The organism is Streptomyces sp. SA15 (assembly GCF_002291145.1).
Classification (GTDB): domain Bacteria; phylum Actinomycetota; class Actinomycetes; order Streptomycetales; family Streptomycetaceae; genus Streptomyces.
On sequence record NZ_NTGE01000120.1, the window covers coordinates 57672 to 143904 of the forward strand.

Genomic DNA, 86233 nt, shown 5'->3' on the forward strand with positions numbered 1-86233 from the left:
GAGCTGTTCATCGAGGCGGAGCTGGACTCCGGGCTGAGGCTGCGCGGGATCATCGACCGGGTCGACGTGGCGCCCACCGGCGAGGTGCGGATCGTCGACTACAAGACGGGAAAGGCGCCCCGGCCGGAGTACGCCGAAGGTGCCCTGTTCCAGATGAAGTTCTACGCCCTGGTCGTCTGGCGGCTGAAGAAGGTGATCCCGCGGCGGCTCCAGCTGGTCTATCTGGGCAGTGGTGACGTCGTGACGTACGACCCCGTCCTCGCCGACCTGGAGCGCGTCGAGCGCAAGCTGCACGCGTTGTGGGACGCGATCCGGCTGGCGACCGAGACCGGCGAGTGGCGGCCCCGCCCCACCAAGCTGTGCGGGTGGTGCGACCACCAGGAGCACTGCCCGGAGTTCGGCGGCACTCCCCCGCCCTATCCGCTCCCGGTGAGGGCGGCGGAGTCCGGTGGTGTGCCGCAGGGCAGAATGGGGCCGGACTAGCGAAGGAGATTCACGTGGCCATCCGCGTCCTACTGGTCGATGACCAGCCGCTGCTGCGTACCGGCTTCCGGATGATCCTCGAGGCGGAGCAGGACCTCGCGGTCGTCGGCGAGGCCGGCGACGGCCTGCAGGCTCTCGACCAGGTGCGGGCGCTGCAGCCCGATGTGGTTCTGATGGACATCCGTATGCCGCGGATGGACGGGGTGGAGGCGACCCGGCAGATCACCGGTCCCGGGCGGGACGGTCCGGCCAAGGTGCTGGTGCTGACCACCTTCGACCTCGACGAGTATGTGGTGGAGGCGCTGAGGGCGGGCGCGAGCGGGTTCCTGCTGAAGGACGCCCCGGCCAACGAACTGGTGCAGGCGATCCGGGTGGTGGCCGCGGGCGAGGCGATGCTCGCGCCGAGCATCACGCGCCGGCTGCTCGACAAGTACGCCACTCATCTGCCGTCCGGCGACGAGCCGGTGCCGGACACCCTGCACACGCTCACCGAGCGTGAGGTGGAGGTGCTGAAGCTGGTGGCGCGTGGCCTGTCCAACGCGGAGATCGCCGCCGATCTCTTCGTCAGCGAGACCACCGTCAAGACGCACGTCGGGCACGTCCTGACCAAGCTGGGGCTGCGCGACCGCGTGCAGGCGGCGGTGTACGCGTACGAGAGCGGGCTGGTGCGCCCCGGGGCGCAGTAAGAGGTTCTACGGCGAAGAGGGCGCCCCTTGTCGGCAAGGGGCGCCCTCGGCTTCTCGTTGGGACCTGTTCGTGCGGCGGTCCGTCAGTCCTTGCTGAGTTCCCAGAAGCGGAACACGGTGGAGGCGTCGAGGCAGTACTCCAGGCCGTAGACGTCGTCGCGGGTGACCGCGTACTGCTTGGCCTGCCAGACGGGCAGGACGGGCAGCTCGTCGGCGACGATGTCCTGCAGCTTGCCGAAGCTCTCGTCGGTCGCGGAGCGGTCGCTCTGGGCGGAGGTCTGCGGGATGAGCGTGCCAGTGATCGTGCTGTTGGTGTAGTTGTTGCTCAGCACGTTGCCCTTGCCGAAGAAGGGGCCCGTGAAGTTGTCGGCGTCGGGGTAGTCGGGCACCCAGCCCTTGACGTAGACGCCGTACTTGCCGGCTTCGATGTCCTTCTCGTACTGGTCGAAGGCCACGGACTTCACGTCGGCGTCGAACAGGCCGCTGGCGTTGAGCTGACCGGCGATCGCCTTCAGCAGGGCGTCGGTGGCCGGGCCGTAGCGGGACGGGGTCGACCAGAGGGTCAGCTTGACCTTGCCGGTGATGCCGTCGCTCTGCAGCGCGGCGGCGGCCTTGGCCTTGGAGGGGCGGGCGCCGTAGGTGTCGAAGAAGGCCGTGTTGTGGCCGGAGATTCCGGCCGGGATGATCGAGTACAGCGGGGTGGCCGTGCCCTGGTATACGTCCCTGATGAGGGCGTCCCGGTCGAGCAGGTGGGCGATGGCCTGGCGCACGCCGAGTTGTCCGGCCACCGGGTCGTCCATGTTGAAGACCAGGTGCTGGACCTCGGCGCTGCTGCCCTCGACGACCTCGACGCCGGAGTTGTCGCCGGTCTTCTCGATGTCGGCGATGTCGTTCGCGCTGAGGCCGCGGTAGGCGATGTCGATCTTCTTGGCGAGCAGGTCCCGCTTCAGGGCGGACTGGTCGCCGTGGAAGAGCTTGAGCGTGACGCCGGTGTTCTGCACGTCGGCGGTGCCCTTGTAGTTCTCGTTGACCGAGAAGACGGCCTCGTCCTCGCTGAACGACTCCAGCTTGTAGGGGCCGGAGCCGATCGCCTCGCCGTCCTCGCGCAGGCTGTCGGCGTCGTACTGGGTGTGGTCGACGATGGAGCCGGCACCGGAGGCGATCTTGCTCGGGAAGGTGGCGTCGGGCGTGTTCAGGCGGAAGACCACCGTCTTGTCGTCCGGCGTCTCGACCTTGTCGAGCATGGGGAACATGATCGCGGGGCCCTCGTCGTCGTTGATCCTCAGCATGCGATCGAAGGAGAACTTGACGTCCTGAGAGGTGAGCGAATCACCGTTGCTGAACTTCAGGCCGTCCTTCAGGGTGCACTCGTAGACCTGGGTCCGCGTGTCCGTGAAGGAGCATTCCTCGGCGGCCTCCGGCTTGGGTTCCGTGCTGCCCTTGGGGAAGCTCAGCAGCGACTGGAAGACGTTGTTGAACAACAGCCAGGAGCCGGGGTCGTAGCCGGAGGCGGGGTCGGTGGCCAGGACATCGTCGGACATCCCCATCACCACCGAGGAGCCACTGCCCCCGGAGCCCCCGGACTCCGTTCCGCAGCCGGTCAACAGGCCGGAGGCCAGCCCTGCCACGATGGGCAGGACCGGCCACTGGTTGCGCATATTCACGTGCAGGTGCCTTTGGTCGATTGTGTGGACACCGGGGCCACCCTCCCGGGCCCCGGTCAGGTGAAGGTGTCAGCCGCTCACACCGCGGCCGAGCTCCCACAGCTGAAGCGTCGAGGAGGAGTTGAGGGCGTAGGCCGTGCCCGTGACGCTGTCGCGGGCGGCGACGTACTGCTTGCCCTGCCACAGCGGCAGCAGCGGAACGTCCTCGGCGACGATGTCCTGAATGTTCGTCAGGCTGGCGACGGCGGACAGCCGGTCGGCCTCGCGGCGGGACTCCGGGATGAGGGTGTTGCGGATCTGGCTGTTGGCGTACGGCAGCTTGAGGAAGTTGTCCTTGTCGAGGAACGGCGCGATGTAGCTGTCGGCGTCCGGGAAGTCCGGGAACCAGCCCATGCCCCAGACCTCGTACTCGCCCTTGCGCTCGGCCGGTACGAAGGTCGCCCAGGGCTCGCCCTTGATGGTCACGTCGAACAGGCCGCTGTCGTTGAGCTGCTTCTGCAGCAGCTCAAACTCTTCCTTGGTGGCCGAGCCGTAGTGGTCGGTCGTGTAGTGCAGGGTCAGCTTCACCGGGGTGGTGATGTTGGCCTGGGTCAGCACGGACTTGGCCTTGGGCACGCTGGGGTCGCCGTACTTGTTGAAGAACGAGTTGGAGTGGCCGGTGATGGAGGCCGGGACCATCGAGTACAGCGGCTCGGCCTGGGAGCCGTACACCTTGGAGACGAGTTCGTTGCGGTCGACGACCTGGGCCATCGCCTCGCGGACGGCCTTGGACTTCACGGCCGGGGCGCTGGTGTTGAAGGCCAGGTAGCGGATCTCCAGGCCGGCCACCTCGACGAGGTCGACGGCGCCGCCGGACGCGTCGGACAGCTTCTGGATCTGGGCCGGCGACATCGAGCGGGTCATCAGGTCGATGTCGCCCTTCTCCAGCGCGCTGCCCATGTCGTCGGCGTCGGCGAAGGAGCGCAACTCCACTTTGTCGTTGTTCACCTTCAGCGTCCCCTTGTAGTTGGGGTTCTTGGTGAACACGGCATTGACGAGTTCGTCGCCCTTGACGTCGGCCCGCATGGTGTACGGGCCGGAGCCGTCCACGTCGAAGCCGTCGCGCAGCTTGTTCTTCTCGTAGTCGTCGGGGTTGACGATGCCGGCGACGGGCGTCGACAGCTTGTACGGGAAGGTGGCGTCGGCGGTCTTGAGATGGAAGATGACTTCGTTGTCGCCCTGTGTCTCGACGGTGTCGATGGTGGACAACAGGGCGAACACACCGCTGTCGGACTGGATGGCGCGAGCGCGGTCGATCGAGAACTTCACGTCCTCGGCGGTGATGGCGTCGCCGCCCGCGAACTTCAGGCCGTCGCGCAGCTTGCAGGCGTAGCGCTCGTTGCCGGAGTCGGTGAAGCCGCAGCTCTGCGCGGCCTCGGGGACGGGCTCGCCGTCGCCCTTCGGCTGGATCATCAGGGTCTGCACGGTCTGGCGCAGGATGTTCCAGGTGCCGACGTCGTAGGCGTAGGCCGGGTCGACGGGCGCGGGGGCGTCCTTCGAGGCGGTGAACCGGTCCGTGGTGCCGACGACGATCGCGTCGCCGCCGTCGCTCCCGCTGTCGGACCCGCCGCAGGCGGCGAGCACCGGCGCGAGCAGGCCGATCACGGCCGGCAGCACCAAAGTCTTGCGGTTCATGCTCGAGTTTCTCCAGAGCTGTCCAGTCCGTGTATCCGGCATGCATGGGTGGTGCGGCGGATCACGGGGTGAGGTCGATGGTCTCGCTAGGAGATTAGTCCGCACCGGCACGGGGTTTCGCAGCGACCGGAGTTGAGTGCCCATCACGGAGCGGAATCGGCTGCGAACGGACCGGAAACCCGAGGATGGAAGGATTAGTGCAGGCTTTGATGAATCGGGACACAAAGGCACGCCCACTCCCCCCGAATGAGGGGGAACGGCACACATCGGTACCCCTGTCGACCCCTGATGACGTGGGGAACGTCACATACTGAACGGTGTGCGGAAGCACCGGAATTCAGCCATCCGGTGCGGTTCGAATTCCCTTGGACACGCCCCGTGGAATTCCCGTCCTATCGACACTGCACGCTCGGTGAACACCCCGTGCATTTCCGTCATCAAGGCGCCCGTTGGATCGTCAAATCGTCAACAGTCCGCGCAGAAATGCCAGGTCGACCTCTTCGAGTGAGGTCACGACCGTGCGCCGGGCGGCCGGGGCGATGGGCGCCACGGAGGGCACCGCCACCACATGGCAGCCCGCTGCCTCCGCCGCCGCGACGCCGGTCGCGGTGTCCTCGACGACCGCGCATCTGGCCGGATCCACGCCGAGCCCGTTGGCGGCGAACAGGTACGGGTCGGGATGCGGCTTGGTGCGCGGCACCTCGTCGCCCGCGACGGTCAGCGCGAAGAACTCGGGGCCGAGGGACGTGAGCACCCGGTCGATGATGCGCCGGTGCGAGGCGGAGACCAGGGCCGTGGGGATCTCGTGCGCGGCCAGCTCCGTCAGCAGCCGGGTGGCTCCCGGCATCAGCGGCAGGGCGCGGTCGATGCGGTCCTCGAAGCCCTGGTTGAGCAGCACCGTGAGTTCGGCGAGGGTGATGTCGGCTCCGGTGGCCTCGATCAGGAACCCCGCACTGCGGGTCATGGGGCCACCGACCACGACATGGCGCCAGGAGTCGTCGAGGGCGTGGCCGAGACCGGCGAAGATCTCCACCTCGACGTCCCACCAGAAGCCCTCGGTGTCCACCAGGGTTCCGTCCATGTCGAGGAGCACGGCCTGCAGAGCGGAGCCTTCGGCCGTACGGGTTACTGGCGCGGGGACCGTACTGGTCATCCGGGCACACCTCCTTGAGGGACGATCAGGCCGGTTCCCACATGGGGAACCGGCCTGCGGTGGACCGACCAGTCTACGGCTTATCCGATCAGCGCGCTCTGTGAGACACGCCTCAGCGTGCGTTGAAGTACTTCGCCTCCGGGTGGTGGATGACGATGGCGTCGGTGGACTGCTCCGGGTGCAGCTGGAACTCCTCGGACAGCTGGACGCCGATCCGTTCCGGCTTCAACAGGTCGGCGATCTTGGCGCGGTCCTCCAGGTTCGGGCAGGCGCCGTAGCCGAGGGAGAACCGGGCACCCCGGTACTTCAGGGCGAACATGTCCTCCATGTCGGCCGGGTCCTCACCCGCGAAGCCCAGCTCCGAACGCACGCGCGCGTGCCAGTACTCGGCGAGCGCCTCGGCCAACTGTACGGACAGGCCGTGCAGTTCGAGGTAGTCACGGTAGGAGTCCGACTCGAACAGCCGGGCGGTCTCCTCGCCGATGCGGGAGCCGACGGTGACGACCTGGAGGCCGACGACGTCCGTCTCGCCGGACTCCTCCGGGCGGAAGAAGTCCGCCAGACACAGCCGGCGGCCACGGCGCTGACGCGGGAAGGTGAACCGGGTCCGCTCGTTGCCCTGCTCGTCCAGAATGATCAGGTCGTCGTCCTTGGACACGCACGGGAAGTAGCCATAGACCACGGCCGCTTCCAGCAGATTCTCCGTCTGGAGCTTGTCGAGCAGGCCGCGCAGCCGCGGCCGGCCCTCGCTCTCGACGAGTTCCTCGTACGACGGCCCCTCACCGGTGCGGGCCTGCTTCAGACCCCACTGCCCCTTGAACAGAGCGCCCTCGTCCAGCCAGGACGCGTACTCCTTGAGCTGGATGCCCTTGATGACACGGGTGTCCCAGAAGGGGGGCTTGGGGACCGGATTGTCGGTGGCGACATCGGAGCGGACGTGGCCCTCCTCCGGGCGCTCCTCCACCTCGACCGCGGGGGCCGCCGCACGCACCCGGCGCTGCCGCAGCTCGGGCAGCTTCGCCCCCGGAACCCCCCGCTTGACGCCGATCAGCGCGTCCATCAGACGCAGACCCTCGAACGCGTCCCGGGCATAGCGGACTTCGCCCTCGTAGATCTCGTGCAGGTCCTGCTCGACGTACGCCCTCGTCAGCGCGGCACCACCGAGGATGACCGGGAAGTCGGCCGCCATGCCGCGCTGGTTGAGCTCCTCCAGGTTCTCCTTCATGATCACTGTGGACTTCACCAGCAGCCCGGACATACCGATCACATCGGCCCGGTGCTCCTCGGCCGCCTCCAGGATCGCCGAGACCGGCTGCTTGATGCCCAGGTTGACCACGTTGTAGCCGTTGTTCGACAGGATGATGTCGACGAGGTTCTTGCCGATGTCGTGCACGTCACCGCGCACGGTCGCCAGCACGATGGTGCCCTTGCCGTCGTCGTCCGTCTTCTCCATGTGCGGCTCGAGGTAGGCGACGGCCGCCTTCATCACCTCGGCGGACTGCAGGACGAACGGCAACTGCATCTGCCCGGAGCCGAACAGCTCACCGACGACCTTCATACCGTCCAGCAGCGTCTCGTTGACGATGTCCAGGGCGGGACGCTCCGCCAGCGCGAGATCGAGGTCGGCCTCCAGGCCGTTGCGCTCACCGTCGATGATGCGCCGCTTGAGGCGCTCGTCCAGCGGCAGCGCGGCCAGTTCCTCGGCCCGGCCCGCCTTCAGGGACTTGGCGGTGGCGCCCTCGAACAACTGCATCAGCTTCTGCAGCGGGTCATAGCCCTCGGCCCGGCGGTCGTAGATCAGGTCGAGGGCCGTCTGCACCTCCTCCTCGCTGAAGCGCGCGATCGGGAGGATCTTCGACGCGTGCACGATCGCCGAGTCCAGGCCCGCCTTCACGCACTCGTCGAGGAAGACCGAGTTGAGCAGGATGCGCGCGGCCGGGTTCAGGCCGAAGGAGATGTTCGACAGGCCCAGCGTCGTCTGCACGTCCGGGTGGCGCCGCTTGAGCTCCCGGATCGCCTCGATGGTGGCGATGCCGTCCTTGCGCGACTCCTCCTGACCGGTGCAGATGGTGAAGGTCAGGGTGTCGATGAGGATGTCCGACTCGTGGATACCCCAGTTGCCGGTCAGGTCGTCGATCAGCCGCTCGGCGATCTCCACCTTCTTCTCCGGCGTGCGGGCCTGGCCCTCCTCGTCGATGGTCAGCGCGATCAGCGCGGCACCGTGCTCCCGCGCCAGCTGGGTCACCATCGCGAAACGGGACTCGGGGCCGTCGCCGTCCTCATAGTTCACCGAGTTGATGACCGCGCGGCCGCCCAGCTTCTCCAGGCCCGCCCGGATGACGTCGACCTCGGTGGAGTCCAGGACGATCGGCAGCGTGGAGGCCGTGGCGAAGCGGCCGGCCAACTCCTCCATGTCCGCGACGCCGTCCCGGCCCACGTAGTCCACACACAGGTCCAGCATGTGGGCGCCCTCGCGGATCTGCTCCCGGGCCATCTCCACACAGTCGTCCCAGCGGCCCTCCAGCATGGCCTCACGGAACTTCTTCGAACCATTGGCGTTGGTGCGCTCACCGATCGCCAGGAACGAGGTGTCCTGGCGGAACGGCACCGACTGGTAGAGCGAGGCCGCACCCGGCTCGGGACGCGGGCTGCGCTCGGCGGGCGTGAGGTCGCTGACGCGCTCCACGACCTGACGCAGGTGCTCGGGAGTCGTGCCGCAGCAACCGCCGATGAGGGAGAGGCCGTAGTCACGGACGAACGTCTCCTGCGCGTCGGCCAGCCCTTCCGGGTCGAGCGGGAAGTGCGCGCCGTCCTTGGTGAGGATCGGCAGGCCCGCGTTCGGCATGCACAGCAGCGGGATGCGGGAGTGCCGGGTGAGGTAGCGCAGGTGCTCGCTCATCTCGGCCGGGCCGGTCGAGCAGTTCAGGCCGATCATGTCGATGCCCAGCGGCTCCAACGCCGTCAGCGCGGCCCCGATCTCCGAGCCGAGCAGCATGGTGCCGGTCGTCTCGAACGCCATCGACACCACCAGCGGCACCTCGACGCCGGTCGCCTCCATGGCGCGCCGGGCGCCCAGGACGGAGGCCTTCGTCTGGAGCAGGTCCTGGGTCGTCTCGACGATCAGGGTGTCGGCGCCACCCGCGAGCAGTCCCTCGGCGTTGGCCTGGTAGCCGTCGCGGATCGTGGCGTAGTCGATGTGGCCGAGCGTGGGCAGCTTGGTGCCGGGGCCGACGGAGCCCAGGACCCAGCGGGGCCTGCCGTCACGGGCGGTGTACTCGTCCGCCACCTCGCGGGCGATGCGGGCTCCCGCCTCGGACAGTTCGTGCACGCGGTCGGCGATGTCGTACTCCGCCGCCGCCGTGTGGTTGGCCCCGAAGGTGTTGGTCTCCACGCAGTCGACGCCCACGGCGAAGTACTCGTCGTGGACGGAGCGCACGATGTCGGGGCGGGTGATGTTCAGGATCTCGTTGCAGCCCTCGAGGTTCTCGAAGTCCTCCAGGGTCGGATCCTGGGCCTGAAGCATGGTGCCCATCGCTCCGTCGGCGACGACCACTCGGGTGGCGAGGGCCTCACGGAGGGCGGACACACGGGTCCGGCTGTCGGCGGAAGGGGTCGGTGGCAACGAGGCCATGTAAGGGGCTCCCTTAGGTGCGACGGCTGTCGGCTTTACGGCGCCCGCGACACCTTCCGCGGTGGGCGCACGCCGCCCAGGGTAACCGGGTCGGGCAACGGTTGGTCAGGGCGTCCACGGGACGGACGAGGATGGCGGGCGGGCCACGGACGGGATACGAGTGACGCAACAGATGCCGACCGATCCTGCCCGACTGTTAGCGGGAGGTCGACATGGACCGGTAGTGTTCGACATTGCCGAACAGTGGCAGCGGCGTCGCGAGTCGACGGTCGTAGGGGACGGAGGCAGGACGGCGATGGCACGGAACATCCAGTCGCTCGAACGGGCGGCCGCGATGCTGCGGCTCCTCGCGGGCGGCGAGCGGAGACTCGGCCTGTCGGACATCGCCTCGTCCCTGGGCCTCGCCAAGGGCACCGCGCACGGCATCCTGCGCACCCTCCAGCAGGAGGGCTTCGTCGAGCAGGAGGACGCCTCCGGGCGCTACCAGCTGGGCGCCGAACTGCTGCGTCTGGGCACGACCTACCTCGACGTGCACGAGTTGCGGGCGCGCGCCCTGGTGTGGACGGACGACCTGGCCCGTTCCAGCGGCGAGAGCGTCCACCTGGGCGTCCTGCACCAGCAGGGCGTGCTGATCGTGCATCACGTCTTCCGGCCCGACGACAGCCGGCAGGTGCTGGAGATCGGGGCCATGCAGCCCCTGCACTGCACGGCCCTGGGCAAGGTCCTGTCGGCGTACGACCCGGTCGCGCACAGCGAGGCGCTGGAGAGCGACCGGAAGGCCTTCACCGACCGGACCGTCTGCGACCTGGACGCCTTCGAGCAGATCCTCGACTTCACGCGCGCGCGTGGGTACGCGGCGGACGTCGAGGAGACCTGGGAGGGCGTCGCCTCCATCGCCGCGCCCATCCACGACCGGCGGCGCATGCCGGTGGGCGCGGTCGGTGTCACCGGGGCCGTGGAGCGGCTGTGCCGGGACGGGGAACTGCGCCCTGAGCTGATCGCGGCGGTCCGGGACTGCGCCCGCGCGGTGTCGCGGGATCTGGGTGCCGGGCGGTTCTGAGCGACGTACACGACAGGGCCGGGACATCGCTTGGATGTCCCGGCCCTCAGTCGTGAGCGACCGGCGCATGCGACAGCCCTACACGATCAATAACGATCGTGTTTTCGATTACAGAACTCTTGACGTGCCCGTAACGCCACAGCAAGACTCCCGTCCATCGGTCGACAATGTCGAACACCGACCGGCAATAGGCGTTAGAGTGTGACAGCGCCAAGGGCCGGCAGCTCTCCCCCTGGACGAAGGACAAAGGAGTCGCGGGTGTCCAGCTCCGACATCTTCATCGGCGAGACCATCGGTACCGCCATACTCATCCTGCTCGGCGGCGGCGTCTGTGCCGCCGTGACGCTGAAGGCCTCCAAGGCCCGCAACGCCGGCTGGCTCGCCATCACCTTCGGGTGGGGTTTCGCCGTTCTGACGGCCGTGTACACCTCGGCGCCGCTCTCCGGCGCCCACCTCAACCCGGCCGTGACGCTCGCGCTCGCGATCAAGGACGACGACTGGAGCAACGTTCCGACCTACTGGGCCGGACAGATGCTCGGCGCCATGATCGGCGCGGCCCTGGTCTGGATCGCCTACTACGGCCAGTTCCACGCGCACCTCACCGACAAGGAGATCGTCGGCGGTCCGGGCGCGCAGGCCACGAAGACCGAGGCCGTCGAGGCTCAGGAGACGGGCGCCGGCCCGGTCCTGGGAATCTTCTCCACCGGCCCCGAGGTCCGGGTCGTGTGGCAGAACCTCGCCACGGAGATCATCGGCACCGTCGTGCTGGTGCTGGCCGTCCTCACGCAGGGCCTGAACGACAGCGGCAAGGGCCTCGGGACCCTGGGGGCCCTGATCACCGCGCTGGTGGTCGTCTCGATCGGTCTGTCCCTCGGCGGCCCGACCGGCTACGCGATCAACCCGGCCCGTGACCTCGGCCCGCGCATCGTGCACGCCCTACTGCCCCTGCCCAACAAGGGCGGCTCCGACTGGACCTACGCCTGGATCCCGGTGGCGGGCCCGCTGATCGGCGGGGCCATCGCGGCAGGCATCTACAACGTCGCTTTCGCTTAGATCAGATTCGAACTGAACAGAGAACTGAACAGATTCGAAATGGCTTGAGCAGTAGTAGAACCAGTCCCCACCACCACGGAACCTCCCAGGAGCACACAGTGACCGACGCGCACACCGCCGGCCCCTTCATCGCCGCCATCGACCAGGGCACGACCTCCAGCCGCTGCATCGTCTTCGACCGGGACGGCCGTATCGTCTCCGTCGACCAGAAGGAGCACGAGCAGATCTTCCCGAAGCCGGGCTGGGTCGAGCACAACGCCACCGAGATCTGGACCAACGTCCAGGAGGTCGTCGCCTCAGCCATCGAGAAGGCCGGCATCACCCGGGACGACATCAAGGCCATCGGCATCACCAACCAGCGTGAGACCACGCTGCTGTGGGACAAGAACACCGGTGAGCCCGTCCACAACGCCATCGTCTGGCAGGACACCCGCACCGACTCGCTGTGCAAGGAGCTCGGCCGCAACGTCGGGCAGGACCGTTTCCGCCGCGAGACCGGTCTTCCCCTCGCCTCCTACTTCGCCGGTCCGAAGGCCCGCTGGCTGCTGGACAACGTCGAGGGCCTGCGCGAGCGCGCCGAGGCCGGCGACATCCTCTTCGGCACCATGGACAGCTGGGTCATCTGGAACCTGACCGGCGGTGTCGACGGCGGCCGGCACGTCACCGACGTCACCAACGCCTCCCGCACGCTTCTCATGAACCTCCACACCATGGAGTGGGACGAGAAGATATGCGAGTCCATCGGCGTGCCGCAGCAGATGCTGCCCGAGATCCGCTCCTCCGCCGAGGTCTACGGCGAGGTCACCGGCGGCAAGCTCGGCGACGTCCTCGGCGGCATTCCCGTCGCCTCCGCGCTCGGCGACCAGCAGGCGGCCCTGTTCGGCCAGACCTGTTTCGCCGAGGGCGAGGCCAAGTCGACGTACGGCACCGGCACCTTCCTGCTGATGAACACCGGTGAGAAGCCGGTCAACTCGTACAACGGCCTGCTGACCACGGTCGGCTACCGCATCGGTGACGACAAGCCGGTCTACGCCCTGGAGGGCTCGATCGCCGTCACTGGTTCGCTGGTGCAGTGGATGCGCGACCAGATGGGCCTCATCTCGACGGCCGCCGAGATCGAGACGCTCGCCCTGTCGGTCGAGGACAACGGCGGCGCGTACTTCGTGCCCGCCTTCTCCGGCCTGTTCGCCCCGTACTGGCGCTCCGACGCCCGTGGCGTGATCGCCGGTCTGACCCGGTACGTCACCAAGGCGCACCTGGCGCGTGCCGTCCTGGAGGCCACGGCCTGGCAGACCCGTGAGATCACCGACGCGATGACGAAGGACTCCGGCGTCGAGCTCGCGGCGATCAAGGTCGACGGCGGCATGACCTCCAACAACCTGCTGATGCAGACCCTCTCGGACTTCGTGGACGCCCCCGTGGTGCGCCCGATGGTCGCCGAGACCACCTGCCTCGGCGCCGCCTACGCCGCCGGTCTCGCCGTCGGCTTCTGGACCAGCACCGACGACCTGCGCGCCAACTGGCGCCGGGCCGCCGAGTGGACCCCCCGCATGGACGCGGAGACCCGCGACCGTGAGTACAAGAGCTGGCTCAAGGCCGTCGAGCGGACCATGGGCTGGCTCGAGGACGAGAGCTGACGAGAACCCCTCTTAAGCTCTGATGAGGAGTAAGAACCCGACATGACCAGTCAGTCCACCCTGCAGTCCGTGCCTGCCCTCGGTACGCGCCCGGCCTCCGGTTCGAACCCGAGCCGGGCCGAGACCCGGGAGCAGCTCGCCAAGGCGTCGTACGACCTTCTCGTGATCGGCGGCGGCATCCTGGGCATCTCCACCGCCTGGCACGCCGCGCAGTCCGGCCTGCGGGTGGCTCTGGTCGACGCCGGCGACTTCGCCGGCGCCACGTCGTCCGCCTCCTCCAAGCTGCTCCACGGCGGTCTGCGCTATCTGCAGACCGGCGCGGTGAAGCTGGTGGCGGAGAACCACTTCGAGCGCCGTGCGGTCTCCCGCCAGGTGGCCCCTCACCTGGCGAACCCGCTCACCTTCTACCTCCCCGTGTACAAGGGCGGGCCGCACGGCGCGGCGAAGCTGGGGGCGGGCGTCTTCGCCTACTCCATGCTCTCGGCCTTCGGCGACGGCGTGGGGCACCTGCTCTCCCCCGCCAAGGCGCAGCAGGACGTGCCCGAGCTGCGCACCGAGAACCTCAAGGCCGTGGCCGTGTACGGCGACGACCAGATGAACGACGCGCGCATGGCGCTGATGACGGTCCGTGCGGCCGTCGAAGCGGGCGCGGTGGTCCTGAACCACGCCGAGGTCACCGGCCTGCGCTTCACCAAGGGCCGGGTGACGGGTGCCGAGCTGCGCGACCGCCAGTCCGGTGACGAGTTCGGGGTGAACGCCCGTCTCGTCCTGAACGCGACCGGCCCCTGGGTCGACCACCTGCGCCGCCTTGAGGACCCGAACGCGGCCCCGTCCATCCGCCTGTCCAAGGGCGCTCACCTGGTCCTGAAGCGGACGTCGCCGTGGAAGGCCGCGCTGGCGACCCCCATCGACAAGTACCGCATCACCTTCGCCCTCCCCTGGGAGGACATGCTCCTGCTGGGCACCACGGACGAGGAGTACGAGGGCGACCCGGCGGACGTCGCGGTCAACGACAAGGACATAGCCCAGATCCTGGACGAGGCGGCCTTCTCGATCCGGGACCAGCAGCTGGACCGTGACCTGATCACGTACGCCTTCGCGGGTCTGCGGGTGCTGCCGGGCGGCCCCGGGGACACGGCGAAGGCCAAGCGCGAGACGGTGGTGACCGAGGGCAAGGGCGGGATGCTGTCGGTCGCGGGCGGCAAGTGGACGACGTTCCGGCACATCGGCCGTACGGTCATGCAGAAGCTTCAGGCGCTGCCGGGGCAGCCGCTGGGCGACGACTTCGAGCCGATCTCCTCGCTGCCGAAGAAGCTGCCGCTGCCGGGCATCGCCAACCCGCGCGCGGTCGCCCACCGCCTGCTGACCGACCACCCGGCGCCGGGACCGCGCATGGCCGCCGACACGGCCAAGCACCTGGCCACGCACTACGGCTCGCTGGCCTTCGACATCGCCCGCCTCGCCAACGAGAACCCGGAACTGGGCGAGCGCGTCCACCCGGACGCCCCGGAGATCTGGGCCCAGGTCGTCTACGCCCGCGACAACGAGTGGGCCGAGACGCCGGACGACGTACTGCGCCGCCGTACGACCCTGACGATCCGAGGTCTGGCGACGGACGACGTGCGCGCGAAGGTGCGGGACCTGCTGGACAAGAAGTAGGCGGTACGACGGGAAAGGGGCGGCTCCACGCCGACGGGGCCGCCCCTTTCGCGTGCCCTGAGACGTCGGACCAGGGCGTTCGATGCTCCCTCCCACCCTGCGGACCCCATAATGGCGAAAAGACATCGGATGTCTGAACGGCATGCTTCCGAAGGACATGCCTGAACCACAGGGAGGCCGGCCATGGCAGTCACCGACGAGGCGATCGAGAAGATCAAAGGCATGATCGTCTCCGGCGCGCTGCGCCCCGGCGACCGGCTGCCCAAGGAGAGTGAACTCGCCGCCGAACTGGGCCTGTCCCGCAACTCTCTGCGCGAGGCCGTCCGCGCCCTGTCGCTGATCCGGATCCTGGATGTCCGACAGGGCGACGGCACGTACGTGACCAGCCTCGACCCGCAACTCCTGCTCGAGGCGCTGAGCTTCGTCGTCGACTTCCACCGCGACGACACGGTCCTGGAGTTCCTGGCCGTCCGCCGCATCCTCGAGCCGGCCGCCACGGCGATGGCGGCCTCCCGGATCAGCGAGCAGCAACTGGATGCCCTCACGGCCCAGTTGGACAAGCTGGGCGACGCCCCGTCGGTGGAGGAGCTGGTCGCCTGCGACCTGGACTTCCACCGCGGCATCGTGCAGAGCTCGGGGAACTCGGTGCTGTGTTCCCTGCTCGACGGCCTGTCCGGGCCCACCACCCGGGCGCGGATCTGGCGCGGGCTGACCCAGGAGGACGCGGTCAGCCGCACCCTGCACGAACACCGGGCGATCCTGGCCGCGCTGCGCGACCGGGACGCGGAGGCGGCCCGCTCGTGGGCGACCGTGCATATCGCGAGCGTGGAGCAGTGGCTGCGGTCGACCTTGTGAGGCAGCGGGTCCACTTCGTGAGCAGCGGGTCCGCTTCGTGAGGCAGCAGGTCCGCTTCGTGGGACATCGAGTCCGCTTCGTGGGACTTCACGGCCTCGTCCCGGTGAGGTCTCGGACCCTCGTTCGAGACAGCTCGGATGACTCCTGGGTGTTCCGGGGTGGCGATCGGGGCAGTGATGCGTTCACTCCCCCGTGCAAGGGGGCTGCGGGCGCCCCCGCCGCACGCCGTAAGGTTGGGTCGTTAAGCGAGGGCACGTCGGAAGGAGGCGCTGGGTGATCGAGCTGGAGGGAGTTCCCGAGCTGATCGACCCAGTCATGGTGGCCGCGTTCGAGGGCTGGAACGATGCCGGCGACGCCGCCTCCACCGCGGTCGCGCATCTGGACAGGGAATGGAAGGGCGAGGTGTTCGCGGCGCTGGACGCCGAGGACTACTACGACTTCCAGGTGAACCGGCCCACGGTGTGGTTGGACGCCGGCGTACGCAAGATCACGTGGCCCACGACCCGTCTGTCGGTCGTCCGGGTCGGCGGCGAGAAGCCGCGCGATCTCGTGCTCGTCCGAGGTATCGAACCGTCGATGCGATGGCGTTCGTTCTGCAACGAGATCCTCGGCTTCGCCCACGAACTGGGGGTGGAGCTGGTGGTGATCCTGGGCGCCCTGCTCGGCGACACCCCGCACACCCGGCCGGTCCCGGTCAGCGGCGTCACGTCCGACGCGGACCTGGCCCGCCGTATGGACCTGGAGGAGACCAAGTACGAGGGTCCCACGGGCATCGTCGGCATCCTCCAGGAGGCGTGCACGCACGCGGGCGTGCCGGCCGTGTCGCTGTGGGCGGCGGTGCCGCACTACGTGTCGCAGCCGCCGAACCCGAAGGCGACGCTGGCCCTGCTCAACCGCCTGGAGGACCTGATCGACGTGCGCATCCCGCTGGGCGAGCTGCCCGAGGACGCGCGTGCCTGGCAGGTGGGCGTGGACCAGCTGGCCGCCGAGGACAGCGAGGTCGCCGAGTACGTCCAGTCGCTGGAGGAGGCCCGGGACACCGCGGAGCTGCCGGAGGCGTCGGGCGAGGCGATCGCCCGGGAGTTCGAGCGGTATCTGCGGCGCCGGGACGGCGGTGGACCGGCCGGTTCCGGCGGGCACGCCACGGCGGACGGCAGCGACAGCCCGCCGTTTCTGCGGGGGGACAATCCCAGCGGCCGTACGCGACCACCGAAGCCGCCGAAGCCGGGAGCGGACGACGAGGACTCTTCATCGGAGGACTGAACCAGTGAGGGCGGTGCGCTTCGCGCGCACCGCCCCTTCTGTGACAGATGTCATCGGATGCCGTCGGATGGACCGTCAGATCTGGTCCACCGCCACCACGTCGTACTCGGTCTGAGGCGTCGGCTCCACGTCGAAGCGCGCGTTGGGCAGGTACAGGCGCTTGCCCCACGCCGCCACCGTCGTCGGGATGCGGAAGCGTGGGTCGGTGATGCGGGCGATCGCGGTGCCCTTGGTGCCGGCCGCGTTCAGCCGGAGGACGTCGACCGCGTTCTGCTGCTGCTGGACGGCGTAGAGGATCCGGCCGAGCAGCAACAGGCCGTCCCCGTTGGGCAGTCGGGCCGCGCCGAGGTCGACAGTGCGGGCGACCCCGGTACGCGGGTCGACCCGCATGAGGCTGCCGCCGTTCGCGAAGGCATTGACAACGAGCAGGGCGCTGCCGTCGGGCGTGCGCTCGATGCCGTTGGCGGTGAAGTCCGTGCCCTGCGCCCAGTCGCCGCCCAGCGGCACGGTCTGCACGGCACCGGGCGTGCCATGCGGGTCGAGGAGCAGCTTGTAGAGCACCGGCTTGAACGAGTCGGTGAACCAGGCGGCGCCCGGGGTGAGGATGACGTCGTTCACGAAGGTGCCGCCGGTGGCGTACACCTTCTCGATCTCGCCAGAGCGGGCGTCGATCGTCCGGATCTCACCGCTGTCGCCGCCGGCGACGAAGAGCCTGCGGCAGTGCCGGTCGATCTTCAGGCCTACGGAAGGGTGGCCCGCGCCGGGGCCCTTGCTCAGGACCGAGCCGCGGCCCGTGGCGAGGCTCGCCCGGTAGATGTCCCCGTTCGCGAGTGAGCCGAAGTACGCGAAGGGCTTCGTGCCGATGGTGATGCCCTCGGGCTGGAAGCCGTCGGGCAGCGGGAACTGTGCGGGCCACGCGTGCTGCCCGGTTTCGGCCGCGTGCGCGGTGCCGCCGAGCAGGGCCGCGCCCGAGAGCGCGGCGGCGGTGGTCAGGAGTCTTCGACGTGCGAAGGAACGGTCCGTGGGTGCCACTGTGCGTCCTTCTGCCAAGGGGCCGACCCGCGGCCGGCCGAACGGTCAACAGACGCTCCCACCCCATCACATGACCGTCACCTCCGCAGCCTTTGGCCGGATTGCGGCGGGACATCAGTTTCCGGACGGATTGCATGGTTGTCCCCCGAAGTCGCACGCCCCGAGGCCCGGCTGCGGGCCCAGGGCGAAGGCGTCCGCTCGGCGGCCGATGCCGATGTGTCGGCCCTGAACATCTTCCTCAGCGACGAACAGCTCACCCTTGAACCGCTGTTCGGCAGCGAGGAGCAGCTGCTCCAGTCGTCGGTCGCCGAGGACGTGCCCGACCTGGCGCTCTTCTACCGGGTACGCGGGGGTGAGGGAAACGGCCACGAGCTGCGGGCGCGGATCGCCGCCCTGCCGGGCATCGACACTGCGTACGTGAAGCCGGGCGCCGTACCCGCCTCCCTCGGGCAGGTCGGGGAGGACACCCGGCTGAAGCAAGGGGCGCCCGTCACACCGGACTTCACGAACCGTCAGGGCTATCTGCGGCCCGCGCCCGAGGGCGTCGACGCCCACTGGGCGTGGCAGCGGCCCGGTGGATCGGGGCAGGGGGTGACGGTGATCGACGTCGAGGGCGGCGGGCAACTGGGCCACGAGGACCTGGCCGCCAAGCCGGCCGGAGTCGTCGTCGGCACCCCGCTGACCGACCTGGCCTGGCGCAATCACGCCGCCGTGATCGGCGTGCCCGACCGCGCCCGCGCGGTACTGCGGGCCACAGGCTCCCCGCAGCAGGACTGCGCCGGGGCGGCCCGCCTCCCAGCGGATCGGCAACCGGCCCGACATCAAGGCGGCGGTCACCCCGGCTGCTGCCCGAGGCGGTGGGCTCGGGCCGGGCGGAACGGTACTGGGACGAGCTGCTGCCGTATCCGCCTGAACTCCCGCCCCGGCTCCGGCTGTTCGTGGCCGGCGGCTGGCGCAACTCAACGACCCGTCCCTCGAGATCCGCCAGGCGGTGCACACCGCCTTCGCGGGGGGACGGCCGGACGTCCGGGCCTGGTTCTCGGACGACGAGATCGTCGGCCTGGTCGTCACGGGCTGACGGTTCCTCATTCCTGCGGCGCGTACGGATCCAGCGGATCTGGCCCGCTCCTGAAGGACGGAGGGCGCTCCCCGCGAGGGAAGCGCCCCTTTCTCGCTCATGCGAACCCGGCGCCGGCTACAACGCCACACCCAGCAGCGCGTCCACCGCACGCGACACGACGCCGGGGGCGCCTTCGTCCGTACCGCCCCGCTCCTGCTGAAGAGCCGCCCACCGGTCTACGGCGGCCAGCGCGGCCGGCGCGTCCAGGTCGGCGGCGAGGGCCTCGCGGATCTCCTCGACGAGCGCGTCGGCGGGCGGACCGTCGGGCCGGGACACGGCGGCCCGCCAGCGGTCGAGCCGGGCCAGGGCGTCCTGGAGGACCTGGCCGGTCCACTCCCAGTCGGCCCGGTAGTGGTGGGCGAGCAGCGCCAGCCGGATGGCGGCGGGGTCGACGCCGTCGCGCCGCAGCTGCGACACGAAGACCAGGTTGCCCTTGGACTTCGACATCTTCTCGCCGTTCAGGGCGACCATGCCGGCGTGGACGTACGCCTTGGCCATGGGGAACTCGCCGGTCAGCGCCTGGGCGTGCGAGGCGCCCATCTCGTGGTGCGGGAAGACGAGGTCGGAGCCGCCGCCCTGGACGTCGAAGCCCATGCCGAGGTGGTCGAGGGCGATGGCCACGCACTCGATGTGCCAGCCGGGCCGCCCGCGCCCGAGCGAGGCGCCGTCCCAGCTGGGCTCGCCCGCGCGGGCGGCCATCCACAGCATCGGGTCGAGCGGGTTCTTCTTGCCCGGACGGTCCGGGTCGCCGCCGCGTTCGGCGGACAGCAGTCGCATGGCGGCGGCGTCCAGGCGGGACACCTCGCCGAAGTGGGGGTCGGACTCGACGGAGAAGTAGATGTCCCCTTCGAGCTCGTAGGCGGCGCCGGCCTCCCGCAGCCGCTCGACGAGCGGCACGATGCCGGGTATGGCCTCGACCGCGCCTATGTACTGCTGAGGGGGCAGCATCCGCAGGGCGGTCATGTCCTCGCGGAAGAGGGCCGTCTCCTTCTCGGCGAGGGCGACCCAGTCGATGTCGTCACGCTGCGCCCGCTCCAGGAGCGGATCGTCGACGTCGGTGACGTTCTGGACGTAGTGAACCTGCCGCTTGGTGTCGAGCCACACGCGCTGCACGAGGTCGAACGCGTTGTAGGTCGCCGCGTGACCGATGTGCGTCGCGTCGTACGGCGTGATGCCGCAGACGTAGATACGGGCGACGGGACCGGGGTCGAGGATGACCGGGCCGCCGGTCGCGGTGTCGTGGATCCTCAGGTCGCGGCCCTGACCAGGCAGGGCGGGGACCTCGGAAGCGGGCCAGGCATGCATGTCATGAGCCTAACCGGACGGATGTTCCGTATACGAACCGGACCGGGCCGGATGGCCGGTGAGGCGTTCTTGCGCGATACGGCACAGTGTGCCGCCGCGACCCTACGACTACACCGGCGGCCACGGAATGGCCGGCCACTCCCCGCTGGGCTCCGGGTGCTTGCCCGTGGCCAGCAACTCATCGACACGCGTGCGCGTGGCGGCGATTTCGGCGTCTGTGATCAGTCCGGCCAGCCGCACGGCCAGCGCACCGGACGCCCCGAGCGCCTCCTTGAGAGCTTCGAGCACGTCGATGGACTCCCCCGTCAGCGGCTCCCCCGCCCACCCCCACAGCAGGGTCCGCAGCTTGTTCTCGACATTGAAGGTGACCCCGTGGTCGATGCCGTACAGACGGCCCTCGGCGGCGGGCAGCAGGTGACCGCCCTTGCGGTCCGCGTTGTTGATCACGGCGTCCAGCACGGCGAGCCGGCGCAGCCGCTCGTCGTCGGCGTGCACGAGAAGCGCGGTCCGTCCCTCACCGACCTCGGCGAAGCCGATCGCCTTCCAGCCGGGCTCCGGCTCCTCCGCGTCGACCAGAGCGAGCAGCTCCGCCTCGGGCGTCGCCTCGATCCACAGCTGGCACATGCCCTCGCCGTACGGCCCGTCCCGCAGCACCGTGGGCGGTACGAGCCCCCAGCCGGTCGCCTCCGAGACCTCGTACGCGGCCACCTCCCGCTGGGCGAGGGTCCCGTCGGGGAAGTCCCACAGCGGCCGCTCCCCGGCCACCGGCTTGTAGATGCAGGCGGCCTCCCGGCCCTGGTGGGAGACCGTGCAGTAGAGCGCCGCGTTGGACGCGTCCCGGATGCGGCCGCGCACGGTCAGCTCGCCCTCGGCGAGCAACTCGGCGAACGGCTCGGTCGACATCGCCCCGGTGGTCGTCACGCTCCGCGGCGGTATCCGTTCTGGCGCGGACATACGTGTCCTTCCGGGTCGAGCGGGAGGCTGCACAGCGGGCACGGCGGCCGCCCGGCGTTGACGACGTCGAGGGCGCGCTTGGCGAAGGCCCGAGCCTGCGCGCCGGTGAGTCTGACCCGCAGCATCGGGGGCCCGTTCTCCTCGTCCTGGAGCAGCCGCTCCTCGGCCTCGGCGAGGTCCTCGTCGGTGTCGGCGTCGAGCTCCACGAGGGCCTGCGCCTCGACGATCATGCGCTGCTCCTCGCCGTCCCAGGCCAGGGCCATGGTGCCGACCCGGAACTCCTCCTCGACGGGGGTCTCCAGGGGGGCGGTGTCGGAGATCTCGGTGGGCGCCACGGCCGGCACGGCGGCACTGCCGCCGCTACGGCGTACGACCTCGTCCAGAAGCTCGTCCATGCGCTCGGCAAGGGCGGCGACCTGGGTCTTCTCCAGGGCCACGCTGGTCACCCGGGAGCCGGCGATGGCCTGGAGGAAGAACGTACGGCGTCCGGGCAGTCCTACCGTGCCGGCCACGAAGCGGTCCGGGGGGTCGTAGAGGAACACCTGACGGGACACGTCCTGTCTCCATTGGAATCGTGAGTACGGCGAAATCGTGAGTACGGCGCTGCTTCGACCGCTTCACCCTACTGCGCCGGACGATCACGGTGCGCCCGCGCCGCCCCCGACCGTCGCATCGCCGGCCGGAGGCTCCTCGTGCGGCACCAGGGAGGCGAAATCACCGGTGTCCCCGAGGCGGACGAGAAACGGCCTCAGGCGTGTGTAGCGGATCGCGGTGATGGAACACGGTTCAACGGAAATCCGCTGGAAGAGGTCGAGATGAAGTCCGAGTGCGTCCGCCACGAGCGACTTGATGACGTCGCCGTGCGAACACATCAGGTAGACGGCGTCGGCGCCGTGATCGCGCTCCACGCGCGCGTTCCACTCACGCACCGCCTCGGCGGCGCGCGTCTGCATCGCCCGCATCGACTCGCCACCGGGGAACGCGGCCGCCGAGGGGTGCGCCTGCACGACCTCCATCAGCGGCTCGTCCTTCAGCTCGGCCAGCTTGCGGCCGGACCAGTCGCCGTAGTGGCACTCCCCGATCCGCTCGTCGGTGTGCGCGCGCAGCTCGGGCCGGGCCTCGAGCAGCGGCCGGATCGTCTCCTGACAGCGCTCCAGCGGACTGGTGACGACCTCGGCGATCGGCAGCCCGGCCAGGCGCCCGGGCAGCGCGGCGGCCTGGGCGGCGCCGCGCTCGTCGAGGACGACGCCGGGTGTCCACCCGGCGAGCAGTCCTTCGGTGTTGGCGGTGGATCGTCCGTGCCGGACGAGGATCAGCGTGGGCATGCGGACCAGCGTAGGCGTCCGTACCGGGGCCGGTGCCGCCGGGCGGCGGGAGAATGCGCTCCGTGATCGTCGACTGTGCCATCTACCGGGACGGACACCGGACGGCGGGCCCCGAGGACCTGTCCGACGCTCTCGCCGAGGCACGGGCCGCGCACGGGTTCGTGTGGATCGGGCTGCACGAGCCGTCCGGGAACGAGGTCGACCATGTCACCGAGGAGTTCGGGCTCCATCCGCTGGCGGTGGAGGACGCGCTGAAGGCCCATCAGCGGCCCAAGCTGGAGGTCTACGACGACTCGCTGTTCCTCGTCCTGAAGCCGGTGGTGTACGAGCCGAACAGCGACGCCGTCTCCACCGGCGAGGTCATGCTCTTCCTCGGCGACTCCTTCGTGGTGACCGTCCGCCACGGCGAGGGCTCCCCGCTGAGCGCTGTACGGCGGCGGCTGGAGCAGGAGCCTGAGATGCTCGGCAAGGGGCCGACCTCCGTGCTCTACGCGGTCGCCGACGCCGTCGTCGACCACTACCTGGACGTGGCGACCGAACTGCAGACCGACCTGGAGGAGCTGGAGGCGGAGGTGTTCTCCCCGGACGGCGGCTCGCGCCACACCGCGTCCCGGATCTACACATTCAAGCGACAGATCCTGGAGTTCCGGCGGGCGACCGGGCCGCTGGCGGTGCCGGTGTCGCGTCTGGCGGGCGTGGGGGCGTTCGGTGGCGCGGTGCCGTTCGTGAACGACAGGGCACGGCCCTTCTTCCGTGACGTCAGCGACCATCTCACGCGCGTGAACGAGTCCGTGGAGGGCCTCGACCGGCTGGTCTCCGACATCCTCTCCGCGCATCTGGCGCAGATGAGCGTCCGGCAGAACAACGACATGCGGAAGATCTCCGCGTGGGCGGCCATGGCCGCGATCCCCACGATGATCGCGGGGATCTACGGCATGAACTTCGACCACATGCCGGAGTTGCGCTGGGTGTGGTCCTATCCGGCGTTGATCGGTCTGATGGCCGCCCTGGAGGTGGGGGTGTACCGGCTGTTCAAGAGCCGGGGGTGGTTGTAGGGACGGTCCCCTCGGGCGAGCTCAGGCGAACTCCGGCGCCGAGGTCGCCGGGCCGCCCAGGGCGTCGCGCCGTTTCGGCATCTTCAGGGACACCATCCGGCGCCAGCCGACGACCCGCTCGTACGCGTACACCGCGTGGATGCCCGCCGCGAGCACCGCCGACTTCGCCCTCGGCCAGCCGAGGATGCGGCCCATGTGAGCCATCACGGCGAGGCTGACGTCCCGGTAGATCCGGATCTCGGCGAGGGCGCACTCGCGCAGCGTCCGCTGGATGGCCCGGCCGTGCCCGGCGGCCGCGAAGCGCAGCAGTTCCTCGTGGCAGTAGGCGAGGTGGTTGTCCTCGTCGCCCGAGATCATCTTGATCGCGCGGCCGATGTCGGGGTGGTCGGCGAAGTGCTTGCGCAGCAGCTCCATCTGCTCGGAGGCGCGCTGCTCGGTGACCCGGCTGTGCGACAGGTAGGTGACGATGTCCTGGACGGTGAGGGGCTCGTCGCTCTTGAGCTTGTCGTGGGCGAGACCGATGCCGTGCTTCTCCAGCAGCATCGTGTAGTCCGTCTCGGGCGGGACCGGGACGGGTTCGAGATGGCGCTTCTTCAGCAGGGCGTTGAAGATCCGCCCGTGCTTGTCCTCGTCCGCGCCGTGCCGGGTGATCTTGGGGGCCAGTGCACGCTCGGTCTCGGGCACGAGCGCGGCGATGCGGGCGTTCTCCCAGCCGCCCTGTGACTCCCCGCTGGCCGCGATGGAGCAGAACAGGCGGAAGGACTCGTCGTTGTCGAGGATCTCTTCGAACAGACTCTTGGCCGAAAGCATCGTGGGCACCTCTCTGCCGGGCTCTCCGCAGGATTCCGCAAAGAACGAGTCAAATGCGGCGCGAGGGGTGCTGCAACAGTTGTGTCGGACAACTCCGCCGAAAGAAGGACCCTCAGGGGCGCGTGGCGGCGTAACCGCGCGGGCTCGGGCGCGTTGTTCCGCGTGACGGCCGTGGCGGGGTGGACCCCCGAGCCCCCACCACGGCCGCGGAAACCTCGGTGGTTGAACCGGATGTGTTGAACCGTGTGTTACGCGAGGCCGGCGCGTTCCAGGGCCTGCGTGCCGGCGCGGAGTGAGGCGATCCGCTCGTCGAGCGTGAAGCCTGCCGGGGCGAGGGTGAGGGTGGTGACTCCGGCCTCGGCGTAGGCCTTCATCCGGTCCGCGATCCGGTCGACCGAGCCCAGCAGGGTCGTCTTGTCGATCAGGTCGTGCGGTACGGCTGTCGCGGCGCCCTGCTTGTCGCCGGAGAGGTACTTGTCCTGGATCTCCGCGGCTTCCTTCTCGTAGCCCATGCGCTGGGCCAGCTGGTTGTAGAAGTTCTGCTTGCGGCTGCCCATGCCGCCGACGTACAGCGCGGTGTACGGGCGGAAGGTGTCGGCGAGGGTGGTCACGTCCTTGTCGTCGCCGACGGCGAGGGGCAGGGTCGGGCAGACGTCGAAGCCGTCGAGGGTCTTGCCGGCCTTTTCGCGTCCGGCGCGCAGGTACTTGATCGCCGTGTCCTCGAGATGGTCGGCGGAGGGGAAGATCAGCAGGGCGCCGTCGGCGATCTCGCCGGTCTGTTCGAGGTTCTTCGGGCCGATGGCGGCGATGTAGAGCGGGATGTGCTCGCGCTGGGGGTGCACGGTGAGCTTGATGGGCTTGCCGGGGCCGCCGGGGAGGGGCAGGGTCCAGTGCTCGCCCTCGTAGGAGAGCCGTTCCCGGGTCATCGCCTTGCGGATGATCTCGACGTACTCGCGGGTGCGGGAGAGGGGTTTGTCGAACTTGACGCCGTACCAGCCCTCGGAGACCTGGGGGCCGGAGACGCCGAGGCCGAGGCGGAAGCGGCCGCCGGAGAGCGAGTCGAGGGTGGCGGCGGTCATCGCGGTCATGGCCGGCTGGCGGGCCGGGATCTGGAAGATGGCCGAGCCCACATCGATGCGCTCGGTCTGGGCGGCGACCCAGGTGAGCACGGTGGCCGCGTCGGAGCCGTAGGCCTCGGCGGCCCAGCAGACGGCGTAGCCGAGCCGGTCGGCCTCCTGGGCGACGGCGAGATTGTCCGCGTCCATACCGGCGCCCCAGTAGCCGAGGTTGATCCCGAGCTGCATGCCGAATCCCCTTACCGATCAGTAACGTCCCTTGGGGGAGACCTTAGCGCGGGGAGACCCCGGCGATAACGCCGGTGTCGCTCGGCGAAACTGGTTATCCACAGGCCCCCACACGGCAGGTTCTGGCCAGTAATCTCGGCGTTCATGGAGCAGAGGCATCTCGGCCGCACCGGCCTGCGTGTGTCACGGATCGGGCTCGGCACCCTCACCTGGGGTCGGGACACCGACGAGCACGACGCCGCGGACCTCTTGAAGACGTTCTGGGAAGCGGGCGGGACCCTCGTCGACACGGCGGACGTGTACGGCGACGGAGAGGCCGAGTATCTGCTCGGCCGCCTCATAGAAGGCCTGGTCCCACGTCGGGACCTGGTCATCTCGACGAAGGCCGGCAGCGTGCCCGACCCGGACCGGCGGTTCGACGGCTCGCGCGGGCATCTGCTCTCCGCGCTGGACGCCTCGCTGGCCCGGCTCGGCACGGACTACGTCGATGTGTGGCACGTCCACGCCTTCGACCCGGACACCCCGTTGGAGGAGACCCTGCACGCCCTCGACCTGGCGGTCGGCAGCGGGCGGGCCCGCTACGCGGGCGTCTCCAACTTCTGCGGCTGGCAGCTCGCCAAGGCCGCGACCTGGCAGCTCGCGGCGCCGGGCACGCGGACGCGGCTGGCGAGCACGCAGATGGAGTACTCGCTGCTGCAGCGTGGAGTCGAGCGCGAGGTGCTGCCGGCCGCGCTGGATTCCGGGATCGGCATGCTGCCCTCGTCCCCGCTCGGCCGCGGCGTACTCACGGGCAAGTACCGGCACTCGACGCCCGCCGACTCGCGGGGTGCCTCGGAGCATCTGGCGCCCTTCGTCGCGCCCTACCTCGACGACACCGCGAGCCGCATCGTGGACGCCGTGACGACGGCGGCGGACGGGCTGGCGGTGACGCCGCTCCAGGTGGCCCTCGCCTGGGTCCGCGACCGTCCGGGCGTGGCCGCGCCGATCGTCGGCTCACGCAACGCGCAGCAGCTCACGGCGGCACTGTCAGTGGAGGCCCTTAGTCTTCCTGACGAGATCTGCCGGGCGCTCGACGACGTGTCGGAGCCCGTGCACCGCTATCCCGATCACGACTGGAGCACGCTGTGAGCACGGAGCCGGAGCCCGCCGAGGACACCGTGGAGGTCGAGGCGGGGACGCCGAGTGACCCGGAGGAGGGCGGCGGTCCGCAGGCCGGTGCCGCCGAGGGCGGTGACGCGGAGGCCGGCAAGGACGCGGCTCAGTTGTCCGAGGCCGAGGCCGAACTGGCCGCTCAGCGGCTCGAGCGGGAGCGGATCGAGAAGCGGAAGGCCGAGAAGAAGCGCGTCGCCAGCGGGACCAAGCTCAGTGGGACGGCCGCCGATCTGCTCGCCGCCGTACGGGCTGTGGAGAGCGGCGAGAAGCCCGCCGCCACCGTCTTCCAGGAGCCCGAGCCCACGCCGCCGCGCCGGACCGCGGCGGAGCCGAGGCCCCAGCCGGTGCCCGCCGGTGCCGCCACCGCGGCCGCGGGCCCCGCGCCGGAGACCGTCGAAGCGGTGCGGCTCGTGCTGAGTGAGGGTGGGGCGCCGGACGGGCTCGCGCCGCAGGTCGCCTCGCTTCTCGGCGAGGGTGCCGGTGAGCGGCTGCGGGCGGATCCCTGGCAGTTGCTGCGGGCCGGCGGTGTGCGGCCCGAGCAGGCCGACGGCTTCGCGCGGGCGTTGCTCGGTGCGGAATGCCGGCCGGACGACGAGCGGCGCGGGCGGGCGGTCACCGTCTGGCTGCTGGAGCAGGCGGCCCTCGCCGGGCACACCGCCCTGGAGATGTCGGCGCTCACCGCCGCGCTGGCCCAGCGGAGCGTGCCGGATCCCGACGCGGCCGTCCAGGGCACCCTCGCCGAGGGCGACGCCCTGGCCTTCCAGGACGCCCTCGACCCCACCGCGCCGGAACTTGAGGAGGACGAGGACGAGGAGCGGCCGGTTCGGGTCCTCGTGGGGCTGGAGCGGTATGCCCTCGCGGAGGAGAGCCTCGCCGACGGGCTGGCCCGGGTGATCAACTCCGTGCCGAAGGAGGATGGTTCGGGTGCGGAGTGGGAGCGGGCAGCCGCCTCGGCCGGGGGGTCCGCCGCCGAGCTGATCCGTGCGGTCGCGGGGCACGGTCTGGTTCTGCACACCGGCGGGGGGGCCTCGCTGGCGGAGCCCGCGGAGTTGCTGGATGCGGCTCGTGGCCTCGGGTTGCGTGCCTGGGCCGCCGCCCACAGTCCGATCGGCCGTGAGCGCTTCGCGGGCCTGGTGGGCCGGGCCGACGTGCCGGACGCGCCCGAGCCGACCGTCGCCACCGTCGCCGGGCTGCTGTCCGGCGCCGAGGGGCCGGGCCGGGACGCCGACGGCACGCTGGACCTCGACCTGCTCGTCGTGCTCGACGCGCCCCAGCTGGATGTGGAGGCGGCGGCGCTGCTCGCGGAGTCGCTGCCGGACGGCGCCCGGCTGGTGCTGGCCGGGGATCCGGCGGTGCTGTGGTCCGCCGGTCCCGGGCGGGTGTTCGCCGATCTGCTGGCGGCACGGGTCTGCCCGCAGGTCGCCTCCCGGCGGCCGGATCCCGGCCCGCTCGGCGAGCTGGTCTCCGGTGTCGGAATCGGCGAGCTCCATCAGGTCGAGGCACCCGGCAAGGAGGTCGTGATCGTGCCCGTGCGGGACGCGGGCGAGGCCGTGCACCGGACCGTGCAACTGGTCGCGGACTCGGTGCCGCGGGCGATCGGCGTACCGGCGGAGGACACCCAGGTGATCACGCCGGGCCATGGAGGCGCGGCCGGCACGCGCGTGCTGAACGCGGCGCTGAAGGAGCGGCTCAACCCGGGTCCCGGCCGCTTCGGCGGCTTCGACCCCGGCGACCGGATCGCCTACTCCCCCGCACCGGGCCGTACGCTCCCGGGTCGCGTGGTGAAGGCCGACGCCGACGGACTGCACCTGTCGTGCGCGGGCGAGGCCGTCGTCGTACCGAAGGAGCGGGTTGAGCAGTCCGTGCGACACGGGTGGGCGCTGACCGCGCACCAGGCGGTGGGCGGCCGGTGGCCGGCGGTGGTCGTGGTGCTGCCCGGCGACGCCGCGCAGGCGCTCAGCCGGCCGTGGGTGTACACGGCGTTCGGGCGGGCGGAGCGGCATCTGTCCGTGGTTCACGGCGTGGAACAGGCGCTGCCCCGGGCCGTGACCGAGATCCCGGCCAAGCCCCGCACCACCCGCCTGCCCACGCTGCTCGCCCCGCAGGTCCCGGCCGCCACCGGCTGACCGGCGAACGGCCTGGGGCGACGACTCCATGACGACGGCGGCGGCCCCGGAGGTTCGGGCTCCGGGGCCGCCGCCGTGGTCGGTCTCATGCTCGGCGATCCGCGTCCAGTGGCTCCAGGTCCTCGTCCTCGTCCAGGTCCGCGTCCGTGTCGAGGTCGTCGGCCTCGTCCTCGTCGTCGTCACCGTCGTCGATCTCGTCGTCGAAGACCGCGCTGACGTCGAAGCGGCAGACCACCCGCTGGGGGTCGATCTGCTCGAACGGTGCCTCCAGCCACTCGCCGGGGTCGGCCGGTTCGTCCGCGGCCGTCACCCAGAGCGTGGAGTCGCCCTCCTCCAGGCCGAACTCCTTGTGCCGGGAGGCGATCTCGTCCGGTTCGAACTCGCCGAACAGGACGCCCATCGCGCCGTGGACCGTGCCGGAGGCCTCGGTGCCCGCGTCCGCCTCGTAGTCCGCCGCCTCGATCCGCTGGGCTTGGGCCAGCAGGCGCTGCGGTTCCACCACGGCGTAGTCGCGGCGGATCAGCACGCTCAGCGCGTTCGGCTCCTCGGGTCCCTTGTACGGCGGCAGCGAATCGTCCGCTCCGGGGATCTCGAAGGGTGTGACCTCGTCATAACGGTCGTAGAGCAGTTCGTCGTACACCTCCGCGGCCGCGGCCAGCTCGTTGAACGCCTCGTAGACGGCCGGGTCGTCCTCCCCCGACCGGCGTTCGACCGCGGCCAGGTGGCGGTCGAGCGCGGTCTTGACCGCCTCGGCGGCGGCGCGTACCTCGGCAGCGGTGGGCTGCGCAGCATCAGACATAGTGCAGACGCTATCCGTACAGGGGCTCTGCCCGCACAATAGATGCGATGCCGGAATACGAATTTGTCGACGTGTACGTACCGCGCGGGGTCTCCCGCAAGGACGCCACACGCCTGCTGACGGACCATGCCGAGTACGGACACTGGGAGTTGGACCGCCTGAGCCTGCTGCGCGACGGCAGCCGCAGGGTGCGGCTGCGCCGGCGGATCATCCGCCAGGTACGCGCCACGTGGTGAGCTGAGGCGACGAAAAACGGAGCGGGCCCCACCGAGGCAGGGCCCGCCGGGTTGTGCGCACCGCCGGGGAAGTTCGCGGTGTTTTCAGGCACCGTGCACGGTTTGTGCCGGTGGTGCCGGGTTACGCCGAGGCGCGTGCCTTGCGGTAGAGCACCGTGCCCGCCAGCAGCGCCCCCGCGCCCACGGGGAGGGCGAGCCCCATCGGCAGGTCACTGCCGGTGTCCGCGAGCTGCGCGGCGCCATGGGGCTGGGTGACGGACTGGGCTCCCGGCTGGTTGGCGTGCGAGGAGCCGCCCGGTGTCTCCCCGCCCGGGGCGGGCGGCGTGTTCGGGGCACCGGGGCGACCGGGCTCCACCGGGTTCTCCGGGGTGTTCGGATCGCCGGGCTGCCCAGGGTTTCCGGGGTCACCGGGCTGTCCGGGGTCGCCGGGGTGCCCAGGGTTGCCGGGCTGGCCCGGGGTCCCGGGCGGCGTCGTACCGTCGCCGCCTCCCGGAGGCGTGCTGGGGTGCCCGCCGCCGGAACCGCCCCCGTTGGCGCAGTCGTTGTCCGTGGCCGTGTTGCCGATCCCGATGACGCTGACGCTGTTGCCGCAGACGTTCACCGGCGCGTCGATCGGCGCCTGGACGTGGTTGCCCGAGCCGACGCCCGGCGAGCCGTCGGCGTGACCGCCCGCGTACGAGCCCCCCGAACCCCCGGAGCCGCCGGAGTCGCCGTATCCGCCGGACGATCCGCTGCCGCCGCTCTTGACTCCGGTGTTGACGCACTTGTTGCCCATCGCCGGGTTGAGGACCCCGACAACGTTGACCGTGTTGCCGCAGACGTTCACCGGCGCGTTCACCGGCGCCTGCACCGTGTTGCCGGACAGCACGCCGGGTGAGTTCGAGCTGGAGCCGCTCGCACTCGAGCCGGTTGCGTGGGCGGCGCTGCCCGCGGCGGCGATCACGCCGGTCGCGGCCGCCACGGTCATCAGGCCCTTGCGGGTGACCTGTCGCATTTACTGAATCCCTGCCTTCGACCTTGTCCCGAATTCTCGACGTCGGAAAAGAACCGTTCCGAAAGGCCGGTCGGCCCCGGAGCGCATGGCGCGCGCTCCGGGGCCGACGGGCTCAGCCCCTCACGGGGCGAGGCACAACGTCACTTGTTGATGCAGGTGTTGCCGAAGGCGGGGTTCAGCAGCCCGATCACGGAGACCGTGTTGCCGCAGACGTTCACCGGGATGTGAACAGGCGCCTGAACAACGTTGCCGGACAGGACACCCGGAGAGTGCACGGCGGCACCCTGAGCACCCGCGTCGGCGGCGGCGACGCCCGCGCCCGCGAGAACCAGTCCACCGGTGGCAGCCGCAGCAGCGACGACCTTCTTGATCATTATTCCTCCTTGTTGGCAATGCGATCCCAAGTAGCGGATCACATCATCAGTAACGAGGAGGGAGTAATGGAGCTACGAGCTTATGGTCGCATTCACTCTTCCCGGTCGGTTTCCGCACGTTCGAGCGAATACAGAAGTGTCGTTTCACTGAGGCAATTCAGGACGCATCGATGAACCGGTCCAGCACCCGCACGCCGAATGTGAGCCCGTCCACCGGCACTCGCTCGTCGACTCCGTGGAACATGCCGGCGAAGTCCAGCTCCGGCGGCAGCTTCAGCGGCGCGAAGCCGAAGCCGCGGATGCCGAGGTCGTCGAAGGACTTGGCGTCGGTTCCACCGGAGAGCATGTAGGGGATGGCCTTGGCGGCGGGGTCCTCGGCCAGCAGCGCGGACTGCATGGCCTCCACCAGCGCCCCGTCGAAGGTGGTCTCGACGGCCTTGTCGGCGTGGACGTCGTCGCGCCGCACCTTCGGCCCGAGGATCCGGTCGAGGTCGGCGAGGAACTCCTCCTCGTGCCCCGGCAGGAAACGCCCGTCGACGTGCGCGGTGGCCTCGCCGGGAATGACGTTGACCTTGTAGCCGGCGCCGAGCTGTGTGGGGTTGGCCGTGTTGCTCAGGGTCGCGCCGATGAGTTTGGCGATGCCGCCGAGCCGGGCGAGGGTCGACTCCATGTCCTCCGGGTCGAGCTCGGTGCCGAGCGCGTCGCCGAGTTCGTCGAGGAACGCCCGGGTGGTCTTGGTGACCCGCACCGGGAACTTGTGCCGGCCCACCCGGGCGACGGCCTCCGACAGTTCGGTGATCGCGTTGTCCCGGTGGATCATCGAGCCGTGCCCGGCGGTGCCGGCCACGGTCAGCTTCATCCAGTGCATGCCCTTCTCGGCCGTCTGGATCAGATAGAGCCGCCGCTGCTCGCTCACGGTGAACGAGAACCCGCCCACCTCGCTGATCGCCTCGGTGACGCCCTCGAAGAGGCCGGGGTGGCGGTCGACGAGGTGCCGCGCGCCGAACTTGCCGCCCGCCTCCTCGTCCGCCAGGAAGGCGAGGACGATGTCGCGGGGCGGCCTGCGCCCGCTGCGCAGCCGGTCGCGGACGACCGCGAGGGTCATCGCGTCCATGTCCTTCATGTCGACGGCGCCACGCCCCCACACGCACCCGTCCGCGACCTCGCCGGAGAAGGGGTGGTGGGTCCAGTCGGTCGCGTTGGCCGGTACGACGTCGAGGTGGCCGTGGATCAGCAGTGCGGGCCGGGACGGGTCCTCGCCCTCGATGCGCGCCACCGTGGAGGCGCGCCCCGGGTGCGACTCGAAGATCTGCGGCTCGAGCCCCACCTCGGCGAGCTTGGCGGCGACGTACTCGGCCGCCTTGCGCTCGCCCGGGCCCGAGTGGTCGCCGTAGTTGCTGGTGTCGATCTGGATCAGCTCGCGGCAGAGGTCCACGACCTCGTCCTCGCCGGTGACGTGCCTGGTCGTGTCCGTCCCGCTCACGCTGCTTCCTCCCGCGCCGTCGCTGCTGGTGGTCCCCCTCATCCTCCCTCTCCCCCCGGCCGCACCCCAAGACCGGTCCTGCCCCGTCACACGCCGTTCACGCGCGGGCGGGGGTGATCGGCCACCTCCGGAAGCCTGGTAATGTTTTCTGTGTCGCCGCGGGGAATCCCCGCACGGCACACACCTTGTCCGGGTGGCGGAATGGCAGACGCGCTAGCTTGAGGTGCTAGTGCCCTTTATCGGGCGTGGGGGTTCAAGTCCCCCCTCGGACACAGAGAGTATCCCCCACTTGTGCGGGTCGAGCTGAGCCTCGACCCGCACGAGCTGTTTTCCGGGCTCGTGCGTGAGCCGGAGGCCGAGGTTCCGGTAGACGTCGGCCTTGTCCTTCGCCGCCCGAGGTCTTGCCCTCGGTGGTCTTGGCGCCCAGCCGGGATGCGATGCGTCGCCGTACGGCGAGCAGAGCTGCTGGAAATGTCACCTGAATGCCGGTGTACCGTGGGACTGACAAACAGGACTTACAGGCATTTGATGTTCAAATCAGTAAAAGTTCGCATAATAGACGGTGGCGCGCCGGTCCGGAGGAGCGTGGTTCGGGTGCCGATAGCGATGGATGACCTGAACGGTCTCAGCGGCGCCTACGAGAACTTCCTGGCAGGCGGCACGGTCAAGGCTGAGGTCAGGGGCCCTGTTCTTGCGTCCTGGCGACGCTGCAAGTCCTTCGGACTGGAGCCCGACCGGCTTGACATCCCCTACCAGGAGGAGCTGGACCTGGAGGGGCGCCTGCTCCACGCGGCCGGCCCAGTGCTCGAGCAACTGGAGTCCACACTCTCCGGAACGAACGTGAGCGTGATCCTCTCCGACGAGCACGGCCAGGTGCTCCAGCGTCGGGCCGGGGGCACGAAACTCAACAAAAGCCTCGACGCGGTCCAGCTCGCGGTGGGATTCACCTTCGCGGAGCCGATAGCCGGAACCAACGGCATCGGCACCGCGCTGGCGGCGCGCCAGCCCTGCTACATCCTCGGCCGCGAGCACTTCGCCCAGGGCATGGAGCCTTTCGCCTGCGCCGGCGCCCCCGTCCGAAATCCCCTGAGCGGGCACATCGAAGGCGTCCTCGACTTCACGTGCTGGCGGACCGACGCCGATCCCGCCATGCTGACCACCGTGTCCGAGGCCGTCGCGGAGATAGAGAAGCGCCTGATCGAACAGGCCACGGAACGGGAGCGGGAGCTGTTCAGGACGTTCCTGCGGGCGCGCCACCACGGTCGGCTGCCCGTCGGCCCGCCGGTCTCGGGACGGGGGACGCTCGGCATCCATCCGCCGATCGGTGAATTCCTCGACCGCAGCGATCACGCGCTGTTGTTGGAGAAGGCCGCGGAACTGATCTCCTCCCCTGTTCAGGTCGCCACAGAGGTGACGCTCTCCTGCGGCCAGGTGGCCACGCTCCGGTGCCGGCCGGTTACCAGCCCCTCCGGCCAGATGGGTATCGCGGTCGAGGTCAGGCTTTCCGGCAGCGGCCTGCGGGGGCGTGTTGCCCACACCGCCTCCGGCCATGCCGACGCCGTCCCCTCCGCCGCGGACTCGCTGCTGGTCGCGACCGAGCAACTGGCTTCCAACAGGCTGAGGTCACCCTTGGCCGCTCCCGCGAGCAGCGAGGCCGCCGCCCCGGTACGCGAGAGCTTCGTCCCGAACCGCCCGGCGCCTCTTGCCCCGGCCGCCGCAGCGGAGGCGCCCCCAGCCCCGGTGAGCGGCACCGACGAGTGGCTGCTTCTCCTGGGCGAGCCGGGGGTGGGCCGGCTCGCTGTCCAGGCGCGGCAACGCCTGGCGCTGCTCTTCAGCGCCGGCACCCGCATCGGCACCACCCTCGATGTGACCCGGACCGCCGAGGAGCTGGCCGAGGTGGCGGTTCCGCAGCTGGCCGACTTCGCCGCCGTCGATCTGTTGGAGCCCGTGTTGCACGGCGGAGAACCGGTGCCGGTCCACGACGAGCTGCGCCGGGTGGCGATGAGCGGCGTTCGTGAGGACTCCCACCTGTACGAGGTGGGGGAACTGGTCCACTTTGTTCCCTCCACTCCGCAGGCCCGCAGCCTGGCGCACGGGGAGGCGGTGCTCGAAGCGGAGCTGGCCAAGGCCCCGGGCTGGATCGCCCAGGATCCGGAACGGGGCGCGAAGATCCTCGGTTCCGGGATCCACTCGCTCATCACGGTGCCCATGCAGGCCCGCGGCGTGCTGCTGGGGGTCGTCAGCTTCCTTCGCTCCCAGTGTCCCGACCCGTTCGAGGACGACGACCTCTCCCTCGCCGAAGAACTGGTGGGCCGTGCCGCCCTCTGCATCGACAACGCCCGCCGCTACGCCCGGGAGCACACCCTGGCCCTGGGGCTGCAGCACAGCCTCCTCCCTCAGGGGCTGCGCTCGCAGAGCGCGGTGGAGGTCGCGCACCGCTATCTGCCGTCGCAGGCCGGGGTCGGGGGTGACTGGTACGACGTCATCCCGCTGTCCGGTGCCCGGGTGGCGCTGGTCGTCGGGGACGTCGTCGGCCACGGCGTGCACGCGGCGGCCACCATGGGGCGACTGCAGACAGCCGTCTACAACTTCTCCTCCCTCGACATGCCCGCCGACGAGCTTCTCTCGCGTCTCGACGCCCTGGTCGACCGCTTGGACGCGGCCCAGGACATGGTGGGAACGGACCGAGGTGTCGGCACCGGGGTGGTGGGAGCCACCTGCCTGTACGCGGTCTACGATCCGGTATCCAGGCGCTGCGTCCTGGCCCGCGCCGGCCACCCGCTGCCCGCGCTGGTCCTCCCCGACGGCACCGTGGAGTTCCCCGAGGTGCCCGCCGGGCCGCCGCTGGGCCTGGGCTCCCTGCCCTTCGAGACGGTGGAACTGGAGATTCCCGAGGGCAGCGAACTCGTCCTGTTCAGCGACGGGCTCATCGAGGACCGCAACCGCGACATCGACGTCGGGCTCATGCTGCTGCAGCGTGCCCTCGCGCAGCCCAGCCGCCCGCCGGAGGAGACCTGTGACGCGGTGCTGGACGCCCTGCTGCCCGCCCACCCCTTGGACGATGTCGCCCTTCTCGTCGCCCGCTTCCGCTCACTGGACGCCGGGCGGGTCGCCGTCTGGGATCTGCCGCACGACCCGGCGAGCGTCTCCGGGATGCGTGCCGCGGTGACGGAGCAACTGGGGCGCTGGGGCCTGGAAGAGCTGGCGTTCGCCACCGAACTGCTCGTCTCCGAGCTGGCCACCAACGCGATCCGGCACGCGGTCGGGCCGGTCCAGGTGCGGCTGCTGCACGACCGGACCCTGATCTGCGAGGTGTCCGACGGCAGCAGCACCTCGCCCCGCATGCGTCAGGCGGCCACCACCGACGAAGACGGCCGCGGCCTGTTCATGACCGCTCAGCTCGCGGCCCGCTGGGGAACCCGGTACACCAACAGCGGCAAGGTCATCTGGACCGAGCAGACCCTGCCCTCGTGACCCGCCTGTGGGCCGACCACATCGCTCACCCATGGTCCGGCGGCCCGGATCGTGCCGCCGACACCCCACAAGTCATGACGCGTCGACCGGAGCAGTCCCGAACACGGCGAAACTGACGACCCAGTAGACGACGTAGAGGCCGAGCAGCGTGTAACCGTGCCATCGCTTCAGGCGCCCCGTGGAGACGAAGTACGCTGCGAGCCCGGTCACAACGACGAGTGCGGGCAGATGCCAGGTAAGTACGTTCGGGCCGACCACGAGGGAGCCGCCCGCCAGGAGAATGATCCCCAGTTTCCCCGTGACCGAGAAGATGACGCTCCCGATGACGTTCCCGATCCCGATCTCCGGCGCCCCCTTACGGGCGGGTTCTACGGTCAAGAAGATGTCCTCGATGGTCAACACGACGGTTGCGATGGTCGCGCCGAAGACCGTGCCCTGAAGTCCGTAGGTGTGCAGGATGCCTTCGGTGCCGATGCCCGTGACCGCGGCACCGATGACGAGGCCGACAAGTGCGAGAACCGCCAGCCCGAGCCCGGTCCAGCCGGAACGTCCGCGCACTTCGGCGGCGATCGTGCTGTCGGAGAAGTGTTGCTCCCTCCCCCCGTCCAGCCGTTCCCTTCCGCTCCTCCTGTCGGCCGTCGTCGCGTATGTGTCCGCCTCCCGGAGGACCGGCGTGCCGCCCCTGGCGCCTCGGACGACGGAGAAGGCTTCGTACAGCTCCGCGTCACGGAAGACCGGTGTGTCGTCCCTCGACTCCCGGACAGCTATGTAGGCGATGAACAGCACAGACAGCCCCAGGAGCACGATGCCGTCAAATGCGGTGAGCGGTGCCGTCAGCGTGAACACAGCCATCATGAGCGGCGCGCAGGCGAAAATGGCGAAATAATCGCGCGGAATGTTGATGCGGGTGGGCGTGAGGACGGCGGCAAGTGCGAGCACGACTCCCGTCATCGAGAGTGCGGTCCCGAACACGATGCCCAGTGAGACCCCGCCGAGGTCCTCGACGTTGAGTGCGACGCCGAGGAAGATGTCGTCGAACTCGATGCCCGTGAAGACCACGGCAATCAGAAACAAAGAAATGTTGAGACTGCTCGCGACCCCGACGAGGTAGCCGATCAGCTTTTCAGCGCTGTAGATCAACAGTGCCGCACCGGAGACGAACATCAGTATCGAGGTCACAGCGGAGCCTCCCTCTCGGCCGTTCCTTCGGCTGCCCGGTGGTACTGCTTACGCCGAGCGGCTCGGATGCGGTCGGGGAGTGAGTTCTCCTCCGCGCGGTCCCACCGCCTCGTCGGCAGCGCGCACCGCTTCGGCCACGATCCCGTGATCGGGGGAGAGGTGGCAGACCGGATCGGTGCGAGCGGCATCGCCGGTGAGCTGGAACGCCTGGCAGCGGCACCCTCCGAAGTCCAGCTCGCGGCGGTCGCAGCTACGGCAAGGATCTGGCATCCAGGCCGTCCCGCGAAAGCGCTCGAAGAGGGGTGACCGCTCCCAGATCCACGCCAGGGAGTGCGCGTGCACGCTGGCGCGCGGTAGCGGAAGGGCGTGTGCGGCCGGGCAGGGGAGGACGTCGCCGTTGGGCACCACGGTGAGCTGCCGCCGGCCCCAGCCGCCCATGCAGGGTTTCGGGTACCGGCTGTGGTAGTCGGGGATGACGTAGATGATCTCCATCCGCCCCTTCAGACGTTCGCGCGCCGCACGCACCAGCGCCTCGGCGCGCTCGAGCTGAGCCTTGCTCGGCAACAGCTCGTGCCGGTTGTGCCAGGCCCAGCCGTAGTACTGCGTATTGGCCAGCTCGATGCGGTCGGCCGCCAGCCCTTCGGCCAGGTCGAGGATGCGGTCGACCCGGTCGATGTTGTGCCGGTGGAGGACCACGTTCAGCGTGAGCGGCCAGCCCAGCTCCTTCACCAGCCGAGCCGCCGCTGTCTTGCGCTGGAAGGACGGCGTGCCGGCGAGGCGGTCGGAGAGGGCCGGCTCGTCGGCCTGGATGCTGATCTGCACGTGGTCGAGGCCTGCGGCGCGCAGCTGCTCGGCACGGTGGGCCGAGAGGCCGAGCGCGCTCGTGATGAGGTTCGTGTACAGGCCCAACTCGCCGGCGCTGTGCACGATCTCGACGAGGTCGCGGCGCTGGAGCGGCTCACCGCCGGAGAGGTGAAGCTGCAGGACCCCCAGCTCTTTGGCCTCGGCCAGCACCCGCTGCCACTCCGGCGTCGTCAACTCCCTGCCGTAGTCGCCGAGGTTGAGCGGGTTGGAGCAGTACGAGCAGTGCAGCGGGCAGGCATATGTGAGCTCGGCCAGCAGTCCGAAAGGCCTATCCATCGCCCACCTCCACGCACCGCCTGGCGGCGAGGCGGGCGAGGAAGAACCGAACGTCGTCATCGACCACGCCGTCGTATCGTCCGTTCAGCTCCGCCACGATCTCGGCGACCGTCCGCTGTCCGTCGCACAGGCCCAGGACCGTCGCGCCGGTGCCGTTCAGGACGGAGACCGCCTCCGGCGCCAGCAGCACGTGCCGCTCCCGCGCGGGGTCGAACGTCAGTCGGACGTGCGGCGCCAGGCGGGGGCGATCCTCATCGCTAACGGTCTGCATAGGTCCCCTCGATGGCATCGAGCATGCTCCACAGGACGTCGCACTTGAAGGACAGTGCCGCCAGGGCGCCTGCCTGCTCCTGCGGGCTCCGGCAGTACTCCGTCACCACCTGCAAGGCGTGCTCGCAGTCGCGCGGAGCCTGCGTCAGGCGGGTCCTGAAGTAGGCGAGCCCCTGACGGTCGATCCAGGGATAGTGGCGCTCGAACGCGGCGAGGCGTTCGGCCATCAGATCCGGCGCGAACAGCTCGGTCAGCGAGGAGGCCACCGCCTCGACCCACGGCCGGGTGCGGGCGAAGGTGACGTAGGCGTCAACGGCGAACCGCACCCCGGGGACGACATTCCGCTCGTCCTGCATCTCCTCCCGTGTCAGCCCCATCGCCTCGCCCAGGCGCAGCCAGGCCTCGATGCCGCCCTCGCCGTCCGCCGTCCCATCCTGGTCGATGATGCGTTGGATCCAACGGCGGCGTACCTCACGATGCGGACAGTTGGCGAGGACGGCGGCGTCTTTACGGGGCAGATTCTTCTGGTAGTAGAAGCGGTTGGCCGCCCAGCCCTGGAGCTGTCGACGGCTCAGTCCTCCCTCGTTCATCTTCTGTTGGAAGGGATGCCGGGCGTGGTAGCGCTTGGAGTGCGCGCGCAGCGCAGCCACGAAGCTCTCGGTTGCCGCGCTCTCGGTTTCCGTTACCGCCACCATGGCCCCTCACATCCGCAGTTCCAGCCCGTCCACGGCGACTTCCATGCCGTGCCGCTCGACGGTGCGCCGCTGCGCCGAGTCCTCGAGCAGGATCGGGTTGGTGTTGTTGATATGGGTGTAGAACTTGCGTTCGATGGGGAGCGGAGACAGCTGCTCGAGGCTGCCGCCGAAACCGGCGATGGGCAGGTGCCCCATCTCGCGCGCCGTCCTGCTCGCCATGCCGAGCCGGATCAACTCGTCGTCGTCCCAGCAGGTTCCGTCGACGAGCAGGCAGGCGCAGTCGTCGAGCTGGTCGCGTACCGCATCCGTGAACTCCTGCAGGCCCGGCAGGTACACCAGTGCCCGGCCACTGCGCTCGTCGGTCAGGCGGTAGCCGACGACCCGTCCCTGTCCCTTCCCTTCGACGGTGCCGAAACGCGCCCGCTTCGTCGTGGGAACGTCGAAAGCCCGGTACGACAGCCCGTTCCCCAGCGGGACGTCGGCCTGCGGTACGACGCGCTGCCACTTGACGGGGCAGTAGGCATCGAGCGTCCGCAGCAGCGACGTCCCGTCGTACAGCGTGTCGTGCACCGGCTCGGTGGCGTGGAGCTCGATGCCACCTGCCTCCCGGAGCAGCAGCAGACCGAGCGTGTGATCGAGCTCGGCGTCGGTGAGTACCACGGCCTGCAGGGGAACCGCCCTGCCACTGTCGGTACCGCTGGAGGGGTGCAGGGCGGGGAAGGACTCGAACTGGACATGGATGTCGGGAGAGGCGTTGAACAGGAACCATCGCCGGTCGTCGGGGCTCACGGCGATCGACGACTGGGTGCGCGCGTGGCAGGGCCGGGAACCGTCGCGCACGGCACGGCACGGAGGGCAGGCGCAGTTCCACTGCGGGAATCCTCCCCCGGCTGCCGATCCCAGCACCCGCACCCACACGTCGATCCGCCGTCCTTTCCGGTTTCCGGTCGTGCACCGGCTTCCGGTCGTTCACCGGCCGGGGCGACGGACCGCATCGCCCGGCGCCCTGTCCTGTGGCCGGGTCTACTCCCCGTCGAGCTCCAGGATGTCCATGTATGCGGTCACCTCGGCCGATACCCTGATCTCCTCGAAAGCGGGGGTCTCCCACTCATCCCGGTGGTGCTGCGGGGCAACGCTTTCCTGGTGCATGGCGGTCACCTCCTCCCTGAAGTTCCAGGGCCGTCCTCCCTGAGGTTCCAGCGCTATTCCGGCAGCGCAAAGGCGAACACAGCGTCGCCGTGGGAGGCGCCCAGCATCGCGGGGACGATCCCTTCGACCCAGCTCCCCCATCCGACCGGCACGGCTATGTACTGCCTTCCGTCGACGCTGTAGGTCGTCGGGTTGCTGTGGTGGCCGCTTCCCGTCTGGAACTGCCACAGCAGCTCCCCGGTGTGCGCGTTGAACGCGTTGAACTCCCCTGACGGTTGGCCGACGAACACCAGGTCCCCGCCCGTGGCCAGCACCGACGCGCTCATCGGCGTATCGTTGCGCCACCTCCACACCTCCTCGCCCGTGGACGCGGAGAAGGCCTCCACGAACCCCTGCATGTCCTCGGCGTCCACGGTCACACTCGCTCCCCAGTAGGGAATGCTCTCCTTGAACTCCCTGTGCCGAAGCGTCACCTCAGCACCGACATCCTGTACCGGTACGTAGAACATCTGCGTCCGCGGGCTGTAGGCCGCGTGCGTCCATTCCTTGGCCCCGGCCGGCCCCGGCCAGAAGTGGACCGGCTCGCCCTCCTTCTCGGGCAACACCCTGGGCACCACATTGCCCTTGACGTCGATCTCGCCCCAGGTGATGCGTTCGCCGAAGGGCGTCACCCGGACCAGCGCACCGTTCGCACGGTCCAGCGTGAAGCAGTACCCGTTCTTGTCGAAGTGCGCCAGCAGCTTCTGCCCGTCCAGGTCGTAGAGGATGCACTCCATGTTGCTGTCGTAGTCCCACACGTCGTGCGGGGTGCACTGGTAGTGCCAGCGGATGTCGCCATGGTCGGGATCCAAGGCGATGACGCTGTCGGTATAGAGGTTGTCGCCCTCACGGACGCCTCCGTCGAAGTCGGGTGCCGGGTTGCCGGTCCCCCAGTACAGGAGATTCAGCTCCGGGTCGTAGGTACCCGTGATCCAGGTGTTGCCGCCGCCACGCGCCCAGGCCGGTCCGTCCGGCCAGGTGTCCGACCCCGGCTCGCCGGGCTTGGGGACGGTGTAGGTGCGCCAGGCGCGCTCTCCGGTTTCGAGAGAGAAGGCGTCGATGTGACCGCGCACGCCGAATTCACCGCCGGAGCTGCCCACGATGACCTTGTCCTTCACGACGAGGGGAGCCACCGTGGCGCTCTCAGCTGCCCGCACATCACCGTTCGTCACGTCCCATACACACTCACCGGTGACGGCGTCGAGTGCGATCACATGGGCGTTCAGGGTGACGGCGAAGACCTTCCCGTGCGCGACTGCCACCCCGCGGTTGACGTTGCCGCAGCAGAGGGAGACATCGAAGGGGATCGCGTGCTTGTACTGCCACAGTTGCCGCCCGGTCCGGGCGTCGAGGGCCCAGATCCAACCGTCCCAGCCCGAGACGTACATGACCCCGTCCACGACGATCGGAGCGGCCTCGAAGGCGTATGTCGACTGCCCCGCGTGGAAGCCGGCCGAGCCGAACTGGAACACCCAGGCGGGGGTGAGGTGCTTGACGTTCTCCGCATTGATCTGGTCGAGCGAGCTGTACCGCTGCCCGTCATAGGCGCCGTAGTAGGTGAGCCAGTTCTGCGGTTCCGAGCGGGCCTGGAGAATGCGCTCGTACGTAACGTTCTGCGCCACTGGGGGCGCACTCCCGACCATGGGGCTCAGTTCCGAGAAATTGACGGCCGACGGTGCCTGGATGTACTCCATGAGGTCTCCTTTCCAGGAGGCGGCCGTCGCTCCGGCCTCCTTTCCGAGGCACTTTCTACGGCCGTGGCTGGTCCGGGCGGTCGAGGCGGGCCTCTTGCGGAACGTCCCCGAGTACGGCGATCACTCCCACCAAGCCACGGCCCTCGTCGTTGCCCACATTGGAACCGAACCAGTAGTAGCCCGGACCGTCGAGGTTGAGGACCGTCGTTCCCCGTGAGTAGACCGGAAGCCACATCCATTTGCTGTCGCCGTTGCTCGGCAGGAGCGCACAGTGCGTGTTCGTGTCGTCGTTGACGAGCTCGATGTCGAGGTCGCCCCCATGGGGCATGACGACGATGGAGGGCTCCCAGACCAGCTCATCGGGCGGGATGCGGACGCGGGCGCGCAGTCGGCCGTCGGCCCCTTCCTCGGCGTGGCCGAGGCCTCCGTGGGCGATCAGCCGTCCCAGCGTCGCCTTGTTCTGCCCGTACAGCTCCGGCATTTCATGCTCCGCCGCTGCCTTCCCCTCGGTCGTCATCGGCTTGACCTCCTGTCTCCGCCTACGACACATCGCCCGGAACACGGGTGAATGGTGAATGGAGCAGGAATTGGATCCGGGTTCAGATATCGCCGGTTTATGAGGATGACCTCGGTGTAGCCTCCTACACCCGACCGGTATCCGGTGACCATATTGCGTAACTGCCCGTTGTAGCGCTTGACGTGCGCCTGTTTCGGCACCTCTGCGCAAGCGTCTATTGATCATCAGTTTAGCACCGTGGCAGGATCATCGCGCTCTCAGCTCCTCACCCACGAAGGTCCGCCCATGCCGACTACTGGGCCCGGGCGGCGAGGAGGGCGACGTCGTCGTGGTCGTCGGGGTGGCGCAGGCCGTACAGCAGGAGGTCGCACGTCTCTTCCAGGGGCCGGTAAGGCTCGTCGAGGAGGCTGAGGAGGAAGTTCAGGCGGTCGTCAATGGGGTGGTGGCGGGTCTCGACGAGGCCGTCCGTGTAGAGGACCAACAGATCGCCGGCGTTGAGGTCGGCGGTGGTGGTTTCGAAGGAGATGCCGCCGACGCCGAGCGGGGCTCCGCTGGGCAGGTCGAGCAGTTCGGCGGCGTGGCCGGGGCGGGCCAGCGCGGGCGGCATGTGTCCTGCGTTGGCGATGTGGCACTGCCTGCTGTGGGGGTCGTACACGGCGTAGAGGCACGTGACGATGTAGTGCTCCAGATCGCAGGTGATCTTGTCGAGGTGCTGGAGCACTGCCTCGGGGGCGAGGTCGAGGTCTGCGTAGGCGCAGGTAGCGGTGCGCAGTCGGCCCATGGTGGCGGCGGCGTCGATGCCGTTGCCCATGACATCGCCGACGACCAGCGCCGTCCTGTCGTCGGCCAGGGCGATGACGTCGTACCAGTCACCGCCGACTTCGCTGGTGGACTGGGCGGGCTGGTAGCGGGTGGCGAGTTCCAGGCCGGGGTGGTGCGGTGAGTGGGCGGGCAGCAGGCTGCGCTGGAGGGTGAGGGCGGTGTTGCGCACGCTCTGGTACCAGCGGGCGTTGTCGATGGCCACGGCGGCCCGGCCGGCCAGCTCACTGGCCAGGATGACATCGTCCTCGTCGAACGGGAGGGGGTTGCGGGTGCGCTTGAGGTCGAGGGCGCCGAGCACTTCGCCGTGGGAGATCAGCGGCACCGCGAGATAGGAGTGGACGCCGGCGCGGGCCAGGAGCGAGGTGGCCTCCGGGTCGCGGGCGATGCGCCGCAGGTCGTGTTCGGCCACGTGGCGTACCAGGACCGGCCGACCGGTGTGGACGCACAGGGTGACCAGACGGTCGGCGTCGTAGGCGGTGAGATCCCCGGGAGGGTCGGCGGCGCGGAGCGCCACGGTGGGGTGGGCCGCTTTGATGGCCAGGGCACGGAAGAGTTCCGGGCCGCTGTGCGGTTTGCTCGCGCGGCGGAAGGCCAGGGCGGAGTCGAGGATGCCCACGGCGACCACGTCGGCGAGGACCGGGGTCGCGATGTCGGCCAGTTCGCTCGCGGTCTGCTCCACGTCCAGGCTGGTGCCGACGCGGGTGGAGGCGTCGGCGATGAGGGCCAGGCGGCGCCGGGCCCGGTCGGCCTCGGTGGCCGCGCGGTGTCGCTCGGTGACGTCGACGACCGAGGTGGCCGCGCCGAGGATCCGCCCGCCGGGGTCCTCCAGCCGGTAGAAGGAGAGGGACCAGGCGTGATCGTGGTCGGGGTCGGCGGGGGTGCGGCCGACGGCGTACTGGTCGAGCAGCGGGGTTCCGGTGGTCAGTACTTGGTGCAGGGCGGACTCGATGGTGTCGACGTCGGGGAAGGTCAGGGTTTCCCTCAGGTGGCGGCCGATGTGCTCCTCGGCGGGGATGCCGTCGATGCGCTCCAGTGCCGGATTGACCAGGAGATAGCGCAGGTCGGGGTCCATGAGGGCCAAGCCGATCGGGGACTGGTTGACCAGCCGTTCGGCCAGGGCAAGGTCGGTCTCGAGGCGCTGCAGGGTGGGGTGGTCGGCCGCGAGGCCCAGGGCGTAGACCTCCCCGCGGTCGTTCAGCAGCCGCATGTTGCGGAACTCCATCAGGCGGGTGCTGCCGTCCTTGTGCCGGATGGGGAAGGCGCCGGACCAGCTCCGGCCGGTCTCCATCACCTCGGTGAACAGACTCAGGACGGCCTGTAGGTGCTCCGGGTTGACCATCAGCCGCGCCGCGTACTGGCCAAGCGCCTCGTTCGCGGTGTAACCGAAGAGTTCCTCGGCCTGCGGGCTCCACAACACGATGCGCCCACCGGCGTCCAGCACCACCGCGGCGACACTCAGCATGTCCAGCAGGCTGGCCGCCCGGGGCTGCCCGGGGCCGGGCTGGTCGCCGTCGGACTGGAAGGACTCGGTTTGCATCCCAGATCTCCCTCCGCGGTGCCAGCGTTACCTGCGACCTTCGTCGGCACTGCTCCACATATGTTCTGATTTGGGGTATCTCCATGCTGCCCCTGGCGGCGTAGCCTGCCCAGTCCAGGACCGAGCCGCGTTGCCGTGCACAGGCAGAGCGCCGTGGCACGACGACAGCTGAGCCCCCGCCGGAGGGCGCCTGATCCACCTCGGCAGCCGTCCCTGGACAGGTCGAAGGCATGGTTGTGGGGCATCTCTCGTTCGGCGGACGAACCGCTGGTCATCGACGGTTCGCGATGATCTAGAGGCCCTCCGAACGGCCCTTCCGAGTGGTCGTCAACAGGGATCGAGCCTAGCGTCGTACTAATATTTCCGGCTTGTTACGGAGCTGGACCCGGACAACCCCAGGCAGACCTGCGGGCCCGCCAGCGCCCCGGAGGCTTCCGGGATCGAGACGCGAGGACCCGATGGCAGCCATACACGAGAGCAGTGCTCTCGGTCTGCTCGACGAAGAGATCCGCGAGCGGTTCGGTGACACGGCACGTTTCTCCGGGGGGCCGGCAGCTTCTCCACGCACGCTCGTGGACGTCTTCGACGCGTCCGTACGGTCGTACCCGGACGAACTCGCCCTGGACGACGGCACGACGCAGCTCACGTACCGTGCGCTGGCCGTGGAGGTGGAGCGGCTCAGGCGGCGCCTCGCGGAGGCCGGGGTCGGGCTCGGGGACCGGGTGGGGGTGCGGGTCCCGTCCGGCACCAATGATCTCTACGTGGCGATCCTCGCCGTGCTCGCGGCCGGTGCCGCCTACGTCCCTGTCGACGCCGAGGACCCGGACGAGCGGGCCGAGTTGGTGTTCGGGGAGGCGGACGTGCGGGCCGTCGTCGGGGCCGGGCACGAGCTGACCACCCTCTCGCGCGGTGACGTGCCCGCCGCCCGCCCCGGCATCGAGCACGACGCGTGGATCATCTTCACCTCCGGGTCCACCGGGAAGCCCAAGGGCGTCGCCGTCAGCCATCGCAGCGCCGCCGCCTTCGTGGACGCCGAGGCCGCGCTGTTCCTGACCGAGGATCCGATCGGGCCCGGGGACCGCGTCATGGCGGGACTGTCCGTCGCCTTCGACGCGTCCTGCGAGGAGATGTGGCTGGCCTGGCGGTACGGGGCGTGTCTGGTGCCCGTGCCGCGCTCGCAGGTCAGGAGCGGGGCCGATCTCGGGCCCTGGCTGGTCGAGCAGGAGATCACCGTCGTGTCGACCGTGCCGACGCTTGCCGCGCTCTGGGAGCCCGAGACCCTCAACGACGTACGGCTGCTGATCTTCGGCGGTGAGGCCTGCCCGCCCGAGCTGGCGCAGCGGCTGGTGACCGAGGGGCGCGAGGTGTGGAACACCTACGGGCCCACCGAGGCGACCGTCGTGGCCTGTGCCTCGCTGATGACCGGCGAGGAGCCGATCCGGATCGGACTGCCGCTGGACGGCTGGGAGCTGGCCGTCGTCGACGAGGCCGGGGAGCCGGTGCCGATGGGCGGCAGCGGGCAGCTGGTGATCGGCGGGGTCGGGCTCGCGCGGTATCTCGACGCCGAGAAGGACGCGGAGAAGTACGCGCCGCTGGAGTCCCTCGGGTGGGAGCGGGCGTACCGCAGCGGTGACCTCGTCAAGGCGGAGCCCGAGGGGCTGGTGTTCCTCGGCCGGGCCGACGAGCAGATCAAGCTGGGCGGGCGGCGCATCGAGCTCGGTGAGGTGGACGCGGCGCTGCAGGCGCTGCCCGGTGTCGCCGGGGCCGCGGCCGCCGTACGGACCGCCCGCAGCGGCAATCAGCTGCTCGTCGGTTACATCGTGACGCAGGAGGGCTGGGACCACGCGGCGGCCGTCGAGAAGCTGCGGGCGGAACTGCCCGCCGCGCTCGTCCCGTTGCTCGCGCCGGTCGACGAGCTGCCGACCCGCACCAGCGGCAAGGTGGACCGGGGCGCCCTGCCCTGGCCGCTGGAGGGACTGGAGAGCGCCGGGCCGGTCGAGCAGTTGTACGGCACCGAGGCGTGGCTCGCCGAGCAGTGGAGCGAGGTGCTCGGCATCCCCGTGACGAGTGCGCGGGACGACTTCTTCGCGATCGGCGGCAGCAGCCTCGCCGCCGCCCAGCTGACCACCAGGCTGCGCACCCGCTACCCGAGCGCCGCCGTCCTCGACATCTACCAGCAGCCCGTGCTGCGGAAATTGGCCCGGCATCTGGAGGAGTCGGCGCAGGGCGACGGTGCGGAGCGTGTCGTCGCTCCGGTTCCGGTACGCGCCCAGGTGATCCAGTTGCTGCTGATGGTTCCGCTGTTCACCCTGATGGGGCTGCGCTGGACGGTGGCGCTCGCCGCGCTCGGGAACCTGCTCCCCGTGTACTCCTGGCTGCCGACCGCCCCTTGGTGGCTCGTCGCGGCCGGGGCGGTTCTCCTCTTCAGCCCGCCGGGGCGGCTCGCGATCGGGGCGGGCGGGGCGCGGCTGCTGCTGCGAAACGTGCGGCCTGGAAGGTACGCGCGCGGCGGCAGCGTGCATCTGCGGCTGTGGACCGCCGAGCGGCTGGCCGAGTTCAGCGGGGCGACCTCGCTGACCGGGTCGTGGCTGGAGCGGTACGCGCGGGCGCTGGGCGCCAAGGTCGGTCCGGACGTGGATCTGCACTCGCTGCCGCCGGTCACCGGCATGCTCAAGCTGGGGCGCGGCGCGGCCGTGGAGTCCGAGGTGGACCTGTCCGGGTACTGGCTGGACGGCGACCGGCTGGAGATCGGCCCGGTCAAGGTGGGCGCGCACGCCGTCGTCGGCACGCGCAGCATGCTCTTCCCGGGCGCCCGCGTCGGCAAGCGGGCCGAGGTGGCGCCGGGTTCCGCGGTCACCGGTCAGATTCCGACCGGGCAGCGGTGGGCGGGCGCGCCCGCGGTCAAGCTGGGCAAGGCCAAGCGGAACTGGCCCAAGGAGCGGCCGGTGCGGGGCGCGTACTGGCGTGCGATGTACGGCGCGACGGGCTTCGCGCTCAGCGCCCTGCCGGTGCTCGCGGGCGGAGCCGCGCTCCTCGTGGCCCACGCGTTCATCACGCCGGACGTGACCATGAGCGGCGTCGCGCTGGCCCTCGTACCGGCGACACTGGCCTACGGGCTGGCGTTCGCGCTGCTGCTCCTGATCGCCGTACGACTGCTGAGCCTCGGCCTGCGCGAGGGCACCCATCCCACGCACAGCCGGATCGGCTGGCAGGCCTGGACGGTCACCCAGCTGATGGACCGCTCGCGCGAGACCCTCTTCCCGCTGTACGCCGGGCTGGCCACGCCGGTGTGGCTGCGGCTGCTCGGGATGCGGATCGGCAAGGGCGCCGAGGTGTCGACCGTCCTCGCGCTGCCCAGCCTGACGACGGTCGGTGAGGGCGCGTTCCTGGCCGACGACACGCTGACCGCGCCGTACGAGCTCGGTGGTGGCTGGATGCGGATCGGGCGCGCGGAGATCGGGCGGCGGGCCTTCCTCGGGAACTCGGGGATGACCGCGCCTGGGCGTTCCGTGCCGGACGGGGGGCTCGTCGGGGTGCTGTCGGCGACGCCGAAGAAGGCGAAGAAGGGCAGCTCGTACCTGGGGCTGCCGCCGGTGAAGCTGCCGCGCGCGGCGGCCGGCGGCGACCAGAGCCGGACGTACGACCCGCCGGCGCGGCTGCTGTGGGCGCGCGGTCTGGTGGAGCTGTGCCGGATCGTGCCGGTGTTCTGCTCGGCGGGGCTGGCCGTGCTGACGGTGGCCGCGCTGTGTGCGCTGGGTGCGTGGGCGCCGCTGCTGTCGGGGCTGGTGCTGCTCGGGACAGGGGTCGCGGCGGGCCTGCTGTCGATCGTGGCGAAGTGGCTGCTCGTCGGGCGGCACCGCGGCGGGGAGCACCCGCTGTGGAGCGGTTTCGTGTGGCGCAACGAGCTGGCGGACACCTTCGTCGAGGTCGTGGCCGTGCCCTGGCTGGCCGGTTCGGTGCCGGGTACGCCGGTGATGACGGCGTGGCTGCGCGGGCTCGGCGCGCACATCGGCAAGGGCGTGTGGGTCGAGAGCTACTGGCTGCCGGAGACGGACCTGGTGACGCTTGAGGACGCGGCGACGGTCAACCGGGGCTGCGTGCTCCAGACGCACCTCTTCCACGACCGGATCTTGCGGACGGATACTGTGGTCCTCCGTGAGGGCGCGACGCTGGGTCCTGGCGGAATCGTCCTGCCCGGCAGCAGGGTCGGGGCCCGTACGACACTGGGTCCGGCGTCGCTGGTCATGGCCGCGGAGTCCGTTCCCGACGACACCCGCTGGCTGGGCAACCCGATCGAGTCATGGCGTTCCTGAGCGCGGCTCGGTCGGCGTCGGGGGGCGGTTCACCGGCACGACGTTCGAGCACAGCGCAGGGAGCAGACGCAGCAGTGACGGTTCAGCAGGCAGTGGGTCCGGACCCGTACTTTCCGGCCAACGGCGATCCCCGTTACCGGGTGCACCGCTACGAACTCGCGCTGGACTACCGCCCGGGTCCGAACCGGCTGTCGGGGACGGCCCGGATCAACGCCATCGCGGGACGGTCGCCGCTCGCCGAGTTCCAGCTCAACCTGGCCGACTTCAAGGTCGGCCGGGTGCGGGTCGACGGCCGGCAGCCGCACTACACCCACCGGGGCGGCAAGCTGCGCGTCCGCCCCGCCAAGCCGATCCGGGCCGGGTCCACCTTCACGGTGGAGGTGCACTGGTCGGGCAATCCCAAGCCGGTCGCCAGCCCCTGGGGCGGGCTCGGCTGGGAGGAGCTGGAGGACGGGGCGCTGGTGGCGAGCCAGCCGATCGGGGCGCCGTCCTGGTACCCGTGCAACGACCGGCCCGCCGACAAGGCCTCGTACCAGATCTCGATCACCACGCCGTCCGCGTACCAGGTGGTGGCGGGCGGGCGGCTGCTGACCCGTACGACGAAGGCGTCCACGACGACCTGGGTGTACGAGCAGTCGGCGCCGACGTCCAGCTATCTGGTGGGTCTGTCGATCGGCAAGTACCAGACGGTGCTGCTGGGCGACCCGGGGCTCGGCGGCGTGCCGCAGCACGGGCACATTCCGGCGCACATGCTGCCGGAGTTCTCGCGGGACTTCGCGCGGCAGCCCGGGATGATGCATCTCTTCCAGCAGCTCTTCGGGCCGTACCCCTTCGACGAGTACGCCGTCGTGGTGACCGAGGAGGAGCTCGATGTCCCCGTCGAGGCCCAGGGGTTGTCGCTGTTCGGCGCCAACCATGTGGACGGCGCGCGGGGTTCGGAGCGGCTGGTGGCGCATGAGCTCGCGCACCAGTGGTTCGGCAACAGCGTGTCCATCGCGGACTGGCGGCACATATGGCTGAACGAGGGGTTCGCGAAGTACGCGGAGTGGCTTTGGTCGGAGCGGTCGGGCGGGCGACCGGCCCATCAGCACGCCGCCGCCGCACATCGCTTGCTGTCGTCGCTCCCGCAGGATCTCCAACTCGCCGACCCGGGGCGCAAGTCGATGTTCGACGACCGGCTCTACGAACGCGGTGGGCTGACCCTGCACGCGGTGCGGTGCGCGATGGGCGACGACGCGTTCTTCCGGATGGTGCGCGCGTGGGTGGGCCTGCACCGGGGCGGGGCGGTGAGTACGGCGACGTTCACCGCGCATGTGGCCCGGTTCGCGGCGGAGCCGCTGGACGAGCTGTTCGAGGCGTGGGTGTACGGGACGGCACTGCCGCCGTTGCCGATGCCGGAGACCCGGGCGGCCGTCTAGGCCCTGTCACAATGGCGGCCATGACCAGTCGTTCCTGCCCGTGCGGGCTGCCTCAGGCGTACGACCGGTGCTGCGGCCGGTATCTCCCCCAGTCTCGAACAGGCTCGACCGGGGGGACCCCCATCGGTGCCGCCGCCGCGCCGACCGCCGAGGCGCTCATGCGGTCGCGGTACAGCGCCTTCGTGAAGGGGGACGCTCCGTATCTGCTGCGGACCTGGCATCCGCGGACCCGGCCGGCGCGGCTCGACCTCGATCCGGGGGTGCGGTGGACGGGGCTGGAGATCCTCGGGACTCGGGACGGATCGGCGTTCCACACCACCGGGACCGTCGAGTTCCGGGCCTCCTACCGGGGCGGTGCGCTGCGTGAGCGCAGCCGGTTCGAGCGGGTCGACGGGGCGTGGACCTATGTCGACGGGGACTTCCCCGAGGCCTGAGAGCCTACGGCGCGAGGATGTCCAGCTCCTGGAGCGCTCCCACCGTGATCTCCCGGGTCAGTTCCTCCGCGCGGGCCGCGTCGCCCCCGCGGACCGCCTCCGCCACCTGGACGTGGAGGGTGACGGCGGCCGGGTCGGGGTCCTCGAACATGACCTCGTGGTGGGTGCGGCCGGCCAGGACCTCCGCGACGACGTCGCCGAGCCGGGCGAACATCTCGTTGCCGGAGGCGCAGAGGATGACCCGGTGGAAGGCGATGTCGTGGACGAGGTAGCCCTCCAGCTGGTGTCCGCGTGAATGGGCCACCATGCCCAGGGCGCACTCGGTGAGTTCGGCGCACTGGTCGGCGGTGGCGTTCTTCGCGGCGAGACCCGCGGCGACCGGCTCGATCGCGGAGCGCAGCACGGTGAGGGAGCGGAGTTGCCGCGGGCGGTCGGCGCCGGCCAGGCGCCAGCGGATGACCTGGGGGTCGTAGACGTTCCACTCGGCCGTGGGAAGCACCGTCACACCCACCCGGCGGCGGGACTCGACGAGATGCATGGACTCCAGGACCCGGACCGCCTCGCGCATCACGGAGCGTGAGACGTCGAAACGCTGCGCCAGTTCGTCGGTGCGCAGAACGCTGCCCGGCGGGTACTCGCCCGCGGTGATCGCGGGGCCGAGGGTTTCCAGAACCCGGCCGTGCAGCCCCCGGCCCGATGTGCTCATGCACTCAGCGTACGTGGCAGATCACGGTAACAAAAAGTCAGACTTATTTGTGACTGGGGCTTGAATTCGTCGTACCTAATGGGCTTCAGTATGGCGACGTCAGATGTCGACGTCGTATGTCGAGGAAGACAGCGAGGCAGTGATGCGTACCCCGCACGTCGTCGTGGTGATGGGCGTCGCCGGCACGGGCAAGACCACGATCGGTCCTCTGCTCGCCGCCCGGCTGGGTGTCCCGTACGCCGAGGGTGACGACTTCCACCCGCCGGCCAACATCGACAAGATGTCGGCCGGCACCCCGCTCGACGACGCGGACCGGTGGCCGTGGCTCGACGCCATCGGCGCCTGGGCGCACGGGCGGGCCGGGCTCGGCGGGGTGGTCAGCTGTTCGGCGCTGAAGAGGTCGTACCGCGACCGGCTCAGGGCCGCCGCTCCCGGGATCACGTTCGTGCACCTCACGGGCGACCGGAAGCTCATCGAGGACCGAATGGCGCACCGGCAGGGTCACTTCATGCCGACGGCGCTGCTGGACTCGCAGTTCGCCACGCTCCAGCCGCTCGGGGCGGACGAGGCCGGGATCGCCGTGGATGTCTCCGGCAGCCCGGAAGAGATCACCGAGCGAGCGGTGCGGGCGCTGAACTCCCTTCCCCCCGCGCCCCTTCCCGACGCACCCCAGTAACACCTCCAGTAACGCCCCTCAGTAACGCCCCTCAGTAACACCCCTCCCCCATCCCCGTACCTGCAAGGGACCCCCGTGACCAGACTCAGCGTTGAGATGCTGGCAGCGGACGCACCCGAGCCGATCACCTCGGCCGGCCACGCTCAGCTGGGCATCGCCGTACTGGCGGGCATCGCCGTCATCGTCCTGCTCATCACCAAGTTCAAGCTCCACGCCTTCCTGTCGCTGACCCTCGGGTCGCTGGCGCTCGGCGCGTTCGCCGGGGCACCGCTCGACAAGGCCATCACCAGCTTCACCACCGGGCTCGGCACCACGGTCGCCGGCGTGGGCGTGCTGATCGCCCTCGGTGCGATCCTCGGCAAGATGCTCGCCGACTCAGGCGGCGCCGACCAGATCGTCGACACGATCCTCGCCAGGGCGAGCGGCCGTTCGATGCCGTGGGCGATGGTGCTGATCGCCTCGGTGATCGGTCTGCCGCTGTTCTTCGAGGTCGGCGTCGTGCTGCTGATACCGGTCGTGCTGATGGTCGCCAAGCGCGGCAACTACTCGCTCATGAAGATCGGCATACCGGCGCTCGCCGGTCTGTCCGTGATGCACGGCCTGGTGCCGCCGCACCCCGGCCCGCTGGTCGCGATCGACGCGGTCGAGGCCAACCTGGGCGTCACGCTCGCGCTGGGCGTCCTGGTCGCCATACCCACGGTGATCATCTCCGGTCCGCTGTTCGCGCGGTACGCGGCCCGCTGGGTGGACGTCCCGGCCCCCGACCGGATGATCCCTCAGCGCGCCTCCGAGGAACTGGAGAAGCGTCCCGGCTTCGGCGCGACCCTGGCCACGATCCTCCTGCCGGTCGTCCTGATGCTGTCCAAGGCGCTGGTCGACATCGTCATCGACGACCCCGAGAACACCGTGCAGCGGGTCTTCGACGTCATCGGTTCGCCGCTGATCGCGCTGCTCGCCGCCGTGCTGATGGGCATCTTCACCCTCCTGCGGCCCGCCGGGTTCGCCAAGGAGCGGGTCTCCCAGCTCGTCGAGAAGGGACTCGCGCCCATCGCGGGCATCCTGCTGATCGTCGGCGCGGGCGGCGGCTTCAAGCAGACGCTGATCGACTCCGGTGTGGGCCAGATGGTCCTGGACATATCCGAGGACTGGTCGATACCCGCCCTGCTGCTGGCCTGGTTGATCGCGGTGGCGATCCGGCTGGCGACCGGCTCGGCGACCGTGGCCACGGTCTCGGCGGCCGGTCTGGTCGCCCCGCTCGCGGCCGACATGTCGACGACCCACGCGGCCCTGCTCGTCCTGGCCATCGGCGCCGGCTCGCTCTTCTTCAGCCATGTCAACGACGCCGGATTCTGGCTGGTGAAGGAGTACTTCGGCCTGAACGTCGGCCAGACCCTCAAGACCTGGTCCGTCATGGAGACGATCATCTCGGTGGTCGCCGGCGGTGTGGTCCTGCTCCTTTCGCTGATCATCTAGGAGTACGGCGATGAGTCACCCTCTGTTCGACATCAGCGGGCGTACCGCCCTGGTCACCGGCTCCAGCCGGGGCATCGGGCTCGCGCTGGCCCGCGGGCTCGTGGAGGCCGGCTGCACGGTCGTCCTCAACGGACGGGACGGCGACCGCCTCACCAAGGCCGCCGCCGAACTGCCCGGGGACGTGCACACGGCCGCGTTCGACGTCACCGACGGCGCGTCGGTGCGAGCCGGAATCGCGGACGTCGAGGAGCGGGTCGGCCCGCTCGACATCCTGGTCAACAACGCGGGCATGCAACTGCGCGCCCCGCTCCTTGAGTTCGCGGAGTCCGACTGGCACCGGATCCTGGACACCAACCTCACCAGCGCGTTCCTGGTCGGCCGGGAGGCCGCGCGCCGGATGACGGAACGCGGCCACGGCAAGATCATCAACATCTGCTCGCTGCAGAGCGAGGTGGTCCGCCCGGGCATCGCTCCCTACGCGGCCACCAAGGGCGCGCTGAAGATGCTCACCAAGGGCATGTGCGCGGACTGGGGTCCGTACGGCGTGCAGGTCAACGGTCTCGGCCCCGGCTACATCGAGACCGAGCTGACCCAGGCCCTCGTCGAGGACGAGGAGTTCAGCGCGTGGGTGCGGCGCCGCACGCCGGCCGGCCGCTGGGGCCGTACGGAGGACCTGGTGGGCGGGGTGCTGTTCCTCGCCTCGCCCGCCGCGGACTTCGTCAGTGGGCAGGTGCTGTATGTCGACGGCGGCATGACGAGCGTGCTGTGACCTCCGGGGAGACTGTGATGCTGGGTTGTGTGATCCACGGTCAGGGCGACCTGCGGGCCGAGGAGTTGCCGGTGCCGACACCCGGCCCCGGGCAGGCGCTGGTCGCCGTCCGCTACGGCGGGGTCTGCGGGTCCGACCTGCACTACTGGCGGCACGGCGGGGTCGGCGACTTCCGGCTCCGGGAGCCGATGGTGCTGGGCCACGAGGTGGTGGGCACGGTCGTCTCGTACGGTGACGGTGCCTCGGGTCCGGTGGTCGGTACGGCCGTTGCCGTGCACCCCGCCACGCCCTGCGGGGTGTGCCCGGAGTGCGCGGACGGGCGGCGCAACGTCTGCCGGGACACCCGCTACCTCGGCAGCGCGGCCCGTTTCCCGCATGTCCAGGGCGGATTCGCGGCCCAAGTGGTCGTTCCGGCGGAGCAGTTGAGGCCGCTTCCGACGGGTCTTGAACTGCGCCGGGCGGCGCTCGCCGAGCCGCTGTCGGTGGCCCTGCACGCGGTACGGCGGGCCGGGGACCTGCGGGGCAGGCACGTCCTGGTCACCGGCGCGGGTCCCATCGGGTGTCTCGTGGTCGCGGCGGCCAAGGCGGCCGGCGCCGGCCACGTGACGGCGACGGACCTGCTCCCGGAGGCGCTGCGGTACGCCTCGGCGGCGGGCGCCGACACCGTCGTACGCGCGGATGATCCGTCCGACGCCGGGTGGCCGTCCGAGGTGGATACGGCCGTGGAGGCGTCCGGGGTGGCCGCGGGCCTCGACACCTGTCTGAGGCTGGTGCGGCGCGGCGGGGTCGTCGTGCAGCTCGGGATGCTGCCGTCCGGGCAGAGCCCCTTCGCGGGGAACCTGGTGGTGAGCCGGGAGATCGAGCTGCGGGGGGCGTTCCGCTTCGACGGGGAGTTCGACGAGGCGCTCGAACTGCTCGCTGCGGAGCCGGTGTTCGACGGTCTGGTCAGCGCGGTGGTGCCGGTCCGGGAGGCGGAGTCGGCGTTCGCGCTGGCGGCGGACCGGAGCAGGTCCTGCAAGGTGCTGCTGGACTTCGAGTCCCCGGGACACCACGCCTAAGGACGCCACAGGGGGTGCTCTTTTTCCGCCCACTCCCGGCTCACCGACCCGGTGCGCATGCCCCGGCGGGCCTCCGGGTCGGCGAGGGCCATGCCGATGTGGCCGGCCAGCACGATGCCGATGGTCAGCGCGAGCCAGTCGTGGACGAAGGTCGCGCTGGTGCGCCAGACCAGCGGGGTGAGGTGGGTGAACCACATCACCAGACCCGTGCCGAGCATGACGAGGGTGGCCCCGGCGATCCAGGCCGCGTAGACCTTCTGCCCGGCGTTGAACTTGCCCGCCGGGCGGGACGCGGGCCGTCTGTCGCGGCGCAGGGCGGCGCGCAGCCAGACGCGGTCGTGCGGGCCGAAGCGGTTCAGGAAGCGCAGGTCGCCACGGAACGCGCGGGAGGCGAGGCCCGCCAGGACGGGTACGGGCAGGGCGAGTCCGGCCCACTCGTGGACGCGGACCACGAGCTCGCGGCGGCCGACGAGTTCGGCGAGCTGCGGGACGTACAGGCAGGCCGCCGTCACCACGCACACGCCCATCAGCGCGGCCGTGGTGCGGTGCACCCACCGCTCGGCACGGCTGAAGCGCGGCAGCCTCGCCGCGTCGGCCGGGGCGTCAAGTCGTAGGCTCATCGTCCCGCCCGTTCGAACGGCCGACCCAGGCGTCGACGTCGTAGCCCCGTTCCTCCCAGTAGCCCGGCTGCACGTCCTCGGTGACGGTGATGCCGGAGAGCCACTTGGCGGACTTGTAGAAGTACATGGGCGCCACGTAGAGGCGGACCGGGCCGCCGTGGGAGTGGCCGAGGTCCTTGTCCTGCATGCGCAGCGCGACCAGGACGTCCGCGCGGCGGGCCTGGTCGAGGGTGAGGCTCTCGGTGTACGCGCCGTCGAAGCAGGTGAAGCGCACGGCCCCGGCCTTCGCCCGCACCCCGGCGGCGTCGAGCAGCCGGGACAGCCGCACCCCTTCGAAGGGCGTGTCGGGGACGCGCCAGCCGGTGACGCACTGGACGTCCTTGACCAGCCGGGTCTGCGGCAGGGCGCGCAGGTCGGCCAGGGTGTAGCTGTGCGGGCGGTCGACGAGGCCGTCGACGGTGAGGCGGTAGTTCTCGGCGTTCTTGTGGGGCACGGAGGACGTGACCGAGTAGTAGCGGAAGCCGCCGCCGTTCGGGAGCAGGCCCGTCAGGCCGGTCGGGTCCTTGTCGGCGGCGCTGCCGAGGAAGGCCTCCAGGCCGCGTTGCAGGGTGGGCGCGGCGACCACGCCGAGTGCGCCCAGGCCGAGGGTGCCGAGGACGACGCGGCGGCCGACGGGGGTGCCGCGTTCCTCGGGCTGTTCGGAGTTCACGGGTTCATTCGAACACCCGCGGCCCGGGACGGACCAGGGGTCGCGGGTGCTCGTCAGGGTTCCGTAATCACTTCTTACGCGGAGTTCCGTGATCACTACTTACGCGGATACGGTCCGTTACGACGCCTTCTCCGCCGCCTTCTCCAGCTGGAACGCCTCGTTGCCGAGCCCGATGCGGGCGTGTGCCTCGGGGCGGCGGGCGCGCAGGGCCAGGCCCTGCACCAGGCCGATCACCAGGGCGAGCCCGATGATCCCGGGGAGTATCCAGCTGAGCGACGAGTCGGGGCCGGCGCCGACCAGGACGTCGAAGTCCTTGACGGTGTAGCCGGCGATCACGAGCAGGGCGATGCCGGCCAGGGCGGAGGTGAGCAGCCGCCAGGCCTGGGCGGCCGCGGCGCCGCGGCGGACGAAGAACACGATGACCGACACGCAGGCCGCCGCCATCAGCACGATCACGCCGAGGGCACCGATGTTGCCGAACCAGGTGAACAGGTGCAGGACGGGCTCGGTGGGATCGCCGGTCGGCTTGTCGTCGGCGATCGCGAAGGCGGTCACGATCACCACCGCGACGGCCGTCTGGAGCAGCGAGCCGGTGCCGGGAGCGCCGCTCGTGCTGTTGGTCCGGCCGAAGGCGGCGGGCAGCAGGCCCTCGCGGCCCATGGCGAAGGCGTACCGGGCGACGACGTTGTGGAAGCTGAGCAGGGCCGCGAACATGCCGGTCACGAACAGGACGTGCAGCACGTCCGTGAAGGTGCCGCCGAGCCGGGACTCGGTGAGGGAGAACAGCAGTCCGGCGCTCTGCTTCTGTGCCTCGCCGACGATGGCCGCGGGGCCGGTGGCGACGGTGAGGGCCCAGCTGCTGAGCGCGAAGAAGACGGCGACCCCGCCGACCGCGAGGAACATCACGCGGGGTACCAGGATGTGCGGGCGGCTGGTCTCCTCGGCGTACACGGGCGCCTGCTCGAAGCCGAGGAAGGCCGCGATGCAGAAGCACAGGGCGGTGCCGACGCCGGCGCCGCTGAGGGTGTCCGGGTTGAAGGCGTGCAGGGACAGGCCCTCCGTTCCGGGGTCGGCGACGGCCGCGATGTCGAAGATGACCACCAGGGCCACCTCGACGATCAGCAGGACGCCGAGCACGCGCGCGTTGACGTCGATCTTCAGCCAGCCCAGCGCGCCGACGACGAGCGCGGCCACCAGCGCGGGTATCCACCAGGCGACTTCGAGGTCTGCGTAGGTGGCGAAGAGGCCGGAGACCTCGAAGCCGAAGATGCCGTAGATGCCGACCTGGAGGGCGTTGTAGGCGACGAGCGCGACGAGGGCCGCGCTCGCCCCCGCTGTACCGCCGAGGCCGCGGGAGATGTACGCGTAGAAGGCGCCCGCGTTGTGGACGTGCCGGCTCATTTCCGCGTAGCCGACGCCGAAGAGGGCCAGGACCACACCGAGGAGGACGAAGAGGAGCGGCTGTCCGACGATGCCCATCACCGCGAATGTGGTGGGCATGACACCAGCGACGACCATGAGGGGGGCGGTCGCCGCGAGGACGGAGAGCAGCAGGCCGCCGGTGCCGAGGCGGCCGGCCCGCAGCGCCCGCTCCTGGCCTTTGAAGGTGCTGATGCCGTCGGCCGTTGATGTGCTCGTGCTCGAACTGCCCGTGGTCATCGGGAGACCGTCCTTCGTTCGGAATCGGGGGTGTGGACTCGGGGGTGATGGAGTCGGGGGTGATGGAGTCGGGGGTGATGGAGTCGGGGGCTGCGTCGGGGATGTCAGACCGCGCCCAGCGCGCTGTCGCGAGCGGCACGGAAGGCGGGATACGGATCGTGGTCCGGGTACGACCACGGCGCCGGGGTGACGTGTTCGCCGATGCGATGGAACAGGGCGGCGGCTTCGGCGCCCCGGCCCTCGCAGACCTTGGCGTGGGCGAGGAAGTTGAGGTCGACCAGCCGCCGGGGGTGGCCCTCGTGCTCCCACTCCAGCCACCAGTCGAACGCGGCCTTCATCACCTGCCGGGCCCGACGGCCGGTCCAGTGCTCGGAGGCGGCCGGGTCGGCGGGCTCGTGTCCGGCGGCGGCCAGCACGCGGTAGCGCTCGGCGTGCGCGACGACCGGGAGGATCGCGAGCGGGGAGTCGGCGGGGGCCTGCTCGGCGGCCCAGACGGCGAAGTCGTAGACCTCGTGCAGGGGGTCGGGGCCGGCGTCGGCGCGGCGCTCGGCGAGACGGGCGACCATCAGGTGATGGGCGTGGTGGTGATCGGCGTACCGCGCGCGCACTTCGCCGAAGAGCCGGACGACCTCCTCGCCGGCGCCCAGGGCGCGCTCCAGCATGAGCAGGCCGAGCCAGGGCGTGGGGTCGGCGGGCACGAGGGCAGCGGCGGCCTGGCAAGCCTCCCGGGCCCGGACCGGGGTCTCCTTGCCGCGCAGGGCGCGGCGGACCTGGGCGAGGGCGAGCAGGACGGCGGCGTCGGCGGAGTCGGGGTCGGCGAGCAACCAGTCGCGGGCCCAGGCGGCGCTGTAGGGCTCCAGGGCGAGGACGGTGACCCGGTGTCCTCGGCGGTCCCAGTCGTCGCCGGTGTGGGCGAGGAGCGTGCGGGCGGCCTGCCACCGCCCCTGGGCCAGCGCGGCGCGCGCGGCGACGAGGTCGGTGTCGTCGAGGGCGGCGTCGAGAGATCGGCGGGCGTGCCTGCGGCCGCGCCCGAAGGGTGGCGGGGGTGGGGACACCGCGGGGACTTCCTCACGCGCTCGGCCCGGCCTTCTGGTCTGGACTTTTCTTCTCGCCATCGATTGATCACGCACAGCCAACCCTCAGCCAACGCTTTTCGTCAAGGCCCATCCGGGCGTTACACGCGTCAACTTCCTTGAGAGAATGAGGACTTGTGCGGCATGGTTGGGCACGCACCCAGGACCTGTGGCATACGCCATGGCGCACCCCATCCCGGTCCCGCACGATGGTCGCTCTCCCACGGCCCGACCGGATGATCTCGAGGTACACAGCTTGTCGGTTCTGGTTCTCGTCCTGGCCTTGAGCGCCGCGTGCTGCCTCGGCTTCGGCTTCGTCCTCCAGCAGAACGCGGCCCGGCAGGCACCGCTGAGAGACTTCCTGTCGCCGCGGCTGCTCCTCGACCTGATGAAGGTGCCGCGCTGGCTCGGCGGCATCGGGCTGATGGTGGCCGGCATGGCCCTCGGCGCGATGGCGCTGGGCATGGGCGAGATCTCCCTGGTGGAACCCCTCCTGGCCACGAACCTGCTCTTCGCCCTCGCCCTGTCCCGCAAGCAGAGCAAGCAGCCACTGGGCCGCCAGGGATGGGCGGGCCTCGTACTGCTCGCGGGCGGGGTGACCACGTTCATCGTGGCGGGCGAGCCCCGCGGCGGCACCGCGGTCGCTGATCCGCTCCGCCACTGGCTGATCATCGGAACCATGCTGGGCCTCGCCCTCATCCTCACGACGCACGCGAGGCGCTCCCGCCTGAGCTCCGGCCCGGTACTGCTGGCGATCGCGGCCGGCCTGCTCTACGGCGTGCAGGACGCCCTGACCCGGGTGAGCGGCCGGCGCTTCTCCGAGGGCGGCCTCATGGAACTGCTGACGGGCTGGCAGCCGTACGGCGTGCTGGTGCTCGGCGTCACCGGCCTGATCCTCGTCCAGAGCGCGTTCGAAACCGCATCCCTGCGCATGTCGCTGCCCGCCCTCACCGCCGCCCAGCCGCTGGCCGGCATCGCCTGCGGCGTCGGCTTCCTGGGCGACCGGCTGCGGACCGACACGGGGGCGCTGGCCTGGGAGGCGGGCGGGCTCGCGGCGATCGTGGTGGGCATCGTGCTGCTGGGCATGCACCCGGCGATGCCGAGCGGTGCGAGGCGGCCCGAGCGGGCGCTGGATCTGCAACCGCAGTGAGCCGACCCTGCGGTGAGCTGACCCTGCTTGGATGACGTCATGAGCGCTGCTGACGAGATCCTCGACATCGTCGACGAGAACGACCAGGTCATCGGCCGGTCGCCGCGCGGCGAGGCGTACGCGAAGGGCCTGCGCCACCGCTGCGTCTTCATCCAGGCCAGGGACGCGGAGGGCCGCCTCTTCGTCCACCGCCGCACCCCGACCAAGCTGGTCTACCCGTCCCTCTACGACATGTTCGTCGGCGGAGTGGTCGGCGCGGGCGAGTCCTACGACGACGCGGCCCTGCGGGAGGCCGAGGAGGAACTGGGCGTGACGGGGTTGCCGCGCCCCGAGTACCTCTTCAAGTTCCTCTACGACGACGGAGCCGGCCAGAGCTGGTGGTCGGCGGTGTACGAGGTCCGCTGCGACCTTCCTGTACGGCCGCAGGTCGAAGAGGTGGCCTGGCACGAGTTCCTGCCGGAGGACGAGGTGGAGCGCCGCCTGAGGGACTGGGAGTGGGTGCCGGACGGGTTGGCGGCGTACGAGAGGCTCCGCGGGTATCGGGGGTAGGCCCAGGTAGTCGGCTGACCCTCGAATCCCTCGCAGCGGCCCCGATAGGGTCTGTTCGTGATCGGATTCGCACGGAACGTCCGCCTGTGGTTCGCACCCCAGGCGATCCGGGAAGAGGGCGGCACCCCCGACTACCGGTTCTCGCTGGCGAACGAGCGCACCTTCCTGGCCTGGCTGCGCACCGCCCTCGCCCTGATCGGCGGCGGCTTCGCCGTGGACCAGTTCCTGCCCGACCTGCGCTGGGGCTGGCGCGTCGGCCTCGCGCTCGCGCTGCTCGCGGCGGGCGTCCTGTGCTCCCTGCGCGCGGTCAACCACTGGATTCGCTGCGAACGGGCCATGCGCCGAGGCGAGGACCTGCCGGTGTCCCGATTCCCGGCACTGCTCAGCCTCGCCGTCGCGATCGTGGCCGTCGCGATGGTCGTTGTCGTCCTCTTCGGGTGGGAGGGGTGAGCGGGACGGCTCCCCCGGCCGCCCACGACCGGGACCCCGGACTGCAACCGGAGCGCACACGCCTCGCCTGGCGCCGTACCACGCTGTCCAGCACCGTAGCCGCCCTGCTGGCGATGAAGACCGCGCTGCACGGCGGGACATCGGCGGCCGCGATCATCGTCTGCGCCCTGTGCTGCGGGCTGTGGCTGGCCTTCCTCCTGATCGCCCACCACCGCATCCGCACCCTGGCGGCCACCAACAGCCCACCCGCACTCGCGCCCCGACACGCGACGGCCGGCGCCCTGCTCACCGTCGCACTGGCACTGTGCGCCGCGGCGCTGGTCTTCTGACCCTCTTCTGAACTCTCCGGGGCCGGTCGCACACGGCCTTGAACGAATCTTGGTGGGCGCGCCCCTCATCCCCGCCCTACCGTCATTAGGTGATGGCCCCCAAGGGGTACGCGTATGCCACGAAAATCGAAAAGTCGAAATCGCCGGAATAGCCGGATACACACCGTTCGCGTGGCAGCCTGTCCGACGTCATCACCCGCACCGTCGAAGGTGAGCACCATGACCACCCTCCACCACGAACACGCCTCCCACACGCACACCCACGGCCCGGACTGCGGCCACACCCAGGTACCGCACGGCGATCACGTCGACTACGCGCACGACGGACACCTGCACCGCGAGCACGGCGGCCACTGGGACGAATGCGAGCCCGCCGAACACGTCTCGCACGAGGGCCACGACCACCGGCACGGTGCGGACTGCGGGCACCCGAGCGTCCTGCACGGCGACCACGTCGACTACCTCCATGAAGGCCACCGGCACGCCGAGCACGAGGGCCACTGGGACGACCACTGACCGAGCCCCCCGCCGATCGATCCCACGCCGCCCCGGCCCGGCCTGGTCTGGCCTGGCCGAGAAGGCACCGCCGACAGCTCCCCGTCGCCCCGCACGGGGAGCTGTCGGCTTATCGTGGCTCCGATCACGTTCAGTTCCCCCACTGGACGACATACCGACCGGTCGGCATCATTGGTCAGGTCGCGTTCACCCGCCCGTAGGAGCATTGATGAGCCCCGACCATCCGCCAGGCCTCGACCTCGACCGGCTGCGCGCCCTGCTCGACCGTGAGCGGCCCGGCCTGGTCCACGGCCCTCTGACCGGCCGGCTGATCGAGGGCGGACGGTCGAACCTCACGTACGCGGTCTCCGACGGCGCTTCCAAGTGGGTCGTACGGCGGCCCCCGCTGGGCCACGTCCTGGCCACCGCGCACGACATGAAGCGCGAGCACCGGGTGATCAGCGCACTGCACCCGACGAACGTGCCGGTGCCGCGCCCGGTGCTGATGTGCGAGGACGAGGAGGTGCTCGGGGCGCAGTTCTACGTCATGGAGTTCGTCGAGGGCATCCCGTACCGCACCGCCGACCAGCTCGCCTCCCTCGGTCCCGACCGCACCCGAGGGGCCGTGCTGAACCTCGTCGACACGCTCGTGGAGCTCCACGCGGTGGACCCCGCCGAGGTGGGCCTGGCCGACTTCGGCCGCCCCGAGGGCTTCCTGGACCGGCAACTGCGACGCTGGGGCAAGCAGCTGGACGCCTCCCGCAACCGGGAGCTGGCCGGCATCGACGAGCTGCACGCGGCGCTCGGCCGGGAGCTGCCCCGCTCCCCCGCCCCGACGGTCGTACACGGTGACTACCGGCTCGACAATGTCCTGATCGGCGAGAACGACACGATCAAGGCGATCCTCGACTGGGAGATGTCGACGCTCGGCGACCCGCTCACCGACCTCGGCCTGCTGGTGATGTACAGCATCCCGCTGGGCACGGCCGACTCCCCGGTCTTCACGACCGCCGAGGCTCCCGGCCACCCCGAACCCGCCGAACTCGTCGAGCGGTATGCCGCGCGCTCGGGACGCGACGTCTCCGCGGTGTCCTGGTACACGGCGTTCGCCTGGTTCAAGCTGGCCGTGATCCTGGAGGGCATCCACTACCGCTACACCCTGGGCCAGACGGTCGGCCGCGGCTTCGACCGCATCGGCGACCTGGTCCCGATCTTCATCGAGCACGGTCTGACGACTCTTCAAGCAGGACTCCAGGAAGGCTGAGGCCATGGACTTCGCGTTCGACGCGCGCACCGAGGAACTGCGCGCCAAGTTGCTCGCCTTCATGGACGAGTACGTCTACCCCGCCGAGCAGATCGCGCACGAGCAGCGCGCACAGCTGGCGTCCCCGTGGGACACCCCGCCGGTCGTCGAAGACCTGAAGGCCGAGGCACGCAGGCAGGGCCTGTGGAACCTCTTCCTCCCCGACACCGAGTACGGCGCCGGCCTGACGAACCTCCAGTACGCGCCGCTCGCCGAGATCACCGGCCGCAGCCCGCACCTGGCGCCGACCGTGACGAACTGCGCGGCGCCCGACACCGGGAACATGGAGGTCCTCACCCAGTTCGGCGACGAACAGCAGAAGAAGCAGTGGCTCGAACCCCTGCTCGCCGGTGAGATCCGCTCGGCGTTCGCGATGACGGAGCCCGAGGTGGCCTCGTCCGACGCCACGAACATCACCACGCACATCGAGCGAGCCTCCGACGGCACGGACGAGTACGTCGTCACCGGGCGCAAGTGGTACATCTCCGGGGCGATGAACCCGGACTGCAAGATCTTCATCGTGATGGGCAAGACGGACCCGGACGGCGCCGACATCCGCCGCCAGCAGTCCATGGTCCTGGTCCCCCGTGACACCCCGGGCGTCACGGTCCAGCGCGCGATGCAGGTCTTCGGCTACGAGGACCACTACCACGGCGGCCACGCCGAGGTTATCTTCGACCACGCGCGCGTGCCGGTCTCGAACCTGATCGGCGAGGAGGGTGGCGGCTTCGCCATCGCCCAGGCCCGCCTCGGTCCCGGCCGTATCCACCACTGCATGCGGCTGATCGGCATGGCGGAGCGGGCGATCGAGCTGATGTGCAGGCGGGCGACGTCGCGCACCGCCTTCGGGAAGGCGCTGGCCCAGCAGGGCGTGGTCCACAACTGGATCGCGGACGCCCGGGTGGCGGTCGAGCAGCTGCGGCTGCTGGTGCTGAAGACGGCCTGGATGATGGACACGGTCGGCAACAGGGGCGCCCACACGGAGATCCAGGCCATCAAGATCGCCACGCCCCGTACGGTCGTCGACATCATCGACCGGGCGATCCAACTGCACGGCGCGGGAGGGGTGAGCCAGGACTTCCCGCTGGCCGAGCTGTACGCCGGTGCCCGCACCCTGATGATCGCCGACGGCCCGGACGAGGTGCACCAGCGGTCGCTGGCGCGGCGGGAGCTGAAGAAGTACCTGTGAGCTCATGTGTTGCTCATGTGTAAGGGGCGGCTGCCATTGGCAGCCGCCCCTTACATATGGCCACTTGCGCATGGCCGCACGGAAACAGATGGACGCTACGGTCGCAGCGCCCGCAGCAGCAGATCGGCCAGGTGATCGGCGACCTCCTGGGGACTGAGGGGGCCGTCGGGCCGGTACCAGGTCGACAGGTGGTGGACGGAGCCGAAGTGGTAGTCCACCACCAGGTCGGCAGGGGTCGCTTTGGAGAAGACGCCGGCCTCCTGCCCCTCCTCGATCAGCGCCCGGAATCGCTCGTGGTACCGGCGCCGCTCGGCACGCACCTGCTTGTTCTTCTCCGGACTGAGGTGGTGCATCGAGCGCCAGAAGATCATCGCGTCGTCGAGCTTGTCGATCGTCGTGACGACGACGTCGGCCGCCGCGTCCCTCAGCCGCTTCTCGACCGGCTCGTCGGCGTCCGCGAAGGCGTCCAGTCTCTCTTGCTGGACGCGCAGCACGCGCGCGTACACCTCGTGCAGGAGGTCGTCCTTGGAGCCGAAGTAGTGGTACAGCGCCCCCTTGGTGACGCCGGCCGCCTCGACGATCTCCTGCACCGAGGTGCGGTCGTAGCCCTGCTCGGCGAAGAGCCGGGTGGCGGCGGCCAGCAGCCGCTGCGGCACGGGAGTCCCGTCACCTTCCGTCGTCCTGGGCACTGCCGCCACCTGCCTTCCGAGTCTTTCTTCTGTTGCTTTTCTGTTGCTACTTCTGTTGGCGCTTGTGGTCATGCGTGCGGGAACGCAGTTCCCGACGGAGGATCTTCCCACTCGCCGTCTTCGGCAGGTCGGGCAGGATCTCCACCTGACGCGGGTATTTGTAGGCGGCCAGTCTCTCCTTGCAGTACACGGCGAGGCTATCGGGGTCCGTCTCGGCCCCCGGACGCAGGCTGATGTAGGCCTTGACGGTCTCTCCGCGGTACCCGTCGGGCACGCCGACGACGGCCGCCTCGCGCACCGCCGGGTGCGTGTACAGCACGTCCTCGACCTCGCGCGGCCACACCTTGAAGCCGGAGGCGTTGATCATGTCCTTCTTGCGGTCGACGACGTACAGCCAGCCCTGGGGGTCCATGAACCCGATGTCGCCGGTGCGCAGCTCCCCGTCGGGGAAGGTCTCGGCGGTGGCCTCCGGGCGCCGCCAGTAGCCGGGGACGACCTGCGGCCCCCGTACGACGATCTCCCCCTGTTCGCCGAAGGGCACCTCCTGCCCCCGGTCGTCGACGATCCGGACGACCGTGTCGGGGCCGGGCACGCCCACCGCCAGCGTCCCGGAGGCCGGATCGACGGGTGCCTCCAGACCGGGTGGCACGGAGGCGCAGGGGGCGGTGCACTCCGTCAGCCCGTAGCCGTTGCGGATGTACGGCCCGAAACCGGCCCGGAACTTCTCCACCAGGGCGGGCGGGAGCGGTGCGCCGCCCGAGGAGATGTTGACGAAGGACGAGAAGTGGTCCGGCGTGACGGACGGGTGGGCGGCCAGCGCCATGAAGGCCGTCGACGGGCCGACCGTGTAATGGGGCCGGTGCTCGGCGAACGCGTCCAGCACGACGCCCGCCTCGAAGCGGTACGCCAGGACGAGCGTGCCCGCGCTGTTCAGGCAGGCGCCGAGTTGGCAGACCATCCCGGTGATGTGGAACAGCGGCGCCATCGCGAAGTAGACGGGCGTCCCGGGCAGGGCCAGTCCGGTCCGCTGCCGCTCCGCGTTGTGCATGATGTTGCCGTGCGTGTTGGTGGCGCCCTTGGGGGTGCCGCTGGTGCCGGAGGTGTAGCTGATCAGCGCGATGTCGGCCGGGCCGGCGTCACGCCCCTCGGGCGCCTTGTGGCCGGCGCGGGCCACGGCCGTCAGGTCGTCGGCGTCCTCGGCCTGCGGGAGCCGCTCGAAGGTCAGCACGCGCGTGTCGCCTCGGGTCTGGAAATCCAGCTCGCACCCGGTGAGCACGATCCGCACCGGCGAGTCGGCGGCCGTGTCGCGCAGATACGACTCCCAGGCGCGGTCGGAGCAGATCAGCGCGGCAACCTCGCCGTCCCGCAGGACGTGGCCGACCTCCCCCGACTTGTACATCGGATTGACGGGCACGACGGTCGCCCCCGCCTTCCAGGCGCCGAGCACGGCGAGCACGAAGTGCGGGGAGTTCTGCAGCAGGACCGCCACCCGGTCGCCGCGCTCCAGACCACGGGCGGCGAGGTGACCGGCGACGGAATCGCTCAGCTCGTCGACCTCGCGGTAGGTCAGGCGGCCGTCGAAGTAGGCGAGGAAGGTGCGGTCCGGGGTCTCGTCGACGGCCCGGCGCAGGGCGTGCACGAGGGAGTCGGCGGGGTCGATCGGGGCGCGCTGGGCGTCGCCCAGCAGGGCCAGCCAGGGCTTGGCCGCGTACCGGGAGTCGGTCACCGGGTCGTCTCCCACTTCTGCTGGATGTGGTTCATGCCCGCCAGCCAGCGGTCGGGGTCGGTGGCCCTGGCCTGATAGAACCCGGCGACCTCGGGGTGCGGCAGGACCAGGAAGCGGTCCTCCTCGATGCCCTTGAAGAGGGCGTCCGCCACGTCGTCCGGCTCGATCGCGGTCGGCTGGAGCACCAGGTCGCCCGCGCTGCCGGTGGCCGCGAGCATGTCGGTGCGCACGCCCTGCGGACAGATCGCGTGCACCTTCAGACCGCGGTGCCGGTACGTCAGCGACAGCCACTCGGCGAAGGCGTAGGCGCCGTGCTTGGTGACGGCGTAGGGTGCCGCGCCGATCATGGTGAGCAGTCCGGCGGCCGACACGGTGGACACGAAGCGACCGCTGCCGCGCTCCAGCCAGTCCGGAAGCAGTTCGTGGGCCGCGCGGACGTGCGCCATGACGTTGACGTCCCAGGAGGCCGCCCAGACCTTCTCGTCGAGCGGCGCGGCGGCGTCCCCGCCCTCGAAGGCGACACCGGCGTTGGCGCAGTAGACATCGACGGTGCCGCCGAGCGCCTCGCGGGCCTCGCCGACGATCGCGGCGGCGTCGCCGGGGACGGCGATGCCGCCGATCTCCCCGGCGACTGCTTGCGCCCGCCCGGCATCGAGGTCGTTGACGACGACCCGAGCACCTTCGCCGGCGAAGCGACAGGCCAGTGCGGCTCCGATGCCACCCCCGGCCCCCGTGACGACCACACCAGCGCCCTGAACGGCTTCCACCATCGGTCTCCTTTGACTGCGGCTCTGCGGTGCCAGACTAACCGGTCGGTATGTAGCAACGGAAGGGTGAACGCCGTAGGGGTGCGGGGCTGTGCGGGAGCGCATACCGTTCCCGCGGAGGTCACACATGCGGGCAAGCGGTTCGTGGTCCTGGACCGGCCGAATCCGGTGACCGGGCGGGCGGCCCTGGGACCGGTGCTCCACAAGGAGTTCGCGACCTTCGTCGGGCGGCAGCCGATCTCGCAGGCCCACGGGATGACCGTCGCGGAGCTGGGGCGGCTGTTCAGATTCACTCGGCGCCCGGACAACTGGATCGACAAGCTCACCGGGTCCGCGCGGAGGCGCACGATGATCGACGCGAGAGCGGACACCGACGAGGTGGTGGCGGGCTGGGGCGAGGAGCTCCCGGCGTTCCGGCGCATGCGCGGGGAGTACCTCGTGTACCGATGAAGGTCGTGGTGGCGGCGGGCAGCGTTCGCTGACCCGCCGCCACGCGTGTCTCACCGGTGCGAGGTGAACTCCACGACCTGCTGGAACGTCGGGCGGTTCTGCCAGCTGATGTGGCCGTGCTTGATGCCGCCGAGCGTCCGCTGGAAGATCGAGTCGGCGCACCACTGGTCGCCCGCCGAGCACAGGGCGTCACCGGGGTAGACCTGGGCCGCGGTCTTGCCGGCCGCCTCCTTCAGGGTGCTGATCAGGATGTCCCGGCAGGCGCTGAGGCTGCCGCCGCCGCAGTACTTCCGCGCGAGCGGCCCCTGTACCGACTCACCGAGCACCGCCCGGATGTCCTTGTCGACATAGCTCCACCAGCCGTACTGGAAGGAGCTTCCGGCGTGCGAGCCGGTCGGGCCGTGCGCGGCCGACGGGGACTCGTCGACCGGCAGGTTGCTGGTCATGGCCGTGTACAGGTCGCTGCCCAGGCCCGGTTGGAACTCGGCCTTGACCAGCAGCGGCCACCACGCGTCCAGGATGCGGATGGCGTCGGCGTCGGCGTACGTCTTCGAACCGGCCGAGGTCTCCGTGCGCTTGGCGCCCGCCGACAGCCACGTCTGCAGCTTGCTCACCGCCGCCGCGGCCGTCGAGTCCGTGACCGGGGAGCTGCCCACGACCTTCAGCAGATCCGGCAGCACGCCCTCGGCCCGCAGGTCGGCGAGCCCCGCGTCGGCCATGGCCTTCACCAGCAAGGCACGGGTGACCCCGCCCGCGGCGACCAGCTTCTTCACCCGGTCCTCGAGGAGATTGCCGCGGTGGACCGAGCCGTTGCCCCAGGGAGCGGTGGTGTAGTCCTTGGCCTGCTTGTTGTTCCAGGAGATGTAGTAGTCCTGGTCCATGGAGTTGGGGTGGGCCGAGGGCGGGGTGTAGTCCGCCGTGTTCGTGGCCGGGGTCCAGTTCCGCCACTCGTACGCCGGCCGCGCCCACACCGGGAACTCGGCGTCGACGCCGCTCGCCCGCACCGGGTTGTCGCCGCTGTTGTAGTACGCGGTGTGCTCGGAGTCGGCGTAGAACCAGTTGAAGGTGTAGTTGATGTGCTGCACCGCCTTCTGGAAGCTCTCCGGGCCCTTCACGTAGTCCGGGTCGTTCAGCATCTGGAAGCCGATGATCGAGTCGGCCTCGTGCATGAAGGAGGAGCGCAGGGTGGTGTAGGCGACCTTCTTGCCGCCGACCGTCGCGCGGTACTCGACGGGGCCGTACTTGGTGCGCCACACCCGCATCGTGTAGGAGCCGGCCGCGGTGTCGTCCGCGGTGGTCGGCTTCCAGGCGTTCTTCTGCTCGACCTTCTCCATGGGCGTGCAGGTGCCGCGGTACAGGTAGTGGTAGTCGTCCTGGCACAGTTCGACGGCGTAGGTGTCGATGATGTCCTGGCCGGAGGTCGTGGCGCTCCACGAGTAGTCCTGGCCGCGGCCGAGTTCGACGTACATGCTCAGGCCCGCGAAGGAGGCGCCGCGGGCGCTGATGCCGGGGCCCTGGATCTCCTGGAGCAGGAGCAACTGGGGCGCGAAGTAGCCGGTCTGCGGGCCGAAGACGGCGACCGGGTGGCCGCTGGCGGTGTGCTCGCCGCTCACCACGAGGGCGTTGGACATGCCGCGCTTGGCGGAGGTCATGGCCGTCTTGGCAGCCGTGGTGGACGCGCTGTTCGCACTTGAGGTGGCCGCACTGCCGGTACGGTCGTGGACCAACGGCTCCTCCTCCACCGAGCCGGCGTCGGGCAGTGCCGCGCCCTGCGGGTCGTCGGGCTTCGAGGCGTACGGGAAGCTCTTGTCGTGGACGGTGACGACCGCCTCGGGGTCGTTGCGCTCGCGGAAGGACTCCCAGACCTTGGTGCCCTCTTCAACGCCGTACTTCTCCTGTGCGGCGAGCAGCGAGAGCGCGTTGTTGACCTCACCGCCGCCCCCGGAGCCGAAGAGCGCGCCGATGACGGAGCCCAGCGCGACCAGGTCGGTGATCTTGAAGTGCTCGATGGTGCCGGCGTTGGTGATCGAGTCCTTGTGGCCGGTGAGGACGTACTCGCCGGGGAAGTAACGGCCGCTGTCGGAGGTGTCGATGTAGGCGTTGATGCCGTCGAGGTAGGCCTTGGCGTCGGCGAGGGCCTGCTGGCCGCGCTCCCCGTTCGTGGCGACGGCATTGTCGATCTGGGCCTGGAGATCGGCCTCGGTGTACGGAGCGTGGCGCCAGAACTGCTGCTCCAGGCCCTGGTTGGACGGGTCGCCGCCCGCGAAGGAGGTCAGCTGACCGCGTCCCACGTGGCGGAAGACGTCCATCAGCCACAGCCGGTCCTCAGCTGCCGCATACCCGGCACCGAACTCCGTGCCGTATCTGGTGGTACCGGTGATGTGCGGCACACCCGTCTTCTTGTCGCGGACGATCGTCACGTCGCCGCGACCGGCGGGCTTGACCGTGGAGGCGACTTGATCGGCGGGGACCCCGAAAGACGCGTCGTTGAAGAAGGTGTTGACCGTGGAGTTGGTCAGTGTGGGGTATCCCTTGGCCAGGTTGGCGTAGGGCCCGAGCTGGTCCTCCGCGTGGGCGGGCTGGCTGCCGAAGGCCTGGTTGAGGAGGATCTGGGCGAGGGTGGCGTTGCCGTTCTGGCCGGGCGGCAGGATGTCGGAACACTGGCCGCCGCAGTAGTCGTTCGCCGCCGCCGTCGCCGTGGGCGCCGCCTCCTCGGCTGCCGCCGCCCGGGTGAGCGGGGACAAAAGTCCGGCAATGAGGACGCATACGGATGCGGTCTTCAGGAACCCGGGGATTGCGCCGGGAGTTCTCAGTCTGTCGAGCGCGGTGCGTGGGATGCGCCGTGGCATGGCAGCTCCTACCGACGGGGATGTGCCGGACGTTACCGCCGGTATCCCCGAGATTGAAGATGAACATGCGTCACTTTTTGAAGTCGGTGCCGGCTCGGCACCGCGTCGATGCGGCCGGCTCGGCCGGCTTATGGGGGCCATCGGAAATCGGATGGAGCCGAATCGCTTGTCGATACGTCTATTCGGCAACGTCGCGCGAAGTCCGTACGACGACGCCGAAGTGACCGAAGTACAGGTGCAGGTGTGACGGAGGTGCAGGGCGATGGCCGGTTTCCGGAGTCTGGCGAGACAGGTGCGCGATCCGCGGTGCGATCTGGCACTACGGCGTTATTCGCTGCGCAAGTGCCTGGAGCGGTTCGCTCCTTACGGGCACAGGGCGACCTGGGACCATTTGTGCTCCCGGGCCGGGTTCGGCCCGGAGGACCGCTCCCCCGACCCAGCGCGGCTCGTGGCCGCACTGGATGAGCTGGAGGAGGCGCGTTCGGTCTGGCTGGCCTATGAGGTCGAGTTCGCCGAGCGTCGCAAGAAGGAGAAGCACGACGGGTTGCGCAGGCCGGGCAGTGTGGACGACTGGCACCGGCTGACCTGGGGCGGTTTCGGTGTCGCCTGGTGCGACGACCCCCGGGTCCATCCCCATGAGCCGCTGGCGGAGGTACTGCGCCGCCTGATCTCCGCGCTGGAGCGCGAACCGGGGTCGGTGTGCCCGGTGTGCCACGGGGAGCGGCTCGTCTGGAAGTACGAACTGGACCACGAACCCTCGACGGGTCCGGTCTGCACGGACTGCGGAATTCTGGTACCGCGTCCCGTGCTCACACCCGAGGCGCTGGCGGACGCCAGGCGCGGACGGTTGCTGGTGTCGGCCTAGGAACGGCGAACGGCGGGGGTGCGTCGGGGATGCCGCACCCCCTATATGACCGCGGGCCGTTGCCTCTTCCCGGCGTTTCATCTCGGCGTTTCATCTCGGCGTTTCTTCTCGGCGTTTCTTCTCGGCCGCGGGCCGTTGTCAGTGGTGGCTGGCACCATCGAGGCATGGTGCGGGTGCAGGTGTGTCTCAACGGGCCCCGGGGGGCCGCCGACGGTGCCGGGGTGCCGCTCACGCCGCAGGCGATGGCCGACTCCGCGGCGGAGGCCGTCGCGGCGGGGGCCACGGACATCCACGTCCACCCCAAAACACCTTGCGGGCAGGACACCTTGTCGCCGCGCGTGGTCGCGGCGACGGTCGAGGCGATACGCGCGCGGGTGTCGGTGCCGGTCGGCGTGACCACGGGTGCCTGGGCGGAGCCTGACCTCGATCCGGCGGCACGGGTGGAGCGTTTACGGGGCTGGACCGTGCTCCCCGACCACGCCTCGGTCAACTGGCACGAGCCGGGCGCCGAGGAGGTGGCCGCCGCCCTGATCGACCTCGGGGTGGGCGTGGAGGCGGGCATCTGGTCCGGGACGGACGGGGCGGCACGGTTCGCCGACTCGCCGCTGGGCCCGAAGGTGCTGCGCGTGCTCGCGGAGGTCACGGACCCCGCACCGGACACGGCCGAGGACACCGCGCGCGCCCTTCTGGCCGACCTGGGTTCCGCACTCCCCCACTCTCGACTTCGCTCGAGCGGGAGGTACCCCCATCGCCCGGTCCTGCTGCACGGCGAGGACGGCGGCGCATGGCCGGTGCTGCGGTTGGCCGGGCGCCTCGGCCTCGCGACCCGAATAGGCCTGGAGGACACGCTGGTCCTGCCGGACGGGGAACGGGCCGTGTCCAACGCTCAGTTGGTGGCGGAGGGGCTGAACCAGTACGGGTGGGCCCAGCGGTCGTCATAGGGCACGGCGGCGGCCCGCCTACCGCCCCCTCTTCCGGTCTCCCCCTTGTTCCACCAGCAACCGCGACCCCGTCAGCCGTTCGCCGAACACATCGTCCGGGTTGGACAGGACACAGGTGTCCAGGGAGAGGCAGCCGCAGCCGATGCAGTCGGTCAAGTGGTCGCGGAGGCGGTTCAACTGCTTGATACGTTCGTCGAGTTCCGAGCGCCAGGCCTCGGAGAGCCGGGCCCAGTCCTCGTGCGTGGGGGTGCGTTCCTCGGGGAGTTCGGCGAGGGCCTCGCGGATCGTGGCCAGGGGGATGCCCACGCGTTGGGCGGCACGGACGAAGGCGACGCGGCGCAGGGTGTCCCGGCTGTAGCGGCGTTGGTTGCCCGAGGTACGGCGGCTGCTGATCAGGCCCTTGGACTCGTAGAAGTGCAGGGCGGAGACGGCGGCACCACTGCGGGCGGCGAGCTGGCCGACCGTGAGCTCATGGATCTTCTCGTGGATCTGGGGCACCCCTCAGAGCCTACCCATCGCCGCACGCCCCGGTCCGTTGACATGGGCCCCGTAGCCGACCATGCTAAGCAGTTGCTTAGACATGATGTGACACGACGAGTGTGCGACACGGAAGGCCAGCGACATGGCAGAGCCGAGGATCTTCACCTCCGCCGACGACCTGAAGGCGGCGGTGGGCGAGCAGCTGGGGTACACCGACTGGCTGGAGATCGACCAGAAGCGGATCGATCTGTTCGCGGACGCCACCGGCGACCACCAGTGGATCCACGTGGATCCGGAGAAGGCCGCCGCGGGGCCGTTCGGCACGACCATCGCCCACGGCTATCTGACCCTGTCGCTGCTGCCGCTCTTCGGGCCGCAGCTGATCAAGGTTGAGGGCGTGAAGATGGGCGTCAACTACGGGACGAACAAGGTCCGTTTCCCCGCTCCCGTTCCGGTCGGGTCGAGGCTGCGCGCCACCGCCGCCATCACCGGCGTCGAGGACGTGTCCGGCGGCGTCCAGGTCACCGTCGCCTTCACCGTGGAGCGCGAGGGCGGGGACAAGCCGGTCTGCGTGGCCGAGTCGGTGTCCCGGTACTACCTCTGACCGGACCACCCCTGACCGGACTACCTCTGACCGGACTACCTCTGACCGGCGAGGGAGCTACTTCGCGCCCACCATCCGCAGCACGAGGTCGGCGTACAGCGCGCCGACCTCCTCGGGCGTGCGGGGGCCGTTGACATTGAACCAGCGGGCCACGTCGATGCAGAGGGAGAGCACGGCGAGGGTGGTGCCCTTGACGTCCAGCACGTCGAACTCGCCGGTCGTCACACCGTCCTCGATGATCCCGCGCACCTCCGCGTCCACCTGGCGGCGCAGGGCGAGGATCTCGGCGCGGGCGTCGGGGCCGAGCGAGTCCAGTTCGTACTGCACGACCCGCGCGGTGGTGCGCCCGCCCGCGTGCCAGCGGACGAAGGAGCTCACCGCGTCGGCCAGGCGCTCGGTCGCGGTGCCCTCGCCCTGGGCCGCCGTACGCAGGATCTCCAGGGCCTTCTCGTGGCCGATCCTGCTGATGCGGTGGAGCAGCTCTTCCTTGGTCTTGTAGTGGATGTAGAGCGCGGCCGGGCTCATACCGGCGCGGCCCGCGATGTCACGGGTCGTCGTGGCGTGGTAGCCGCGCTCGGCGAAGGCCTCCACCGCGGCAATGAGCAGCCGCCGGGCCGCGTCGGGCGTGACCTCGCCCCACCCCGACGTCTCGCCGCCGGCCGTCTCCTCCGCCGTACTCATCGCTCGTTCGCCCCTCTCACTGACAGAGCCACCACCATACCGCTGAAGCTGAGCGGGCGCTTAGCGTGGCCGCTCAGCACGTCGGACGCAGTGGTCAGAGCTTCTCGTCAGAGCTTCTCGAAGGGGTGGTACGACCGCTCCGTCGCCTCCTGACGGTCCCGGATCACCTTGGCCAGGGTGAAGGCGGAGGTCACCAGGTACAGGACGGCGATGGCGAGGAAGGCCCGCACCCAGGCGTCGGCGTTCAGCTTGAAGATGCCGATGGCGGTCGCGGCCATGGCCACGGCGAAGGAGGCGACGGCCTGGCCGTAGAAGGCGGCCGTGTTCTGCTGCTTGCCCGGTGTCTCACTCATGGGGACAAGGATCGGGGGACGCGGCCCGCGCCACATGCGCGCAGCTACTCAGTCCACCTACTCAGAACGCCGAAACCCCCGTCAACGCCCGCCCGATGACCAGCTTCTGGATCTGGCTCGTGCCCTCGTAGAGGGTCATCACGCGGGCGTCCCGCAGCAGCTTGCCCGCCGGGTACTCGTCGATGTAGCCGTAGCCGCCGAAGACCTGGAGGGCGTTGTTCGCGGCCCGGACGGCGGCCTCCGAGGCGAAGAGCTTGGCCTTGGAGGACTCCACGACGAAGGGCAGCCCCCGGTCGATCAGGTCGGCGACCCTCCAGGTCAGCAGGCGGGCCGCGTCCACGTCGACGGCTATGTCGCTGATCAGCTCCTGCACCAGCTGGTGGTGGGCGATGGTCTTCCCGAACTGCTCGCGCTCGCCCGCGTATCGGACGGCGGCGTCCAGCGCCGCCTGCGCTATGCCGACGCAGCCCGCCGCCACCGACATCCTGCCCTTCGCCAGCGCCGACATGGCGACCGAGAAGCCCTTGCCCTCCTCCCCCACCATCGCGGAGGCCGGCACGCGTACGTCCTCCAGCACCAGCTCCGCGGTCGTCTGGCCGCGCAGGCCCAGCTTGCCGTGGATGGTGCGGCGGGTGAGGCCGGGCGTGTCGGTCGGCACGAGGAACGCGGAGACGCCCTTGTGGCCCGGCGCGTCCGTGGAGCGGGCGAAGAGCAGGACCACGTCGGCCCAAGTGCCGTTCGTGATGAACGTCTTGGTGCCGTTGATGACGTAGTCGTCGCCGTCACGGACCGCCCGCGTGGTGAGATTGCCGGCGTCGGATCCGGTGCCCGGCTCGGTGAGGCCGAAGCATCCGACGTACGCGCCGGAGGTGAGGCCCGGCAGCCAGCGCCGCTTCTGCTGCTCGCTCCCCCGGGCCGCGATCGTCTTGGCGACCAGGCCGAGCGAGACGGAGACGATCCCGCGCACGGACGAGTCCCCGCGGCCGAGCTCCTCCGTGACCAGGCAGTACGCGAGGTGGTCGCCGCCCGAGCCGCCGTACTCCTCGTCGATCGTCAGACCCAGGAAGCCGACCTCGCCGAGCTTCTTGACGATGGCGCGGTCGACCTCTTCGGCGCGGTCCCAGGCGATGACGTTCGGGGTGATCTCGCGCTCGACGAAGTCGCGGGCGAGCTGCCGTACGGCGGTCTGCTCCTCGCTCAGCTCCAGGTTCACCACAAGCCACTCCACTTGAAGGCCGCACCTTTAAATTAGCACTGCTAGTTTTCAGTCGCAGCCCTACTATGTGCGCCATGGCCCGACCGCGCAAGCCCCTGCTCAGCACCGACCGGATCGTCGAGACGGCACGCGCGCTCGTGGACGCGGAGGGCCTGGCGGCCGTCTCCACGCGTCGGCTCGCCGCCGAGTTGGGGGTCAGCGGGCCCTCGCTCTACAACCACTTCCGCACCAAGGACGAGATCCTGGAGGCCGTCGCCGACTCGGTGAGCGCGCAGGTCGACCTGGCGATGTTCGAGGACGGCCGGGACTGGCGGACCGCGCTGCACGACTGGGCGGTCTCCTATCGGGCCGCCCTGCGCGATCACCCGAACATCGTCCCCGTCCTGGCCCGCGGCCCCGGCCGCCGTCCGGCCGCGCTGCGGCTCGCGGACGCTGTCTACGGCGCGATGGTCGACGCGGGCTGGCCGCCGGCGCAGGCCACGTCCATCGGCGCGCTGATGCGGTACTTCATCATGGGCTCCGCGCTCGGTTCCTTCGCCGGGGGCTTCGTGGACGACGCGAGCGCGTACGACCCGGCCGACTACCCGCACCTCGGGCAGGCCCACCTCCTGGCCGAGCAGCAGGAGAAGATCGACGAACGGGCCTTCGAAACGGGACTGACGGCGCTGCTCGACGGGCTGGCGCGGCAGTACGAGCAGGTCGGGCGGGCCTAGGACAGTTCGGTGAGTACCGAAGTGTCCGTGCCCCATCCTGGGACGCATGACCACCAGGGACCCACGCGCGTCACGGCTCGCCCGCCTCGCCGGACTCGTCGCCGATGAGACCCGGGCCGCGTGTCTGCTCGCGCTGCTCGACGGGCGGGCATGGACCGCCGGTGAGCTGGCGCGGCACGCCGGTGTCGCCGCGTCGACCCTGAGCGAGCACCTGGGCAAGCTGGTCGCGGGCGGGTTGGTCGCTGAAGAGCGGCAGGGGCGGCACCGGTACGTACGGCTGGCCGACGCGCGGGTCGCCCAGCTGGTGGAGGACCTGGCCGCGCAGGTGGCGCCGGACGGTGTCGTACGGCCGCGGAACCTGCGGGAGTCGAGCGCCGGGTCGGCCATGGCGCGGGGGCGCACCTGCTACGACCATCTCGCCGGGCGGCTCGGCATCACGGTCACCGACGCGCTGACCGCACGCGAACTGCTGGTCCAGGACAAGGGGTTCGCGCTGACGGACGCGGGCATCGGCTGGTTCGACGCGGTCGGCATCCGCCTGGACCGCACGAGCCGGCGCCCGCTGGCCCGGGCCTGCCTCGACTGGACCGAACGCCGTCCCCATCTCGCGGGCGTCGCGGGCGCGGCCCTGTGCCGGCACGCCCTGGACGCGGGCTGGTGTGTGCGCATCGGCTCCGAGCGGGCGGTGAAGGTGACGGAGACGGGTGAGCGGGCGCTGTCGGAGCTGCTCGGCATCGAGGCGGGGGCGCTGCGCTAGCGGCGCCGGGCTCCCTCCACCACCCCGTCCGAAATTCGCGAGCCTCCCCTCCCCTTCCTCCCTAGCCTCAGGAGCATGATGAACGCCTCCCTGTTCGGCCCTGCCCGTCGCACGGAGCTGCTCGCCGCCGGTGCGGCCACGGTCACCGTGGTGCTGTGGGCCTCCGCCTTCGTGTCGATCCGCAGTGCGGGGGAGGCGTACTCACCGGGGGCGCTGGCGCTCGGGCGGCTGCTGGCCGGGGCCCTGACGCTGGGGGTGATCTGTCTCGTACGGCGGGAGGGGTGGCCGCCGCGGGCGGCCTGGCGCGGGATCGCGATATCCGGGGTGCTGTGGTTCGGCTGCTACATGGTGGCCCTCAACTGGGGCGAGCAGCAGGTGGACGCCGGGACGGCGGCCCTGGTCGTGAACATCGGGCCGATCCTGATCGCTCTGCTGGGCGCGCGGCTGCTCGGTGACGCGATGCCGCCGCGGCTGCTGGCCGGCATGGCGGTGTCGTTCGCGGGTGCGGTGGCGGTCGGGCTGTCGATGTCGGGCGACGGCGGGTCGTCGGTGCTCGGAGTCGTGCTGTGTCTGCTGGCCGCGGTCGGCTACGCGGGCGGTGTCGTGGCGCAGAAGCCGGCCCTCGGCCGGGCGAGCGTGCTGCAGGTGACCACGTTCGGGTGTCTCGTCGGGGCCGTGGTCTGCCTGCCGTTCGCCGGACAGCTGGTGTCCGAGGCGGCCGACGCGCCGGCCTCGGCGACCCTCAACATGGTCTATCTCGGCGTGTTCCCGACCGCGCTGGCCTTCACGACGTGGGCCTACGCCCTGGCCCGTACGACCGCGAGCCGGATGGGCGCGACCACGTACGCCGTCCCCGCGCTGGTCGTCCTGATGTCGTGGCTGGCGCTGGGCGAGGTGCCGGGGCTGCTCACGCTGGCGGGCGGGGCGCTGTGCCTGGCGGGGGTCGCGGTGTCGCGGTCGCGCGCGCCGAAGGCCGCAGCCCCGGAGACGGTTCCGGAGCCGCGGCCCGAGAAGGCCTCCGATTCAGCGTGAAGGCGCCCTGCTCGCAAGGACCTTGATGGACAGCAGAGCGATCGCCGCGAGTCCGATGATGTAGCCCGACACCGCCATCGACGTGCCCGTCGCCTCCAGGAGCAGCACCATCAGGAAGGGCGCGAGCCCGCCGCCGAGGACGGCCGCGATCTGGTAGCCGAGGGAGGCGCCCGTGTAGCGCATCTCGGGCGTGAACAGCTCGGCGAACAGGGCGGCCTGAGGGCCGTACATGATGCTGAGGAAACAGCTGGCGACGAACGTGCCGACCGCCAGCCACAGCAGCGATCCGGTGTCGATCAGCAGGAACAGCGGTACGGCCCACAGGGCGATGCCGGCCGCGCCGATCGCGTAGATCCGGATGCGGCCGACGCGGTCGGAGAGCGCGGCGGCGGCGGGGATCAGCACGAGCTGGGTGAGGCTGACGCAGAGCGAGACGGTGAGCACCGCACCGCGCTTCATGTCTAGTTCGCGGGTGGTGTAGTCGAGGACGCCGGTGATCAGGATGTAGAAGGTCGCGGTGTTCACGGCGAAGGAGCCGCCGGCGAGGAGCACCGTGCCGAGGTGGCCGCGGAGGATCGTGCGCAGCGGGGAGCTCCGCTCGGCCTTCTCCTTCTCGGTCAACGCCTTTTCGGCTTCGCGGAATTCGGGCGTTTCCTCGACCCGGGTGTGGATGTACCAGGCGAGCACGAGGACGAACAGGCCGATGAGGAAGGGCACGCGCCAGCCCCAGGCCGCGAAGGCGGTGTCCGTGGTGAAGGCTCCGGCCAGCAGGAAGACCGAGTTGGCCGTCACCACGCCGATGGGGACGCCGAGTTGGACGACGCTGCCGTAGACACCGCGCTTGCCCTCGGGGGCGTACTCGGTGGCCAGCAGCATGGCGCCGCCCCACTGCGCGCCGACCGCGATGCCTTGTGCGACGCGGAGGACGACCAGCAGGACCGGGGCGGCGACGCCGATCGTCTCGTACGTCGGGAGCAGGCCGATGCCGGTGGTGGCCACGCCCATGAGTGAGAGCGCGAGGACCAGCATCGGCTTGCGGCCGCGCTTGTCGCCGAGGTGGCCCGCGACGATGCCGCCGAGCGGGCGGGCGAGGAAGCCGACGGCGAAGGTGGCGAAGGAGGCGAGGACGCCGGCGGTCGGGCTGCCCGCCGGGAAGTACAGGTCGCCGAGGACAAGGGCGGCGGCTATGCCGAAGACGAAGTAGTCGTACCACTCGACGGCGGAGGCGAGGGCTGCCGCGGTGGCTACGCGGCGACGGTTGGCCTTGGGGAGGGCCGTGGTGGGGACGGGGGGAGCGGGTGGGGCTGTGTCCATGCGTGCACACTCCGGTGGGTGCGGTGGGGACGTTGCCGGGAACATACTGACCGGACGGTATGGGGTCAACGGGTGTGCAGGGAGGTTGTACGGAGCATCTGTGGGGCCCGTCCCGACACCCGAGGCGGCTAGAAGACCACCAGGGCCCTGCCGCCCTTGCCCGCCAGCATGTTCTCGAACGCCGCCGGGATGCCCTCCAGGGCGATCCGTTCCGTCACCAGCGCTCCCAGGTCCAGGCGGCCCGCCCGGACGTGCTCGGCCAGTACCGGGAGGTCCCGTGCCGGGTCGGAGTCGCCGTAGACGCAGCCCGAGAGGGTCCTGCCCCAGTGGAAGATCTCCAGGGCATTGAAGGTGACCTGCTGGTCCTTGCCGCCGATGCCGACGACCGTCGTGCGGCCGCCGCGGCGGGTGGAGTCCCAGGCCGTGCGGATCGTGGCCGCGCGGCCCACGCACTCGACGGCCACGTCGACGCCCTGCTTGCCGGTGAGGGCGCGGATCTCGCGGGCGGTGTTGTCGGAGGCCACCAGGTAGTCGGTGGCGCCCGCGCCGCGCGCCAGCTCCTCCTTCGCCGGGGAGACATCGACCGCGACGATCCTGGACGCACCCGCGATGCGGGCCGCCTGGAGGGCGGCGAGGCCCACTCCCCCGACGCCGTACACCGCGACCGTCTCGCCGGGGCGGACCCGCGCCGAGTGGTGGACGGCGCCGTATCCGGTGAGGACGGCGCAGCCGAGGAGGGCCGCGTCGGTCAGCGGGACGCCGTCGGGGACCGGCAGGACGCAGCCCGCCGGGACGACCGTCTCCTCGGCGAACGCGGCGACGTTCAGGCCGGGGTGGAGGTCGGTGCCGTCCGACCGGCGGTGTGCGTAGACGTCGGCGGCGCCGTTCAGCGCGTTGGCGCACAGCCAGACCTCCCCGAGCGAGCAGGCGTGGCAACCGCCGCAGGACGGGGCCCAGTTGAGGACCACGCCGTCTTCGGGGCGAACGTGGGTGATGTCTTCCCCGACGGCGACGACCGTGCCCGCGCCCTCGTGGCCGAGGACGGCCGGGACGGGGACGCGCATGGTGCCGTCGGACAGGGAGAGGTCGGAGTGGCAGACCCCGGCGGCGGCGAGCCGGACGCGGATCTGGCCGGGTCCGGGGTCGGGGAGGTCGATGTCGGCGATCTCCAGAGGAGCGCCGACGGCGGGAAGTACGGCGGCACGCACCACGTCGGGGCTCCTCAGAACTGCAGGGACTTGGTCTGGAGGTACTCGGCGAGGCCGTGCGTGCCGAGTTCACGGCCCACGCCCGACTGCTTGTAACCGCCGAAGGGAGCGAGCGGGTTGAACCGGCCGCCGTTGATGTCGACCTGCCCGGTGTCCATGCGGCGGGCGAAGGCCACCGCCTCCTCCTCGTCGCCGGCCCAGACGGCGCCCGCGAGTCCGTAGACCGTGCCGTTGGCGATGCGCAGGGCGTCCTCCTCGTCCTCGTAGCTCAGGATCGTCAGGACCGGGCCGAAGATCTCCTCCTGCGCGATGGTCATGTCGGGGGTCACGTCGGCGAAGACGGTGGGGCTGACGAAGTAGCCCTGCTCACGCGGGGATTCCGGGCCGCCCGCGACCAGCCGCGCCCCTTCCGCCACGCCCTTCTCGATGTAACCGCGCACCCGCGCCTGCTGCTTGGCGCTGACCACCGGGCCGATACGGTCGCCGTACTTGGCCGCCGCCGCCGCGGCGATGCGGACCGCTTCCTCGTACTGCTCCCGGTGCACCAGCATCCGCGTCCAGGCGCTGCATGTCTGGCCGGAGTTGGACATGACGTTGGCGACGCCGACGTTGACCGCCCTGGCGAGGTCGGCGCTGGGCAGGATGACGTTGGCGGACTTGCCGCCCAGTTCCAGGGCGACCTTCTTCACGGCCGCTCCCGCCGTCGCGCCGATCTGCCGGCCGACGGCCGTGGAGCCGGTGAAGGAGACCAGGTCGACGTCCGGGTGCTCGGCGAGGGCTCGGCCCGCGACCGGGCCGAGCCCGGTGACGAGGTTGAAGACGCCCGCCGGGATCCCGGCCTCGTGGACCGCCTCGGCGAAGAGCTGGGCGACCAGCGGTGTGTCCTCGGCGGGCTTCAGCACCACCGTGCAGCCCGCGGCCAGCGCCGGGGCGACCTTGGCGACGATCTGGTGGAGGGGGTAGTTCCAGGGGGTGATCGCGCCGACCACGCCGATGGGTTCGTGGAGGACGGTGGAGTTGCCGACCTTCTCCTCGAAGGCGTACGTCGCCGCCAGTTCGGCGTAGGAGCCGGCGACGGTGATCGGCAGGGCCGCGTGCACGGCCTGCGACAGCTTCGGCGGCGAGCCGAGTTCGGCGGTGACCGTCTCGGCGATCTCGTCCTGACGGGCCGCGAGAGCGTCCCGGAGAGCGGTCAGGTGCGCGGCCCGCTCGGCGGGGGCGGTCGCGGCCCAGGCGGGGAGGGCGGCGCGGGCGGCCCGTACGGCGGCGTCGACGTCCTCGGCGGTGCCGGCCGGGACCCGGCCGATGACCTGCTCGTCGACCGGGTTCACGATATCGATGGTGTCCGGGCCGGTGGCGGGGCGCCACGCGCCGTCGAGGTAGATGCCGTCGTGTGCCTTCATCGTGCTTCCTCCGGGGCGGGGCCGTTCGTCGTCCGGCACCTAAACTAGCGATGTTAGTTTTCGGGCACCAGACATCCCGGACCATGAGATCAGAAGTCGACCGGGCGGGGGCGGTGGCGGGACGGGCTTCACTCCTCCAGGTCCGGGAGCCGGGCAGGAGCCGGACAGATCCGTTCGCCGTGCTGGTCGAAGACGAACAGATGGGCGATGTCGACCAGCAGAGGGACGTGCAGGCCCCGGCGCAGATCGAAGTCGGGGGTGGTGCGGACGACGAGATCGCCGGGGAGACGGCTGTCGGGCGCCGCGGGTTCGGGGTCGGCGTCCGCCGGGTCGTCCAGCACCACCAACGGGCCGGCCCGCAGGGCTCCCACCCGTCCCCGGAAGCGGTCCAGGACCGTGCTCTCGCGGCGGCGCCTGGCGATGCGGGCGCCCGGGCGCGGGGCCTCCAGTTCCGGTACGACGGCGGGGCTGGAGCCGGTGTTGAAGTGGACGAGGACCTCGTGGCCCTGGAACTCCACGTGCTCCACCAGACCGCTGATCGCCACCTCGCCGGGGCGGGCGGCGGACGGTTTGGCGATGCGTACGGCCTCCGAGCGCAGGCCCACGATGACCTCGCGGCCCTGCTGGACGCGGAGCAGCTGGTGGTCCAGGGAGAGAGGTTCGGGCAGGCGCAGGTACTGCTTGCCGAGGCTGATGGTCATCGCGCCGTCGAGCGGGGCGCGGACCAGGCCGCGCAGGAGGTTGATGCGCGGGGTGCCGATGAAGGCGGCGACGAAGATGTTGCGGGGCAGCGCGTACACCGAGCGGGGGGTGTCCAGTTGCTGGAGGACACCGCCCCGCAGGACGGCGACCCGGTCGCCGAGGGACATGGCCTCGGCCTGGTCGTGGGTGACGTACACGGTGGTGACGCCCAGCTCCCGGGTGAGGTTGGCTATTTCGGCGCGCAGGTGGTTGCGGAGCTTGGCGTCGAGGTTGGACAGCGGCTCGTCCATGAGGAAGGCGGAGGGGTGGCGGGCGATGGCCCGGCCCATGGCGACGCGCTGGCGTTCGCCGCCGGAGAGCTGGGCGGGCCGGCGGTCGAGGAGGTCCTCGATGCCCAGCATGCGGGCGGTGGCGTCCACGCGTGGGCCCGGGTCCTCGCCGGGGGCCTCGATGCGCAGCGGGAAGCCGATGTTGCCGCGGCTCGTCATGTTCGGGTAGAGGGCGAAGTTCTGGAACACCATCGCCATGTCACGGTCGGACGGCAGCAGGTCGTTGGCGTACTCGCCGTCGAGCAGCAGCTGCCCCTCGGTGATCTCCTCCAGGCCGGCGATCATTCTGAGGACGGTGGACTTGCCGCAGCCGGAGGGTCCGAGCAGGACGAGGAACTCGCCGGGCGTGATGTCCAGCGAGAGCCGGTCCACCACGCGGACGCCCTTGCTGTAGGCCTTGCTGACGTGGTGCAGGGAGATGGCGCGTGTCATGACGGTGCCCCCGGGGGCTCACTTGGGCGCTGGTGCTCCGCGGTCGGATGTCCCGTGCGGTTCGTACGAGACCTGTGGGTCACGGAAATTAACGGACTGTGCGCGGCCGGGGGAAGAGACGGGGCGGGATCGGGTACTCCGGTCCAACTGGCGAGAAAGCGGACGGTCGGATTCAGCGGGCGGGAGCGGGGGCGGGGCGGGCCGGTCAGCGGATCGTGGTGAGGTGGGCGAAGACGACGACGTTGCCCGAGTAGCCGGTTCTACGGTTGTAGGTGCCGCCGCAGGTGATCAGGCGCAGCTCGGGGCGGCCGCGGGGGCCGTACACCTCCCGGTCGGGGAAGTGCGCCTTCTCGTACTTCTTGATGGCGTCGACGGTGTAGACGGCGGTCCGCCCGTCGGCGCGCCGCACCTCGACCTGTCGGCCGCGCTTCAGCTCGGTGAGGCCGGCGAAGACGGCGGGGCCGGTGTCCGTGTCCAGGTGTCCTACGGCCACGGCGGTCCCCTCCTCACCGGGCGACGGTCCCTGCGCGTACCAGCCCACCAGATTCGCCTTGCCCTCCGGAGGCGCGGGCAGCCGCCGCTCACGGTCGAGCCGCAGGGCCATGACCGGGGCGTCGACGTCCAGGTAGGGGATGAGGAGCCGGGTGGCGCGGGAGCGAGGGAGGGTGCGGAGCGGGGGTGGGGTTGGGGGGCGACGGGTGGCCTTGGGGGGCGGTGCGGGGCGGTGGGGTCGTGGGGGGTGGGCGTTGGTGCGGGGGCTGGTGCGCGGGTTGGGCGACTTCGGGTTTGTCCTGGCCTCGGCCGCTCCGGCCCTTTGTGGGGCGTGCCGGGGACCGTCGGTGTCGGGGTGGGAGCCGGGTCGGGCGGCGCCGGTTCCGGGGCGCGCATGCGCCGCTCCACGGCCGCCTGCGTCGGTGCGGGGGCCGGGTTGGGTGCGGCGCGCGTC

At 70.4% G+C, this 86233-nt stretch carries 77 protein-coding genes, 1 tRNA gene and 1 pseudogene (1 of these 79 running past the window's edge); 36 read left to right on the forward strand and 43 right to left on the reverse strand.

Features of this window, described 5'->3' with window-relative positions; genetic code table 11:
* Both CLM62_RS28060 and CLM62_RS28065 read left to right on the forward strand, forming a co-directional pair.
* A protein-coding gene (locus CLM62_RS28060) for a RecB family exonuclease (RefSeq protein ID WP_095752694.1) crosses the window boundary here: on the forward strand, positions 1-483 show its 3' portion. 495 nt of this gene lie to the left of the window's left edge; 483 of the gene's 978 nt are visible here — the last part of the coding sequence; its start codon lies off the left edge, out of view; its stop codon occupies positions 481-483.
* 14 nt (positions 484-497) lie between these two features.
* Positions 498-1169: a response regulator transcription factor gene (locus CLM62_RS28065; RefSeq protein WP_058926326.1), complete on the forward strand. Its 672-nt coding sequence runs from the start codon at positions 498-500 to the stop codon at positions 1167-1169.
* A gap of 83 nt (positions 1170-1252) precedes the next feature.
* Here CLM62_RS28065 and CLM62_RS28070 read toward each other — a convergent pair whose 3' ends face one another.
* The 4 genes from CLM62_RS28070 to metH form a co-directional block, all read right to left on the reverse strand.
* Entirely contained in the window at positions 1253-2833 is a 1581-nt protein-coding gene (locus CLM62_RS28070; protein WP_095752695.1) for an ABC transporter substrate-binding protein, read from the reverse strand.
* Positions 2834-2902: 69 nt separating this feature from the next.
* Positions 2903-4507 (reverse strand): ABC transporter substrate-binding protein, encoded by a 1605-nt coding sequence (locus CLM62_RS28075; protein ID WP_095752696.1) that lies wholly within the window; start codon positions 4505-4507, stop codon positions 2903-2905.
* Between the two features lie 457 nt (positions 4508-4964).
* On the reverse strand, positions 4965-5660 hold the full coding sequence (locus CLM62_RS28080) for an HAD family phosphatase (RefSeq protein WP_095752697.1): 696 nt from the start codon (positions 5658-5660) through the stop codon (positions 4965-4967).
* A gap of 112 nt (positions 5661-5772) precedes the next feature.
* Positions 5773-9291 (reverse strand): methionine synthase, encoded by a 3519-nt coding sequence (metH, locus tag CLM62_RS28085; RefSeq protein WP_095752698.1) that lies wholly within the window; start codon positions 9289-9291, stop codon positions 5773-5775.
* Between the two features lie 295 nt (positions 9292-9586).
* Between metH and CLM62_RS28090 the strand changes: the two genes are divergently transcribed.
* The 6 genes from CLM62_RS28090 (at position 9587) to CLM62_RS28115 (ending at position 16818) form a co-directional block, all read left to right on the forward strand.
* Positions 9587-10351, forward strand: coding sequence for an IclR family transcriptional regulator (locus CLM62_RS28090; protein WP_095752699.1), 765 nt, complete (start codon positions 9587-9589; stop codon positions 10349-10351).
* Between the two features lie 258 nt (positions 10352-10609).
* Complete coding sequence (locus tag CLM62_RS28095; protein ID WP_095752700.1) at positions 10610-11404, forward strand: MIP/aquaporin family protein; 795 nt, start codon at positions 10610-10612, stop codon at positions 11402-11404.
* Positions 11405-11502: 98 nt separating this feature from the next.
* Positions 11503-13041, forward strand: a complete 1539-nt coding sequence (gene glpK, locus CLM62_RS28100; RefSeq protein ID WP_095752701.1) for a glycerol kinase GlpK — start codon at positions 11503-11505, stop codon at positions 13039-13041.
* A gap of 42 nt (positions 13042-13083) precedes the next feature.
* The gene (locus tag CLM62_RS28105; protein ID WP_095752702.1) at positions 13084-14700 is read left to right on the forward strand and encodes a glycerol-3-phosphate dehydrogenase/oxidase; all 1617 of its coding nucleotides are present in this window, start codon (positions 13084-13086) and stop codon (positions 14698-14700) included.
* A 183-nt stretch (positions 14701-14883) separates the two neighbouring features.
* Positions 14884-15555, forward strand: coding sequence for a FadR/GntR family transcriptional regulator (locus CLM62_RS28110; RefSeq protein ID WP_095752703.1), 672 nt, complete (start codon positions 14884-14886; stop codon positions 15553-15555).
* 273 nt (positions 15556-15828) lie between these two features.
* A complete protein-coding gene (locus CLM62_RS28115) occupies positions 15829-16818 on the forward strand; it encodes a PAC2 family protein (RefSeq protein WP_095752704.1) in 990 nt (329 codons plus the stop codon).
* A 75-nt stretch (positions 16819-16893) separates the two neighbouring features.
* Here the strand turns inward: CLM62_RS28115 and CLM62_RS28120 are convergent, their stop codons facing one another.
* The 6 genes from CLM62_RS28120 to CLM62_RS28145 all read right to left on the reverse strand — a co-directional run bounded on the left by CLM62_RS28120 (position 16894) and on the right by CLM62_RS28145 (position 22554).
* Complete coding sequence (locus CLM62_RS28120; protein WP_095752705.1) at positions 16894-17850, reverse strand: SMP-30/gluconolactonase/LRE family protein; 957 nt, start codon at positions 17848-17850, stop codon at positions 16894-16896.
* Positions 17851-17964: 114 nt separating this feature from the next.
* A complete protein-coding gene (locus tag CLM62_RS50260; RefSeq protein ID WP_179382255.1) occupies positions 17965-18687 on the reverse strand; it encodes a hypothetical protein in 723 nt (240 codons plus the stop codon).
* Positions 18688-19045: 358 nt separating this feature from the next.
* On the reverse strand, positions 19046-20275 hold the full coding sequence (gene mshC, locus CLM62_RS28130; protein WP_095752706.1) for a cysteine--1-D-myo-inosityl 2-amino-2-deoxy-alpha-D-glucopyranoside ligase: 1230 nt from the start codon (positions 20273-20275) through the stop codon (positions 19046-19048).
* Positions 20276-20383: 108 nt separating this feature from the next.
* The gene (locus CLM62_RS28135; RefSeq protein ID WP_095752764.1) at positions 20384-21178 is read right to left on the reverse strand and encodes an SCO1664 family protein; all 795 of its coding nucleotides are present in this window, start codon (positions 21176-21178) and stop codon (positions 20384-20386) included.
* Between the two features lie 14 nt (positions 21179-21192).
* Complete coding sequence (locus CLM62_RS28140; RefSeq protein WP_095752707.1) at positions 21193-21783, reverse strand: DUF3090 domain-containing protein; 591 nt, start codon at positions 21781-21783, stop codon at positions 21193-21195.
* A gap of 84 nt (positions 21784-21867) precedes the next feature.
* On the reverse strand, positions 21868-22554 hold the full coding sequence (locus CLM62_RS28145; protein WP_095752708.1) for a histidine phosphatase family protein: 687 nt from the start codon (positions 22552-22554) through the stop codon (positions 21868-21870).
* Between the two features lie 62 nt (positions 22555-22616).
* Here CLM62_RS28145 and corA point away from each other — a divergent pair, with 62 nt between their 5' ends.
* Positions 22617-23609, forward strand: coding sequence for a magnesium/cobalt transporter CorA (corA, locus tag CLM62_RS28150; RefSeq protein WP_179382257.1), 993 nt, complete (start codon positions 22617-22619; stop codon positions 23607-23609).
* Between the two features lie 21 nt (positions 23610-23630).
* On the opposite strand, the gene CLM62_RS28155 is transcribed toward corA, so the two are convergent.
* Positions 23631-24419 (reverse strand): hypothetical protein, encoded by a 789-nt coding sequence (locus CLM62_RS28155; protein ID WP_095752710.1) that lies wholly within the window; start codon positions 24417-24419, stop codon positions 23631-23633.
* Positions 24420-24667: 248 nt separating this feature from the next.
* Positions 24668-25723, reverse strand: a complete 1056-nt coding sequence (locus CLM62_RS28160; RefSeq protein WP_095752711.1) for an LLM class F420-dependent oxidoreductase — start codon at positions 25721-25723, stop codon at positions 24668-24670.
* A gap of 144 nt (positions 25724-25867) precedes the next feature.
* Between CLM62_RS28160 and CLM62_RS28165 the strand changes: the two genes are divergently transcribed.
* Both CLM62_RS28165 and CLM62_RS28170 read left to right on the forward strand, forming a co-directional pair.
* Positions 25868-26851 (forward strand): aldo/keto reductase, encoded by a 984-nt coding sequence (locus CLM62_RS28165; protein ID WP_095752712.1) that lies wholly within the window; start codon positions 25868-25870, stop codon positions 26849-26851.
* Positions 26848-29001 carry a helix-hairpin-helix domain-containing protein gene (locus tag CLM62_RS28170; RefSeq protein ID WP_095752713.1) on the forward strand — a complete coding sequence of 718 codons (2154 nt, stop codon included), beginning with the start codon at positions 26848-26850 and terminating at the stop codon, positions 28999-29001. Before CLM62_RS28165 ends, CLM62_RS28170 begins: the two co-directional genes overlap by 4 nt.
* Before the next feature lie 85 nt (positions 29002-29086).
* Here CLM62_RS28170 and CLM62_RS28175 read toward each other — a convergent pair whose 3' ends face one another.
* On the reverse strand, positions 29087-29800 hold the full coding sequence (locus tag CLM62_RS28175; RefSeq protein WP_095752714.1) for a hypothetical protein: 714 nt from the start codon (positions 29798-29800) through the stop codon (positions 29087-29089).
* Between the two features lie 47 nt (positions 29801-29847).
* Here CLM62_RS28175 and CLM62_RS28180 point away from each other — a divergent pair, with 47 nt between their 5' ends.
* The gene (locus CLM62_RS28180; RefSeq protein ID WP_005485166.1) at positions 29848-30036 is read left to right on the forward strand and encodes a DUF5703 family protein; all 189 of its coding nucleotides are present in this window, start codon (positions 29848-29850) and stop codon (positions 30034-30036) included.
* 121 nt (positions 30037-30157) lie between these two features.
* Here the strand turns inward: CLM62_RS28180 and CLM62_RS28185 are convergent, their stop codons facing one another.
* From CLM62_RS28185 to CLM62_RS28195, 3 genes are all read right to left on the reverse strand, one after another.
* Positions 30158-31030 (reverse strand): chaplin, encoded by an 873-nt coding sequence (locus CLM62_RS28185; RefSeq protein WP_095752715.1) that lies wholly within the window; start codon positions 31028-31030, stop codon positions 30158-30160.
* 140 nt (positions 31031-31170) lie between these two features.
* Positions 31171-31404: a chaplin ChpH gene (gene chpH, locus CLM62_RS28190; RefSeq protein ID WP_095752716.1), complete on the reverse strand. Its 234-nt coding sequence runs from the start codon at positions 31402-31404 to the stop codon at positions 31171-31173.
* A 157-nt stretch (positions 31405-31561) separates the two neighbouring features.
* A complete protein-coding gene (locus tag CLM62_RS28195) occupies positions 31562-32887 on the reverse strand; it encodes a M20/M25/M40 family metallo-hydrolase (RefSeq protein WP_095752717.1) in 1326 nt (441 codons plus the stop codon).
* Between the two features lie 187 nt (positions 32888-33074).
* On the opposite strand from CLM62_RS28195, the gene CLM62_RS28200 reads away from it, so the two are divergent.
* A tRNA-Leu gene (locus CLM62_RS28200) sits at positions 33075-33159 on the forward strand.
* A 334-nt stretch (positions 33160-33493) separates the two neighbouring features.
* Positions 33494-36361, forward strand: coding sequence for a SpoIIE family protein phosphatase (locus CLM62_RS28205; protein WP_257004129.1), 2868 nt, complete (start codon positions 33494-33496; stop codon positions 36359-36361).
* A 72-nt stretch (positions 36362-36433) separates the two neighbouring features.
* Here CLM62_RS28205 and CLM62_RS28210 read toward each other — a convergent pair whose 3' ends face one another.
* From CLM62_RS28210 to CLM62_RS28250, 9 genes are all read right to left on the reverse strand, one after another.
* Entirely contained in the window at positions 36434-37525 is a 1092-nt protein-coding gene (locus tag CLM62_RS28210; RefSeq protein WP_218835630.1) for a hypothetical protein, read from the reverse strand.
* Between the two features lie 63 nt (positions 37526-37588).
* Positions 37589-38680, reverse strand: a complete 1092-nt coding sequence (gene pqqE / locus CLM62_RS28215) for a pyrroloquinoline quinone biosynthesis protein PqqE (RefSeq protein WP_095752720.1) — start codon at positions 38678-38680, stop codon at positions 37589-37591.
* Entirely contained in the window at positions 38673-38951 is a 279-nt protein-coding gene (gene pqqD, locus CLM62_RS28220) for a pyrroloquinoline quinone biosynthesis peptide chaperone PqqD (RefSeq protein WP_095752721.1), read from the reverse strand. The genes pqqE and pqqD overlap by 8 nt, the downstream gene beginning before the upstream one ends.
* A complete protein-coding gene (pqqC, locus tag CLM62_RS28225; RefSeq protein ID WP_257004130.1) occupies positions 38938-39642 on the reverse strand; it encodes a pyrroloquinoline-quinone synthase PqqC in 705 nt (234 codons plus the stop codon). Before pqqC ends, pqqD begins: the two co-directional genes overlap by 14 nt.
* A 9-nt stretch (positions 39643-39651) precedes the next feature.
* Complete coding sequence (pqqB, locus tag CLM62_RS28230; protein WP_095752723.1) at positions 39652-40563, reverse strand: pyrroloquinoline quinone biosynthesis protein PqqB; 912 nt, start codon at positions 40561-40563, stop codon at positions 39652-39654.
* A 105-nt stretch (positions 40564-40668) separates the two neighbouring features.
* Positions 40669-40794 (reverse strand): pyrroloquinoline quinone precursor peptide PqqA, encoded by a 126-nt coding sequence (gene pqqA / locus CLM62_RS48940; protein ID WP_107483828.1) that lies wholly within the window; start codon positions 40792-40794, stop codon positions 40669-40671.
* Positions 40795-40847: 53 nt separating this feature from the next.
* Entirely contained in the window at positions 40848-42527 is a 1680-nt protein-coding gene (locus tag CLM62_RS28240) for a PQQ-dependent dehydrogenase, methanol/ethanol family (protein WP_095752725.1), read from the reverse strand.
* 55 nt (positions 42528-42582) lie between these two features.
* Positions 42583-43044, reverse strand: a complete 462-nt coding sequence (locus CLM62_RS28245) for an MSMEG_3727 family PQQ-associated protein (protein WP_095752726.1) — start codon at positions 43042-43044, stop codon at positions 42583-42585.
* Between the two features lie 292 nt (positions 43045-43336).
* Positions 43337-45403: a SpoIIE family protein phosphatase gene (locus tag CLM62_RS28250; protein WP_095752727.1), complete on the reverse strand. Its 2067-nt coding sequence runs from the start codon at positions 45401-45403 to the stop codon at positions 43337-43339.
* Between the two features lie 458 nt (positions 45404-45861).
* Between CLM62_RS28250 and CLM62_RS28255 the strand changes: the two genes are divergently transcribed.
* From CLM62_RS28255 to CLM62_RS28265, 3 genes are all read left to right on the forward strand, one after another.
* Complete coding sequence (locus CLM62_RS28255) at positions 45862-49716, forward strand: Pls/PosA family non-ribosomal peptide synthetase (RefSeq protein ID WP_095752728.1); 3855 nt, start codon at positions 45862-45864, stop codon at positions 49714-49716.
* 74 nt (positions 49717-49790) lie between these two features.
* The gene (locus tag CLM62_RS28260) at positions 49791-51134 is read left to right on the forward strand and encodes a M1 family metallopeptidase (protein WP_095752729.1); all 1344 of its coding nucleotides are present in this window, start codon (positions 49791-49793) and stop codon (positions 51132-51134) included.
* 20 nt (positions 51135-51154) lie between these two features.
* Positions 51155-51568, forward strand: coding sequence for a YchJ family protein (locus CLM62_RS28265; RefSeq protein WP_095752765.1), 414 nt, complete (start codon positions 51155-51157; stop codon positions 51566-51568).
* Positions 51569-51572: 4 nt separating this feature from the next.
* On the opposite strand, the gene CLM62_RS28270 is transcribed toward CLM62_RS28265, so the two are convergent.
* Positions 51573-52274: a FadR/GntR family transcriptional regulator gene (locus tag CLM62_RS28270; protein WP_095752730.1), complete on the reverse strand. Its 702-nt coding sequence runs from the start codon at positions 52272-52274 to the stop codon at positions 51573-51575.
* A 142-nt stretch (positions 52275-52416) separates the two neighbouring features.
* Between CLM62_RS28270 and CLM62_RS28275 the strand changes: the two genes are divergently transcribed.
* The 4 genes from CLM62_RS28275 (at position 52417) to CLM62_RS28290 (ending at position 56250) form a co-directional block, all read left to right on the forward strand.
* Positions 52417-52950, forward strand: a complete 534-nt coding sequence (locus tag CLM62_RS28275; protein ID WP_095752731.1) for a gluconokinase — start codon at positions 52417-52419, stop codon at positions 52948-52950.
* Positions 52951-53025: 75 nt separating this feature from the next.
* Positions 53026-54423: a GntP family permease gene (locus CLM62_RS28280; RefSeq protein ID WP_095752732.1), complete on the forward strand. Its 1398-nt coding sequence runs from the start codon at positions 53026-53028 to the stop codon at positions 54421-54423.
* A gap of 10 nt (positions 54424-54433) precedes the next feature.
* On the forward strand, positions 54434-55192 hold the full coding sequence (locus CLM62_RS28285; RefSeq protein WP_095752733.1) for a glucose 1-dehydrogenase: 759 nt from the start codon (positions 54434-54436) through the stop codon (positions 55190-55192).
* A gap of 17 nt (positions 55193-55209) precedes the next feature.
* Positions 55210-56250, forward strand: coding sequence for an L-idonate 5-dehydrogenase (locus CLM62_RS28290; RefSeq protein ID WP_179382258.1), 1041 nt, complete (start codon positions 55210-55212; stop codon positions 56248-56250).
* Here CLM62_RS28290 and CLM62_RS28295 read toward each other — a convergent pair.
* From CLM62_RS28295 to CLM62_RS28310, 4 genes are all read right to left on the reverse strand, one after another.
* A complete protein-coding gene (locus CLM62_RS28295; protein WP_095752735.1) occupies positions 56247-56870 on the reverse strand; it encodes a cytochrome b/b6 domain-containing protein in 624 nt (207 codons plus the stop codon). The two genes, CLM62_RS28290 and CLM62_RS28295, sit on opposite strands and share 4 nt — an antisense overlap.
* Positions 56854-57579 (reverse strand): molybdopterin-dependent oxidoreductase, encoded by a 726-nt coding sequence (locus tag CLM62_RS28300; RefSeq protein WP_095752736.1) that lies wholly within the window; start codon positions 57577-57579, stop codon positions 56854-56856. The genes CLM62_RS28295 and CLM62_RS28300 overlap by 17 nt, the downstream gene beginning before the upstream one ends.
* Before the next feature lie 117 nt (positions 57580-57696).
* Entirely contained in the window at positions 57697-59238 is a 1542-nt protein-coding gene (locus CLM62_RS28305) for an APC family permease (RefSeq protein WP_095752737.1), read from the reverse strand.
* 104 nt (positions 59239-59342) lie between these two features.
* Positions 59343-60293: a hypothetical protein gene (locus tag CLM62_RS28310; RefSeq protein ID WP_179382259.1), complete on the reverse strand. Its 951-nt coding sequence runs from the start codon at positions 60291-60293 to the stop codon at positions 59343-59345.
* A 274-nt stretch (positions 60294-60567) separates the two neighbouring features.
* Here CLM62_RS28310 and CLM62_RS28315 point away from each other — a divergent pair, with 274 nt between their 5' ends.
* The 7 genes from CLM62_RS28315 (at position 60568) to CLM62_RS28345 (ending at position 65776) form a co-directional block, all read left to right on the forward strand.
* The gene (locus CLM62_RS28315) at positions 60568-61461 is read left to right on the forward strand and encodes a DMT family transporter (RefSeq protein WP_095752739.1); all 894 of its coding nucleotides are present in this window, start codon (positions 60568-60570) and stop codon (positions 61459-61461) included.
* A 39-nt stretch (positions 61462-61500) separates the two neighbouring features.
* Positions 61501-62010 (forward strand): NUDIX hydrolase, encoded by a 510-nt coding sequence (locus CLM62_RS28320; RefSeq protein WP_095752740.1) that lies wholly within the window; start codon positions 61501-61503, stop codon positions 62008-62010.
* A gap of 57 nt (positions 62011-62067) precedes the next feature.
* A complete protein-coding gene (locus CLM62_RS28325) occupies positions 62068-62460 on the forward strand; it encodes a YidH family protein (protein WP_095752741.1) in 393 nt (130 codons plus the stop codon).
* Positions 62457-62789 carry a DUF202 domain-containing protein gene (locus CLM62_RS28330; RefSeq protein WP_095752742.1) on the forward strand — a complete coding sequence of 111 codons (333 nt, stop codon included), beginning with the start codon at positions 62457-62459 and terminating at the stop codon, positions 62787-62789. Before CLM62_RS28325 ends, CLM62_RS28330 begins: the two co-directional genes overlap by 4 nt.
* A 219-nt stretch (positions 62790-63008) precedes the next feature.
* Positions 63009-63305, forward strand: a complete 297-nt coding sequence (locus tag CLM62_RS28335) for a hypothetical protein (RefSeq protein WP_095752743.1) — start codon at positions 63009-63011, stop codon at positions 63303-63305.
* Positions 63306-63513: 208 nt separating this feature from the next.
* Positions 63514-64548, forward strand: coding sequence for a phosphotransferase family protein (locus tag CLM62_RS28340; RefSeq protein WP_095752744.1), 1035 nt, complete (start codon positions 63514-63516; stop codon positions 64546-64548).
* A 4-nt stretch (positions 64549-64552) separates the two neighbouring features.
* Positions 64553-65776, forward strand: coding sequence for an acyl-CoA dehydrogenase family protein (locus CLM62_RS28345; protein ID WP_095752745.1), 1224 nt, complete (start codon positions 64553-64555; stop codon positions 65774-65776).
* 95 nt (positions 65777-65871) lie between these two features.
* On the opposite strand, the gene CLM62_RS28350 is transcribed toward CLM62_RS28345, so the two are convergent.
* The 3 genes from CLM62_RS28350 to CLM62_RS28360 are packed head-to-tail and all read right to left on the reverse strand — an operon-like array spanning position 65872 to position 68961.
* Entirely contained in the window at positions 65872-66465 is a 594-nt protein-coding gene (locus CLM62_RS28350; RefSeq protein ID WP_095752746.1) for a TetR/AcrR family transcriptional regulator, read from the reverse strand.
* A gap of 46 nt (positions 66466-66511) precedes the next feature.
* Entirely contained in the window at positions 66512-68191 is a 1680-nt protein-coding gene (locus tag CLM62_RS28355; RefSeq protein ID WP_095752766.1) for a class I adenylate-forming enzyme family protein, read from the reverse strand.
* Positions 68188-68961, reverse strand: coding sequence for an SDR family oxidoreductase (locus CLM62_RS28360; protein WP_095752747.1), 774 nt, complete (start codon positions 68959-68961; stop codon positions 68188-68190). The genes CLM62_RS28355 and CLM62_RS28360 overlap by 4 nt, the downstream gene beginning before the upstream one ends.
* 126 nt (positions 68962-69087) lie before the next feature.
* Here CLM62_RS28360 and CLM62_RS28365 point away from each other — a divergent pair.
* Positions 69088-69408, forward strand: a pseudogene (locus CLM62_RS28365) (exo-beta-N-acetylmuramidase NamZ domain-containing protein); the annotation flags it as partial.
* Positions 69409-69458: 50 nt separating this feature from the next.
* Here the strand turns inward: CLM62_RS28365 and CLM62_RS28370 are convergent.
* A complete protein-coding gene (locus CLM62_RS28370) occupies positions 69459-72257 on the reverse strand; it encodes a penicillin acylase family protein (protein ID WP_095752748.1) in 2799 nt (932 codons plus the stop codon).
* Here CLM62_RS28370 and CLM62_RS49445 point away from each other — a divergent pair.
* From CLM62_RS49445 to CLM62_RS28380, 3 genes are all read left to right on the forward strand, one after another.
* The gene (locus CLM62_RS49445) at positions 72256-72504 is read left to right on the forward strand and encodes a hypothetical protein (RefSeq protein ID WP_143659163.1); all 249 of its coding nucleotides are present in this window, start codon (positions 72256-72258) and stop codon (positions 72502-72504) included. The two genes, CLM62_RS28370 and CLM62_RS49445, sit on opposite strands and share 2 nt — an antisense overlap.
* Before the next feature lie 15 nt (positions 72505-72519).
* Complete coding sequence (locus tag CLM62_RS28375; protein WP_095752749.1) at positions 72520-73122, forward strand: hypothetical protein; 603 nt, start codon at positions 72520-72522, stop codon at positions 73120-73122.
* 164 nt (positions 73123-73286) lie between these two features.
* The gene (locus CLM62_RS28380) at positions 73287-74063 is read left to right on the forward strand and encodes a 3-keto-5-aminohexanoate cleavage protein (RefSeq protein WP_179382260.1); all 777 of its coding nucleotides are present in this window, start codon (positions 73287-73289) and stop codon (positions 74061-74063) included.
* A gap of 18 nt (positions 74064-74081) precedes the next feature.
* Here the strand turns inward: CLM62_RS28380 and soxR are convergent, their stop codons facing one another.
* Positions 74082-74561: a redox-sensitive transcriptional activator SoxR gene (soxR, locus tag CLM62_RS28385; protein ID WP_095752750.1), complete on the reverse strand. Its 480-nt coding sequence runs from the start codon at positions 74559-74561 to the stop codon at positions 74082-74084.
* Positions 74562-74685: 124 nt separating this feature from the next.
* On the opposite strand from soxR, the gene CLM62_RS28390 reads away from it, so the two are divergent.
* On the forward strand, positions 74686-75147 hold the full coding sequence (locus tag CLM62_RS28390) for a MaoC family dehydratase (protein ID WP_095752751.1): 462 nt from the start codon (positions 74686-74688) through the stop codon (positions 75145-75147).
* Between the two features lie 57 nt (positions 75148-75204).
* Here the strand turns inward: CLM62_RS28390 and CLM62_RS28395 are convergent, their stop codons facing one another.
* From CLM62_RS28395 to CLM62_RS28405, 3 genes are all read right to left on the reverse strand, one after another.
* Positions 75205-75828, reverse strand: a complete 624-nt coding sequence (locus tag CLM62_RS28395; protein ID WP_095752752.1) for a TetR/AcrR family transcriptional regulator — start codon at positions 75826-75828, stop codon at positions 75205-75207.
* Positions 75829-75935: 107 nt separating this feature from the next.
* On the reverse strand, positions 75936-76181 hold the full coding sequence (locus tag CLM62_RS28400) for a YiaA/YiaB family inner membrane protein (RefSeq protein WP_095752753.1): 246 nt from the start codon (positions 76179-76181) through the stop codon (positions 75936-75938).
* Between the two features lie 61 nt (positions 76182-76242).
* Entirely contained in the window at positions 76243-77394 is a 1152-nt protein-coding gene (locus CLM62_RS28405; protein WP_095752768.1) for an acyl-CoA dehydrogenase family protein, read from the reverse strand.
* Between the two features lie 77 nt (positions 77395-77471).
* Here CLM62_RS28405 and CLM62_RS28410 point away from each other — a divergent pair, with 77 nt between their 5' ends.
* From CLM62_RS28410 to CLM62_RS28420, 3 genes are all read left to right on the forward strand, one after another.
* A complete protein-coding gene (locus tag CLM62_RS28410) occupies positions 77472-78110 on the forward strand; it encodes a TetR/AcrR family transcriptional regulator (protein ID WP_095752754.1) in 639 nt (212 codons plus the stop codon).
* Between the two features lie 46 nt (positions 78111-78156).
* Positions 78157-78867, forward strand: a complete 711-nt coding sequence (locus CLM62_RS28415) for a helix-turn-helix transcriptional regulator (RefSeq protein WP_095752755.1) — start codon at positions 78157-78159, stop codon at positions 78865-78867.
* A gap of 75 nt (positions 78868-78942) precedes the next feature.
* The gene (locus tag CLM62_RS28420; RefSeq protein WP_095752756.1) at positions 78943-79899 is read left to right on the forward strand and encodes a DMT family transporter; all 957 of its coding nucleotides are present in this window, start codon (positions 78943-78945) and stop codon (positions 79897-79899) included.
* Here CLM62_RS28420 and CLM62_RS28425 read toward each other — a convergent pair.
* The 5 genes from CLM62_RS28425 to CLM62_RS51940 all read right to left on the reverse strand — a co-directional run.
* On the reverse strand, positions 79891-81213 hold the full coding sequence (locus CLM62_RS28425; RefSeq protein WP_095752757.1) for an MFS transporter: 1323 nt from the start codon (positions 81211-81213) through the stop codon (positions 79891-79893). The genes CLM62_RS28420 and CLM62_RS28425 overlap by 9 nt on opposite strands.
* A 128-nt stretch (positions 81214-81341) precedes the next feature.
* Entirely contained in the window at positions 81342-82424 is a 1083-nt protein-coding gene (locus tag CLM62_RS28430) for a Zn-dependent alcohol dehydrogenase (RefSeq protein WP_095752758.1), read from the reverse strand.
* 11 nt (positions 82425-82435) lie between these two features.
* Complete coding sequence (locus tag CLM62_RS28435; RefSeq protein WP_095752759.1) at positions 82436-83824, reverse strand: aldehyde dehydrogenase family protein; 1389 nt, start codon at positions 83822-83824, stop codon at positions 82436-82438.
* A gap of 128 nt (positions 83825-83952) precedes the next feature.
* A complete protein-coding gene (locus CLM62_RS28440; RefSeq protein WP_095752760.1) occupies positions 83953-85287 on the reverse strand; it encodes an ABC transporter ATP-binding protein in 1335 nt (444 codons plus the stop codon).
* A 205-nt stretch (positions 85288-85492) separates the two neighbouring features.
* The coding region (locus tag CLM62_RS51940; RefSeq protein WP_257004132.1) for a class F sortase at positions 85493-86233 on the reverse strand (741 nt) is incomplete at its 5' end.

Bases quoted from the DNA above. Each gene is read 5' to 3' on its own strand.
- CLM62_RS28075 (WP_095752696.1), bottom strand. From the start codon at position 4,507: ATGAACCGCAAGACTTTGGTGCTGCCGGCCGTGATCGGCCTGCTCGCG.
- CLM62_RS28080 (WP_095752697.1), bottom strand. From the start codon at position 5,660: ATGACCAGTACGGTCCCCGCGCCAGTAACCCGTACGGCCGAAGGCTCC.
- metH (WP_095752698.1), bottom strand. From the start codon at position 9,291: ATGGCCTCGTTGCCACCGACCCCTTCCGCCGACAGCCGGACCCGTGTG.
- CLM62_RS28090 (WP_095752699.1), top strand. From the start codon at position 9,587: ATGGCACGGAACATCCAGTCGCTCGAACGGGCGGCCGCGATGCTGCGG.
- CLM62_RS28105 (WP_095752702.1), top strand. From the start codon at position 13,084: ATGACCAGTCAGTCCACCCTGCAGTCCGTGCCTGCCCTCGGTACGCGC.
- CLM62_RS28110 (WP_095752703.1), top strand. From the start codon at position 14,884: ATGGCAGTCACCGACGAGGCGATCGAGAAGATCAAAGGCATGATCGTC.
- mshC (WP_095752706.1), bottom strand. From the start codon at position 20,275: ATGCATGCCTGGCCCGCTTCCGAGGTCCCCGCCCTGCCTGGTCAGGGC.
- CLM62_RS28135 (WP_095752764.1), bottom strand. From the start codon at position 21,178: ATGTCGACCGAGCCGTTCGCCGAGTTGCTCGCCGAGGGCGAGCTGACC.
- CLM62_RS28145 (WP_095752708.1), bottom strand. From the start codon at position 22,554: ATGCCCACGCTGATCCTCGTCCGGCACGGACGATCCACCGCCAACACC.
- CLM62_RS28155 (WP_095752710.1), bottom strand. From the start codon at position 24,419: ATGCTTTCGGCCAAGAGTCTGTTCGAAGAGATCCTCGACAACGACGAG.
- CLM62_RS28160 (WP_095752711.1), bottom strand. From the start codon at position 25,723: ATGCAGCTCGGGATCAACCTCGGCTACTGGGGCGCCGGTATGGACGCG.
- CLM62_RS28165 (WP_095752712.1), top strand. From the start codon at position 25,868: ATGGAGCAGAGGCATCTCGGCCGCACCGGCCTGCGTGTGTCACGGATC.
- CLM62_RS28175 (WP_095752714.1), bottom strand. From the start codon at position 29,800: ATGTCTGATGCTGCGCAGCCCACCGCTGCCGAGGTACGCGCCGCCGCC.
- CLM62_RS28180 (WP_005485166.1), top strand. From the start codon at position 29,848: ATGCCGGAATACGAATTTGTCGACGTGTACGTACCGCGCGGGGTCTCC.
- CLM62_RS28185 (WP_095752715.1), bottom strand. From the start codon at position 31,030: ATGCGACAGGTCACCCGCAAGGGCCTGATGACCGTGGCGGCCGCGACC.
- chpH (WP_095752716.1), bottom strand. From the start codon at position 31,404: ATGATCAAGAAGGTCGTCGCTGCTGCGGCTGCCACCGGTGGACTGGTT.
- CLM62_RS28205 (WP_257004129.1), top strand. From the start codon at position 33,494: ATGGATGACCTGAACGGTCTCAGCGGCGCCTACGAGAACTTCCTGGCA.
- CLM62_RS28210 (WP_218835630.1), bottom strand. From the start codon at position 37,525: ATGTTCGTCTCCGGTGCGGCACTGTTGATCTACAGCGCTGAAAAGCTG.
- pqqE (WP_095752720.1), bottom strand. From the start codon at position 38,680: ATGGATAGGCCTTTCGGACTGCTGGCCGAGCTCACATATGCCTGCCCG.
- pqqD (WP_095752721.1), bottom strand. From the start codon at position 38,951: ATGCAGACCGTTAGCGATGAGGATCGCCCCCGCCTGGCGCCGCACGTC.
- pqqA (WP_107483828.1), bottom strand. From the start codon at position 40,794: ATGCACCAGGAAAGCGTTGCCCCGCAGCACCACCGGGATGAGTGGGAG.
- CLM62_RS28240 (WP_095752725.1), bottom strand. From the start codon at position 42,527: ATGGAGTACATCCAGGCACCGTCGGCCGTCAATTTCTCGGAACTGAGC.
- CLM62_RS28245 (WP_095752726.1), bottom strand. From the start codon at position 43,044: ATGACGACCGAGGGGAAGGCAGCGGCGGAGCATGAAATGCCGGAGCTG.
- CLM62_RS28250 (WP_095752727.1), bottom strand. From the start codon at position 45,403: ATGCAAACCGAGTCCTTCCAGTCCGACGGCGACCAGCCCGGCCCCGGG.
- CLM62_RS28255 (WP_095752728.1), top strand. From the start codon at position 45,862: ATGGCAGCCATACACGAGAGCAGTGCTCTCGGTCTGCTCGACGAAGAG.
- CLM62_RS28265 (WP_095752765.1), top strand. From the start codon at position 51,155: ATGACCAGTCGTTCCTGCCCGTGCGGGCTGCCTCAGGCGTACGACCGG.
- CLM62_RS28270 (WP_095752730.1), bottom strand. From the start codon at position 52,274: ATGAGCACATCGGGCCGGGGGCTGCACGGCCGGGTTCTGGAAACCCTC.
- CLM62_RS28275 (WP_095752731.1), top strand. From the start codon at position 52,417: ATGCGTACCCCGCACGTCGTCGTGGTGATGGGCGTCGCCGGCACGGGC.
- CLM62_RS28285 (WP_095752733.1), top strand. From the start codon at position 54,434: ATGAGTCACCCTCTGTTCGACATCAGCGGGCGTACCGCCCTGGTCACC.
- CLM62_RS28290 (WP_179382258.1), top strand. From the start codon at position 55,210: ATGCTGGGTTGTGTGATCCACGGTCAGGGCGACCTGCGGGCCGAGGAG.
- CLM62_RS28295 (WP_095752735.1), bottom strand. From the start codon at position 56,870: ATGAGCCTACGACTTGACGCCCCGGCCGACGCGGCGAGGCTGCCGCGC.
- CLM62_RS28305 (WP_095752737.1), bottom strand. From the start codon at position 59,238: ATGACCACGGGCAGTTCGAGCACGAGCACATCAACGGCCGACGGCATC.
- CLM62_RS28320 (WP_095752740.1), top strand. From the start codon at position 61,501: ATGAGCGCTGCTGACGAGATCCTCGACATCGTCGACGAGAACGACCAG.
- CLM62_RS28335 (WP_095752743.1), top strand. From the start codon at position 63,009: ATGACCACCCTCCACCACGAACACGCCTCCCACACGCACACCCACGGC.
- CLM62_RS28340 (WP_095752744.1), top strand. From the start codon at position 63,514: ATGAGCCCCGACCATCCGCCAGGCCTCGACCTCGACCGGCTGCGCGCC.
- CLM62_RS28345 (WP_095752745.1), top strand. From the start codon at position 64,553: ATGGACTTCGCGTTCGACGCGCGCACCGAGGAACTGCGCGCCAAGTTG.
- CLM62_RS28360 (WP_095752747.1), bottom strand. From the start codon at position 68,961: ATGGTGGAAGCCGTTCAGGGCGCTGGTGTGGTCGTCACGGGGGCCGGG.
- CLM62_RS49445 (WP_143659163.1), top strand. From the start codon at position 72,256: ATGGCAGCTCCTACCGACGGGGATGTGCCGGACGTTACCGCCGGTATC.
- CLM62_RS28370 (WP_095752748.1), bottom strand. From the start codon at position 72,257: ATGCCACGGCGCATCCCACGCACCGCGCTCGACAGACTGAGAACTCCC.
- CLM62_RS28375 (WP_095752749.1), top strand. From the start codon at position 72,520: ATGGCCGGTTTCCGGAGTCTGGCGAGACAGGTGCGCGATCCGCGGTGC.
- CLM62_RS28380 (WP_179382260.1), top strand. From the start codon at position 73,287: ATGGTGCGGGTGCAGGTGTGTCTCAACGGGCCCCGGGGGGCCGCCGAC.
- CLM62_RS28390 (WP_095752751.1), top strand. From the start codon at position 74,686: ATGGCAGAGCCGAGGATCTTCACCTCCGCCGACGACCTGAAGGCGGCG.
- CLM62_RS28395 (WP_095752752.1), bottom strand. From the start codon at position 75,828: ATGAGTACGGCGGAGGAGACGGCCGGCGGCGAGACGTCGGGGTGGGGC.
- CLM62_RS28400 (WP_095752753.1), bottom strand. From the start codon at position 76,181: ATGAGTGAGACACCGGGCAAGCAGCAGAACACGGCCGCCTTCTACGGC.
- CLM62_RS28410 (WP_095752754.1), top strand. From the start codon at position 77,472: ATGGCCCGACCGCGCAAGCCCCTGCTCAGCACCGACCGGATCGTCGAG.
- CLM62_RS28415 (WP_095752755.1), top strand. From the start codon at position 78,157: ATGACCACCAGGGACCCACGCGCGTCACGGCTCGCCCGCCTCGCCGGA.
- CLM62_RS28420 (WP_095752756.1), top strand. From the start codon at position 78,943: ATGATGAACGCCTCCCTGTTCGGCCCTGCCCGTCGCACGGAGCTGCTC.
- CLM62_RS28425 (WP_095752757.1), bottom strand. From the start codon at position 81,213: ATGGACACAGCCCCACCCGCTCCCCCCGTCCCCACCACGGCCCTCCCC.
- CLM62_RS28435 (WP_095752759.1), bottom strand. From the start codon at position 83,824: ATGAAGGCACACGACGGCATCTACCTCGACGGCGCGTGGCGCCCCGCC.
- CLM62_RS28440 (WP_095752760.1), bottom strand. From the start codon at position 85,287: ATGACACGCGCCATCTCCCTGCACCACGTCAGCAAGGCCTACAGCAAG.